Below are 115343 nucleotides of genomic sequence, written 5' to 3' on the forward strand. Positions count from 1 at the left end.
TCAGCAGTTAACCAGGCAACCTTTTCGTTTAAATCAACCTGTGACCACTCAAGCGATAATATTTCATTCGCACGAGCGACGGTCGATAAAGCAAAAATTACCGCATTTCTCATCCAGCGCTGACTCAGTTGCTGAATTAGCAGTTGAGCCTGTTCCCTAGTTATCCACCCTCTCTATGTCAGGATAGTTGTCACCCTCTGAATTTAAATCAAGAGAGCGGTCACGCTAAAATCAAGAAAAACATCAAATTATTTAATGTAATCAAATAGTTAAGAGCTATTGCGAGAATCGGCAAGTATAATGCAAATATTATTACAAATATATAGGTTTGCCGTGCTTAAATATTGAGCAAAATTCAGGTAGCAAAAGTTGATATTGAGTGACTGTTGTTTCCTTTTATAAATACACATTAATGTTTACGTTATGTGCGTTTTTGTGTATAATTAAATAATTGAAACATTAGAGGGGATTGTAGTGAAAACCAGCGAATTTAGACGCTGGCTGAAATCGCAAGGTGTTGAATTTAAGGAAGGCTCAAAACACACGAAGCTAACCTACAAAGGCAAACACAGTACCTTACCAAGGCACGCTAGAGAGCTACCAGAAGGCACTAGAAAAGCGATTTTAAAGCAGCTAGGTTTGTAAGAAATGCCCCTAATGGGGCTTTCATGAACACAGCCGCTACAATCCAAACAGGAGAGAATTTGTTATGAAATATCCATTTGTGCTAACGCCTGACGCTCCAGGCTTTACGGTGACGTTTCCTGACTTACCAGAGGCCATAACATACGGGGAAACCAAAGAAGAAGCTATTGACTTAGCTTACGATTGTCTAGTTACGGCGCTAGATTTTTATTTTGATGATATGCGTGCCGTGCCAGAACCATCTAAAGTGAAGGATGAACAGTATGCTGTTATGCTTCCAGCAAGCGTGACAGTTAAAGTCAAGCTATTAAACGAAATGACAAAGCAGCGCATCAAACAAGCAGACTTGGCACGATTAATGAATTTATCACCAACGCAAGTAAACCGTATGGTTAATTTGCATCGGGCTACAAAAGTAGATACTCTGGATCGAGCTTTTAAAGCTTTAGGTAAGACCCTAGAATTTGAAGTAATTTAAAGTCCATGACTTTAATGGGTAGTTCCAGGTGTGAGTTTGTTGCGTTGTAGCACCTTCAAACTCACTACTTAAATATACTTATCAATATCAACTGTAGCCCATCCAGGCCTTTTCCATCCATCATCGGATGATTTGTTTTCTTCAGTTGGAGGTGTTTTGTTGATGGTCGTTTTCTTCTCAGGAACAGAACGATCCGGAACACGTAACGGTGCCGATTGCTCAGCTGAAGAACTTACTTTCAAGAGTTTATATAAATTAATGAGGAAAGAAGAATGCTAAAGACTATATGCAGGATAGACCCCCTATGTCACACTAGTTGTCCGATCATTTAATTTTTACTTTTAACCCATTTAGGGTGGCGGATAGGAGCTGAAAAACGTAGCTTATATCCAGCGTGGCTGGATACTTGGCAATCGGCGTTTGAGTCAATGGGTTTCGCTAGCCTATCGTTCAGTCAAGAGCTCCAGCAACATGGTGCCCTAATCACAGGCTGACTAGCCCGCCAGGGGTAGCCATTTTTGCGTTTTATTTTTTTGCGTCAAGGGTATAATGACTATTTTGCAAATTTACCTTTCTTGACTGAGGTCAGCAAACTCGTCAATCTCTCTCTTCTTTAAAGCGTAGCTCAAATGCATTTCTCCTTAGCTCCAGTGGTGATGGTTTTATTAGTTTCCGTGTTAGCCGTCATTGTCTGCAGGAAGCTTCGAATCCCATCCATGCTAGGCTATTTATTAGTGGGTTTTATTGCGGGTCCTGGCTTATTACAATTAATTCCTGAGTCACCATCAACGGATTACCTAGGCGAAATAGGTATCGTATTTCTAACCTTTAGTATTGGTTTAGAGTTTTCCCTCGGCAAGTTAAAATCCATGCGCACCCTGTTAATCGGTTTAGGCGGGATGCAGGTCGTTTTTACGATATTATTGGTCATGGGTGTTCTGATGCTCATTGGAATGCCAGCGCTCTGGTCCTTTTCTGTGGCTGGGGCTTTGGTGATGTCCTCAACCGCCATTGTCAGCCGTTTATTGTCTGAACGGAGTGAGTTGAACCAAACGCATGGCAATATGGCTATGGGAGTACTGCTGATGCAAGATATTGCTGTGGTACCTTTAATGATTTTATTACCCGCCTTAGCCGGTCCGAATGATCATTTATGGCTTGATTTGCTGTTGGCCTTTATCAATATGGCGCTGACCTTAAGTCTTTTACTGGTCGTGGGGCATAAGTTGATGGCGCCTTGGTTCCGCTTGGTCGCCAAAAGTGGTTCCTCAGAGCTCTTTATGATCAATGTGTTATTGGTGACCTTAGGTATCGCTTATTTAACCGAGATGGCGGGTTTGTCCTTAGCTTTGGGGGCCTTTGTCGCCGGCATGTTGATTGCAGAAACCGATTATCGTTTTCAGGTAGAGGCCGATATTCGACCGTTCCGTGATATTTTATTGGGCTTTTTCTTCATTACTGTCGGGATGAAGTTGAATATTGCGGTGCTATTACAGAGTTGGCAGCTGGTTTTATTATTACTGAGCATGTTGATTCTGTTAAAAGCGCTGGTGGTCTTTGCGATTAGTCGTTGCATGCGACATAAGCCGATGGACAGCTTGCGTACTGCTTTGTACTTAGCTCAAGGCAGTGAGTTTGGTTTTGTTTTATTGGCGGTGTCAGGTCATTTTCACCTGTTATCACCTGAGTTGGAGCAGTCTACCATTGCAGCCATTCTTATCTCAATGATCGTTGCGCCCCTATTAATTAATAGTAGTGACACCATTGTGCGCTTTTTCTTTCGAAGTGCTTGGGATCAGGAGTCGGTTAATTTGCATGCACTGATGGTCGAAACCATGGCGCTTGACGGGCATAGCTTGATTATCGGTTTTGGTGCACGCGGGCAAAGTATCAGCCGTATTCTGACCGAAGAAAATAAAAGCTATCATGCCTTGGATCTGGATGTGGAGCGGGTTATGAACGCGCGCTTGGCGGGTGAGTCGGTGTCATTTGGTGATGCTAAGCGCACCGAGGTGCTGTTAGCTGCTGGTTTAGAGCGTGCCAAAATGGTGATTATCACCTTGAGTAATATGCATGAAAGTGAGCAAATTTTAAACACGATTATGTTACTGGATCCCACCAAATCAGTGGTGGTGAGGGTCACGGATGATGATTATATTAATGTCTTTGCGCATATGGGTGCGGATGATGTGGTGTCCGATAGCAAAGAAAGTAGCTTAGCCCTTGCCGCTGAAGCAATGCTTGCGCTTGGTATGAACTACCGCCAGGTGCATCATATTGTGAGTAAGGTACGTCGAGATCACTACCAGGTGCTGGCAGGCGTTTTTAAAGGGCATGATGATGCCATTGATTTAGAGGGTGAGTCGTCACAGATTGTACGTTATGCCTTTATCTTGCCACCTCAGTCAAAAGCTGTCGGCATGACGGTCGCTGAGCTCCCACTAGATAAAGAAAAAGTGAGTTTAATCTCAATTCGTAGACATGCCTTTCAAATTCGTAATCCGATTAATGAGTTTGTGCTGGAGGCTGATGACACCTTAGTCTTGGTTGGTGCCAAGGGGTGGGTCAACGCCTTTGAAAGTTGGGCGCTGATGGGTGACTAGCACGTAAATTCTATCTATCTAAGATAAGCCCTGATAGACTCTGATAGCAGCCATCGCAGCGCTATCAGTACTAACACTGAGCTAAGTGCGCTCTCTACGCTTGCTGTTGGGTAGTTGAGGCATACTATCCTAAGATTGCCATCACTATCGATGGTAAGCCTTCAAACTTTGATTAATCCTTTCGGCTAAGCTATTTACACTATGTCCACCACAGCTCGTCCCCTTGTTGGTATTGCCCTTGTTATTCTGTCGACCTGGGCTTTGTCCTCGTTAGATGCTGGGGGCAAGTGGTTGATGCAATATGGGTTGCCTTTGGTGGTGCTGAGCTGGGTGCGTTATTTAATACATGCTGTCTTGGTTTTGATGTTTACTTTGCCGAGCCGTGGTTTAAGTATTTTTAAATCTAAGCGCTTAGGCTTTCAGATCATACGGGGCACGGCGGTGCTTACTGCAACCATGACCTTCTTTTCGGCTCTGCGCTATTTACCGCAGGCTGAAGCCACTGCGATTAATTTTTTGGCACCGCTATTGGTCTTATGCTTGGCGCCCTTTGTGTTAAAGGAGCCACCGCGCCTTTATCGCTGGGTCGCTGCACTTTGTGGCTTTATCGGGGTGATGGTGATTGTACGCCCTGGGTCGGGCCTCCATCCCTTAGGGGTGATGTTCGGTTTGATGACGGCCGGGATTTTTTCTTTGCAGTTTATTGTGACACGTCAATTAGCAGAAGATGACTCCATGACCACGTTGCTGTGGACTGGCCTCATCGGAACCGCCATCAGTAGCGTCTTAGTACTGTTTTATGTGGATGAGTTAGTAAGCATTATCGGGGCATATCATTATCTGGACTGGTTGGTGCTGCTATCAACTGGGATCTTTGGTACCTTGGGCCATTGGTTACAGATTAAGGCCTATCAACATGCACCCGCCTCCTTATTAGCGCCTTTTGTGTATTTACAAATCGTTGGGGCAGCCACCATTGCTTGGTTAATCTGGCGCCAGTTTCCAGATGCGATGAGCTGGTTGGGGATTCTGATCGTCTGCGCCAGCGGTGTCAGTGCCTCCCTTATCGAGTGGCGTCATAATCAAGCCACCAAGCGATTAGTACAGCAGGCCTTGCCAGAGCAGTAGTTTCTCAGTTCACTACAACGAGATTAAAAGATTTCGTAAATATCTGGCCGCCTCAGCAATTTCACCGCTACAAAGGCCAATGGGACCGACCTGATTAAGTACCAGCAAATCAGCGGCTGCCCCATGCAGCCAGACGCCGCCAGCGACCGCTTCATCTGGTGCCAAGCCTTGTGCTAGCAGACTGATAATCATACCGCTTAAGACATCGCCGCTACCGGCCGTTGCCAGTCCAGGATTACCACTTTGGTTGATGAGCAAATCCTCATCGGGGGCGGCTATAAGGCTTTGATGACCTTTTAAAACGACGCGGCAAAAGTACTTCTCTGAAAGTTCGAGCGCGGCTTCTTGGCGGTCGGCCATCACTTCCTCGGTGCTGCAGTCTAAAAGACGAGCGGCTTCGGCCGGGTGAGGTGTTATCACCGCCGGCAGCAAGCGGGCAGTCAGGTAGTCCGCTAGTTCGGGGTGTTGACTGAGCAAATTCAAGGCATCCGCATCAAGCAGTAGGGGCGTATCAGCTGTCTGCTGTAGCAGGGTACTGAGGATGTCGTATGCCGCTTCCGATTGGCCCATGCCGCATCCCACCGCCCAATGACTGATATCATTTCGCTGTAGTAGGCGTTCGGCACTGCTTAGCATTAATTCTGGTCGTTCTGGGATATAGGGTAGGGGTGCATGGTCTTGACAAAAGCCTAACCATAGCTTGCCACAACCGTTAATCAGTGCGGCAGTACCAGCCAGCACAATGGCACCGCTCATGCCCTGACAACCGCCGATAATACCCACAGTGCCGAAGCTACCCTTATGGCTTTCTAGGGCACGTTCTTGTAATAGCCCGGGGAAGTTTTGTTGACAATGCGCTAACCACTCCTCAATTAAATTATCACTGAGCTCAAAGCTTGCCATTATCCCACCTCCTAATCTGTAAACTTAAAGGGCACGAATACCCGGACCTTCCAAACGACTGCGACCGCCACTCATCGGAATCACTTGAATTTGCGTTGCGATTCTTTCTTTGAGTGCGGCCACATGAGAAATAATACCAATGGTTTTGCCACCGCGCTGCAAATTTGCCAATGAACTTAGGGCAATATCCAAGCTGTCTTCGTCTAAGGTACCAAAACCCTCATCTAAAAACAGGGATTCTAGCTGCATTTTGCCGCCCACCATCTGTGATAAACCCAGTGCCAAGGCTAAACTGACGATAAAGCTTTCGCCACCAGAGAGGTTTTTGATGGAGCGTAGTTCACCTCCTTGATAGTGATCGGCCACATAAAGCTCCAACTTGCTGCCGGGTTCTGGGTCAAGGCACAGTGAGTAACGGTCACTCATCTGCGCTAATTGCTGATTCGCATAATGCAGCACAAATTCAAAGGTTAAACTCTGGGCAAAATTGCGGTATTTCTTACCATCGGCAGAACCGATTAACTCATGTAACAGGCGCCAGCGCTGCGTGATGACTTCTTGCGCTTCAATTTGTGCCTTTTGTTCGGCAAGGCGCTCCACCGCGTTAAAATGACTCCTTAGTTTTTCATTATCACGCCCTCGCATCGAGTTGAGCTCGGCCTTTTGTGCTTCTACTTGCTCCCATTCTGCCTTACAGAGCGCTAGCTCTTTAGGCGCATCTGGCTGCTGGGCCGCCAATTCAGCTAGCTTTGCTGTGGTCTGCTTTAGTTGCTCTGTCAGTAGGTGGTTGCGATCATTAATACGGCGTTGTTCTTGCTCAAGGTTTAAGCGCTCAGTTTCATCCAAGCAAGCGGCTACAAAGGCTGTTTCATCCACAAAGGCTGAGTTATTTAGTTTAGCTTGAAAGCTATTGTTTGCTGTATTCAGTTCGGCACTGACTGTGTGCACAGCATGCTTTAGGTTCTCAAGCTGTTGCTCTAGCTGGCTAAAGTGAATTGCCGCATCATCCTTGGCTGTCCTGCTTAGGGATAATTGTTGTTCGAGTTGCGATAGCTTTTGCTTTAACTGCGCTTCTGCAGCGTCAGGATCATCATCGGCAAAGAGCGCATAGCGAGATTGTTTGCTGGCGTCCAGTGTGAGTTGAATGCCTTTGAGATTCTCCTCCGAACTCGCGATGCTTGTCTGATGGTTTGTTAGCTGTGACTGTAGACTGCTCATACTGACCTTTAGTTGAGTCAACTCAATGCGTTGTTCCTGAGCCCAGTGTTGCATCTTTTCCCTATCGCTTAGCTCGGTATGGAGTTGCTTGAGTTGCTGTTGCTGCTGCTCTTTTTGTGAGCTGAGTGCCTGCTCACTGAGCCCTAGCGTGTCAGCTGTAGCATTGATGTCAGTCAAATGGAGCCAGCTTTGTTTGTCGCCGTTTAAATCGCTGAGTGAGGACGCTTTCGCGCTGAGATGGTCCAAATGCGCTTGTTGAGCTGTTAAGCCATCGCTTAAACGCTGCTCTAGTGCCCGAATGTCAGCTGCTTGTTGAGTGATTTGCTGCTGCTGATGATTGACCGCCTCTTGCGCCGCTTTATACGCTTGCTTAGCTTGTGTTAGTTGCTGCTGCGTGTGCGCAGGATTGGCGCTGTCGTGCTCGGCCCATGGATGCTCTAAGGCGCCACATAAGGGGCAGGGCGTACCGTCCACTAAGTCCTGACGATGTTGCTCCAGACTTTGTTGTACCAGGGCAAGCTTATGCTCGGCCTCGGCTTGGGCTAGCTGCGCCTCCGTTACCTGTAGTTGCTGTTGATGTTGGGTGGCGACCGTTTGCAAACTGAGCAAGGACTCGTTAAGCGCCTCTAAGCTTTGTCTTGTGCGATGGTTTTCTGCACTTTGATGATGGTAGTTTTTAAATAGCTCACTGAGTGTCTCTAAAATACGTAGTTCCTGTGTTAACTGCTCACTGCGATTTTTTAAATTAAGAATTTCCCTTTGATGACTTAAGCGGTCTAGCAGTTCGTCGCTGTCTGCGCTTAAGGGATCCTGTGCTAGGGCGTATCCTTTTGCTTCAAAGTCTTGATAGGCACGACGAATCGATTGTTGGAGGTTTTGATAGCTTTCTTGCTCAAGTTGAAGTTGCTTCTCGGTGCCTTTGAGATGCGCCTGCTTTTGTTGCAAATTGCGTTCTTCATTTTGTAGCAGTAAGCGCTGTTGCTTAATTTCGGCGTCCAAGGTACGGACGGCTTTAAAGTGCTCTGTTTGTTGTTCTAGTAGCTCAGCTTGTTGTGTGTGTAGCGCTTGCGCTCTTTGATATGCTTCTTGTGTCTGATTGCGTTTAGTGGTCGCCTCACTCAGTTTTGGCGCTAATTGCTGCAGACTGTCTTGATTGTTTTTTAATGTCGTACGTAAACCAGTTAATACCGTATAGTCTTTAATCAAGGCCAAGCTTTTATTGGCTAGTGCCAGCATCGCAGCTTTAGGGGCAAAGCTTGCAGCTTCGGCGCGATTCTCCCTGAGTGAGCGTTGTAATTCCTCCTCAGTTTGTTTGGTCTTGGCACTTTCTTCCCACCATTGGATTAACTCGCGCAAGGCTTGTTGCTGCTGATTGAGCTGCTGGAGCTTATGGTTAAGTTGTTGCAAGGAGGCTTGTAAGGCACTGACTTCATCCTCTGACAGCGGTGTAATACCCTCTAGGCCTGCGCTTAATAAGGCAAGATTTTTTTCCTCTTGAGTTTTAATTTCATGCACTTTGATGGAAATATCACTGTAAATACGGGTGCCAGTGATTTGCTCCAAAATAGGCGAACGCTCTTCCTCTTTGGCATTTAAGAAATCGGCAAAACGCCCCTGTGCCAAGAGCATGGTGCGGGTAAATCGCTCAAAGTCCAAACCGGTAATGTCGGCGGTTAATTGATTAATTTCTGCGATGCGGCTGGAAAGTAGCTTGCCGCTATCAACATCAAAAAGCTCACGCTGAATTTGCTGTAAATTACCATCGACTCGGTTGCGTGCCCGACGCTGGCTCCAAGCGGCGCTATAGGTCCGCTGGCCAATTTGAAATTTAAGCTCGGCAAAGCACTCGGCGTGCTGGCGCGACATAATTTCATTGTGTGATTTACTAAAGCTGTCTAGCCTCGGCGTACGGCCATAAAGCGCCAGACAAATGGCGTCAAGCAGGGTGGTTTTGCCGGCACCCGTGGGTCCGGCAATGGCAAAGATACCGTTTTGTTCATACGCCGCATGACTAAAATCTATTAACCACTCACCCTCTAAGGAGTTAAGATTTTTAAAACGTAATTCTAATAACTTCATGGGCTACTCTTGATCGTGGTGTAAGCGGTGTAGGGTTTCTTGATAAGTCATTAATAACTCTGGGCGCTGATTGTCGGGGATGTTTTGTCGATCCAATAAGCGCTTAAAGACGTCGTCTACGCTTAATTCCTCCAAGCTCTCTAATGTATCGGTAGCCTGTAAATGGACCGCTTGTCGTTGCTGATTGTTAAGCTTTAAAATTTCAATTTGGGAGTCTTTGATTTGCTCTGTCAGTACGGCTCGCAAATTACTCTGCAACTCATCGCTTTGGTAGCTTACTTCCAACCAAATGGACTCATTTTGCCGTTTTAATTCCTCAATTGCCGACTGTAAGCTTTTTAAATCACCGCGAATTCTGTGTAGGCGCTGAAAGGTGGGGACCTCCACTGCAGTAACCTCGGCTTGGTGTTCCTGATTAAAATCCACCACCAAGACCTGCTTGCTGCGCTCACATTCATCAAAACACATGGGCAAGGGGCTGCCGCTATAGCGTATATGATTTAGACCGCCCACCTTTTGGGGCTGATGGATATGTCCTAAGGCCACATAATTAAAATCAGGGCTGAATAAATCGCTTTTTAACTGACCTAAGGTACCCACATATAAATCACGTACCCCATCTCCCTCGGAGGTAAGACCGCCAGTCATAAATAAATGACCGGTGGCTACCATGGGCACCTGATGCTTATCTGCTAGCTTTTTGGCGTGGCGGGCGACCTCCTCATAATGTTGATGATAAGCTGCCACCACTTGCTGATCCTTATCGCTTAGGCTGGCTAGGGATTCATAACGACGTATGTCCCTATCACTTAAAAAGGGTACCGCAGCCAGCACTAAGCCCACCTCACCTTGATGATTATCGAGCAACAGCACCTCATCTCGAATATCGTCATAGGCCTGACCGACGACATGCACATTGAGATTCTTAAGAATGGCGCCTGGCGCATTTAAAAAACTCGCTGAATCATGATTGCCACCAATCACCACAATATGGCGGCAACAGCTGTTAGCGGCAGCGGCAGCTAAGAAGTTGTAATATTGATCCTGCGCAGTAACACTGGGCGTGGTGGTATCGAAAATATCACCGGCGATGATCAGGACCTCGATCTGCTGTTGCTCAATGCATTGCAGCATCCAGTTAAGTAGTTGTGAAAACTCTGCATAGCGTCTTTTGCCTAGCAATGAGCGACCTAGATGCCAATCTGATGTATGTAAAATGCGCATAGTTTAACTGCTGATGCTTGGTGAGTGCGATTAAAGCATTTATATTAGAGCATTAACTTTAAAATGCAAGTAAAAGGGCTATGATTAGCCATGATAAGTGATATGAAGCGAGGTATAGCATGAATCAATCCATGGCGGAGCAGACCGCTAAAAACGCCGAATTAGCAACTAAATTACAGGCATTGCACCAACAGCCTAGTTTGATGATAGCGAGTCTGAATGCAGATGGTTCGCCACTTATCAGCTATGCGCCTTTTTATGAGAGAGATGGCGTGTTTTATGTTTTTGTCAGTCTGTTGGCTGAACACACGCCGAATTTACTTGAGCGACCACAAGCGTCGGTTATGTTGTTGCGGGACGAGGCGACTACGACGAATCATTTTGTGCGTGAGCGGGTTCGTTATGAGGTGGTGTGTCGTCCAGTTGCCTGCGAGGAAGCAGTGTATGAATCCATATTGCAGGGATTAGAGCAAAAGCAGGGTAGGATTGTCGCTTTACTTAAATCATTGGCAGATTTTTATTTAATTGCCTTAGAGCCCACCGTGGGTAATTTAGTGGTGGGTGCGGGCGCAGCTTATCGTTTTAAAGCAGGGGAGTCGGCGTTTGAGCAGGTGCGTGGCCGATAATCGGATAAAATAGCTGCAAAGGAGATGTGTTATGAAGAAAGTATTATTTATCGCACTTGGTATCACAACGCTGAGCGCTTGCGTACAGGCCCCGATTTATCCGCCGATGACGGAGTCGGAGATGGTGGCCGCCACTTGCCGTGACTTATGGAAGGATTCCGAACGACTTAATCGTGAAATTAATAATATACGCTATAAGTATCAAGCTGATGTGCCGACGGGGCGTGATGCGGAGGTGTTAGATGCGGCACAGACGCGTTTAAATCAAGTGCGTGAATTAAGTGTACAAAAGATGTGCACTTTTGGTTAGACCTGAATACGATAGGACTTTTATGATCAGTAAATTTAACTTGATGGCTTTGTTGGTGGCGACCATGGCCTTATCTGCTTGCGCTAGTTCTGAGGAGGAGCGTGCAGCAAGTGATAACTGCGCTGTTTCTAATCATCGCATTATTCAGAGTAATGCGCAGGTTGGTCCCGGTCCTGGAAATTTTTTAAATCGTTATCGCCAGGATAGCGTGGCAGACCGCGAACGAGAGCGTGCTCGCCGCCTAAAATGCGGTCAGTATTAAGCTATTTGGTGCCGGCAAGTACTTGCTCAACCCCTTTGTTAGCAAGGGCGTCGGCCCGTTCATTACCCATATCACCGCTGTGCCCTTTAACCCAATGCCATTGTATTTGATGGCGTTCACACTGCGCCAGGAGCTGCAACCATAGATCCTTGTTTTGTACAGGTTTGTTATTAGCCGTTTTCCAGCCTCTTTTGATCCAAGCCGGCAGCCATTCATTTAGTCCTTTTTTTACGTATTGCGAGTCAACATAAAGTTCAAGCGACCAAGGTTGTTTGAAGAACTCCAAGGCTTTAATCACCGCCATCATCTCCATGCGATTGTTGGTCGTCTGCAATTCACCTCCGAATAACTCCATTTCTCTACCAGCGTGTGCGGGGTCTTTGTACTTCATATAGATGCCCCAACCGCCAGGGCCGGGATTGCCTTTGCAGGCGCCATCGGTCCAGATTTGCACAATGGCTTGTTTTGACATAATGACCTCGTTTAAAACTTGTTCTTGGTTGCTACTATCGCTGGCTTGAGTGCCTTTTTTGGTTTTTTGAAGTTGACTGCGCCCACTAAGTTTGGATTGGCATGACGCTTAATAGCGGATACATAGAATACTGCACCGGCTAAGGGCCACCAACGGTTACCCGCTTTGTTCATAAAAGCAAACTTGCTTAACCAACGGCTACTCATTAAGGCGGGTTCATAGCAAGCTAATTGGCCCCGATCAATTTCAAAGGACAGTAATTGTAGCCAATCCTTGGTCTTTTGTAGTGAAATTTGCTGTTTATTAGGCACAGGCAGGTAGGGAAAACGCGAGAATCGGTTGCGTAGCCCCCAAAGACTGTAAGGATTAAAGCCAAAAATTAATAAGCGCCCTTCATGTAGCAGTATTCGCTCAACCTCGCGTAACAGCTGATGTGGCTGGGCATAGCAGTCTAAGGTAAAGGGCAGGATCACCAGATCCACCGATTCGTTCTCATAGTTTAAGTGCAGCTGATTAGCATCCTCAGGGCTTTTGTTAGAGCTATCGCTTGGTGGAATATCTTTGCGTTGGTAGTAAATAGCCTCAAGTTCATTCTGGTAGGGCAGATCCTCAGTGCTTATAGACTCCTCATCTGTATCAGTCGGTGCCGGATTGCGATGGTTTAAATCATCTTGGGTTAGAATAACCTTGGTTCGAATGCGGTTTTTACGCATCAGGTCGTAGTCCGGCAAGCCTAGTTGCAAGGCACTATAGCCGAATACATTGGCTAGTAAGTCATCAGCCTTGGCTTCCATCCAGTCGGCGACTAATTGACCCATGGGGGTGCTTAGCCACTCATCAAGCGAGATTTGGTGGAGATTACGGTTCTGCACATTCGTCTTCAAAATTAAGCTATCAGGAGGGGAGCTATGAATAACATCGAGATTTATCCAATACCCGCATTTAATGATAATTATATATGGATTATGCGCCAAGGGGATACGGCAGCAGTGGTGGACCCAGGTCAAGCGGCACCGGTGCTGCGTGAGTTGGAGTCCAAGGGCTTAACGCTAAAGGCGATTTTGATTACCCATCACCATGATGACCATACCGGTGGGGTGCGAGCATTAGTCGATAAATATGGAGCGGATGTTTATGGTCCGGCCTTTGAAAGTCGGCCCATACCCGCACTGAGTCATGAGCTAAAGGAGGGCGATCGCGTTCAAATAAAGGGCATCGATACGGAGCTGCAGGTACTCGAGGTGCCGGGCCATACCCTAGGACATATTGCTTATACAGGCACCATCAATGCACAGCAGCCGGTGCTATTCTGTGGCGACACTTTATTTTCCTGTGGTTGTGGCAGAATATTTGAAGGAGATTCTAGATTAATGCTGCAAAGTATTGATAAATTTATCAATTTGCCGCAAAATACTAGTATATATTGTGCCCATGAATATACTCTGAGTAATATTGATTGGGCCTTACAGGTTGAGCCTGCCAATCAGGCCTTATTGGCTTGGCAGCGGCGGGCTCGTGAGCTTAGAGCACAGGATTTACCCACCTTACCGACCACGATTGCGGAGGAGAGGGCGACGAATCCCTTTATGCGCGTGCGTGAGCAGTCCGTGATTGCGGCGGCCGAGTCCTATGCCGGCACGACCTTAGATGGGCCTGCGGCGGTTTTTGGCACCTTACGTGAGTGGAAAAATCATTCATAGCTTATTTAGCTCGTGTAGTGATAGATGATTTTTTTGAGTTGATGCGCTCGTAAAGCAGTTTTTTTGCTTTATAATGCATAGCAATTTTTTGATTCATCTCTTAGATCAAATTTAAAAAGCAAGGTCTTCTGATTATGAGATTATTAGTTTACGCTTTGTTAGCAACGACTGCGATTATCAGTGGTTGCTCGTCTACGGGCGGAAACCTCAAGAGTAATACAGCAGCTACTTCCAAACACTATAACAACGTATGGGATAGGATTCGCGCCGGTTACGCAATGCCTGATCTGAGAGACAGTCGGGTGGATTATTGGGTTAACTACTACACAAAGCGCCCTGGCTCGGTGCAAACCATGGCCAATCGCTCGGCGAAGTATATTTACTATGTCACTACCGAGCTACAAAAGCGTGGTATGCCGACCGAATTGGCGCTCTTGCCATTTGTCGAGAGTGCGTATAACACCACGGCACTGTCGCGGGTCAAGGCATCCGGTTTGTGGCAGTTTATGCCAGCCACCGGTACTGATTTTAATTTGACACAAAATTGGTGGCGTGACGATCGCCGTGATCCGGTGAGTTCAACGCAAGCGGCCATTAATTACTTGGCTTATTTATATAATTTCCAGGGTAATGACTGGCATTTAGCCTTAGCTTCTTATAACTGGGGGCAGGGCTCGGTCAAGCGGGCCCGCGATCGTAATGCAGCTCAGGGTCGAGGTACAGATTATCTCTCGCTTAACATGCCACAAGAAACGCGTGACTATGTACCTAAGTTGATGGCGTTTAAGCGTATTATTAGTCAGCCTGCGAAGTACGGCATCACCTTGCCGCACGTGCCAGATCAGCCTTACTTTGAAGAGGTCAATAAGACTGTTGATATTGACATTGAAGTAGCCGCTAAGCTAGCCGGTATGTCCTTGAGTGAGTTCAAGGAGATGAATCCACAATTCCATCGGCCGGTGATTTTAGCTGAGCATGGTCAACGTATTCTGATTCCCAAGGCCAATGTCGCTTCTTATAAAAAGAACCTAGCGAATTACAAGGGTAATTTGGCCTCTTATTCAGGTTATACACCTAGATCGGGTGAGGCTTTGGCCGATATTGCACAGCGTTTAGGCGTGGATTTAGCCTTATTAAAGCAATTAAATGGTTACACGGCTAAGCAAACCGTTGCTATCAATAGCCGCACCTTGATGGTGCCTCGGGGTAGTGGTATTTCACCTAGCGCTTCGCCCTCAGGTATTCGTGCTACGCCGCCAGCGCCTGTGCAACAGCCTATGCCTGCCGCCAGTGCTGGTCCTGATATGATGCTAGCTTTAATTGAGCGCACTCGATTGCCGGCCTCCGCAGTTAATCCTCCGCCAGCAGCGACGCCTGCTTTAGCGCAACAGCGCGTACCAGCACCTGCGCCTGCCGCACGTCCTGCATCAACGACACCACGAGCGGCTTCGGCGGCATTGGTGGCTAGCAATACGAGCCCCGCGCCAGCTAGTAGCACGGTGGATCCATTAGCCGATTTAATTCGTGCCGATGGTTCTACGGCGACTGCGGTGCCTGCGCTTGCGGCTAATCGTCCGCAGACCGCAGCCCCAAGCAGTGCAGAGAGTGTTGCTAGCACTGCTGCCCTTAGTGAACAGCCGACAGCGATGTTGCCTAATGTTGGCGGTAATCAATCTCTGGCGGCAAGAGCAGCCTCAACTGTTCAGCGCAGCGGTCCAGTGGTTCAGCGTGTAAGTTGGGATAGTGAACCGACAACTAGTACAGCAAGAGTGCGTACGGCTGCGTATCAGTCGCCAGCTGTGCCAGCGGCCCCTACGGCTACACGTAATCCAGCTAGCCACCGTGTGGCTAAGGGTGAGACGCTGTATTCATTAGCCCGTCAATACCACACTACGGTCAATGATTTAGCAGCACTTAATAACATCACCGTGGATGGTTTAAAAGCGGGTATGGTCTTAAGACTACCAAACTCGGGTGTTGAGGGTTAGTCTTAGCTAGCGCCAACAATTTTACTTGCCTAAGCCCTAGTCGGGTTTAGGCATTCCTTATTAGTAAAAAGCAGTTATAATTAATTGATTGTAAATAACGAAAAAATTACGGGAAAATTCATGGGTTTTTTAGCGAATAAACGAATTGTGTTGACCGGTTTGATTTCAAATCGTTCGATTGCCTACGGTATTGCCAAAGCGTGTCATGAACAGGGTGCTGAATTAGCATTTACCTACGTCGGAGAGCGTTTCGAGGGTCGGGTCAAGGAATTTGCTGAGGAGTTCGGTAGCAATATCGTGGTGCCCTGTGATGTTTCTTCCGATGAAAGCATTACGAACTGTGTTAAGGCGATCGGCGAGCATTGGGCTGATGGGGTTGATGGTGTGGTGCACTCTATCGGTTTTGCGCCACGGGAGTCGATTGCTGGTAATTTTTTAGATGGCTATAACCGTGAAAACTTCCGTTCAGCACATGATATTTCCGCTTATAGCTTTGCTGCCTTGGCCAAGGAGTTTTTACCTTTAGTTGAAAAGCGTCAGGGTAATTTTCTTACCTTAACCTACCTCGGTGCCGAGCGTGCGATCACCCATTACAATATGATGGGCCTAGCTAAGGCATCGTTAGAGGCAAGTGTGCGCTATTTAGCGAAAGCCGTCGGTGAAAAGGGTATCCGTGTTAATGGTATCTCTGCAGGTCCGATTAAAACCTTAGCCGCTGCCGGGATTAAGGATTTTAACTATATCTTTAATTTTGTTGAGCAGCACGCACCGCTTAAGCGCGGGGTCAATATTGACGACGTGGGCAAGTCCGCTGCTTTCCTCTTGTCTGATTTAGCCTCAGGCATCACAGGTGAAATTCTCCACGTGGATGCCGGCTTTAACGCTGTGGTGTCCGGTCTTTAATTGAATGTTTAGGGTCTAGCTAGCGTATTTGCCTAGACCCTTTTTATTTTGTAGCGGTATAGAGATGCGTCAAATCGTTTTGGATACGGAAACCACGGGCATGGATGCTCACCAGGGTGACCGTATCATTGAAATCGGTTGTATTGAGTTAGTTAATCGTGAGCCGACTGGGAATAATCTACATTTATACTTCAATCCCGAGCGCGAGTCGGATCCGGGTGCGTTGGCGGTGCATGGTTTAACCACTGAGTTTTTAAGCCAGTTTAATACATTCGAACAGCATGCGCAGGAGATTGCAGACTATCTGAGTGGGGCGGAGTTATTAATTCATAATGCAGCCTTTGACGTGGGCTTTTTAAATGCGGAATTTGCTCGCTATCAGATCCCAGCGCTTGAGGAGATTGCTGCCAAAATTACTGACACTTTAGCCTTGGCACGCGCTAAGTTTCCCGGTCAGCGTAATAGCTTGGATGCACTTTGTGATCGCTTAGGCGTGTCCAATGAGCATCGGGTACTTCACGGCGCTTTACTGGATGCGGAGTTACTGGCTGATGTCTGGTTAGCCATGACACGTGAGCAGTTCGGCTTGTTAGATGCGCTGCAGGATGAACCGCAGATACAGGCAGCAGATGCAGTTGTCGCCGCTCCCGTGGTTGGCAGCTTCAGTTTACCGATTATTCGAGCCGATGCCGAGGAGCTCGCCGAACACGCCGCCTATGTGGAGGTGCTAGATAAAGCGGTCGAGGGTGAATCACTTTGGCATCGCTTTAAGTAATGGCCTTTGGGCTGAGACTAGCTCAGTGTATGGTATTAATGCATGCCGCCTAGCGGATTAACACAAAAAATACCTTCATTATTCATTTTTTTCATGATGAAGATGTTTATAATAAGCTTATAAACTTAATTTTAAGGTCATGATTTATGATTGAAACATCGTTTACACAGCTTAATGAGGACTACGCCGTGGCTCCTCAAATGAGCCCAGATGAGGTCCGTACCGCGGCTAAGCAAGGTTTTAAGTCCTTATTAATTAATCGGCCTGACGGAGAGGGTGGACCGGCACAACCCACTTCTCAGGAGATGATTGAATTGGCTGAGAGTTTAGGTATGACAGCGGTTTATTTACCCATTATCAGCGGTGGTCCGACTGAGGCTGATGTCGAGGAGTTTGCCATCGTGATTGAAACATTGCCTAAGCCTGTGTTAGCCTACTGTCGTAGCGGCAATCGAAGTGCTACCACCTATGCCCTGGCAGTAGCTAGAGAATCTTAACAAGGAGATATTGTATGTACAAAAAGATCTTATTACCCATTGACGGTTCAGATATTTCATCACAAACAGCCAATTCCGGTATTTCATTTGCACGTCAAATCGGTGCGGAAATTGTGGTGTTAAACGTGACTCAGCCATTTTCTACCCTCGTAGGTTTTGATGGTGTCGCTGCCTCTTATGCTATTTCCGATGCGGATTATGAAGAAGCTGCCCGCAAGGAAGCTGAGGAGTACTTACAGCCGGTGATGGATCGTGCTCAAACGGCTGGTGTTAAGGCAACTTCTGCGATTGTTTCTAATTACAATGTTGCTGACGGTGTGGTTGAGGCAGCTAAGGAGCATGGTTGTGATTTAATTTACATCGCAACCCATGGTCGTAGTGGTTTATCACGCTTGCTATTAGGTAGCGTAACGACTAAAGTCATTCAGTTAGCACCAGTATCGGTATTGGTATACCGTCTCGAGGGTTCTAACGACTAGTATTTGTTTGAGCTTCAAACAACAAAACCCATGATCCTGTGTCATGGGTTTTGCTATTTATGACCTATGATATAAGCGCAATTAGGCGCTATATAAATCCAAGCGTTCAAATAGTGCCTGATCCCTTTCTCTTTGCGGATTGGCTGTGGTGAGTAGGCAATCGCCGTAGAAAATGGAGTTGGCGCCAGCCATAAAGCACAGTGCCTGAGTACCATCATCCATTTGTTCACGCCCAGCTGAGAGTCGTACCTTGGATTGAGGCATGATAATACGCGCCACGGCAATGGTACGAATAAACTCAAAGGGATCGAGATCCTCTTCATCAGCTAATGGCGTGCCCGCCACCTTGACCAGATGATTGATGGGAACGGATTGCGGTGGCGGATTCATATTGGCCAGTTCGGCTAATAAACCAGCACGTTCGCGGCGTGACTCGCCTAAACCCACAATACCGCCGCAACAGACATTAATACCGGCATTACGCACACGTTCAAGTGTGTCTAAACGGTCTTGATAAGTGCGGGTGGTGATAATGCTGCCATAGAACTCCGGTGCTGTGTCGATATTGTGATTATAGTAATCCAGACCAGCCTCCTTTAGCTGCTCAGCTTGACCGTCTTTGAGCATGCCGAGGGTGACGCAGGTCTCCATGCCGAGGGCTTTGACCTGACGCACCATCTCACTCACAACCTCGATTTGATATTGCTTGGGACCGCGCCACGCTGCACCCATACAGAAGCGTGATGCACCTTGCTCCTTAGCAGTTTTAGCAGCCTTAACCACTTCCTCGACCGCCATCAGCTTTTCTTTTTCTACATCTGTGTTGTAACGGGAGGATTGAGGACAATAACTACAGTCCTCCGGACAGCCTCCCGTTTTGATGGATAATAGGGTTGATAATTGCACCTCACCCACCGGATGAAACTGGCGATGAACGGTTTGTGCTTGGAATAGCAGCTCCATAAAGGGTAGTTCAAAGAGCTCAGTAACTTGTGCTACTGACCACTTTGCTGTAGGCAAGTCGGCAATACTAGCGGTGCGAGATAAAGTAATCGTATCCATTCATGTCTCCATTTAAACTGCTATGATATTATTCTGTTTGGCGATACTTTACAACTAGTTTTAGTTGAAAATTAGCAGATTTTAAAAGAAGTTAAGCATATATCGTGCTTTTGCCGGCGTTGATTCATGATACTGGATTTACTAGTTGATTTTTATCCATTATTCGGTGTAACTTACTGAAGATGCACTTCGATTGGAGTTTTTATGCAAAAAGAAACGGTGACTTTAATTGGCTCCACGCCTGGGACGAACTATCAGCTGACTGCCTTGCATTTCGGTCCTGAGAATGGCAAAAAAGTTTATCTACAAGCCAGTTTGCATGGTGATGAACTACCGGGTTCACTGGTCGCCTATTATTTGCACCAGTTGCTACTGCGCTTGGAGCAGGAGGGGCGTTTAGAGGCACGTATTGTATTGGTGCCTTTTTGTAATCCTATTGGTTTGGGGCAGATGCTGAATTATCAGCCTATCGGTCGTTTCCATTTTGCCAGTGCTCAAAATTTTAATCGTTTGACGCCTGATTTTAATCTTTATCAAAAGCTGATTGCCTTGATTGAGCGTGAGGGTATTGCGTGGTCTGACACAGCTGCTGATAATACCGCATTATTACGACGCTATTTAAAGCGAGTGATTGATGAGATTGAGGTCTTTTCCGAGACCGATTCGATGCATAAGACCTTATTGTCTTGGGCTTATGATGCGGATATTGTCTTGGACTTACACTGTGATAATCACGCGGTGTTGCATATGTATGGCTGTCCTGAGTCTTGGCATCGACTTGAGCCTTTAGCACGTTATTTGGGTAGTCAATGTCAATTGCTCTCAGAGGATTCGGGGAGTAATTCTTTTGATGAGGTGCTGTATTCGATTTGGCCCCGTTTGCGTGCCCATTTTCCTACGGTTCCTTTGGAGTTGGCTTGTATTGGCAGTACTGTAGAGTTCAGGGGTGAGTATCAGCTATCGCATGAGTTGGCCGCTCAGGATGCGGAAGCGCTTATACAGTACTTAAATCAGCAGGGGTATTTGCAGTTGCCGGAGGAGCGTCATCAAGCTTTGCCGGCCTTGGCGCGTGAACCACATCCACTGGGCGGTCTTTGCTACATTGATGCGCCTACCTCGGGTATTGCGGTTTATCTAGTGCAGCCGGGTGATTGGGTTGAGGCGGGTCAAGCCATTGTGGATATTGTTGATCCCATTAGTCTTGCCAAAACCACGGTGCGCAGTCCTGCCGCTGGGGTAGTTTTTGCGCACAGTGGTCAGCGATTGGCTCGCCCGGAACGTAAGTTGATGAGTATTTCCAGTCCAGTAGAGCAGGGTAATGCAGGTTTGTCGCCTTAGTGAGACACTGCCGCCGTCGCTTTTTTATAGCTTTGATAGCTACTGGTGGTAAAGATAATCACCGCAAGCCAGACCAAGACATAGGCAACAAAGCGCATGCTGTCAAAGGGCTCTTTAAACACGAGTAGTCCAATCAAAAACTGCATGCTTGGATTGATGTAGAGCAATATACCCAAGGTATTGAGGCGGATTCTTTTAGCGGCGGCGGCAAAAAACAGGAGTGGGTAGCCAGTGATTACGCCAGTGCCGATAATCAATAAAATAATATGGGTAGGTAGCTCAAAAAAGCGGTACTCGCCAAGGCTATGTAAATACATTAAATAGCCTACAGCAAAGGGGAGTAAAAACAGGGTTTCAATCGCAAATCCTGGGATGATGGGGAGCACCGCCTGCTTGCGTAGGAGGCTATAAAGGCTCCATGAGCCACTGATAATCAAGGCAATCCACGGGATATGTCCGGCTAATACTGCTAGCCACAGCACGCCAGCTAGCGCAAGGACGACCGCAAAGCTTTGTGCACGATTAATGCGTTCACCGATAAATACTCTTGCTAAAGCAATACTCATCAGCGGTGACATAAAGTAGCCCAAGCTTGCTTCAATCACGTGGTTAATTGAGACGGCGTAGATATACGATAACCAGTTAAGCCCTAAGGCCATCGAGGCTAAAAAGATAAAGGCCATCATCTTGGGTTGTTGTAAGACTTCAAGTAGCACCTTTTGTTGACGGCTGATAAAAAGCAGCAGCATGGCGACAACCGATGCCCAAAGTACCCGATGCCCCATCAATTGAGCAGCAGATAGACCTTGATTCGAAAGTAACGACCAATAGATGGGAAAAAGTCCCCAGGTACAGTAACAGATTAAGGCATAAGCTACGCCTAACCGTGTTTCACGTCGTTGGGCCAGAGGGTCTAGTGGCTGATTGAGCGGGCGTTGCGCCATGGTTGAGTTAGACATGTCAAACCTATTTACTCTCTAATAGCCAATGCTGTAAAGCAGCGATGGTTTTGATATCTTCTATCTCTTGATTGCGTAGAGCTTGGCGCACCTCGTCGCGGCTATAAAGCACAGTATCAACCACTTCACCCTCGTCCGGTTTAAGCGTACTATTCATCTCTAAACCGTAGGCTCGGTATAAGTACATATACTCATCACAAAAGCCTGGGGCCGTGTAAAACTGATGAATGAGCTCAAGTCGTTGCGCGGTATATGGTGTTTCTTCAGCTAGTTCACGGGCGGCGGTTTGGATTGCCGTCTCGCTTGCGGCACCATCCATTTTGCCAGCCGGTACTTCTAATAAGGGCTTATTGGCAGGGTAGCGAAACTGTCGTACCAGTACGACTTTATCCTCATCTGTTACGGCCAATACGGCCACACAGGGGCAATGTCGCACCACCTCACGGCTTGCTTGCTGACCATTGGCTAAGGCGATGGTATCCACATAGACCTGAATGATTTGACCAGAGTAAATTTCCTTGCTGTTGACTTTAGTTTCTTGTAGATGTGCGTATGTTGACATGATGAACCTCAAGCATTTAATTAAGCTGCCTTGCGCGCAGTGTGTTGTTTAGTGGCACTGTATTGTTTGTAGGAACTGACACAAAACACAATCACTGCTAACCACACTAAAAGGTAGCCGAAAAATCGAGTAAGATCAAAGGCTTCGTGCAAAATAAATATGCCAATTAAAAACTGAATCGTTGGCGAGATATATTGCAACATACTGATCGTGCCTAAACTGCTGCGTTTAACGGCAGCAGCAAAAAGTAGTAATGGCAGGCCTGTGACCACCCCGGTCGTCATCACAATGCCTAATTGCACTGGCCCTAAGCCACTGAATACCAGCGCATCCTGAGCTTGTAACCACCATAAATAGGCACCAGCAAAGGGTAGCATCAGTAGGGTCTCTAGTGCAAAGCCAGGTACCACAGGCAGACTGGCTTTTTTTCTTAAGAGGCTATAAATACCCCAGGTACTACTGAGTATTAAAGCGATCCAAGGAATATCACCGCTTAAAATGGCAAGCCACAATACACCTAAGGCAGCTAATATTAATGCGATTAATTGACTACCATTAATACGCTCACCGAGAAAGACACGGGCTAAAAATATGCTGACTAGGGGTGACATAAAATAGCCTAAGCTAGTATCTAGTACCCGATTAATTGATACCCCGTAGATATAGGCTAACCAATTAAATGACAAAATAAAGGAAGCCATGGCAAAGAGGACCAAGACTCTGCCTTGGCTGATCGCACCTAGCAGTGTATTAACTTGTCGACATAGCAACACTAAAAGAATGGCAAAGAGCGAGGACCAGACGATACGCTGAGCGAGAATTTGATCGGCGCTCAGGCCAAAGCTGCCAATCACTCCCCAGTAGAGTGGGAAGATGCCCCAGACGATATAGCAACTGAGCGCTAGAGCGACCCCTTGTTGAGCCTCGGTGATGAGGGGTTTGGTTGATGGATTATGCATTGTCGATAGGCTAAAGAATCGGGGAAAGCAAGCGGGCAGAGGCCTGTATTAAGCGCTCGTGTAAGGGTAGCTTGACCGGCTCAACCTGCTCAGAATGCGCTAAGCTTTGGTAGAACTCCTCACACAGACTGCGATTTATTTTCTCACCATAGCTAACCACAGAAAGTTCAAAGTTCAAATAAAAGCTTCGATAGTCAAAATTCGTACTGCCGATAAAGCTAATATCATTATCCACAATCAGTGTTTTGGTATGCAGCATACGAGGCATATAGGTATATACCTTAATGCCACAGCGCATCAGATCCTGATACCAAGACTGTGCCGCTTTACCGACAATATAGGTATCAGTTTTTTTGGGTACCAAGACCTTGACATCCACACCCCGAAGCGCGGCTGAAGTAAGTGCAAAGAGTGCGGATTGATCAGGCACTAAATACGGTGTGGTGAGATAAATGCGCTCTTGTGCTTGGTGCATTGCCTCAACCATCACGCGCAGAATAGGTGCTAAGTCACTATCCGGTCCCGAGGGGATTAATTGCATGGACAGGGGAGGGACTTTAAGTTCATCGCTAATAATTTGCACCTCTTCGGTCTGTTTTTTTAAGCGAAGATCACTTTTTTCTTTAAGAAAGTGTATTAGCCTCTCATCGCCGCGAGTGGCGTAGTACCAATCCTCTACAAAAACGGTTTGGAACCAGTCAACAATTGGTCCCTCAAAACGCATATGCACATCATGATAGGCCGCAGGGTCAATGCGTAAATCCTGCGTATCAGAGATATTGACGCCACCTGAAAAAGCGATTTTGCCGTCACAAATCAAGATTTTACGGTGATTTCTGAAGTTAATCAGTGAGGAAGAGACACCGATGCCAAGACGATGAAAGTAGCTCAGATGGCCGCCCAAGCTCTCAAATTCCTTCATAAAGCGGCGACTTAAGCGCAATGAGCCCATGCCATCAACCAGTAAAAAGACTTTTAATCCAGCTTGCAGTTTTTTTATCAGTAAATCGCGTAGGGCGGTGCCGGTTTGATCGGGGCTGAAAATGTAGTATTCGAGTAGCACATATTCCTTAGCCTCATCAATGGCTTTGAAAATGGCGGTATAAGTGGCTTCACCACCGGAATAGATTTCATAATCGGTGGTGTAAGTGGGCGGCATATTGGCGGTTTTGCGTATTAGATTAACGATGGGGGCAAACTTATCGTCTACCGCTGTAAACTCAAACTTATCAGCCCAGAGCTTTTGTTGGCGCCTAACAAATAATCGCTTTTGCTGACGATTCATTCTTTGTTTGTCGATTTTTCGGGGGCCTAAAAAATGATAGATTAATAAGCCAGCAAAGGGGATAAAACTAAGCGATAGTATCCATGCAATGGAAGAGATGGGGTTACGTTGTTGCAACAAAATGGTGCAGACTAACAGCACCAGATAAACTACCCAAGATGCGAGTAGTAGGTTGTGCCAATGTTCAAAAAACCATTCGTTCATAAAGCCAATTGAGATGAGAGGTTAAGGCTTTAGTTATGATAAGGCATTTAGTAAAACTTGGTTGATATTCCTCTCAAAAGAAACATATTGAGAGCGTTGTATGACATTAAGTCAAGGCGACATAATGTCATACAGCAGGCTCTCGATCTCACCTGTGTGGTCGCCAGTTTTAGTAAATAAGCTCGGGTCCCAATGGCACCACCCCACTCGGATTGAGTTGCTTGTGGCTACCATAGTAGTGATGCTTAATATGGTGTAGATTCACGGTATTGGCAATTTTAGGATTCAGCATCATACGCTCCACAAAGCGATGTAGATAGGGGTAGTCTTGAATCCGTTTTTTATTGCATTTAAAGTGGCTAAAATAGACTGCGTCAAAGCGGATTAGGGTGGTAAACAGTCGAATGTCTGCCTCAGTCAACTGATTCGCAATTAAATACTCCTGCGTTTCTAGCTCTTCGTTTAAAAAGTCCAAGGTCTCAAATAAAGGTACAAAAGCCTCTTCATAAGCTGCCTGGGTGGTTGCAAAGCCACATTGATACACACCGTTGTTGAGGGTGTGATAGATGCGCTCATTGATCTCGTCGATTTCACCGCGTAAGGGCAGAGGATAAAAATCCCCAGGCAAGGCACCTAAGTCATTAAACGCTTCATTTAAGATGCGGATAATATCAGCAGATTCGTTATTAACAATTTTCTTTGCTTGCTTATCAAATAGCACCGGCACCGTGACTTTACCTGTCATATCAGGTTTGGCTAAAGTGTATATCTGATGCAGGTAATCGGCATGGATGACCGGATCGGCGATGACGCCGTCTCCCGCTTCAAAGCTCCAACTTTGATCACCCATATGCCAGTGTACGACAGATAGGCTAATCATATCCTCTAAGCCTTTAAGTGCTCGTACGATCAAGGTGCGATGGGCCCAAGGGCAGGCTAGGCTGACATAGAGATGATAACGCCCCTTTGCAGCAGGATAGGCCCTTTGACCATCTGGGCCCGGACTACCATCGGCAGTAATCCAGTCTCTAAATGGCGAGTCGGGGCGCACGAACTTGCCGTCCTCTTTGTTATTTATCAACTGATCGACTTGCCATGTGCCGTTAACTAAAATACCCATGATCACTCCTTGAAATTATGCTGTGATGTATTAGTTATAGCAAATAATGAGCTGGCTGAGGAGGGGGCGCATAGTAAACTTATCGCTTTATCATGCTCTGCCTTCCTCAACCGCATGACAGGCAATTTCTATCCCTTGAAACTGGCTTAAAGGTGGAACTTCCTCTTTGCAACGCGTATTAGCTAAGGGGCAGCGCGGATGAAAGGTACAGCCTGTGGGCGGGTTTAAGGGATTAGGTACCTCACCGGCGACCTGTACCCGTCGTTTACCCGTACCTGTCATATCAGGAATAGCGCCTAAGAGCATTTTGGTGTAGGGATGGCGTGGGTTGGCAAATAAATCATCGCGCGGCGCAATTTCTACAATTCTGCCCAAGTACATCACGCCCACACGATCAGCCATATGGTGAATTACGGCTAGATTATGCGAGATAAATAAATAACTCAGCCCCAAGTCCTGTTGTAGCTTCTTCATCAGATTCAATACCTGCGCTTGCACGGACACATCCAAGGCGGAGGTGGGCTCATCACAGACAATAAATTCCGGTCTTAAGGCTAAGGCACGAGCAATGGAAATACGCTGTCGTTGACCGCCGGAGAACTGATGTGGATAGCGATTAATATCAGAGGCACTTAGCCCAACCTGCTCCAACAGCTCTGCGGCTCGTTGTTCTTGCTCTGCCTTAGATAAATGACTATGGGTGCGTAAAGGCTCGGCAATAATGCGGCCGACACGCCAGCGCGGATTAAGACTGGCATAAGGATCTTGGAAAATCATTTGCAACCGGCGACGCATTTTTTTTATTTGCTGCTCATTCATGGTGGACAGCTCTTGACCATCAAATTTAATGCTGCCTTTGCTTAGACCATAGAGTCCAGTCAGTAGACGGGCTACCGTGGATTTACCACAGCCCGACTCCCCCACTAAGGCGAGGGTTTCGCCTCGATTGAGGCTAAAGCTAACATCATCTACGGCACGTAAAAAGACTTTAGGCCGACGGTAAATTAGACGCTCAAGCAAAGGGGGCGAGACATCAAAATAACGGGCAATATGTTTAACTTCAACTAATGGCGCTGCACTCATGCCTTGGCCTCCTCATGTAACCAACAGGCGACTTCACGCCCTTGAAGTGGCATTAAATCGGGACGCTCTGCTAAACACTTATCAAAGACGTCGCGACAACGTGGATTAAATGCGCAGCCACGCGGGATGGCGTTTAAGCGCGGCATGCTACCGGGTATTTGCTCCAATTCATGAATCGTCGGATCCAACGTAGGAATGGAGCGCATTAAGCCATGGGTGTATGGGTGTAAAGCATGTTGGATCACATCCTGCACCGGACCGATTTCGATAATACGGCCCGCATACATCACCGCAACACGGTCTGCAGTTTCTGCAATCACACCCATATCATGGGTGATAAGCATCACCGCTGTGCCATTTTCCTTACAGAGCTTTTTGAGTAAATCAATAATTTGCGCCTGAATGGACACATCTAAAGCCGTGGTAGGTTCATCGGCAATAATTAATTTTGGATCAGCGGCCAAGGCTAAAGCAATGACCACGCGTTGTCGCATACCGCCAGAGAATTGATGGGGGTAGTGATTAATACGTTCACGCGCCGCTGGAATGCCGGTGGACTCCAAAAGTTCAATGGCACGCTCTTGGGCTTGCTTATGAGTCAAGGCCAAATGCGTTTGAATGGTTTGCGTCAGCTGCTGACCCACAGTATACAAAGGGTTGAGTGAGGTTAGCGGATCTTGGAAAATGGCACCGATCTCGCGACCGCGGATCTTGCGCATCTCCTTCAGGGGCAGATGATCAATGCGACGGCCATCAAGATAGATTTCGCCACCACTGACACGCCCTGGCGGATCTAATAAACCGATGATGGAGGCGCCGGTGAGGGATTTACCTGCACCCGATTCACCTACCACGCCCAAGACCTCGCCGCGATTAATGGTAAATGACACATCGTCCAAAGCACGTAAGGTGCCGCGTCGCGTAGGAAATTCTACTTCTAAGTTTTTTACTTCTAATAATGCGCTCATTGTGGTTAGACCTAGTTTAGTTTTGGATTGAGCGCATCACGCAACCAATCACCTAATAAGTTAACTGATAAAACTAAAAGCACCAGCATCAGCCCCGGGAAAATCGTGATCCACCATTCGCCGGAGAAAAGAAAGTCATTACCGATACGAATTAAAGTACCCAAGGAGGGCGAAGTTGGTGGCACACCGACCCCTAAGAAAGACAGGGTTGCTTCAGTAATAATGGCTGTCGCTAAGTGCACGGTGGCTAAGACTAAGACCGGTCCGAGTACATTCGGTAGGACATGGGTCAACATAATGCGCGGTCGGGATACGCCAATGACCTTAGCTGCCTGCACATACTCTTTGTTTTTTTCCACAATGGTGGAACCACGTACGGTACGTGCATATTGCGGCCAACCAGCAAGGGCAATGGCTCCGATCAATACCGGAAAGGAAATCGTCTCTAGCATATGCTGTGGCACCACGCTGCGAGCTACACCATCAATTAAGAGGGCAATTAAAATGGCCGGAAATGATAGCTGTACATCGGCCACGCGCATAATAAAGGACTCCACGCGACCACCGGCATAACCGGCAATCAGCCCCAGCAAAATCCCGATAACCATCGCCAGGATAACCGAGGCAAAGCCAATCAAGAGGGAAATACGGGTGCCGTACAGTAGAGAAGAAAATAAATCACGTCCTTGACTGTCAGTGCCCAGTAGATACGTCAATTTGCCGTCGGCTTCCCAAGCCGGTGGCAGTAGGGCATCAAATAAATCAATGGCAGCTAAGTCAAAGGGGTTGTGTGGCGCTAACCACGGGGCACCAAAGGCACCTACAAACAACACGAAAGTGACAAGCGCACCGAAAATAGCGGTAGGGGTATGACGCCAAGACCAAGCTAAGTCGCTATCCCAAAATCGTTTTAGGGCACTCATGATTATGCTCCTGCGCGGTTGAGGTTAACGCGTAGGCGCGGATCAACCACAAAGTAAAGTAAATCAACAATGAGATTGATCACCACAAAGACCAATGCGATCAAACATAAATAAGCAGCCATCACCGGGACATCGGCAAATTGCACTGCTTGCATAAAGAGTAGCCCCATACCAGGCCATTGGAACACAGTTTCTGTGACAATGGCAAAGGCAATGATCCCACCTAGTTGTAAGCCGGTAATGGTAATCACAGGTACCATGGTGTTTTTTAAGGCATGCCCGAAATGAATCGCTCGTTGTGTTAGGCCTCTGGCACGGGCAAATTTAATATAGTCGCTACGCAATACTTCGAGCATTTCAGAGCGCACCAAACGCAAAATTAAGGTGAGCTGAAATAAGCAGAGGGTAGTTGAGGGTAGTATTAAATGCTTAATACCATCCCAATTAAATAAGCCGGTGCTCCACCAGCCTAGCTTTAATACCTCGCCACGACCATAGCTTGGTAGCCAACCTAGGTGCACAGAAAAAACCAAAATTAATAAAATACCGATCAAAAAAGTCGGTAAGGAAATGCCTAAGAGGGAAAAAGACAAAATGGCTTGAGACAGCCAGGAATTACGTTTTAATGCGGTATAAACGCCTAAAGGTAAACCGATAAAAAGGGCTAGGATCGCAGCAATCACAGAGAGTTCAACCGTTGCCGGTAGGCGGTCTTTAATTAATTCAGCAACGCTTTGGCCTTGACGTAGGGACAAGCCAAATTCACCTTGTGCGGCATTTGATAAAAAGTTCCAAAATTGTATGATGGAGGATTGATCTAATCCCAGACTTTGTCGTAGGGCTTGGCGGTCGAGCTCAGTGGCGTCTTGGCCTAGCATAATGGTGACCGGGTCACCTACATAACGGAAAAGCACAAAGGCCAGTAATGTGACCACTAACATTACTAGCACTGCCTGAAAGAGGCGTCGTATAAGAAAGACAAGCATAAGTTGTAGCGTGTGGGCAAGCCCTAAAGCTAGCACGCAGCTAAGGCTTTAAGGCTTGCACAATGGGTTGACAGTGAGTTGACTGGATTAGTCGTTAATAACCACCCACTCAGCGGTTAAACGGTTATCAGCGCGGTGAATAACGTCGACATTTTTAGCCATGGCCCAAGGGATAACTTGGTCATGAATTGGTAGATGACCAAATTCCTCGGCATGAATTTTTAACACTTGATGAATGGCGTCATTACGCTTGGCTTCATCGGTTTCAACCTTGATAAGGTCAATCAACTTATCCACCTCGGCATTTTCATAATTGCCGAAGTTAAAGGAACCGTCAGCACCCTCACCCTTGCTATGGAATAAGCTTTGTAGGGTATACAGCGCATCAAAGGTAGGTACACCCCAACCGAATAAATAAGCACTGGTATCGTAAGACTGTACTTTAGGGAAGTAGGTCGCACGTGGCATGGAGTTCAAATTGGCCTTCACGCCAATACGAGCCCACATCGCCACAATCGCCTGACAAATCGCCTCATCGTTAATGTAGCGATTATTAGGACAATCTAGGGTAAAGTTGATTTCATTTGCTTGATAACCAGCCTCGGCGATTAAGGCCTTGGCTTTTTCTAAATCAGGTTTAGGGCGCTTGGCTAAATCCTCGCTCCAACCATTAACCTGTGGTGCAACCATGGTGCCGGTAGGGGCAGAGGAACCACGCATCACCGACTTTTTAATCGCTTCAGCATCAATCGCTAAATAAAGCGCTTCGCGCACACGTACATCGGCAAAGGGATTTTTGCCTTTAAGCGTACTGTATTTTAACTCATCACTTTTTTGATCAAGGCCGATATAGATCGTACGATATTCATTGCCCTCGACCACTTTAGCTTGACGCTTAATACGCTCTAAATCCTGCGCTGGGGGATCGAGCACAAAATCAATTTCACCGGATAGAAGCGCCGCTGTACGGGTGGCATTTTGAGCAATTGGTGTATAAACAATATGGGTCACGTTGCCCACTTTATTGTCTTTGTTCCACCAGTTTTCATTTTCGCTAAACTCGGTGCGGATATCTACTTCACGCGAGCTAAGTTTATAAGGACCGGTACCCATGGCATTACGCGCTGAGTAGGTTTCCTCCTTTTTAGTGAAGTCTTGTGGTGAGGTGGTGTTGTTGGCCTCAGCCCACGCTTTACTCATAATAAAGACATTGGTTAATTGACGTAAAAGCACTGGGTTAGGGCCGTCCAACTCAATTTCTAAGGTATGTGAGTCAGTGGCACGGGCATCTTTGATGCCGTTAACATAGGCTTTAAAGTTGGAGGTGGGTGCCATGGCTCGCTTGATGGAGAAGGCAGCATCCTCGGCTGTAAAATCACTACCGTCGTGAAACTTGACGCCCTCACGCAGCTTAAAACGCCAAAGTGTATCTGACGGTGTCTCCCACTCAGTGGCCAAGGTTGGCGTGATCTGGAAGTCCTTGTCATAAGCTACTAGGGTCTCATAGACATAACTACTGGCGGCAATATTTAAGCCTTCATTTTGAGCATGGGGGTCGAGGGTAAGAATATCTCCCTGACTGGCCCAACGCAATGTTTTGGATTGCGCTGCTAAAGGAACGAATAGGGCAGCGGATAGCGCTGCCACTAATAATTTCTTATGCATGAATTATCCTCCAAGAAAAATTTAATATAGCAATGTAGCTTTTTTTTACTTTGCCTAGTATTGGTAGTTATACCATAAGAAATTGATAGTTTAATAGTAAAAAATGAGATCGTTTGCTTATATGCAAATCGTGATGCAATAGTCGAAGTTGATGGTGATAAAGAAGCGCTAGCGTTTAACAAACAAAAAGCCCTTGTCAAGTGACAAGGGCTTCTGGATATCTTTGGCGGAGTGGACGGGACTCGAACCCGCGACCCCCGGCGTGACAGGCCGGTATTCTAACCAACTGAACTACCACTCCTCATAAGCGATCAAATTTTAAGTCGATTGCCAAGCTTTTAAACTCTAATCAAATAAAATCTAAAAGCTTGGCGTCCCCACGGGGATTCGAACCCCGGTTGCCGCCGTGAAAGGGCGATGTCCTAGGCCTCTAGACGATGGGGACAAGGACTTAAAAAATTAAGTATAGCGATGAATTCAAATTTAAGCAAGAAAAACTGCTCGAAATCAATCGCTGAAAACTCTGGCGGAGTGGACGGGACTCGAACCCGCGACCCCCGGCGTGACAGGCCGGTATTCTAACCAACTGAACTACCACTCCGCAGTGGCATATATGCTTTAACAATTGCCAAGCTTTTAAACTCTAATCAGTCAAAATAAAGCTTAAAAGCTTGGCGTCCCCACGGGGATTCGAACCCCGGTTGCCGCCGTGAAAGGGCGATGTCCTAGGCCTCTAGACGATGGGGACCGGACAAAATTTATGCCTATTTGGTGGAGGTAAGCGGGATCGAACCGCTGACCTCTTGCATGCCATGCAAGCGCTCTCCCAGCTGAGCTATACCCCCTAATAGAGTGCAATCACACTGACTGCTGCATAAAGAATATAATCATAGGAGATAAGTTGCTTTGTGTCAAGTCTTTTTCAATGCCTTGTGATTAATTTATTGTTGTTGTGTGTTTTTTACGACTAGCATTGTGCTTAATTGCTCGCCTCAACCGGACCCGGCCGACGAAACCAGCTCAACCCTAGGATCAACAAAGACACAATTAAGATGGGCAAATTACCCACATAAGCGTAGTAGCTTAGCCCTTGTGTACCTTGCACATAAACATCAAGAAAGCCCGCCTGTGCTGTCGGGAGGATGGCATGTACCTTGCCATCAGCATCAATCGCTGCAGTCGAACCTGTATTGGTGGCACGAATCATCGGTCGAGCCGTTTCCAGAGCGCGCATACGCGATATCTGTAAGTGTTGACCTAGGGCGATGGTATTACCGAACCAGGCGAGATTACTGATATTAAATAAAATCGTGGCGCCCTGTGCGGAATCGGCATGGGCAAATAATTGATTTAATAGCTCTTCACCAAATAAATCCTCATAGCAAATATTCGGTGAAAAATATTGGTCCTCAATCGCCATTAATGGCTGATTTTCTAGGCCGGCATCAAAATCACCCAGTGGAATTTGCATTAAATTAACAAACCATTTAAAACCAAAAGGTACATACTCACCAAAGGGTACTAAATGGCGTTTATTGTAGATGCTCAATCCCTGACCGCTGAAAATTTCATGAAGCTCGGTGAAAGAATCCACCGCAATCACGCTATTAGTGACGCGAAACTTATCACCCCCGTCGGGCAGATAAAGTGGGGTGCCGATTAAAAAGGTGCTATTACTTTTGCTACTCATACCGATAATATCGGCCCAGATCTGACTGTCAAGCTGATGTTGAAACACAGGGATGCTGGTTTCAGGAAAAATAGTTACTGCTGGTGGTCTGGCGGGATCGGAAGCAGGTAATTGAGCTAATAAGAACTGCTCATATAAGTGCTCTAAACCGCGCTGTGGATCGAATTTTTGATCCATGGGGGTATTGCTTTGAATTAAACGTACCGAGATGGCATCGCCATGAGGCTGCCACCATTGAATCATGCTAAGCCCCCAGCTTATTAAAAAAAGGGCTATAAACTGTAGTGCTGAACGTAGCTTAAGCGTGTAGGCTCGGTAGTAGATAATTTGTGTTAATAAGGCACTACTGAGACTCACGACAAAGACGATGCTGTACATCCCGCCTATCGGCGCCCATGCGCTATATACCGTATCGACATAGCTATAAGCGATAGCATTCCATGGGAAACCAGTAAAAATATAGCCCCGAGCTAGCTCAGCGAGGGTAATGGCCGCCGCCCAGATTAAAGGCGTTAACCAGTAACTATATGCTTGAGAAGCGAGTCTACCGGTACTTGCGCCAGCGTTAATATCCTCTGCTGTGTAATTATCTTGTCTAAATAAGGCCATCAGCCAGCTGCTAGTGAGTGCCGCTAAGCCGTAGTACAGTGCTAGGTACAAGCTGAACAGCAATACGGCTAAAGCCGCAAGTAGTGACGGCATATAGCCGTACACATGCATACTGATATAGAGCCAGTAGAGGCTAGAGCAAAAACTGCTGATGCCAAATAAATAGGCAGTGATAAATGCCTTGTTGCGTGAGTTAGCACTTAGCACCAAATAAAATAAGGCACCAAAACTCAGCATCTGTATGGGTGCGTGTAGCCAGGCGGGGATGGCACCTTGATAAAAACTTAGGGAATGAATCAGACCTAAGGCGACAGCAACGAAGCAGTGAATCATTTGGGTCATTGATTGGCTACTATTTATCGCCGTCGTCTTTTGCTACTTCTGCAACGACCGGGCTACGGCGTACATGGATCCATTGGGCACGCTTTTCATCGGCACGTAAGACGTAAAACCTTAGGTCCTCGAAATTAAAGCTGTCGCCGCGTTTGGGAATATGGTCAAGCTCGGAAGCTAACCAACCACCAATGGTGTCATGCTCATCTTCGGGGATATGAGCACCGACGATTTTATTAAAATCCTCAATGGGTGTGAGCGCCATAATGCGCCAGGCGACATCTGATTCTGGGAAAATCGTCTGCTCACTTTCTTCATCGTACTCATCCTCAATATCGCCCACAATCTCCTCTAGAATATCCTCCATCGTGACTAAACCAGTGATACTGCCGTACTCATCAATGACGAGAGCCAAATGACTACGGGTCTCTTTAAACTCCTTGAGTAGCTGATTTAAACGCTTAGACTCAGGTACAAAATGCGCTGGTCGCAGCAGCTGCTTAATATCAAGCTCTGGTTGAATAATGATTCGCAGTAAATCTTTGGCTAATAAAAGCCCGATAATATTATCCCGCTCACCCTCATATACCGGGAAGCGGGAATGCGCCGTATCAATCACAAAGTCAATGATTTCTTGGATAGACCAGTCGATATTGATCAGGTCCATCTTGGAACGTGAGATCTGAATATCATCGCAGGTCTTATCGGCAAATGACATGGTACCTGCGATAATGCTGTACGACTCATCGTCCAAAATATCGCGTGCATGCGCTGTTTGAAGTACTTCACGTAAATCCTGACGATCTTCAGGTTCGGCTTTGCCTAGATAATTAGAAAAGCGTCTTAAAGGTGAGATACGCTTAAGTATCCCCTTAAGGGAGGATGACCTATTGTCATCATCGGTAGGCGAGGGTGGTAAAGATTCTGTTGACATCTCTGACGTCGTTGTTGAAAAGTTGAGAATAGTCTATATTTTACCCACTTTATATGAAATATCAGAGTAAAGACTATAAATAAGGATTTTTAATCGTAAAGCCAGCGAGAATCTCGATTTCTAAACCCTCCATCTCCTCAGCCTCAGTTTCTTCTATATGGTCAAAGCCCAGCGCATGCAGGGTACCGTGTACCAACAAGTGCGTAAAGTGATGGCTTAGGCTTTTGCCCTGTGCCAGCGCTTCCTGTGCCACTACCGCAGCGCAAATCACAATATCAGCGCTCAAGGTATGCGCGCTATCCACGCCATACTCAAAGGTTAGGACATTGGTTGCGTAGTCTTTGTGGCGATACTGATGATTTAATTGCCGTGCTTCCTCCAGATCGACAATGCGTAAGTTAATTTCAGCTTGCTCAAACTCACTGTGGTATAGCGACTGCACGGTTTGGATCGTACTTAACACCACTTGCTCTAGGGCTTCTGCGCTTAAGTCATCCTGCAGGACAAAGCTAGCGCTAGCGTTTTGTAGGTTAAAACTCAGTTGCTTTGCGGCAAAGCTTGGTTGATGGTTTGCGATCTGATTTGTCATTGTCATTAATCATTAATGCATTAATGCCCAGCGTTTTCAGCCTTTTCATAGGCCTCAATAATACGCGCAACCAAGGGATGTCTAACCACATCTTTGCTAGTGAAAAAGGTACGCTTAATGCTATCCACCTCGTTTAACACATTGAGTGCATGGGTTAGGCCACTAAATTGACCTTTTGCTAAATCGACCTGTGAGGGATCCCCTGTAATCACCGCTTTACTACCGAAACCGAGACGGGTTAAAAACATCTTCATTTGCTCAGTCGTGGTGTTTTGAGCTTCATCCAATATCACAAAGGCATGATTCAGGGTGCGACCGCGCATATAGGCTAAGGGCGCAATTTCGATCATTTGCTTTTCAAAGTATTTTTGGACTTTTTCATAGCCAAGCAAGTCGTAGAGCGCATCATACAGTGGGCGTAAGTAGGGATCGACTTTTTGAGCTAAGTCACCGGGTAAAAAGCCCAAGCGTTCACCTGCCTCAACCGCAGGGCGTGTCAGAATAATACGCTGAACATTATCTCGCTCAAGGGCGTCAATGGCACAAGCTACCGCTAACCATGTTTTACCGGTACCGGCTGGTCCTACCCCAAAGGTCACATCATGGTTGAGAATTTGTTCCAGGTATTGCTGCTGTCTAGGGGTACGGGGGCGTAGGTCGCTGCGCCGCACTCGTAAATTAAAGTGCTGCGGGCTAGTCGTTACTTCTCCGTTGTCTTCATTTGCTTGGGCCGCCATGGTGCGATACGAGGCTAATTGATCGGCCGCTGTTGACGATGACGTTTTAGTCGGTGTCACCGGGCGGCTACTTTTTTGCAGGCGCTCCTCTTGCTGTGCTTTGAGCTCCACGATACCTAATTGAATATCATCAATGCTTAAGGCCTGATGGCGGGCTCGGCGATGAAAAAGCAGTAACGCTTGGATGGTTTCTTCGGCATGTTCACCATCTACCGTGATTCTGGCGCCATTACGGCCGATTTGTACACCCCAAGCTTGGGCAATCTGCTCAAGATTTTCATCCAAAGGACCGCATAAATTAGCGAGTTGTGTATTATCACCTTCCAAATGAATGACTTGGGGTAGTTTACGTTTGTTGCTCATTAAGCTACAGTCTCCGTGGTCACCACCTCACCTCGAAGGGAGTTGGTATAGACCTCAGTAATACGAATATCAACGAGTTGACCCATCAAGCGCTCGGAACCGACAAAATTCACAATGCGATTGTTTTCAGTGCGACCAGTGAGTTCTGTTTTGTCACGCCGTGAGCGACCGTCCACCAAGACCTTTTGTACCGTACCTAACATCGCTTCGCTAATCGCTTTGGCTTGCTTATTAATCTGCGCCTGTAGACGTTGCAAACGACGTAATTTCACCTCATAGGGTGTATCGTCAGGCAGATCGGCCGCTGGGGTGCCGGGACGACGAGAGTAAATAAAGGAGAAAGAGGTATCGAAATTTAACTCTTCGATTAATTTCATGGTGTTTTCGAAATCCTCATCCGTCTCACCCGGGAAGCCAACGATAAAGTCAGAGGAGAGCGTTAGGCCAGGACGTGCTTTGTATAAACGACGTGCCACGGATTTAAACTCCAAGGTGGTGTAGCCACGCTTCATCGCCGCTAACACACGGTCGGAACCAGTCTGAATCGGTAGGTGTAAAAAGGGCACTAATTTAGGCAGCTTAGCATGTGCCTCAATTAAGCGCGTGGTCATTTCCTTAGGGTGGGAGGTAGTGTAGCGAATGCGCTCAATACCTGGAATTTCATGCACATACTCTAACAGCATGGCAAAATCGGCTAATTCACCGCCGTCACCTAATGGACCGCGATAGGCGTTCACATTCTGTCCTAAGAGATTGACCTCTTTCACACCTTGGTCGGCCAAGTCGGCGATCTCTACTAGAATATCTTCAAAGGGGCGTGAAATTTCCTCACCACGGGTATAGGGCACCACGCAATAACTACAATACTTACTACAACCCTCCATAATGGAGACAAAAGCAGAGGGACCATCTACCCTAGCCGGTGGTAGGGCATCGAACTTTTCAATTTCTGGGAAGCTGATATCTACCTGTGATTTACCGGTGCTTTTACGCATATCGATTAAATCGGGTAGGCGGTGTAAGGTCTGCGGACCGAATACCACATCCACATAAGGTGCGCGACGAATGATGGTGGCACCCTCTTGGCTGGCAACACAGCCACCGACGCCAATCAGTAAATCAGGATTTTTTTCTTTTAGTAGACGCGCCCGACCTAAATCGGAAAATACCTTTTCTTGGGCCTTTTCACGAATCGAGCAGGTGTTAAATAAAATCACATCTGCTTCTTCGGGGTTTTGCGTTAACTCCATGCCTTGTTTTGCATGCAGTACATCAACCATCTTGTCAGAGTCGTACTCATTCATCTGACAGCCAAAGGTTTTGATATAGAGCTTTTTAGGGCGGTCACCCTGACTTAATTTAGCGATTTTATCTAAGGCGGCATCGCTGGGCAAAGGTTCAGCGGCAAGTGCGGCTTTGGCGGCTTGAGCTGCTTCTTCTAGGGTTTTTGGACTGTGGTTGGGCGCATCGGCGGCGCTGCGTTTAAGCGTAATTTCTTGCATGATAATCACCGTAACGGGTTTACATCCCGGGGGTAAAGATAAAAACTGTAAATATAAAAACTCACTAGCATCGCTACTAGTGAGTTTGATTAACGATCGAGTAATTTTACTAAAAATTTAGTCTAAATACATGAATTCAAGGCATTTTTGTTGGCTTTTAATTAACCCTCAACCCATTCTGTGGTGTTTTCATCAGCTTTAGGTGCCTTGATCATATCCTCTCGTTTTACACCTAACCACATGGCGATAGAGGAGGCTACAATCATTGAGGAATAAATACCGAACCAAATACCGATGGTAAGTGCCAAGGCAAAGTAGTGGAGGCTGGGGCCACCGAAAAACAACATGGCTAACACCATCATTTGAGTTGAACCGTGCGTAATCACGGTACGCGAAATGGTCTGGGTAATTGAGCTGTTAATCACCTCGCGTACACTAGCCTTGCGCTGCTTGCGGAAGTTTTCACGGATACGGTCCATAATCACGACCGATTCGTTGACCGAATAACCCAATACGGCGAGCACCCCAGCTAAGACAGGTAGCGAGAACTCCCATTGGAAAAAGGCAAAGAAACCGAGAATGATCACCACGTCATGCAGGTTGGCAAAAATACCGGCCACGGCAAATTTCCATTCAAAGCGGAAAGCCAGATAAATCATAATACCTAGCACCACAAAGAAAAACGCCTTTAAACCATTAATATACAGCTCATCACCGATTTGTGGCCCGACAAATTCAACCCGACGCATTTCCACTGGATTATCCGATTGTTGCAGTACATTCATGATGGCTTGGCTTTGCTCGGCGCTACTAATGCCTTCAACCACGGGTAAGCGGATCATCACATCGCGTGAGGTACCGAAGTTTTGCACCTGATAATCACGATAATTTAAGCTGGCAATTTTAGAGCGAACCTCTTCTAAATCAGCCGGTTGCTCATAAGCTACCTCCATAATGGTACCGCCGGTAAACTCAATGGAGAGATTAAAGCCACGCGTTGCAATAAAAAAGATGGCTAATAAGAACATCACCAAACTGATCAAATTCAGAACCAAAGAATAGTTCATGAATGGGATGGTTCGACGGATACGAAATAATTCCATAATTAATACATCCTTTATGCGCGCTTAATTAAGCTTTGTTTGGCTTGCTATCACTAGCTTGTGCGGATTTGTTGTGTGGCTTGTTGCTTAAGTAATTGTCATCACGCCAAACCGTACCGATAGCTAGTTTTTTCACACCACGACGACCGCCGTACCAGAGATTAACCAAGGCACGCACACCGACCACAGAGGAGAACATTGACGTCAAGATCCCCAAACAATGGACGATAGCAAAGCCGCGGATCGGGCCTGGACCACTAAATGCCAAGAGCGCAATACCCACAATGAGAGAGGTTAAGTTGGAGTCAAAAATCGTACCCCAAGCTCTGTCAAAACCAATATTAATGGCTTGTTGCGGTGTGGCCCCGTGACGCAGCTCCTCGCGGATACGTTCATTAATCAGCACGTTAGCGTCAATCGCCATACCGAGGGTTAGGGCAATTGCTGCAATCCCTGGGAGGGTCAGTGTGGCTTGTAGTAGTGATAATAAAGCGAGCAATAAAACCACGTTAAATACTAGCCCTAAGGTCGAGAAAAGACCAAATAGGTGATAGTAAATAATCATGAAAATAGCAATCGCCACAAAGCCCCAAAGTGTCGATTTGAAACCTTTTTCAATATTTTCGGCACCTAAACTTGGACCAATGGTACGCTCTTCAATAATCGACATGGGCGCTGCTAATGAACCGGCACGTAGTAGTAGGGCGGTGTCAGCGGCTTCGGTCAAACTCATGGAGCCAGATATTTCGACTTGACCGTTAGGGATTTCGGAACGAATCACAGGCGCTGTGACTACCTGTCCGCGGTTATTTTCAAACAGCACAATGGCAATGCGCTTACCAATATTGTTGCGTGTCGTTTCGCGGAAAATACGGGCGCCATTATCATCCAAACTTAAATTAACTGTCGGCTGTTGAGATTGAGGATTACGACCGGCGGTAGCGTCTTTTAGGTTTTCACCGGTTAAGAGCACTTGACGACGGAGTAAGATTGTCTGACCGTCGGTGTCTTTAAAGGCCTCCATCCCAAAAGGTACCGTGCCTGCGGCAATGGCTGCTAGCGCCGTGGGTGAATCCTCTACCATACGCAGTTGTAGCGTGGCGGTACGACCGAGAATCTCTTTGGCGCGCGCCACATCCTGAATACCCGGTAGCTGCACCACAATACGGTCATTACCCTGTTGTTGAATTACCGGCTCAGCTACCCCTAACTCATTAATACGATTGTGTAGAGTGATGATATTTTGTCTAAGCGCCGTTTCTTGAATGCGGATAATTTCGCTTTCATTAATTTCGCCAATCAGTAAATACTGGCTGCCTCTATCCGATGTACTAAAGCTTAATTCAGGCATCATCGTGCGCAATTGGCCTAAGGCTTGATCGCGCGCTGCGGCAGAAGCAAAGAGGGCCTGAATCGAAGAGCCTTCGCGGCTAACTTGCTGAGTATCAATACCGCGTGTGCGTAAGTTATTACGTACATCGTTGCTGAGGGTGTCATAACGCGACTCCAAGGCCCCATCCATATCCACTTGTAAGAGGAAATGTACACCACCACGCAAATCCAAACCTAAGAACATGGGGCGTGCATTGAGCGCTGTCAGCCAGTCGGGAGAATCAGATAAAAGATTCAGCGCTACGGTGTATTCTGGCTCTTCTGGATTGCGGATCAAGGCCTTTTCAATAACGTCCTTGGCTTTTAATTGAAGATCGGGCGTGGCAAAGCGAACACGGACATTACCAATTGAATTACTCATGGAATAATAGGCCCCAGTGTAGGGTATTTGCTCCTGAGCTAGTAAGTTTTCAATTTGTCTTAAGGTGTTTTCATCGACTTTGCGTGTGACATTGGTGCTGGTAACTTGAACTGCTGGCGACTCGCCAAAAAAATTAGGTAAGGTATACAGTATGCCCAGTAATAATGCCACCAGAACGATAAGGTATTTCCATAGAGGGTAACGATTCATGCCGAAGGTCTTTAGAGTGCGTGAGAGAAATGCAATTACCCGCTTTTTAAGGGCGGGTAAAGGCTAAATTAGCAAAAGAAATTATAAACTTCTAATGGTGTCTTTAGGTAAGACGGCGGTTACTGCTTGACGCTGCACCATGATCTCAACCGGCTTTGAAGCTAAGTCTGCGACTTCTAATGCGATGTAACCGGAATCTGTGATGCGGTTAATGCGACCTACCAAACCACCGGCAGTCACAACTTCGGTGCCGACTGTTAGATTGTCAACCATGTTTTTGTGCTCTTTTTGACGCTTCATTTGTGGGCGGATCATTAAGAAATACAACACCACAAACATCAAAATAATGGGTAAAAAGCCCATCAAGCCGGCACTTTCTTGTTGGGCTAGGCTGGCGCTTAGTAAATCGACTAAGTTCATAAAACTCTCCAAATTTCCTTAGTTGAGAAATTTTTAAATGGTTGTTAAAAATAAAATGGCTCTAGATTTTAACCGATCATTGTAGCCTTTTCTTGTCTTATTCAATACCTTTTGCGCGATCTTTATGGAATTGCGCTTGCCATTGATCAAATCGGTTCTGTTCTAGTGCCTCCCGTATCTCCTGCATCAGGTTCAGGTAATAATGTAAATTATGCAGTGTATTTAAGCGCGCACCAGTAATTTCATTGGCTCGGTGGAGGTGGTGTAAATAAGCCCGTGAGAAATGACTGCAGGTATGACAGCTGCAGCTCGGGTCGAGTGGGCGCGTATCATCTTTGTAGCGTGCATTGCGGATTTTAAGATCACCAAAACGGGTAAAGAGCCAACCGTTACGCGCATTACGTGTGGGCATCACGCAGTCGAACATATCCACCCCTTGGCTAACGGCATACACTAAATCTTCCGGTGTGCCCACACCCATCAGATAGCGTGGTGCATTGTCTGGTAGTTGGTGGGCAACGTGTTGTAATACACGCTGCATATCTTCCTTGGGCTCACCTACCGATAAACCGCCAATGGCATAGCCATGAAAGCCAATATCAACCAAACCGTCCAAGGATTCCTTGCGTAAGTCCTCAAACATACCGCCTTGTACAATGCCAAAGAGGGCGTTGGAATTTGCCAGTTCATTAAATGCGTTTTTCGAACGCTTGGCCCAACGCAAGGAAAGGCGCATTGAACGTGCCGCTTCCTCATGGGTGGCCGGGCGGCCATCAATTAAATAAGGGGTGCACTCATCCAATACCATGGCGATATCGGAATTTAGCGCAGTTTGAATGCGCATGGACTCTTCAGGTGAGAGAAAAAGCTTTTCGCCGTTTAAGGGCGAGGAAAACTTCACTCCTTCCTCGTGTAATTTGCTGCGTAAATTACTTAAGCTAAAAACCTGAAAGCCGCCGGAGTCTGTCAAAATTGGCTTTTTCCACTGCATAAAATCATGCAGACCCCCAAACTTCTGAATCACCTCGGTACCGGGACGTAACCAGAGGTGAAAGGTATTTCCTAAAATCACTTGTGAGCCAATGCTCTCTAGCTCGTGCGGTAACATGGCTTTAACTGAGCCATAGGTACCGACCGGCATAAACATCGGTGTTTGCACTGTGCCGTGGTTTAGTTTGATGGCGGCCCGTCTGGCTTTGCCGTGGGTATTAAGTAAGGTAAATTCTAAAGCTGACATTGATACGTGAATTTTAAACGAGTTGATCAAAAATCAATAAACATGGCATCGCCATAACTAAAGAAGCGATAGCGCTGCTGAATGGCGTGCTGGTAGGTTTTTTTCATGCTGTCCAATCCCATCAGTGCAGCAACGAGCATTAAGAGGGTGGACTGCGGTAAATGGAAGTTAGTGATTAAGGCATCAACCACTTTAAACTGATACCCTGGGGTAATAAATAAACGGGTATCTCCTTGGTGCGCAAGCGGGCAACGCATTGCTTCTATCGTACCACCAAATTGCGCTGCCGATTCCAAAGCACGCACGCTCGTGGTTCCTACGGCAATCACCCGACCACCGGCTGCCCGCGCCGATTGAATCGCCGTCACGACCTCGGGGCCAACCTCATACCATTCGGCATGCATGATATGGTCCTTGATGGCTGTGGTTCTCACCGGTTGAAAGGTGCCGGCACCGACATGTAAGGTGACAAAGGTGGTGTTAATGCCTTTTTGTCTTAACTGCTCCAACAGCTCATTATCAAAGTGGAGACCAGCGGTTGGGGCTGCCACTGCTCCCGGGGTTTTAGCATAGACGGTCTGATAGCGTTCATCATCCTCTGCATCTGGGGTGTGCGTAATATAAGGTGGTAAAGGAGTGGCACCGAACTCCTCCAGCAATGGTAGTAATGGCTTAGAAAACACTAATTCGTAGAGCGCATCCTCACGGCCCAGGACCTGTGCGCTAAATTGATCATCCGCAAAATGCAGTGTGCTATCAAGTTTGGGCGCTTTACTGGCCTTAATATGGGCAAGGGCACGCTGATCGTCAAGTAAGCGCTCAATTAAAATCTCAATCTTGCCACCGCTGCTTTTGTGACCAAAAAGCCTCGCTTTAATTACCTTGGTGTTATTAAATACTAATAAATCATGGGGTTTCACAAAGTCAATGAGCTCGGTAAATTGATGGTCATGACAATGGCCCTGCGCATCCACGCGTAACAAGCGGCTTTTATTACGCTGCTCGGCAGGTGATTGTGCAATTAAGTCTTCAGGTAATTCGTAATCAAAATCACTCAACGTTAAGGTGTTGTCGAGTGGGGGCAGTGTTAAGGAGTTGTTATTCATATCTTTCTGAGAGCTAAAAAGCAATTATAAGGCCTAGCTGTGCTTGATAACGTTTCTACTGCGAATGTCAGCGATTTAGTGTGATTATTAACGCTCTCCGCGTAGCAAAAAAATTATCACAGAGATGAGAAAGTGTGTCTTTTTTTGATAGACTAAGCCTTAACAAAAAAATTAACACACCCCCCCCAATTTTGCGGAGATTTTATGGCTATTCATGAGGTTAAGCATCCTTTAGTGCAACACAAACTCGGTTTGATGCGCGAGATTAATTTAAGTACTAAGAGTTTTAGGGAGTTGGCAGGCGAGGTAACCACTTTGTTAACCTATGAGGCGACTAAGGATTTTGCCTTGGAAGAGCATGAGGTGCAGGGTTGGTGTGGTCCGGTTAAGGTACAAAAGCTGAGCGGGAAAAAAGTCACGGTGGTGCCAATTTTACGTGCGGGTATTGGTATGTTAGAGGGCGTATTAACCTTAATTCCCGGTGCCAAGGTGAGTGCGGTGGGGATTGCCCGTGATGAAAAAACGTTTGAAGCAGCGACTTATTTAAAAAAATTGGTTGATGATTTAGACCAGCGTTTGGCAATTATTATTGATCCGATGTTAGCAACGGGTGGCTCCATGGTGGCGACTATCGATATGCTAAAGCAAGCCGGTTGTAGGGAAGTGCGTGCCTTGGTGCTAACGGCTGCACCCAAAGGTATTGATGCCGTGCTTTCTAAGCATCCTGATGTGCAAATTTATACCGCTGCCATTGATGAGGGCTTAGATGCGAATAACTATATTCTGCCAGGCCTGGGTGATGCTGGTGATCGTATTTTCGGGACTCGACAAAAGGATTAAACGAGCCTATACCATTGATATTCGGTTCTTGTCAGCAAATATTGCTAAGGGTAATAATTTAACTCTTTGCTTGATGATAGCAACTGTTTTGCGTTAAAACATAGTTATAGTCATTTAACATTAAACTGATTGAAGGAGAGTAAAATGGCCACTACAAATAATGCGAAAAAGAATATTGAAAATATCAAAGACACGGTTCAACAAACAGAAGAAGAATTATTAGAAAGCTTACAAGCTGCGATTAAGGATGCGGAAAAGATTCTTGGTGAAGCCAAATCTGCAAATGAAGCCAAAGCTAAGGAGCTACGCGCTAAAGCACGTGAAACACTAGAAGCAGCTTACGGTAGTTTTGAAGATGCCAAGGATAGCATTGTCGATCAAGGTAAAGAGCTGGTTGACCAGGGTAAGGACTGGGCCGAGCGCCACTATAGCAAGGGTAAACGCACTGCCGCCAGACTATATGAGCAAGGTCATGACTATGTCGACGATATGTACGACAGCGCGCTTGAGTTTAGAGATGATATGGTGGACCGTGGTCATCAATTTGCCGAAGAGGCAGATGATTATGTACACCAAAACCCTTGGACTACCATCGGTATTGCCAGTGTTGCTGCTTTATTATTAGGCGTTATTATTGGTCGTCGCTAATCTTTTTAGTTGTTATTAGCTTTTATTTTAGCAATTTAAATAGATTCCCGTAGATAGCTAAATTGGCGCTAGTGCTAAGTCTAGGTGTTTCTAGATAGCCTTAGCGCCTTTTTAGTGTTTAATAAAAGGTGAGTCATTATGTCCTTAGCTCAGGATTCAAAAGATTTAGTTAATACGATCGCCGCCACCCTAAGTAATCGAGCGGAGTTATTTGGGCTCGAGCTGGTTGAGGAGCGCAAGCGTTTTGTAAGTGCTGTGGTGTTTGGTGTGGCAGCGGCAATTTTAGGCATGTTTTTTCTCTTGGGGTTGTCCTTTTTAGCATTGATGCTGTTATGGGATAGTCCTTATCGTTATGCCGTCGTCGGTGGTGTGACAGTGCTCTATGCAGTGTTGGCCTTAGCTTGTATCGCCAAATTAAAAGCGTTATTTACGGATAGCAAACCCTTTGCGGCAAGTGTGCAAGTGCTTAAAGATGATGCGGCTAAGCTTAAGGGTGAGATGCTGACGGCACCGCCATTTAGTCCTGCGGCATCCCGCTCGGATACAAGTGCAGGGTCAAGGGAGGTTTAAGATGACGAATCAGGTAAAAAAATCTCAGCAGCCGGATAAGCGTAAAGCGCTCTTAATGGCTAAAATTTATGCCGAGCGTGAGTTGATCGGTTTACAGGGTCAGCGCTTGATCTATGATGTTAAGCCATCCACAATCAAAAACAACCTGTTTGAAGGCGCCGTCGAGCGATTTGACCAAAGCCGCAGCGCTAGCCGTTTGTTTGCTTATGTTGATCGTCATCCGGCGATTAGTTGGGCAGTGGCGCAATTATTAAGACAGGGGGTTAAGCGTACGCGCTCGTCTTTATGGCGTCCTTTAGCGTTTGGCTTGGCAGCCTGGTTTGTCAACAGTCGCAAGCGTGCTATTCGACGTGAGGCTGCGCGTAAGACACCATTGACGGGGCCACGTGTGCGGGCGCATTCGATGCCGTTGAAGGCTGAGGATGAGGCGCTTTATCTGGACGCTGCAGAACGAGCTGTCCAAGGCACTCGCCCAGACAGTCCAGCGCAAAGACAGCGTGTTAGACGCAGACTGCTGCGTCGTCGTAGCTAAACACCAAGGCTGTTAGGCATAAAAAATGGCAGTTGGAAAATTGAATCCACTGCCATTTTTTTATGATAGCGCTTAGTGCCTTAATTGCTTAGCGTCTCAACTTGGGCCTCACGTCGAGCTTCATCCGGTAGGATGCGGGCGATTAAGGCATTGTCCATGCCTTGCATATTAGGGATTTGCACAAAAATACCACTACCGGCGGCCACCTCAGTAGGCTCACCATTGCGTAGCATTTGCTCCAAACGTACCGTTTTATTGCCGCTTGGATGGATAATCTCAATTTCATCACCCACTCTGAAGTGGTTTTTGACATCAATCATGGCCCAGCCATTTTCATCAATTTCAGTGACCTGACCGACAAACTGACTGCGTTTTGAGATGGAGTGACCGCTTAGGTAGTTTTGATAATCTTGCGTTTGGTGTCGCTCTAGAAAGCCACTGGTGTAGCCGCGATTAGCCAGACCTTCGAGATCAGCTAATAAGCTGTAATCAAACGGTCTACCCGCAACTGCATCATCAATCGCACGGCGATAACTTTGTGCTGCTCTGGCGACGTAGTAAACAGACTTGGTGCGTCCCTCAATTTTCAGTGAGTCGACACCGATTTCCGCCAGTTTGGCAACTGATTCAATCGCTCGTAAATCCTTAGAGTTCATGATATAGGTGCCATGCTCGTCCTCCATAATCGGCATATAGGAGCCGGGACGATTGGTTTCTTCGATGAAATACACCTTATCAGCTAAGGGGTGACGTTGTTGGCCATTAATTCCCTCAAAGAGGCTGTCGGCCTCCTCTTTGGCGTGTTCGAAGTTAAAGCCTTGTAATAGGGCGGGTTCAGGCGTGCCGCTATGATCCTCCGCTGAATCATAGACCGTGTAGTTCCAACGACAAGCATTGGTACAGGTGCCTTGGTTCGGATCACGATGGTTAAAATAACCTGACAATAAGCAGCGACCGGAGTAGGCGATACAGAGGGCGCCATGCACAAAAACCTCAAGCTCCATATCAGGTACTTCCTGGCGGATCTCAGCGATTTCCTTAATTGAAAGTTCGCGCGATAAAATAATGCGTTCAATACCGACGCTTTGCCAGAAGCGTACACCCCAGTAATTGGTGGTATTGGCTTGCACTGATAAGTGAATTGGCATGTCCGGCCAACGCTCACGCACCATCATAATTAAACCAGGGTCTGCCATAATCAGCGCATCAGGTCGCATCGCAATCAGCGGCTCCATATCACTTAAAAAAGTCTTTAGTTTGTTGTTGTGCGGTAAGGTGTTAACCGTCAGGTAGAACTTTTTATTGCGTTGATGGGCCTCAGTAATCGCTTGCTCTAACACAGTTAGTTTGGCGAATTCGTTATTACGCACACGCAAGGAGTAGCGCGGGCTACCGGCATAGACGGCATCTGCGCCGTAATCATAGGCAGCACGCATGCGTTCTAAGCCGCCAGCAGGTAGTAATAATTCAGGTGCTTTCATGTATATAAAAATCGTCGCTTCTTAGGTGAAGATGATGTCAGTGAATATGTATTTTGGCGCACAAAGTACTAAAGCGCTTATGCCTGAAAATCAGGAGTTAAGCGCTATATTTTAATTTATACTGCGCCGCTATGTAAGCTAAGGCTTTGTTTTTAATAAAATAAATTAAAAACCTAGCTGCTGCCACAAAGCATCGACGCGCTGCTTGACCTCGGACTTCATGGTGATGGGAATACCCCATTCTCTATCGGTTTCACCGGGCCATTTGTTGGTGGCGTCCATGCCCATTTTACCCCCAAGACCGGATACGGGGGAGGCAAAGTCCAGATAATCAATAGGGGTATTTTCTACTAACAGCGTATCACGGGCTGGATCCATGCGTGTGGTCATGGCCCAGATGACCTCTTTCCAGTCACGGGTATTGACATCTTCATCCACTACCACGATAAATTTCGTGTACATAAATTGACGCAAAATACTCCACACACCAAACATCACGCGCTTGGCATGACCAGCATATTGCTTGCGGATGGACACCACTGCCATGCGATAACTACAACCCTCGGGTGGTAGATAGAAATCCACGATCTCGGGTAATTGCTTACGTAGCAGCGGCACAAATACCTCATTGAGTGCTACGCCTAAAACGGCTGGTTCATCAGGTGGTTTGCCTGTGTAGGTGCTGTGGTAAATGGGGTTTTTGCGCATGGTAATGCGCTCCACGGTAAACACTGGGAACCAGTCCTGCTCATTATAGTAGCCGGTATGATCGCCATAAGGTCCCTCTAAGGCCAGCTCATAATTGGCTAAAAAGCCCCCCGGCATAGGCGGCATTTCCTCACTTAGATGTGGGGCAATGGCAGCGGGATGGTTGCTTGGCAATATATGGCCTTCAAGTACAATTTCGGCACTAGCGGGCACCTGTAGCTCATTGCCGATCGACTTAACTAACTCGGTGCGTGAGCCTCTGAGTAGGCCAGCAAATTGATATTCTGATAAGCTGTCTGGTACGGGTGTCACTGCGCCCAAGATGGTGGCTGGATCCGCTCCTAGGGCAACGCTGATTGGAAAGGGCTTGCCAGGATTGGCAAGCGCATGATCACGAAAGTCCAAGGCACCGCCGCGATGCGACAACCAACGCATAATCAGCTTATTAGGTCCTAGTAATTGCTGTCGATAAATACCGAGATTTTGACGCTTTGCATGAGGCCCCTTGGTAATCACTAAACCCCATGTGATTAAGGGTGCGACATCACCAGGCCAGCAGGTCTGAATCGGCAGCTGGTTTAAATCCACGGCATCGCCCTCTAGTACAATCTCCTGACAAGGTGCAGAGCGTTGAACCCTAGGTGCCATATCCCACAGCGCCGACTTTAGCATGGAGACCTTTGAAAATGCGTCCTTAAGGCCGCGTGGTGGTTGCGGTTCACGCAATTCAGCTAGCAACTCACCGACTTCTGTTAAGGCTGAAATATCTTCGGCCCCCATTCCCCACGCAACGCGTTCAGGGGTGCCGAACAGATTGGTCAAGACCGGCATGGAGGCTTTTTGTCCCTGGTGCTGGGCGTAATTAAATAGCAGGGCAGGACCCTCAGCACGCAACACACGGTCACTGATCTCAGTCATTTCCAAGTCGGTGGAAATGGCAATATCGATAGCTTTTAATTGTCCGCGTTGCTTTAATTGTTGGAGAAAATCTCTGAGATCCTTATATTTCACCTAAAAAATCCTCTAATCGTTGTACTGCGATTTTTAATTGCTCAATGCCGGTGGCATAAGAAAGACGGAGCATTTTCTTCGCATGGGCAGGACCAAAATCTAGTCCTGGTACCGTGGCAATACCCGCTTTTTCTAATAGTTGGTTGGCAAAATCAACGCTATTATCACTAAATTTACTAATATCGCAATAAATATAAAACGCCCCATCTGGTTTTACTGGGACCTCAATGCCTAAGCGCGCCAATTCAGGTAGTAAGTAATCACGACGCTCTTTAAAGGCGGCACGTCTTTTTTCATAAATCGCCATGGACTCTGGAGCAAAGCATGAAATAGCCGCATGTTGGGCGAGGGTAGGAGCACAAATCGTCAAACTACTGGAGATTTTTTCAAAGGCTGGCACCAAATGCTCTGGAGCAATAATCCAGCCTAGACGCCAACCGGTCATGTTAAAAAACTTGGAAAAGCTATTAATCACCACAATTTCTGGGTCGTGTGCAAGCCCTGATTTAGCCTGATGGTCATAGCTTAAACCTAAGTAAATCTCATCTAAAATCACAATACCACCGAGTGACTTCACGGTAGCGCAGATTTTAGCTAGCTCTTCTTCAGTGATGCTGGTGCCGGTCGGGTTGCTCGGCGAGGCAATTAAGACTGCACGTGTTTTAGGTCCCCAATTGGCTTTGATATTCTCAGCCGATAGCTGAAAGCGATTCTCTGGCGTGCAAGGGATGAGTTTAGTTGTGGCACCAGCAGTCAAAATAAAATTAAAATTAGCCGGATAATAGGGATCGGGCATTAAGACCTCATCCCCTGGATTTAATAGGGTCTGAGCCGCCAGTAATAAAGCCCCAGAGGCCCCGGTTGTGATAATCACTTGTTGGTGGCTAATATTGCTGCCGAATTGCTCATTATAATAATCGGCAATGCAGAGACGTAGAGGCTCCAAGCCTAGGGTTGCGCTGTAGCCACTGAGACCATTTTCGGTGGCCTTGATAAGCGTCTCGCACACCAGTGGTGGTGCGGTAAAATCGGGCTCGCCGATACTTAAACTGATAATATCACGGCCGGCTTCACGTAATGCTTGTGCCTTCTTGGCAAACTCAACAGCATGGAAAGTGACCGATTCTGCAACACGATTAGCTGGTTTAAACATAGATATCAATGCCTGATATAAAAATAGCTGGACTAAGCCAATATGATTAGATAGCAAAAAGTTTTACCATTATACTTGTTCGATTGCCTGCTTTGCTATGGAGAGACACAGTTTAAAATTTGCATGTGCTAGCTTATGGATAGACGTTCTTTTTTAAAAATACACAACGCCGCTGCCGATGAGGCATGGTCTTTGTTTTGCAATCGGCTCCGACGTTTTGTGCATGGGGCATGGGAGAGTCTAGCTGAGAGTAGCGATGGTTATCCGCAGGCACGTTTGCAATTAGAGCGGACACTTGATTTTGACCATGTGCGCGCCTTGGCTGAGCAGTATGATATTGCCTTGGTGCTAGATGGCACGCTACCCTTTGATGCCTTAATTGGTCGCCCCGGCTTGTGGTTAAAGCTGCCGCAGACCATGGAGGAGCCTGATTTTTTCAGTGAAGAGGCTTGTCTTGCCCCCGCGACCACCTTGGTGGGTACATTACTTGAGCAGGGTTATGAGCAGTTCAGAGGGGTGCCGCCACTGCTTAATTTGGCGCAATGGTTTGCTGATCCTCATTATCATGATATGCGTCCTGGACTTAGTTTTTTATCTGGGGTAGAGCGTATTCAGGTGGTTTTTGCCAATGGCGATAAGGCGGTGGTGGGTGGCTTTGGAGTAAATGATACCGCACCTTTAAACATTGCCATTTTACATAAAGCCATTCCACGGTTATTTGAGATGTTGCAGCAAACTCAGATTCGGGAGGCACTTGAAGCACCGATTTGGCCTTATGCATATCGCTTCGATGCCTTACACAATAAGCATGTCGATCCGAATATCGCTCGGGTATTTTTAGGGCATCGTGGCAGTTTGTTATGGGTACAATCTTTGGTAATACGCAAAATACCTCCGCTCCAGCGCCTTTTGCGGACAGCTGCAGAGTGGCAACAGGGCTATGCTGAGGGGCTTTGCGGGGGTGAAGCGGATCTAGAAATTAAGCAATTATTCGACCCAGCGGGCATGTATCCCTACTTTGACGAGCTATTCAAGACTTTTTAATGTAATTCATTAAATAATACGTTAGTATTGAGTATAAATTAGCGAGTACGCTGAATTGCTGTCATCCCCTGTGTTGATAGCGCGTCCGCTGTCATTATTTCATCATCACTTTCAAGAATTAAGGATTTTATCAATGGACGATACGTTGCGCGAAGCCGCCTTGTTTTATCACCGACAGGGTAAGCCGGGTAAGATTTCGGTAGAACCGACTAAAAAGCTGGCTAACCAGCGGGACTTGGCCTTAGCTTATTCCCCGGGTGTGGCTGCGGCTTGTGACGAAATTGTTAAGGACGCCGCCAACGCTAGCCTGTATACAGCGCGCGGTAACCTGGTGGGCGTTATTACTAATGGTACGGCGGTCTTAGGCTTGGGCGAGATCGGTGCCTTAGCCTCTAAGCCTGTGATGGAGGGTAAGGCTGTACTATTTAAGAAGTTCGCCGGGATTGATTGCTTTGATATTGAAATTAATGAAAAGGATCCGGAGAAATTAGTTGAAATTATCGCTGGATTAGAGCCTACCTTCGGTGGCATTAACTTAGAGGATATTAAAGCGCCAGAGTGTTTTATAGTTGAGCAAAAATTACGCGAGCGCATGCGTATTCCTGTATTCCATGATGATCAGCATGGTACGGCGATTTGTGTAGCTGCCGCCTTTATTAATGGTCTTAAGGTGGTTGATAAAGCTATCGATGAGGTGAAGTTGGTGGTGTCCGGCGCCGGCGCAGCAGCCTTAGCCTGTCTGGATTTGTTAGTGGATTTAGGTGTGCCGCTTGAGAATATCTGGGTGAGCGATATTGAGGGGGTTGTTTACAAGGGTCGTACCTTGTTGATGGATGAGAAAAAGGCGCGTTACGCTCAAGAAACCTCGCTGCGTACCCTTGATCAGATTATTGATGGCGCTGATGTCTTCTTGGGTCTATCCGCAGGGGGCGTGTTAAAGCAGGATATGGTTAAAAAAATGGCTGCGCAACCCTTAATCTTAGCCTTAGCAAATCCGAATCCTGAAATTCTGCCAGAGTTAGCCAAAGAGGTGCGTCCGGATGCGGTGATTGCAACCGGTCGTTCTGATTACCCGAATCAGGTTAATAACGTACTTTGTTTCCCCTATATTTTCCGTGGTGCACTCGATGTCGGTGCTATCAGCATTACGCGTAATATGGAAATTGCTTGCGTGCATGCGATTTGTAATTTGGCTCAAGAGGAACAAAATGAGCGTGTGGCGGCAGCTTATGAGGTGACGGAGGTATCCTTTGGTCCCGAATACTTGATTCCGAAGCCCTTAGATCCGCGCTTAATTACCCGCATTGCGCCAGCCGTTGCGAAAGCCGCGATGGAAGATGGGGTGGCCACACGTCCGATTGCGGATTTTGATGAGTATATCGGTAACTTAAAAGAGTTTGTTTATCACTCAGGTGCCTTTATGCGCCCTCTATTTACGATGGCGCGTCAATTTAATATCGAACAGGATAAGAAATCTCGTATCGTCTTTACCGAGGGTGAGGATGAGCGTGTGTTACGTGCGGTGCAAGTATTGTTAGACGAAAAAATTTGCGCACCGATCTTAGTGGGTCGACCTGAGGTCTTAGCTAAGCGTATTAAGCAGTACGGATTACGCATTGATTTAGAGACGCAAGTAGAAGTGGTAAATCCTGAGATGGATGATCGCTACAAGGTGTATTGGCAGTCTTATTGGGAGATGCGTAAGCGTGCCGGTGTGAGCCAAGAGCTTGCACGTGTCGAAATGCGTCGACGCATGACCTTGATTGGTGCGATGTTGATGCACCTTGGTGAGGCTGATGGCATGATTTGTGGTACGGTCGGCACCTATACCGGTCATTTGCAGTGGATTGATCAGGTCTTAGGGATGGATGAAAATGTTAGTACCTACGGTGCGCTAAGCTTATTAATCCTACCTGAGCGAGTGATTGCCATAGCCGATACACATGTTAATCCAGATCCCACGCCTGAAGAAATTGCTGAGATCACCTTAATGGCTGCTGCCGAGTTGAGACATATTAAAATCAACCCTAAGGTAGCACTGTTATCGTCTTCAGACTATGGTACGGATTTTCCGATTTCTGGTGAAAAAATGCGTAAAGCATTAGAAATCATCCGTGAGCGTGATCCAGCGCTTGAAATTGATGGGGAAATGCACGGCGATATGGCGCTGAATGAGGCTTTACGCAAGAAGCGTATGCCGGATTCACCATTGACTGGGAGTGCTAATTTAGTGATTTGTCCTGATATGCAAAGTGGTAATATTGCGTATAACTTATTAAAGTCTTCTGTTGGCAGTAATGTATCCATCGGTCCTTTTCTTTTAGGATGTAAAAAACCGGTGCATATTTTGACTTCCAGTGCAACGGTAAGACGAATTATTAATATGACAGTCTTGGCTGTGGTTGATGCAAATACCCGTGCATCCTAGGGTCAAATTATTTTAAAATTGAAATTAGTATCTCAGTTATTGCTTGTTTGAGGAGATGGGATGGTCAAAAAAACAGCGACAAGCTTAGAGCAAGTCTTTGCAGTAGGTGGTGCGATTCCAGAGGAGCTTGCCCAGCTTGAAGCGGTCAGTGAGTTGGCTGCTTCCCAAGGTTTGACCTTTTTTAATGTTAATTGTGATAAAGCGCGTAATGTTTCAGCTGTATTACGTGCAATATCTAAGGCGGTTGATTATCCATCTTTTTTCGGTTCGGATACAGACGCCTTATTGGACTGTCTTAATGAAACTAACACGGATCAGAAAAAAGGCATGGTACTCTGGCTCCAGAGTCTGCATTCAGAGGATGATGCGTTGCGAGAGTTTGCTGGGCAGTTAGATGGCATCTTGCAGGATGTGACTAAATTTGCTGAGAGCAAGGGGCGCCGTTTTGCTTATTTTGTGGAGCATGTTGGTCCGCATGAGGCACCTGAGCCTGGTAGGGCACCCACGCGTTATGGGGAGATTGACGAGTAATTAAGTCAAGCTTGCTTTAGTTGCTGTCAGGCTTCGGGACGTTGCTTCCGAAGCCTGAATTGTAAGAGCTAGGGTGGAAGTGCAATCAGTTCCAGTCTAATAGGGCTAGGCAGGCAGAGGCCAGAGCAAGCCCGGCGGTTTCAGTTCTGAATATGCGCTCGCCCCAAATCACTTTTTGCAAGGTGGAGCGACTGCTGTGGTCTTGGCCATAGGCAGCAAAGAGGGCCAGTTCATTATCTGACCAACCACCTTCAGGCCCGATCAATAAACAAATCGAAGCCAGTGTCTCCGGCGCTAAGTGGTCTCGGTGCTGCATTAAATAATCGCTGAGTTTGCTGCCATTTTCATGATGACAGAGTAGCAGTAAATCATAGGATTGCTGCTCTAAAAACTGCTTTACTGAGCTAACATCACTCACTGCCAAGGGGAGATTGCGACCGCATTGCTCAGCTGAGCTATTGGCGATGCTTTGCCAGCGCTGTAGGCGCTTTTGTAGGCGATTGCCGCTTAGCTGTAATATCGAACGTTCTGCCTTTAGTGGATGAATCGCAAGCACTCCCAGCTCGCTATTTTTTTCTATAATCCAGTCCATTTTATCGCCGCTCGGTAGGGCCTGGGCAATGGCAAGGTGTCCACCTGGTAAACGGTTGTCTGCAGTGAAAGTGCCGATACGAGCTTTGGCTACGCCATTGTCAAAAAATAACTGTGCTGCAAACTCCCCGCCTTGACCATTAAATAAAACTATCCCATCACCATCACGTAAACGTAAGCTACGCCCTGCATGATTAGCAATCTCCTGCGGTAACACCACAGTCTCGTTAGTGGCTAAGGGGGCGGGATAGAAAAAGCGGGGTAGGGACATAAAGCTCCATGGAACAAAGGATAAATGATAGAATGTTAAACCACAATAATTTGCTTAAATTATAAGCCACTTATCACAAAATTTCTGATATAGGACGGATATGAACTCTTCCTCAGGTATTCAACCGACGGATTTAGCAAATGCGATTCGCGCCCTTTCGATGGACGCTGTTCAACAAGCCAATTCCGGGCATCCCGGCGCCCCCATGGGCATGGCTGAAATTGCTGTTGCACTTTGGACGCGTCATCTAAATCACAACCCAAATAATCCACTTTGGCCTAATCGGGATCGTTTTGTACTATCTAACGGTCACGGCTCAATGCTACTTTATTCATTGCTGCATTTGAGTGGTTATGATTTACCGATAGAAGAGATTAAAAACTTCCGTCAATTACATTCCAAAACACCTGGTCATCCAGAAAACTTTGTTACTGCTGGGGTCGAGACCACCACCGGTCCTTTGGGGCAGGGTTTAGCGAATTCGGTTGGCTTTGCCTTGGCTGAGCAACTTTTAGCCAAGGAGTTTAATCGTCCTGGTCATGAGATTGTTGATCACAATACCTATGTATTTGTGGGTGACGGTTGTTTGATGGAGGGTATCTCGCATGAGGCATGTTCATTAGCCGGTACGCTTAAGCTTAATAAGCTGATTGTACTGTACGATGATAATGGCATTTCGATTGACGGTGAGGTGCAGCCTTGGTTTAGTGATGATACCGCTAAGCGTTTTGAAAGCTACGGCTGGCAGGTGATTCCGCAGGTGGATGGGCATGATGTTGAGGCGGTGAGTGCGGCGATTGAACAAGCCAAAACCTGGGCTGCTGAAGCTGATCGTGGTCCTACCTTAATTTGCTGTCGCACTGTTATCGGTCAGGGTTCGCCTAAATTGGCTGGTACGGCCAAGGTGCATGGTGCGCCTTTGGGAGCTGATGAAATTCAAGCCACGCGTCAAGCCATTGGTTGGGATGCTGAGCCCTTTGAGATTCCGGAAGCCATTAAATCGGCATGGGATTTACGCGAACAGGGTACACAAAAAGAAGCGCTTTGGGCGGATAAATTTGCTGCCTACAGTGCCGCTCATCCTGAGTTGGCACGAGAGTTTGAGCGCCGTATGCAGGGTGATTTACCAGCCGATTTCGCAGTACGTTTTCAAGCTTTCTTAGATGAAACCGTGCAGCGAGCTGAAACCGTTGCAACACGTAAGGCCTCGCAGTTTGTGATTGAGGCCTTGCAAGCGATGCTGCCTGAGTTGATTGGTGGTTCCGCTGACTTAACTGGTTCTAATTTTACTGATTGGTCGGGTGCGGTAGCCGTCCGAGCCGGTCAGGATACGCCAGCCGGACGTCATATTAATTATGGTGTACGTGAATTTGCGATGGCAGCGATGATGAACGGTATGGCTTTACATGGTGGTTATTTGCCTTTTGGCGGCACCTTCCTGACCTTTTCCGATTATTCGCGTAATGCCATTCGTATGGCGGCCTTGATGAAGCAGCGCGTGATTCATATCTTTACCCATGACTCTATTGGTTTGGGTGAGGATGGTCCGACACACCAGTCGATTGAGCATGCAAGTAGCTTAAGACTGATTCCTAATCTAGATGTCTGGCGCCCATGCGATACGGTAGAGACCGCGGTTGCTTGGCGCTCTGCTGTTGAGCGACCAGTAACAGTAGGGGCTCAGGTTAAAGATGGCGGGCCTAGCGCTTTACTACTTTCCCGACAAAATCTGCCATTTATGCCGAGAACTGAGACTGCCTTGGCACAAATCGCCATGGGTGCTTATGTATTAAGTGATGCGGATAATGCGCAAGCGGTGATTGTAGCCACTGGTTCTGAGGTGGAAATTGCCATTAAAGCCCAACAGCAATTAGCTGCTGAGGGTATTGCTGTACGTGTGGTGTCCATGCCTTCAACCAATGTCTTTGATCGTCAGAGCAAAGCCTATCGTGAGGCAGTGTTGCCACCGGCTTTACCCACGGTGGCGGTAGAGGCGGGTAGTACCGACCTTTGGTATAAGTATGTAGGCCGTGATGGTGCGGTTGTTGGTATCGATAGTTACGGTGCATCAGCGCCGGCCGGTGAGTTATTTAATTATTTTGGCTTGACGGCTGAGAAAGTCGTTGCAGCGGTGAAGAATCTTTTATAAGGAGTCGAAAAATGACGATTCGTGTTGCTATTACAGGTTTTGGTCGTATTGGTCGTAACGTTTTACGTGCCCATTACGAAAACAATAAAAAGCATGATATCGAAATCGTGGCGATTAATATGTCCGGCGATTTTGAAACTAATGCCCATTTATTAAAATACGATACCACGCATGGTCGTTTTGATGCGGATGTACAGTTAGACGGCGATCACTTTGTGATTAATGGCGATCGTATCCGTTTGTTTGCCACCCGCGATCCTAAGGAATTGCCTTGGGGTGAATTAGATGTGGACGTGGTGTTGGAGTGTACGGGTGCTTTTACTAGTAAAGCCAAGGCGCAAGTACATTTAGAGTCTGGCGCTAAAAAGGTCATTATTTCAGCGCCTGGCGGTGATGATGTCGATGCAACGGTGGTTTACGGTGTTAACCAGGATATTTTAAAAGCTGAACACACGGTGATTTCTGCTGCTTCTTGTACAACTAACTGCTTAGCCCCGTTGGTGAAGCCTTTACATGAGGCTATTGGGGTGGAAAATGGTTTAATGACAACTATCCACGCCTATACCAATGACCAGGTGCTATTAGATGTGCGTCATAAGGACTTGCGTCGTGCGCGTTCAGCCTCAATGAATATGATTCCGACCAAAACCGGTGCTGCCAAGGCGCTAGGTTTGGTATTACCTGAGTTAAATGGTAAATTAGACGGTTATGCAGTACGGGTACCAACCATTAACGTATCGATGGTGGATTTATCCTTTATCGCTAAGCGTGAAACCACGGTTGATGAGGTTAATCGCATTCTTAAAGCAGCCTCTGAGGGTGAGTTAAAGGGTGTCTTAGGCTTTAATGATCTGCCCCTAGTTTCGACCGACTTTAATCACAGTAATGAATCCAGTATTTACGATGCCACCCTAACCAAGGTTAGCGGTCGTCTGGTCAAGGTATCTTCTTGGTACGATAACGAGTGGGGCTTCTCTCAGCGTATGCTGGACAATACAGTGGCTTTGATGAATGCTAAGTAATTAGCTGGCGACTCATTTCACAATGAAAATCAGTAATTAAGTAAAAGACAAAGGCGGCATTTCAACTACGGATTGAATGCCGCTTTGTTACTGCTAAACGCTATTTAAAATATAGCAGAGTCTTTGGGAGCTCTTCATGTTTAAAATTAAAACACTCGCTTCATTAGCTGAGCGGGGCGAATTAAAAAATAAGCGTGTCTTTATTCGCGCTGACTTAAACGTGCCTTTTAATAGTCAAGGCGAAATTACCGAGGATACACGCATCCGAGCCTCAATCCCCGGGATTAAACTGGCTTTGCAAAGTGGTGCAGCCGTGATGGTTTGCTCTCATTTAGGCCGCCCTGTCGAAGGAACAGAAGCTCGTCCTGAGGATAGTTTGGCACCTGTGGCAGCGCATATGGCTGAGCTTTTAGGTCAAGCAGTACCCTTAGTGCAGAACTGGGTTAATGGCGTTGATGTTAGTCCCGGTCAGGTGGTGGTGTTAGAAAACTGTCGTCTCAATGTTGGTGAGAAGGCTAACGCTGATGAGCTATCTCAACAAATGGCTAAGCTCTGCGATGTTTATGTAAATGACGCATTTGGTACAGCGCACCGGGCCCAAGCCTCTACCCATGGTATCGCTAAATTTGCCCCCGTTGCTTGCGCTGGTCCCTTATTAGAGGCAGAATTAGTCGCTTTAAGCGTGGCCTTAGAAAAGCCTAAACGTCCGCTTGTCGCTATTGTGGGTGGTTCTAAGGTGTCCACTAAATTGTCGATTCTAGAAAGCTTAGCTGATAAAGTCGATCAGCTGATTGTGGGCGGTGGTATTGCCAATACCTTTATGTTGGCTGAGGGTCTGAATATCGGAAAATCCTTAGCTGAGCCTGAACAGTTAGGACAAAGTGAGGCGGTGATTAAGAAAATCCTTAGCCGCAACGCACACCTGCCCATTCCCGAAGATGTGGTGGTGGGCAAAGCCTTTGCCGCCGATACGCCTGCTGAGACAAAGTCTGCTACCGAAGTGGCTGAAGACGATATGATTTTTGATATTGGTCCTAAAACTGCGGCTAGCTTAGCTGGTATGTTAAGCAAAGCTGGCACCATTGTTTGGAATGGTCCGGTCGGTGTGTTTGAATTTGATGCCTTTGCTGGTGGTACGGAAGTGATTGCAAAAGCCATTGCTGAGAGTGAGGCCTTTTCTATTGCAGGGGGCGGTGACACCCTAGCCGCAATAGCTAAATTCGGTATCGCTGATAAGGTGAGTTATATCTCCACGGGTGGTGGTGCCTTCTTGGAGTTTTTGGAAGGTAAGAAGTTACCCGCTTTAGAAATTTTAGAGCAACGCTACGAAAGCTAAGTCATGTAAGTTTTTGCGCCGTGCTAGCAACGTGTGGCTAAACTAAACTAGCCTGATGGTATGATGCTTTACATACCATCAGGCTTTTTTGATAAAGCGCGTTAGTTATTATGCGTCATATCAAGTGGCACAATATATTTATCAAAGTCTTCAGCGCTTAAATAGCCAAGTGCGAGTGCCGACTCGCGTAGACTCAGCTTTTTATGATGCGCTTTTTTGGCGATTTCAGCCGCTTTATCATAACCAATATGCTTATTTAAGGCCGTGACAAGCATCAGATTTTTCTCTAGATTCTGCTTGATTTTTTCAAGTTCGGGCTCAATACCGACAGCGCAATGATCATTAAAGGCCAATGCCGCATCCGCTAGGAGCTGAATGCTTTCAAGTACATTATGAACCATCACGGGCTTATACACATTTAACTGGAAATTGCCTTGACTATTGGCAAAGGCGACAGCGGCGTCATTACCAAAGACCTGCACGCACACCATGGTCAGCGCTTCCGCCTGCGTGGGATTCACTTTACCTGGCATAATAGATGAGCCCGGTTCATTTTCGGGAATCGTAATTTCACCGATACCGCAGCGAGGGCCACTCGCTAGCCAACGCACATCATTCGCCATTTTCATCAGAGCCATGGCCAGTGTGCGTAAGGCGGCTGAGGTTGCGCTTAGGGCATCATGTGCGGAAAGGGCAAAGAATTTATTTTTCGCACTACGGAAAGGGTAGCCAGTCGCTTTAGCAATATTCGCTGCGCATAGTTCACCAAATTGCGGGTGTGCATTGAGGCCTGTACCGACGGCCGTGCCGCCAATGGCTAAATCGTATAAGCCTTGCATATTGAGCTCAATAGACTCCATGCCGTAGTCAATTTGTGCGACCCAGCTGGAAATCTCCTGACCTAAGGTAATCGGTGTGGCGTCTTGTAAATGTGTGCGACCGGTTTTGACAATCTCTTTGTAAGCCTCGGCTTTAGCGGCGAGGGTATCACGCAAAACCTTAATGGCTGGGAAAAGTGTTTCCTTCAGCTCCAAAACGGTGGCAATATACATGGCGGTGGGGAAAGTGTCATTTGAAGACTGACCGCGGTTTACGTGATCATTAGGGTGAACCGGTATTTTGGAGCCCATGCTGCCGCCAGCTAGTTCAATCGCACGATTAGAGATGACCTCATTGGAATTCATATTGGACTGGGTGCCGGATCCGGTTTGAAACACAACGAGCGGGAAGTGTGCATCTAATTTACCCTCAATCACCTCATCGGCGGCTTGGATAATGAGCTTAGCCACCTCAGCCCCAATCTCGCCTAATTCGTCATTGGCCTCTGCAGCGGATTTTTTTAGAATGCCTAAGGCGCGGATCATGCTGCGACCCCATTTAAAGCGCGCTACACCAATCGGGAAGTTTTGAATGGAGCGCTGTGTCTGGGCGCCCCAATACTTATCCTCAGGCACCTCAATCGTGCCCATTGAATCGCTTTCAATTCTCATACGCTATCTCCCTACATTCAAGGTTTAAGAAAAATTATCAATCCTACTAGTGTACACTGCTAATAGAGAATAGTAATCACTATCAATTAAATTAACAAAAGCTATGTCAGCATTAGGGGATAGAAACTAGTGATATCCCTAAATGAAATGTAATAAAAAATAACGTATAGTAATCACATGCAGGTGAGGAGACGCGCTCTGCATGAGCAGAAATCCCAATCGAAGTATTTTGGGTCTGTGCTACTAGATATTAATGACACGAAGTACGAGACAGCTTCAATACAGCAAGTAGCACGGTACAATAAAAACAGCGCAAAGGGCGGATTCATTGTGAGTTCGCCCTTTTTTATTGCTTATTTTCTAGCCGCTCTGATGGCTACTAATTGTATGACAAAGCTATGGTCGGTTCTTGAGCAGCACTAACACCGCACCTGCACCGCCAATGTGTTCCGGGGCAGGGATATAGGCAGTGACTGCGGTTAAGTCGCGCAGCCAACGCCGTACCGCATCCTTGAGTACCGGTTGATTATTTTTGGAGCCGTAGCCTTGGCCATGAATGACACAAACACAGCGCACGCTATGCTCTATACAGCTCTGCATAAAGCGGTCAAAGCGTTCGGCCGCCTCATCGAGATTGGCACCGTGCAGGTCAAGCGTAGCTTCCACCGGCCATTGAACACGTTGCAGCTTTTTAATCACATCGGCGCCATCGGCATGACGTAAAAAAATCCCTTCATCCTGTTGCGCCACCTGTTTGACAAAGCGTGCCACCTCACCGCTGGCAGCGGCTTGTGCATGTGCGGGCAGGTGTGACGCAGCCGCTGTTGATCTACGCTCGGGTGCGATGATTTCCTTGCCTTCGGCTTGCGCACGTTTTTGATTAAAAAGCGCTCGTTCTCGCGTGCTGCTGATAGGTGGCTGCGCCTCAATGCGATTGCTTGCTTCCAGTCGCTTGGTGCCGCGAATGGAAGCAAGAAAAAGCTTGCGATCCTCATCTGTCACCGCCATTGTCAATCGCTGCTGTTTTTTTTCGGCGGCTGCGACGGCTTTTTGTTGGGCGATGCGCTCCTTGCTCAGTTGCTTACTAAGCTTTTTTAAGTCCTGTAATGAGCCTTTAAGATTTGTTTTCACCTTGTGTATCCAACCAACGCTGTGCATCCAGGGCTGCCATGCAGCCAGTAGCGGCACTTGTGATAGCTTGTCTGTAGATATTATCCGCCACATCCCCAGCAGCAAAAACACCTGGCACTGAGGTCATGGTAAGTAGCTGTGGATTGGTTTTATTAATAATAAAACCGCCGTCCATCGCTAATTGTCCTTCAAAAATATCGGTATTGGGATGATGGCCAATCGAAATAAAAACACCGCTCACGGACAGTTCCTGAGTCTCGCCGCTTTGGGTATTTTTTAAGCGGACACCTGTCACGCCGTCGTTTTTATTACCCAGAACCTTGTCAAGGGTATGGAACAGGGCTAATTTAATATTGCCGTTTTCCACTTTATCCATTAACTTATCTACCAAAATAGCTTCGGCACGGAACTGGTCACGACGATGCACGAGTGTGACATTAGCGCAGATATTGGATAGATAAAGTGCTTCTTCAACGGCTGTATTACCACCGCCTACCACAATCACATCCTGATCGCGATAGAAGAAACCATCGCAGGTAGCGCATGCGGATACACCTTGACCCATATAGGCTTGCTCGCTCTCAAGACCAAGGTATTTAGCAGATGCACCGGTGGCAACAATTAGACTATCACAGCTATACTCGTTGCCCATGTTAGAGTACAGTTTAAATGGACGATTGGCTAGCTCAACCCGATCAATCTGGTCAAACACGATCTGGGTATTAAAGCGCTCGGCGTGCTTAAGAAAGCGGCTCATTAACTCAGGGCCGGTCACGCCATCCCAATCGGCTGGCCAGTTGTCCACATCGGTGGTGGTCATTAACTGACCGCCTTGAGCATGGCCTGTAATTAACAGGGGTTGCAGGTTGGCTCGGGCGGCATAAACGGCGGCTGTATAGCCTGCCGGACCAGAACCTAGGATGATTACCTTGGCATGATTATCATTTTTCATCATTAATATCACTAAACTTAATTTTTACAAAAATCATTGTAAGTCCAATTATAATATATGGCTATGGCTAAAACTTCTAAAACCCCTTACATTGGTCGCGGTAAGCGTAATATCCGCCTGCGATCGCCTGAGCAAGTATTGATGAACTCACGCTTTATGATGATGTTGCGTGAGGCGCGTTGGGTACTGTATTTGATTGCTGCGGTATCCTTGGCAGTGATGTTATTTACTTGGCATGCCACCGACCCGGGCTGGGTCAGTACCTCTGGCAGTGATGAGATTCAAAATGCTTTCGGTGCCTTTGGTGCTTATTTTTCAAGTATTTTATTGTACTTATTAGGCTTTTCTGCCTGGTGGCTAGTCGTGCTGTGCCTCCAGCGCTTATTTGTGGGCTACAAAACCTTGATGAGCCGTTACGCTAATCTAGATCCAGAGCAGGTTTTGCCAAGCTTAAAATGGCATGTACCGATTGGTTTTATTATGCTGATATTAGGCTCTATCGGTTTAGAAAGCACTCAGTTGCAAAGTGTTGGTGAGCAGCTACCGGGGCATGCTGGTGGTGTATTAGGGGCCCTATTCTCGGGGCTGTTAATTCGTAATATTGGCAGTGCGCCGGCGCTATTTGCGATGGCGGCGATGTTCTTTTTTGGTTTTAGTTGGTTTTTTAATTTTTCTTGGCTTAATCTGGCGGAGCGATTGGGTAGCACGATTGCCGGTCTATTTACTAAGTTTGATCGACTTCGTGCCGAACGCATAGACCGCCGTATTGGTGAAGCGGCCCAAGAGGAGATGGATGAGCAAATTACGGCACACAAGGAGCAGTTGCCACCAGCCGATCGCCCATTGAAAATTGAACCGCCGATCAAAGCCTTTCCGATCTCTTCTAAGGCGATTGAAGCAAAGCAGGCCAAGCTGTTTGATAATCATGCAGCCGCTGTATCGGAGCCAGAACCTACTGCAAGTGACGCTAGCGCTAGTAGAGGTATGACCGTAGCGCCAACTAAGGCGGCTAAAGCCCCTAGTAAAGCCACACCGAGTTATGCAGCTAGCGGTGATCTACCCGGCTTAGAGCTACTCGATCCAGCAACAGAGTTTGTGGAGCCGGTAGGCGAGGATACCATCGAGTATAACTCACGCTTGATTGAGAAGAAGTTGAGTGACTTTAATGTCAAGGTTGAAGTGGTTGCTGCTCAGGCAGGTCCGGTGATTACGCGCTATGAAATTGAGCCCGCTTCCGGGGTTAAGGGCGTACAAATTGTCAATTTGAGTAAGGACTTAGCACGTGCTTTGAGTATGGTGCGTTTGCGTGTGGTTGAGACTATCCCGGGTAAAAACCTGATGGGGATTGAGTTACCTAATCCGCGTCGCCAAATTGTACGACTAGCAGAGATTATCGGTTCGCAGGCCTATGAAAAAAGTAAATCACTACTGACCGTGGCCTTGGGTAAGGACATTGCTGGTAATCCCATTGTTGCAGATTTAGCTAAAATGCCGCATTTGCTGGTTGCGGGTACCACTGGCTCCGGTAAATCCGTTGGTATTAATGCAATGATCTTGTCCTTATTGTATAAAGCCGATCCCTCGGAGGTGCGCTTGATTCTAATTGACCCTAAAATGCTCGAAATGAGTGTTTATGAGGGCATTGGGCATTTATTAGCACCTGTTGTGACGGATATGCGCCAAGCAAGTAATGCGCTTAATTGGTGTGTGGGCGAGATGGAAAGGCGCTATAAGCTGATGAGTAAAATGGGTGTCCGTAATATCGCCGGCTATAACAGCAAGATTAAGGAAGCCGAGGCGCGCGGTGAAACCATTGATAATCCATTCAGCTTGACACCAGATTCACCTGAGCCTTTAAAGACGCTACCCATGATCGTGGTGATCATTGATGAGTTAGCTGATTTAATGATGGTGCAGGGTAAAAAGATTGAGGAGTTGATAGCTCGTTTAGCCCAAAAGGCGCGCGCTGCCGGTATTCACTTGATTCTGGCGACTCAGCGTCCTAGTGTGGATGTGATTACTGGTCTGATTAAGGCCAATATCCCGACGCGTATTGCATTCCAGGTGTCATCTAAGGTTGATTCACGGACCATTTTGGATCAGATGGGTGCTGAATCGCTGTTGGGGATGGGTGATATGCTTTATATGCCCCCCGGCTCTGGCCTACCACAACGAGTACACGGTGCCTTTGTGTCGGATGATGAGGTACATCGCGTGGTTGAGTACCTCAAGGAGCAAGGTGAGCCGGATTATGTAGATGGCGTGTTAGAGGGTGGCGTGGCTGGTGAGACTGGTGATGGTCTAGGTAGTGTGACGGGTTTTGCCGATAGTGAATCGGATCCGCTCTACGATCAGGCGGTCGATATTGTCTTACGTACGCGCCGCGCTTCGATTTCCTCGGTGCAACGTCAGTTACGTATTGGTTATAACCGTGCTGCCCGTTTATTGGAACAAATGGAGCAAGCGGGTATTGTGTCAGCGATGGGTGCCAATAATAGCCGTGAGATTTTAGTACCGGCTAATACGGGTGCCGATGAGGATGCTGAGGCTTAATTACGCTTAGTTACTAATACTTCCATTGCGCTGCCGCATTTCCTGTTAAAAACAAGCTTTGTTCATGCTTTCCTAAAGGGTTTTTAAATGAATAAATTACAGAAATTAAGCCTATCACTGACCCTGTTCTTAGCCTTGGGTAGTGGTACGGCAATGGCCCAGTTCACTGTGAACCCAGACACTTTTCAGGAAGGGGCCGGGCAGGCGGTGGATTTAGGTGATATCCAATTTACTAAAATCCCCGACGTCAAAAACACCACCCAAACGGATGCTAAGCAGCAACTAAGGGATTTTGTGAAAAATATCAAATCCGCCACGGGGCAATTTGCTCAACAAGGCGGTGGTACTAATGCTCAAAAAACACAGTCTGGCACCTTTAGTTTTGAGCGTCCCGGTAAGTTTGTATGGCATGTGAGCAAGCCTTATGAACAAAAGGTGATTTCCGATGGTCAGCGGGTGTATCAATATGACCCGGATTTGGCGCAAGTCACCGTACGCAATATCAAAGATTCGGTGGGTGCCTCACCAGCCTCAATTCTTTTTGGTAATAGTAACTTAGACGATAATTTTAGCGTTGAGGTGTTGCCTGAACGTGATGGTATGGTCTGGTTGAGAGCAACGCCTAAGGTAGCCGATCAGGGCATGGCTTTTATGGATATTGCTTTTGCCAATAACTTACCGGCCGAATTACGTATTCGTGATTCCTTTGGTCAAACAACGACGATCAAGCTTAGAAATTTCAAAGCCAACGCTCGCATCCCGGCGAGTGAGTTTACATTTAAAGCGCCCGCCGGTGTGGACGTGGTTAATATGTGATTGATACGAGAAGGCATTGTCTGATTTATTAAGTCAAGCATATTCTAATCTGCATGCGCCTTTAGCCGAACAAATGCGCCCAACCACTTTAAATGAAGTCGTCGGGCAGCAGCATTTATTGGGTGAGGGCAAGCCTTTGCGTGTTGCTTTTGAAGCGGGCCGCCCGCACTCCATGATATTTTGGGGGCCACCAGGCGTGGGTAAAACCACCTTAGCTCGTTTAATGGCTAATGGCTTTGATGCGCAGTTTATTGCCATTTCTGCCGTATTGGGCGGGGTGAAGGATATACGGGATGCGGTCGATCAAGCAAAAATAGCCCAGAGTCAAGGTCGCAAAACCATCCTCTTTGTGGATGAGGTGCACCGCTTTAATAAGGCGCAGCAGGATGCCTTTTTACCTTATGTGGAAAGTGGTCTTTTTACTTTTATCGGTGCCACTACTGAAAATCCCTCCTTTGAGGTGAATTCGGCCTTATTGTCTAGAGCGCGGGTTTATGTATTAGAGTCCATCAGCGAAGCCGACCTACAGGAGTTACTGGTACGTGCGTTGAAGCTGTATAACCAGCGTCTTCAAAGCACAGCAGATGAGCGTGGTGTCGAGGCTAAGCTTATCCAGATCGATGAAGTGGCTGCCGAGCAATTGGTGGCATGGGCTGACGGTGATGCACGCCGTCTCATTAATGTGCTTGAGGTGGTATTAGAATCGGCGGAAAGCGCTCACATCACAGAAATTAATGAATCCTATTTAGAGCAGTCCTTACCTAATAATTTGCGTCGTTTCGATAAGGGTGGGGATGCCTTTTACGACCAAATAAGTGCACTACATAAATCAGTGCGTGGTTCCGATCCGGATGCCGCTCTTTATTGGCTCTGTCGCATGCTGGATGGGGGTGCCGATGCACGATATTTGTCACGACGCATTATTCGTATGGCGTGGGAGGATATTGGTTTAGCGGATCCGCGTGCCTTACAAATTTGTAATGATGCGGCCACGACCTATGAGCGTTTGGGTAGCCCCGAAGGCGAGTTGGCGCTAGCGGAGGCGGTGATTTATCTGGCTGTTGCGGCTAAGAGTAATGCCGCCTATATGGCCTATAATCGCGCCAAAGCCTTTGTGCAAAAGGATAAAAGTCGCCCGGTACCAGTCCATCTACGTAATGCACCAACTAAGCTGATGAAGGAGTTAGGCCATGGCAAGGCTTATCGTTATGCGCATGATGAGCCGCATGGCTATGCAGCGGCTGAGCAGTACCTGCCGGATGGCATGGCCAAACCGTCTTGGTATCAACCGGTTGAGCGTGGTTTGGAAATACGTATTGGTGAAAAAATGGCTTTTTTGCGTGATTTAGATCGTCAATACAAAGCTGCTAAATCAAAGAAATAAAGCGCTTAAGCAACTGTTCTTGCGCACAGTTTGGGCAATCTTTTGTAAAATCAATATTTCGCTAGAAACGATTTCTACTGCGCTGATTTGGCGCATTAAGTTTATGATTAATCTTCGCAATCCTAAGTTTTTATCATTGGCTGCACTGTGTTTATTGACAGCCTGTTCAAGTACTAAGCAGCTTGGTAGCATCGATCACGGTGTACGTAAGCAAGTACCGCGGCTAGCTTTTAATCCGGCTGATATCCGTCAGGGTAGTAATTATACACAGTTGGTGGGACGTGCTTTTATCAGTGATTATAAAAACTACGGTGAGCGTACAGGGGCTTTGATTGATGTGATTTTAAATCCAGTTTCTGCGAGCAGCACCCAGTGGTTTGAGGAGGTTTGCCGTCGTGGTAATGTGCTGAGCGGCCCAGTGAGTGAGGCTTATCGTTCACGTATTCGCACGGTTAAGACGAATCAATACGGGCAGTTTGTGTTTACCGATGTGCCGCGGGGCGACTACTATTTGTCTGCCAGGATGTACTGGTTAGATACCAAACCCTTTACGGGACCGGTGCAATACGGCGGTTTAGTCGCTAAAAAAATTAGTTTGAGAGACTCGATTGAGACCATTGATTTACATGATAAGGATCGCTGCCAAGCGTATTATCATTAATTGAAAAATGCTTAGTAAAACCATGATACACAAAATTCATTTTGCTTTTGTTGCCTTTCTTGTATAATCCAACTAAGTTCAAGTAAAGTTTTAGATTCACCATCTAAATCATTGAAATTTAAATAATTTTTTACATTTTCAAATTAATTTAAAGCCTCAAAGAGGATCCATCTATGCAATACAAACGCGCATTAAAATTTGCCACCTTATCTGCCGTCGTCCTAGCTTTATCTGCTTGTGAGACCTTTGCTTTTAAATCCAATGAAGCGGCAGATGCCGATCAGAAAGCGGTGGCGGCTAAAACGCCCCAAGCTGCTCCAGTGTCACCTGTGATCGCTAAGCGCCAGGGCACGAATGAGTTAGCAATTTACGTAGGTAGTAAGAATGCTAAAAAATCAGCCAAGGAGCAATCACTTAAGGTGGGTGATACGCAATACTACACTAGCGGTATTGTGCTAAAGCGTGATGATATCCAAAATGCTTTTGTTGCTAAAACACTATCGGATGAACCGGCCTTAGCCCTACGTCTAAAGCCTGATTCAATTGCTAAACTTAGCAAAGCTCGTAAGGGCTATAGCCATATCTTAGCGAGTATTAATGGCAATGTGATTTCTACTGTTGAGGGTGCCAATAGCAATCTGATGGACAGCGTGTTATTGATGCCAATGCCTACGCTGGTGAGCGCACGTGATGCGGCTGATTTAATCCGCTAATTGTCGCTACTGCCTAATTAGTCTAAAATTCATTAACAGTTTAGGATGTAGTATCCTAAACTGTTAATATTTTATACATTGTTTTATTATTGATCACTTGAGTTCTCACTCTATATGATGTAACTTTAAAATGTTTTGGTAGCGCTGCAGGCATATCAGCGGATCAAATTTTTTTAATAAATTAAGAGGAACTACGATTATGAAATTATCTCGCAAGTTAGCATTGGCGGTTTTACCAGTGGCTTTCGCCTTAGCTGGCTGCCAAACTACTGGTACGACCACAGCGCAAGCTGATGCAGCACAAACAGTACAAGCTGAGTCAGCATTACAGGTTTACCAAGCTTCTGTGACGCCAGTTCAAGGTTTCCGTCCTGTACAAATTAGCGAGCAGCAAACGATTTATGTGTCAGCTACTCCTGTATTCACAGCGGCAGAGGTTACTTCGCATGACATCGTTGCTGACCAAAATAATAATATCTACATCGCGCTTAATGTTAACGACAAGGCTAAAGCAGCTTTAGATGCAGTACCTGATAACCGTGGTTATGCAATTGCTGCCATCAACCGTGCTAGCAACCAGACAGAGGCCGTTTCTTTCAGCGGTATCCGTCAATCAGCTAACCTATTCTTATTCCGTGTTAGCAATGAAGGCGTTGCTTCTGCGGTAGTTGATTCAGTGTGGCCACAAACTAATCAAGCTGCGAAGTAATTAGCTCGCAATTAAGTGCAAAAGCCCGGTTTCAAACCGGGCTTTTGTCATTGTGGGGATGTATTAGTTGCTATCGGCAGCTTCGCATTGCTGTTTGAACTGCTCCATCATCGCTTGGCGAGAGAGTAACTGATCGCTAGGGGCACTTTTGATGCTTTCCGTAATTTGTGAGAACATCTCAATATCATCCTGCGTAAACTCATCTAAACCGGCTAGGTACTGCGTGATGGCTTCGGTCGATTTACCCTCTATATGCATATCATAAATCACACCGATAGTCTCAGCTGCTTTGCTGCAACTGGTCTTACTCGCCTTTGTGTCATCACTGCTAGCGGTTGCCCCGAAAGCCTCCTCTGGGCTAATTTCTTGAGGTGTGGTTGCAGTCACTGGGGGAGGAGCGGCTGGAAGCACGAGTTCCTCCTGTGGAGGAATTTGCTGTTCAGCATCACCAAACAGTGATTTATCGACGGCGAACCAAACTAGGAATCCAATGGCGGCAATGACCAACAAAAGGATTAGAAAATTAATAATGGACTTCATGAACTATCCTGTGAACTATACTTATAATGGTTGAAATACGTCTATAAAGCTAAATTGATTATAAAATAGGCGTCTAGCAAAAGGAATAGGAGTGAATAAATATCATTCCTTTACTAGGACAAGGTTGATCATGATTAATTCCACTACCTTAAGAATAAATCACGTGTCGAGCATTTCTTTAGTTAAGAAAATCGTCGCAACTTTTTTTATCTTGCTGTTGTTGTCAGTGCTGAACCATGCCCATGCCTTAGCGCGGGTGCAAAGCGATCCTAATCAGGGCGAGCCATTAATCTCTTTAGAAGAGGCAAATCAACGTTGTGAAGTGATTTTAGCCATTTTTAATCTAGAAAAGTTGCAGGGGCAGATTAATGTGATTGAGTTAAGTGCTATCGTACGCTCTCTGCGAGACGAAGCGAAGTTGCCGCCCAAGTTCTTGAGCAAAAAAGAGGCGCGTCGCTTAGGCTGGGAGCCGGGTAGAGCCTTTAATGATATTGCCCAGTTACGTGGCAGAGCCCTAGGTGGTGATCATTTTGGTAATTATGAAAAGCGCTTACCCGCTGCTAGGTATTATGAGGCGGATTTGGATTATTTGGGTACAAAGCGTAATATGAAGCGTCTAGTCTATGAAGATGCGGATCATATGTTTGTCACCATTGATCATTATGAAAGCTTTGAACGGGTGCCAGCATGTCATTAAGTCTATCCAAAAAGCAGCAACGCCGCTATAATGCACGCCAATTAAAAAAGTGGCAGCGCAAAAATAGGCTGCTGCCTGCTACTTCTGATAAATGCATTAAGACGCCCCATATTATTCAGCTTGATGGGATTCAATCGCTTGAGGACTTCTACCGACGTTTAGCTGCGGTCGTGCAGCTACCTGCGAATTGTGCCATGAATCTGGACGCATTATATGATGTGTTGACGGGGGAGATTAGCGAGAACATTGTTTTTCGCTGGACTGCGATGGCGCAGGATGTAGCAAGGAGTCCTGCGAAGTTAAGCGGCTTGAGTGATATGTTAAGGGATCTACCCCAAGCCGCAGAAAATCTCCGTTTTGAGCCTTAGTTATAGGGGGTGTTGAGGCTAAAACGACCAGCGCCAATGAGCATAATGCAGATGGCCGCTGCCAAAAACATATACTCTAAGCCGATCACCGAGCCGCCGCTACTATTGAGGGCAGTCAAGCGCGATGCATGCACAAAAATAATTGCAATACTCATACTAAAGGCAATGATCCCGGCTGCCACGCGTGTATATAAGCCAACGATGAGCATCAATGGTGCAATCACTTCACTGATGTACACGCCATAAGCTAAAAATGGGGGTAAGCCGTGTGCGTTAAGCGTGTGTGGAATATGCCCTAAGCCATACTTAACCTTATGAAAGCCATAAAGTAAAAGCAACACCCCTAAGCTAAGGCGTAGAATGAGTTTTCCTAAATCATAAGCCATTTTTGATAATTTCCTCTTTTACTTCCTAAAACAAAGCACTATGATCTTAAACAAGAAGAGGACCTGGGGTGGTCCTCTTGCTCGTAATTACAACAAATTAGTATTATTCGCTGTCGGTTTTTTTAACCGCACTTTGAATTTTAGACTCAATTAGCCCCTCAGGCACCCTGGTCTCACCTTGGGCATCAGCCGCCGCCAAGGTTGCCATATTGATGATGCGGCGTGTGGTGGTGCTAGTGGTCAGAACATGGATGGCTTTATTTGTGCCTAAGAGCACGGGACCCAGCACAATACCACCACTGGTCATTTTTAAGAGATTGTAGGTGATGTTACCTGCATCTAGATTTGGCATGACGAGGACATTGGCCTGACCGCTTAAGCTGCTACTTGGTAAGGAGCTTTTACGAATTTTTTCGGAGAGTGCGGCATCGGCATGCATTTCACCATCCATCTCCAAGTCCGGCGCAATTTCTGCCAGAATTTCTCGGGCCTTGGCCATTTTAATAGACGAGGCAGTACGACGATTACCAAAATTTGAATGTGACACTAAGGCTATCTTAGGGACCATACCGAAGCGTTTGACTTTTTCTGCGGCCATCAGCGCAATTTCTGCAATTTGCTCGGCCGTGGGATCCTCATTGATATGGGTATCGCAGAGGAAAAGTGTGTAGTCCGAGCTGAAAATCACATTCATCGCAGCCATGGTGCCGCTTTTTAGTGAGGAGCCTGTGATATCACGGATATAATCGACCTGATTGTTGAAGGAGGCATTGACACCGCAAATCATGGCATCACCATAGCCTAACTCGATCATCAGTGCACCAATGATGGTATTGTGCTTACGTACCATCGCTTTGGCGACATCCGGCGTGACTCCGCGACGAGCCATCAATTGATGATAATGCGGCCAGACCTCGTTAAAGCGCTCATCATGCTCCGGGTCAACCACCTCTAGATCGGGGTGGCTTAAATAGCGTAGCCCCAATTTTTTGGAGCGCATTTGAATCACTTCAGGGCGACCAATTAAAATAGGCTTGGCGATTTTTTCATCTAGCACCGTCTGCACAGCACGTAACACACGCTCATCCTCACCGTCAGCAAAAATCACTCGCTGCTGTTGATTTTTTGCCAGCTTCAACAGCGGACGCATTAACTGGCTGGATTGATAAACAAAGGCATTGAGGCGAGCTTTATAGGCTTCCATATCCTGAATCGGACGAGTCGCCACACCGCAATCCATGGCTGCTTGTGCCACCGCTGGCGCAATGGTAATAATCAGGCGTGGATCAAAGGGCTTGGGAATAATATACTCGGGGCCGAAGTTTAAGTCCTCACCCGCATAGGCACTGGCTACCTCTTCATTCGTCTCAATTTGGGCTAATTCGGCAATGGCGTGTACGCAAGCCATTTTCATCTCTTCGGTGATGCAGGTTGCACCTACGTCCAGGGCGCCACGGAAGATAAAGGGGAAGCACAGTACATTATTCACTTGATTCGGATAGTCTGAACGGCCAGTGGCGATAATGCAGTCCGGACGTGCTTCCTTGGCCTCTTCAGGCGTAATTTCAGGATCGGGGTTAGCTAAGGCTAGGATTAATGGTTGCTCAGCCATGGATTTAACCATATGCTGAGTGAGAACCCCCTTGGTTGAGCAACCCAGGAAGATATCCGCACCGGCGATAGCATCGCCGAGGGTGCGCAGCTCGGTGACTTGTGCGTAGCGAGCCTTATTTTCCTCAAGATTTTCCTCGCGTCCCTCATAAATGACGCCGCGCGAATCGCAAACATAGATATTTTCTTTGTTAAGACCGAGGCTGACTAATAAATCCAAACACGCAATAGCCGCAGCGCCAGCACCGGAACAAATGAGTTTTACTTGATCAATGGCTTTATTAACAAGTTTTAGGCCGTTAATAATCGCAGCTGCAGAGATAATCGCAGTGCCGTGCTGATCGTCGTGGAACACGGGGATATTAATGCGTTGACGTAAGGCTTTTTCAATATAAAAACACTCAGGCGCCTTAATATCTTCCAGATTGATGCCGCCCAAGGTCGGTTCTAGTGCAGCGATAATATCGACTAATTTCTCCGGGTCTTTTTCATTAAGCTCAATATCAAAAACATCAATCCCGGCAAATTTTTTGAATAAACCGCCTTTACCCTCCATCACAGGTTTTGCCGCTAGCGGGCCAATATTACCCAAACCGAGAACGGCTGTACCGTTAGTTACCACGCCCACCAGATTGGCACGGGAGGTAAAGCGGGCGGCGGCCTGTTCGCCGTCATTAAAAATCGCCATACACGCAGATGCGACGCCAGGGGAATAGGCTAGTGATAAATCATCCTGATTGGCGAGTGGCTTGGTTGGGGTGACGGAAATTTTACCTGGACGGGGAAACTCGTGATAGTCCAAAGCCATTTGACTTAGTTTGTTTTTCTCAACCATAAAATGCTCTCCAACAGAACTGATAAATTTAAAAAAGTAAACGATGCAATTTTTTTTGCTTAGCCAAGTATTTTAAATGCTAAGGCGTTTTTCTAGTATAGGGGAAAACTTAAAGCGCATGATCATCGGTAAAAAAGTTTAAGAAACTGCTCCAACCATCTATCAAAAATTTACTTGAGTAAAAAGTTGTTTTTTTACTAGCATTGATGCTATAGAACTTATGGAAAACACTGAGAGAGGCGGGTTTTATAAAGGTTCTGAGTGCTATTTATAAGACAGAAGTGCTAGACTAGTTTATACTGATGTGAAGTATATTGGGGTGATGGGTTCTATCCCCTTACTTTTGCTTTTTGTACAGGTAGTCTTTAGGGACCCTTGCTATCCGCCTATCGGTGAAGGCCGTACGCGGAAGGTTACTTCACAATCTGCATCCTTTTCGGTGAAACACTTAAAACGGTGAGGCATAATGTCAACTTTTTTAGAGAAAAATATTTCTTCCTACCTTTTCGGCAGTAATGCCGCTTATGTAGAGGAGCTTTACGAGGCTTATTTGGCAAATCCAAATAGCGTCGAAGAGTATTGGCGAGATTACTTCGATCAGTTACAGGATCAGCCTGCGACAGATGGTAAAGCAGAGACTCGCGATCAAAACCATTCCTCTGTGATTGCATCCTTTGTTCAACGCGCCCGGGAAAATCGTCTTGCCGTGAAGGCAGATAGCCAGCTTAGTATGGAGATGGCGGGTAAGCAGCTTAAGGTGCAGCAGTTAATCGCAGCCTACCGTTCATTAGGTTTGCGCTATGCACAGTTAGACCCCTTAAAGCGAACTGAGCGGCCAGAGATTCCTGAGTTGGATCCAGCATTTTACGGTTTAACTGAAGCCGATTTAGACGAGACCTTCTCTGCGACCAATACCTATTTCACTAAAAACGAGCACATGACCTTACGCGAGCTGATCGAAGCGCTGCGTAATACCTACTGTCGTAGCGTTGGTGTGGAGTATATGCATATCTCCGATCCTAAGGCTAAGCGTTGGATTCAGGAGCGGGTTGAGTCATCGCAGTCTAGTGCCTTGTTGACCGATGCCGAGAAAAAGCGCATCTTGCAGCAATTAACCGAGGCTGAGGGTCTGGAGCGTTATTTGCATACTCGTTATGTGGGGCAAAAGCGTTTCTCTCTTGAAGGCGGCGAGAGCTTTATCTCGGCCATGGATGAACTGGTTAACCATGCCAGTAGTCACGGCACGCAAGATGTGGTTGTCGGGATGGCGCACCGTGGTCGCTTAAATATGTTAGTTAACATCATGGGTAAGATGCCCGGTGATTTATTTGCTGAGTTTGAGGGCAAGCAGGACGGTGCTTTAACTGACGGTGACGTTAAGTATCACAGCGGTTTCTCTAGCGATATTGACGCCAAGGGCGGTCCGATTCACTTGACCCTAGCCTTTAACCCGTCACACTTAGAAATTGTTAATCCGGTGGTTCAGGGTAGTGCCCGTGCCCGTCAAGAGCGTCGCAACGGTAATACTCAGCAAGTGTTGCCAGTATTAGTGCACGGTGATGCCGCCTTTGCCGGTCAGGGGGTGGTGCAAGAGACGCTGAATATGTCTCAAACCCGTGGTTACTCTGTGGGTGGTACCATTCACGTCGTGATTAATAACCAGATCGGTTTTACCACCTCCGATCCGCGTGACTCACGCTCTACACTGTATTGTACCGACGTTGTCAAAATGATTGAGGCGCCGGTATTCCACGTTAATGCCGACGATCCTGAAGCGGTGACCTTTGCCACTCGTTTGGCGGTGGATTATCGTCAGGAGTTTGGTCATGACGTGGTGATTGATATTATTTGTTTCCGTAAATTAGGTCATAATGAGCAGGATACCCCATCCTTGACTCAGCCTTTGATGTATAAAACAATCGCTAAGCACCCAGGTACGCGTCAGCTGTATGCGGATAAGCTATTAAAGCAGGGCGTACTCGAAGAGGGCGAGTCTGAGGAGATGGTTAAGGCCTATCGTCAGGTGATGGAAGAGGGTAATCGCACCGTTGAGCCGGTCTTAACTGACTACCAGCGTAAGTATGCGATTGACTGGACGCCTTTCCTAACTGCAAAATGGACCGACCATGCAGAGACAGCCCTCCCGATTTCTGAATTGCAGCGCTTAGGTCAAGCGATTACAACCATTCCTGAGACCTTTACGCCACACCAGTTAGTTAAGCGCTTGCTTAACGATCGTCGTGCCATGGCCAATGGTGAGATGAATTTAGACTGGGGTATGGGTGAGCACTTAGCTTTTGCCAGCCTTTTATCTAACGGTTATCCAATCCGTATTACCGGTCAGGATTCAGGTCGCGGTACTTTCGTGCACCGACATGCGGTATTCCATGATCAGAGTCGTGAGCGTTGGGATGAGGGTACCTATATCCCCTTACAGAACTTAGCTGAGGATCAGCCTAAATTTACCGTGATTGACTCTGTTTTATCCGAGGAAGCGGTACTAGGTTTTGAGTATGGTTATGCATGTTCTGAGCCAAATACCTTAACCATTTGGGAGGCGCAGTTCGGTGACTTCGTCAACGGTGCGCAAGTCGTGATTGACCAGTTTATTACCTCTGGTGAGGCCAAATGGGGTCGTCATTGTGGCTTAACAATGATGCTGCCACATGGCTATGAAGGTCAAGGACCGGAGCACTCCTCAGCACGTATTGAGCGCTTCTTGCAGCTATGTGCCGATCATAATATTCAATGTGCACAGCCGACCAATGCCGCGCAGATTTTCCACTTGCTGCGTCGTCAGATGATCCGCAAGTTCCGTAAGCCTTTAGTGATTTTTACGCCTAAGTCTTTACTACGCAATAAGGATGCTACATCACCGCTCAGCGATTTTGCTGAAGGTGAGTTTAAGCTCATTATTGGTGAGAGCAATCCTGACATTATTAAAGACAAGGTCAATCGTGTCTTAGTTTGCTCAGGGCGTGTTTACTACGATTTAGTGAATCAGCGCACTGAGCGTGAGGCGAATGATGTGGCCATTGTTCGGGTTGAGCAATTGTATCCATTCGCGCACAAGGAATTTGAGGCTGAATTACAGCAATACCCTAATGCCAAAGAAATTGTTTGGGTTCAGGATGAACCACAAAACCAAGGTCCTTGGTTCTATATCCAACATCATATTTATCAAAATATGTCTGCGGGTCAGAAGTTGGGCTATGCTGGTCGTGCCGCTTCTGCTTCACCGGCAGTGGGTTATTTAGCCTTACACAATGAGCAATTAAAATCATTATTGGAGCAGGCATTCAGTCCGCGCCTTCGTGGTTTTACCTTAACTAAGTAGTACCTGGACGCAGGCCCCTTAAGGCGTATTAAGCGCAAGGGCCTGTGAGGGATTTAAAGATTTTTTAAAGCGTAATACTCATTTATTCATTACGAACAAGTTTAAAGGAACAAAATTATGTCAATCGTTGAAGTGAAAGTACCTCAGTTTTCAGAGTCCGTATCCGAGGGTACCTTATTAGAGTGGAACAAGCAGGTTGGTGAGGCCGTGTCTCAGGACGAGACCTTAATTGAGATTGAAACCGACAAGGTAATTATGGAAGTGCCATGTCCGGCTGACGGTGTTTTGGTTGAAATCATTGTCCAAGGTGGTGAAAACGTCGAATCCGAGCAATTACTTGCCAAAATTGATACCGCTGCCAAAGCAACTGCCGCAGAGCCTGCCGCTGCCGCTGAATCAGCACCTGCTGCCGCCGCCGCACCTGCCGCTGCTGCTACCAAGGGTGATGTAGCATCGCCTGCTGCTGCTAAAATTTTATCTGAAAAGGGCTTAGACGCTTCCGCTGTTAGCGGTACTGGTAAAGATGGTCGGGTGACCAAAGCAGATGCACAGGCTGCGCAAGCAACGGCCGCAACAGCTGCTCCTGTACAAATTGGTCAGGCCCTTGATGGTCGTCCTGAGCAGCGTGTACCAATGACTCGTTTACGTGCCCGCGTTGCTGAGCGTTTACTACAGTCACAGCAGGAAAATGCGATTTTAACCACGTTCAACGAAGTCAATATGAAGCCCGTGATGGATCTTCGTGCGAAATTCAAGGAGCAATTTGAAAAAGAGCACGGCGTGAGACTTGGCTTTATGTCTTTCTTCATTAAAGCAGCTGTGGCAGCACTTAAAAAGTACCCACTACTTAATGCCTCTATCGACGGTAACGATATTGTTTACCACGGTTACTTTGATATTGGTATCGCTGTTAGCTCACCGCGCGGTCTCGTAGTACCTATTTTGCGTAATGCCGACCAGTTGTCATTGGCTGAAATCGAAAAAACCATTGCCGAGTTCGGTGCCAAGGCGCGCGAGGGTCGCCTCAGCATTGAGGAATTGACCGGTGGTACTTTCTCAATCTCTAATGGCGGCGTCTTTGGTTCTATGATGTCTACGCCGATTATTAACCCACCGCAGTCCGCAATTTTAGGTGTACATGCAACCAAAGAGCGTCCAGTGGTTGAAAACGGTGAAATCGTTATTCGTCCAATGAACTACTTGGCACTTTCTTATGACCATCGTCTAATTGACGGTCGCGATGCAGTGCTTGGCTTGGTGGCAATGAAAGAAGCACTAGAAGAGCCTGCTCGTTTATTGTTAGACCTCTAAGCTAGCGTCATTGAATCATTAACGCCCCGCATAAAAGGATATGTTCGGGGCGTTATCAGTTAAATCGAATTGGAAGAGTTATGAGTAAAGAGTTTGATGTAGTAGTTATTGGTGCAGGTCCTGGTGGTTATATTGCAGCCATTCGTGCGGCACAGCTAGGTAAATCGGTGGCATGTATTGATGCATGGGTTGATGCTGATGGCAAGCCCACCCCTGGCGGCACATGCACTAACGTGGGTTGTATTCCTTCTAAGGCTTTATTACAGTCTTCAGAGTACTATGAGCATGCCAAGCATGGCTTTAAAGAGCATGGAATTGAGCTTAGCTCGGTTAAGCTTAAAATCGATCAGTTCTTAGGTCGTAAAAATGAAGTCGTACAGCAAAATAACGATGGAATCCTGTTTTTATTCAGAAAGAATAAGGTTCAGTTTTACTCTGGTAAAGCGTCTTTTGACGGCAAAGCGGATAATGGTCGCTACAACATTCTAATCGATGGTAAGGATAAAGGCAGTGTTAGTGCTGAGCATGTGATTATTGCTACAGGCTCTGAACCTCGTGCTTTACCAGGTCTTGAGTTTGATGAAGAGCTGATTTTATCTAATACCGGCGCTTTAGCGATTCCTGCCGTACCTAAGCGTCTAGGCGTGATCGGTGCTGGTGTGATTGGCCTGGAGTTGGGCAGTGTTTGGCGTCGATTAGGTGCTGAAGTTACCGTACTTGAAGCCATGCCGAAGTTTTTATCAGTAGCGGATGAGGGTGTTGCTAAGGAAGCGGCTAAGCTATACGCTAAGCAGGGTCTCAAAATTGAGGTTGGGGTCAAGGTTGGCGATATCAAAACCTCTGCTAAAAAGGTCACGATTAAGTATGACAATGCCAAGGGTGAAGAGCAGACCTTGGAAGTCGATAAGCTGATTGTGTCGATTGGACGTGTGCCTACTACCGCCGGCTTAAATCTTGAGTCCATTGGCCTAATGACCAATGAACGTGGGTTTATTGAGGTTGATGAGCATTGCCATACCGAGCTTGAAAATGTCTGGGCTGTGGGTGATGTGGTGCGTGGTCCGATGCTTGCGCATAAAGCGGAGGAAGAGGGCGTGGCCGTAGCTGAGCGTATTGCGGGTCAGCATGGTTCGGTTAATTATGATCTGATTCCTAATGTGATTTACACCTCGCCAGAAATCTCTTGGATTGGAAAAACTGAGCAACAGCTTAAGGAAGAGGGTAAAAAGTACAAAGCGGGTCAATTCCCCTTTATGGCTAATGGCCGTGCCCGTGCTTTAGGTGACACCAATGGTTTTGTTAAAGTCTTGGCTTGCGCCGAAACGGACGAGGTCTTAGGGGTGCATATTATTGGCCCGATGGCTTCCGAGCTGATTGCTGAGGCAGTAGCGATTATGGAGTTTAAAGGCGCTGCCGAGGATATCGGACGGATTTGTCACGCTCACCCGACCTTGTCTGAATCATTAAAAGAAGCGGCCTTAGCGGTTGATAAGCGTAGCTTAAACTTCTAATTCATCGTGTCCGAGGGAGAGCGGCTTAAGCGCTGATGTCTCTTATAGACAATGTGTCATAAGTGCCCTATATTAAGTGAGCTTGATTAGGGCACTTTTTATTTTTTAAATCACATTATGAACGTCATTCATCATTATCGTAAGGCCTTGGCTGACAAGAATTATGTGGCCGATGCGGCGCAGGAAAAAGCCATTATGCGGCTGCAGGATTTGTTCGAGGAGTTGATCGACTTTAAGGATCAGCGTAGCGGTTTTTTTAAGCGTATGCTTAATCGCCCGGCCGTACCTAAGGGCGTTTATATGTGGGGTGGTGTAGGTCGAGGCAAAAGCTTCTTGATGGATTCTTTTTATAATTACCTACCTTATAAACGCAAAGTACGCATTCATTTTCATGAGTTTATGCGTAGTATCCATCAGCAAATGCAAAGCATTCGTGGTACTGAGGATCCCTTAGATGTGGTGGCCAAGCAAACCGCTGAAAAGTACCGCCTGATTTGCTTTGATGAGTTTCATGTGTCGGATATTGCGGATGCGATGATATTGCACCGCTTGCTGGAAAAGCTCTTTGAGTACGGCTGCACCTTTGTGATGACCTCCAACTATGAGCCCTCCGAGTTATATCCGGACGGTCTGCATCGTGAGCGATTGCTACCTGCGATAGATTTAATTAAGCGAAAAATGGATGTGCTCAATGTCGATGCTGGCATTGATTATCGTCGTCGTACCTTGGAGCAGGTACCGCTGTATTATCAACCCCTCAACCCTGAAAATCGTCAGGCAATGGAGAGTTTATATAAGCAACTTAGTGGTGCTGAATTGAAAGTTGAACTATTGACGGTAGAAAATCGACCGTTACAAGCCTTGGGAGTAGCGGGTTCGGTGGCGTGGTTTGACTTTAAAACCTTGTGTATGGATAATCGTTCACAAAATGACTACCTCGAATTGGCTAAGCGTTTTGAGACGATTTTTCTTTCCGATGTGCCTAAAATGAGCGCTGCCCAAGCCTCACCGGCGCGTCGTTTTACTTGGTTGATTGATGTGCTGTATGACTATAAGGTAAAGCTGGTAATGAGTGCGGAAGTGCAGCCAGCCGAACTGTATACCGAGGGTGTATTATCGAATGAGTTTTTCCGTACTGAGTCGCGCATTACGGAAATGCAGTCTAAAGAGTATATGCAGCAAGCGCGTCGAGACTACGTAAACCTTTAAATGTAAATTAATTGATGGAGTATGTTGCCAATGAATGCTAAGCAAGGGCAAAGCAAAATTCAACGTGTCTTAACTGGTGTGACCACCACGGGCACGCCTCACCTAGGTAATTACGCCGGTGCGATTCGTCCGGCAATTGAAATGAGCAATCAGCCAGACGTGGATGCGTTTTTCTTTTTGGCAGATTACCATGCTTTAATTAAAGCGGATGATGCTGCGCGTGTTGAGCGCTCGCGTTTAGAAATTGCTGCCACTTGGCTAGCCGCCGGTTTAGATACGGAGCGAGTCACGTTTTACCGGCAGTCGGATATTCCCGAGATACCGGAGCTATCATGGGTCCTAACCTGCTCTACGCCTAAGGGGCTGATGAATCGTGCCCATGCATATAAAGCCAGTGTGGATGCGAATAACGCGGCCGGGGTTGAGCCGGATGATGGTGTTACTATGGGTTTATATTCCTATCCCATTTTGATGGCGGCAGATATTTTGATGTTTAATGCGCATAAGGTACCGGTGGGTGCCGACCAGGTGCAGCATTTGGAAATGGCACGTGATATTGCGCAACGCTTTAACTATCACTATGGTAACGGTCGTGATTTTTTTGTCTTGCCTGAAGCGCAGGTGGCTGAAGGTGTGGCAACCTTGCCGGGGCTTGATGGACGTAAGATGTCCAAGAGCTATAACAATATCATTCCGCTCTTTGCAGGCGATGCTAAACAGTTGCGCCAAGCGATTGCGCAAATCAAAACTGACAGCAAGTTACCGGGCGAGCCTAAGGATCCGGACAGCTCTAATCTCTTTATGATTTATAAAGCCTTTGTTGAACCTTCTAAGGCGCAAGCTTTTGCGGCAGAATTACGTGATGGCTTAGCCTGGGGCGATGCAAAAAAAATGCTGGCTGATGAGTTAGAAGGCATGATTGCGCCAATGCGTGAGCGTTATGTGGAATTGATGGCTAAACCTGAACGCATCGAGGAGATTTTATTAGACGGTGCGGCTAAAGCGAGAAAAATTGCGCAGCCCTTGATGGCAGAGATTCGACAGGCAGTGGGTTTGCGCCGCTTTCATGCCGTAAAAACGGCTGATACAGCACAGGAAAAGGCTGCAAGCAGTAAAAAATCGTCTAAGATGCCTCGCTTTATCAGCTTTAAAGATGATACTGGGCAGTTTATGTTCCGCATGCTCAGTGCAGAGGGTGAGGAGTTATTACGCTCAGTCTCATTGCCTAATCCCCAAGTGGCCGGTCAAGAAATCCGCACTTTACAAAATACGCCTGAATCCATTCAGTTTGAATTAGTGGATGGGCTGTATCAGCTATCACTTAATCATCAGTTAGTGGCCTTTGCGGTTGATGCTAAAGGGCTTGGTGCAGAGGCTTGGAAAGCGAAGTTCTTAAGTGAATTGGCTTTGTTTAAGCAAGAGTAATTTTTCAATGAGGTAGTATGGGGAAGCCGCATCCAGCACTCACGTATCAAGCCACTTGGTGTGCATTTAAGGAAATGCTGCCGGTGGCTGCGTTTGTGGCCATTTTTGGCTTAGCATTTGGTTTGGCCGCAGTACAGACAGGTCTGGATGGTCTCAGCACGGTGTTGATGAGTGCTGCGGTGTTTGCGGGCGCTTCACAATTTGCGACCCTTGAGCTATGGGGCGAGCATGTACCCTTAGTGCCTCTGATTGCCACGGTGTTCTTTATTAATGCACGGCATATTCTAATGGGCGCTTCAGTTTATCCCTGGTTTAAGGATATCCCCCTGCGGCAGCGCTATCAGTATTTACTCGTTATTTCCGATGCGAATTGGGCTAAGGCCATGATCAAATACAATCATGGCAAGTCCGGCTTGTCTGATATTGTCGGCGGCGGTTTGGCGCTTTGGTTGATGTGGGTAGTGGGTACTTGGCTAGGCTTGTATTTCGGCTACTTAATTCAGAATCCGCGCGCCCTAGGCTTGGATATGGTGATGTATTGCTTTCTTTTAACCATGGTGCTTAGCGGGCCTAAGGATTTGCGTATTGCGATTATCTGGTTGGTATCAGCGCTAGTGGCTGTCTTAGCCTATTGGTATTTACCAGAAAATATGCATGTGGTCGTTGGTGCCTTAGCCGGTGGTTTAGTGGGACTATTTTGGAAAGAGAGGGCAGCAACATGAATTGGGCTATTAGTACCGAATATCCTCTGCTGATTGTGTTAGTCATGGCAGTGGCTACGCTGATGACTCGTTTAGGCGGCGTATTTATTATGCAGTTTGTGCCGATTAGTGATGCGGTCAGACGTTTTATTGGTGCGATGTCCGGTTCAGTGCTGGTGGCTGTATTAGCCCCAGTGGCTGTGGAGGGTGATGTAGGTGCCCAGTTGGCAATGCTGACGACACTGGTGTTGATTTTGTTGTTTAGACGCCCACTACTCGCCATCACCGCGGGTTTTATGATGGCGGCCTTGAGTCGTTATTTACTCACTTAATATTGTCCAAAGGCTTTGTAATAATTTGCTTGCATGGTAGCAACAACTCAGTCATCGTTGTCTTACGTTAATGACTAGCATAATCTGCCAACAGGTCTAGGGCAGAGGATGGTAGCGGGGTGAGTGAGAATTTGGGTGGTCCAAGGTGCACTAACATTGTCTTAAGCTTTTTGATAATTGCTCACGCTTTATCTAGCGCTGATGGTCTATAGTGAAAACTCACATAAGCAAAAGGAGCAATATGATGAATAAAGATATTTTAGAAGGTAAGTGGGAACAGCTTAAGGGTAAAGTTAAGGCGAAGTGGGGCGATTTAACGGATGATGATATTGCCGAGATCAAAGGTAATTCACAGTACCTAGCAGGTAAGTTACAAGAGCGTTATGGACGCACCAAGGAAGAAGCCGAAAAAGAAATTAATGCGTGGTTAGACGAGCACAAATAAGTCGCACTATCTAATTATTGATTACTCATTAAAGCAGCTTGGCGCTTATGGTCAAGCTGCTTTTGCGTGTATAGGCCTGGCTAATCTGTTATATACTTTAAGAAATTTTAAAAAAATAATGAGACAAGCCATGCTTAAAGATATTTCCCTTTCAGCCGTTATTGCTGGTCTGTTGGCAGTGATTATCGCCTACTGTGGACCACTAATTATTGTGTTTCAAGTGGCTACCTTGGCAGGTGTATCCACCGAGGATATGATGAGTTGGATTTGGGGGATTTCCTTTGGCGTGGGGATTAGTGGGCTGGTACTCAGCTATTTATCCAAAATGCCTATTATGACCGGCTGGTCGGTGCCCGGCACCGTGCTTTTGCTATCCTTATTTCCCACCTTGACGGTAGCAGAAATGGTCGGCGCGCATATGCTGGCCGGTATGATGATTGTGATCATCGGCCTATCCGGACATTTTGATAGGCTGATGGCGTGGATTCCCCAGGGGGTAGCAGGTGGTATGTTGGCTGGTTTGTTATTTCAGTTCGGTGCGGCAGCCTTTAAAACCATTAGCGTATCCCCCGTGTTATTGATCTTGATGTTGTCGGTTTATCTTCTTGGTAAACGTTATTTTTCAAGGTATAGCATTGTGGCGGTTTTTGTCGTTGGTTTAGTCTTTGTGATGGCTACTGGCCAGGTTCATACCGAGGCCTTTAATTTGCAATGGGTGATGCCTAAATTAATTGCGCCAGAATTTAGTATTTACAGTATTTTGAGTTTGTCTGTGCCCTTGGTTTTAGTGAGTTTAAGTGGTCAGTATCTGCCGGGGATGGCGATTCTAAAGGTGGATGGTTATCATCAAGTTAAGTCGCGACCCATTATGGTGATGACCGGGGGTGTGTCGACCCTAGTGGCCTTAACTGGCTCAGCCAGTATTGTGTTGGGGGCGATTAGTGCAGCCATTGCCACCGGACCTGATAGTCACCCGAACCCGGATAAACGTTATATTGCTGGTATGAGTAATGGCTTGTTTTATATTGTTGGGGCCTTTTTGACCAGTGCTATTGTGACATTATTTGCTGTGTTTCCGGCAGAGTTGGTGGCGATTCTGGCTGGTCTCGCCCTTATGTCCTCAATTAATGCCAATATTGTGTTAGCGGTGGAGGATAGGGAAAATCGTGAAGCGGCGTTATTGACGTTTATGGCGACGGCTTCTGGCATGAGCTGGTTTGGGCTCGCTTCTGCCTTTTGGGGTATTGTGATCGGTATGTGTGCTGCTTTACTTTTTAATACGAAATTGCGTGGTGGGATCCGGTCTTTATTAAAGAAAGCCTAGGGGTGAGGAGTTAAAAACTTGCTAAGACAGGCTTTTTTGCGCATCACCACGCACGGTATAAAAGCCATATCATTTCACTAAGAGCTGTTTCAAAAAATGGGGTAGGTTCAAGCTCACTCGCCAGTAGGGCAAATGTAATTTCAAAAAAGTTTATAACTTTGCTTTATATTTATTATCTTTTTGCGCTTAATTAAGGTGTTGTTTATGTTAATTATTCAGCGGCTGATTTAATTCTTTTTTGATGATTTCCCCTATATTTTTCTGTTTATTTATTTCGCTATCAAAAATAATTTTGTTTCGATTTCTAATTAAAAATTGGTCAACCAATCCAGAATTTAAAATGACTTCAGCCACTTTAGGCAACCTCTTAACCATGATGGCATGAATATTTTCAGGGACGTAACGAGGATAATCACCTGTTAATTTCATTTTTTCGGCTCGCTCTTGAATACTTTTTTTGCTTAAATATTTTGAGCAAGTACAAACAAAAACTTTTGTTGAATAATTGTTAGCTTTCAATTCTGAAAGCATAGCTAATGAGGGGTGTTCAGTTCTAAAGGTGGTTTCTAAGATAATATTATATTTTTCTTTAACCGCTTTGCTAAAAACTTGTTTTGTTATTTCCCAGGCAAACTCCCCTGTGTATTTTCCTGCGCCTTCACCATGTATTTTTTGTATTTCTTCATAATATTCATGGTATTTTCTATATTCATCCGTATTTATAACTAATACGTTATCTAGTGTTTTTAACAACTCTTCAATTGCTTGTGATTTTCCTGCCCCTGCTTGACCTCCGACAATAACACCGAAAGGTTTGTTATGTTCAGGCGTTGCCCCTGTTGAATTTAAAAGAAAATCCCATATCAATGGTAATTTATCTTTTAAATCCTTATGTAGATCATAGATTTCTATATTCAAGTTTATCTTTTTAATTTAGGCAAGTCTTTGTATCGGTTGATAATGGTTCGGACGTTTTTAACAATATCATCAAAATCCAGTTTTTCTGGTTTTGAACGGTATATGGTCATACGTAAATTAGCCAAGTATTTTATATCTTCGCTTTCCTCTAACTCAGCTCTTTGTAGTCTAGAAAGCATGGTTGCGCTTGCGGTTGCCACAAACTCAATAAGTACATCTTTTTCCATTAAAGTAGCCATTTAAAACTCCTTTTTAATTGATGTATTATATTACATCAGTTGAGCTTTTGCTTTTTTAGGCTCTTCTTTTTTTCGTGAAGCGGCGTTATTGACGTTTATGGCGACGGCTTCTGGCATGAGCTGGTTTGGGCTCGCTTCTGCCTTTTGGGGTATTGTGATCGGTATGTGTGCTGCTTTACTTTTTAATACGAAATTGCGTGGTGGGATCCGGTCTTTATTAAAGAAAGCCTAGGGGTGAGGAGTTAAAAACTTGCTAAGACAGGCTTTTTTGCGCATCACCCCTAAAGCACCAGTGTTTATAGCCACTGCACTTATGGCTCAATGGTAGGTGTGTTTTTATCCTGTTGTAGGGCTTTGCTGCTTAAAATAGCTAAATGCTCGTTAATTTTAAAGAGTACAACGGTCAATTCACAATAAATACGTCCGGCAATCACACCACCAATTAAAACCGCAAGACCGGATAAAATTTGACCGTTGATGATAGCGGACAAAGAAGCAATCACAACGGCCACCAAGATAAACCAATAAACGAAGGTGACGATTTTTGGGAAAATAAACTTGTCTAAATATAAAAAATCACGGAAATTCATAAGCTATTCCTCCTAAAAAAAATGATGATAAGTTGTCCAAAGGAGTGTGGATTTTTAGTTTAACAGCGTAAAGTGTAAATCAACAACCCTTTTTGTACAGGTGCTGAGAAAGCGCGGCTTAGCCTCGGCTATAATAGCGACAGCAAGTTATCACTAGACCTTCTCATAGATAAGATTAACGTCTTTTTATGAAAATTATTCGTATCGATTCCATTCCTATTAAGCTGCATTTTAAAGCGATTAAAAATCTGTATATTCGTGTGTTACCGCCTGCAGGAGAGGTCGTGGTGTCGGTGCCACAGAGGATGGGAGAGGAGTTGGCGCTGGCGTTTATTAATCAGCGTTTGTCTTGGATTAAGAAGCAGCGGCAAAAATTTGCTCATTATCAAGCCGTGCCAGCGCTGCAATATGAAACCGGTGAACGACATTATTTATGGGGCAAGCTCTACCCCTTGTATGTGTTTGAGGGTTATGCTAAGCATGAGATTTATCACGATGCTGAGGGCTTAAATATGTTTGTGCGAGACGGCACGAGTAGCAAAGGTAGGGCCTTGGTAATGCAGAATTTCTATAAAGCGCAGATACGGGCCGCTTTAAAGGATTATGTGCCCAAATGGGAGAGACGCATGGGGATTAGCGCGCCTATCATTGATTTGCGCACTATGAAAAGCCGGTGGGGCAGTTGCCGTAGCGATGGACAACGCATTTGTTTAAATACGGAACTAGCTAAAAGACCGCTTGAAAGTTTGGAGTATGTGTTGGTGCATGAATTAGTGCATTTGTTTGAGCAAAGTCATAACCAGCGCTTTCAAGCCTTGATGGATAAGTGTTTAGCGGATTGGCGAGAGCGTAAACAGCGTCTCAACCAGCCTTTAGTTTAGAAAGTAAGGAGTTTTGATGGCAGTGGTTTTATCCATGATTGCTAAGGGTTTATATATCATCGGTGGGGTGACGGTGTTTTTTGCGATTTTATGTCTCAGCACCTTAAATGCTAAGCCTAATGCCAAAAACCAAGCATTATTGGCGCAGTTGAGTCCCGAACAAATAGCGCAGGGCAAGAAAAACGCTCGCAATGCCATTATCTATATTTTTTTGCTGGGATTAATCCTTGCCTTAATCGGCTATGTGTTGAGTGTGTTTAGCGGTCGTTTATAGGGGGGTTATCAGGGGCTTGCGCAATGGCAAACCCCTGATGATTGCTAGTGAGATGGGCGTTTATTCGTTTATTTTTTAAGCTTGGCAAAGGCCGCTGCCATTGCACCCATCGGCGCATCATCACGTCGATTTGAGGCGTGTGTGCCGGTACGCTGATGTTTGCTGCGATTATCACGCCGTTCATTGTTACGACTATCGCTACGTGCTGTGCGATTGCTGCTGCCAATGTCATCATCTAAACGCATGCTGAGATTGATACGATTTCTATCTACCTCTACTTCCAGTACTTTGACTTTCACCGTTTGACCGACACGCACCACCTCACGTGGATCAGTGACGTACTTATTGGATAAGCAGGAAATATGCACTAAGCCATCCTGGCCTACACCAATATCCACAAAAGCACCAAAAGCGGCTACATTACTAACCACACCTTCTAGAATCATGCCGGGAATCAGGTCGCGTATGGATTCAATCCCTTCTTGGAAGGTGGCTGTTTTGAATTCAGGGCGTGGGTCGCGACCGGGTTTTTCTAACTCATTAAAAATATCTTTAACCGTTGGTAAGCCAAATTGTTCGTCAGTAAAGCTACTTGGCGAGAGTCCTTTGAGAGCATCGGTTTTGCCCATAATATCTTTGATATCAGCTTGAATTTTTTCTAAAATGCGCTCAACTACTGGATAGGCTTCGGGGTGTACCGCCGAGGCATCCAGTGGATTGTCGCCGTTTTGAATGCGTAAGAAGCCGGCTGCCTGTTCAAAGGTTTTAGGGCCGAAGCGAGACACTTCCAGTAGCTTTTGGCGATTGTCAAAGGCGCCGTTTTGGTCACGCCAGGCGACAATGTTTTTAGCCAGGGTGCTATTTAAACCAGAAACGCGCGCAAGCAGTGCTGCCGATGCGGTGTTGACATCAACCCCTACGGCATTGACGCAATCTTCAACCACCGCATCCAAGGAGCGGGCTAGCTCGCCTTGATTAACATCGTGTTGATATTGACCGACGCCAATGGCTTTGGGCTCAATTTTAACTAATTCGGCTAATGGGTCTTGCAGACGACGGGCAATGGAAACTGCACCACGTAAACTCACATCCAGATCGGGGAATTCAGTGGCCGCTAGTTCTGAAGCAGAATAAACTGAGGCACCAGCTTCGGAAACCACGATCTTTTTAACCTTATCGAGTTTAAACTCCTTAATCAGTTCGCTAATTAAACGCTCGGTCTCACGCGAAGCGGTACCGTTGCCGATGGCAATTAACTCAATATTATGCTTGGCCACTAACGCTGCTAGGGTATGAATACTGCCTTTACGGTCAAGGCGGGGTTCAAAGGGGTAAATGGTCGTGGTCTCAAGCACCTTGGCCGTGGCATCGATGGCAGCTACCTTGACCCCCGTGCGAATCCCAGGGTCCAAGCCTAGTACGGCTTTAGGACCTGCTGGCGCTGCCAATAATAAGTCCTTTAGATTGTCGGCAAAGACTTTAATTGCCTCTTCTTCAGCGCGTTGGCGTAACTGACTAATAAACTCAGTTTCAAAGGCGGTGAGTAATTTTACACGCCACGTCCAACGGCACACATCGGCTAGCCATTTGCCGCGGGCTGAGGCATCTGCGCCAAATTCTGCACCCAAATCAAAGTAGCGCTCAATGCGCTCAATACAAGGATGCGGTACCAGCTCCTCCTGCGCTTCGGATAAGCCAATACGTAAATCCAAGCAGCCCTGTTGACGTCCGCGTAGCATGGCTAGAATACGGTGCGAGGGTAGACTCGCCAAAGACTCACTAAAGTCATACCAATCGCGGAATTTATCGCCTTCATCTTCTTTGCCGGCGACCACGGTGGAGTATAAAAGACCTTGTTGAGACAGGAACTCTCGCAGCTGTGCTAATAAATCCGCATCTTCGGCAAAGCGTTCGGCCAGGATATCGCGCGCACCATCCAATGCCGCTTTAGTATCGGTGATTTTATGCTCTGCATTTAGATAATCTGCCGCTAAGGTTTCAGGATCCGCAGTACGGTCATCTAGGATAGCATTTGCCAAGGGCTCTAAACCAGCTTCTATGGCGATTTGAGCACGGGTGCGACGCTTAGGCTTATAGGGAGCATACAAATCCTCTAAGCGTTGCTTAGTGTCTGCCGCCATTAGCTGCTGCATTAATTCGGGTGTCAGCTTTTCTTGAGCATGAATCGATTCCAGAATGGCGAGTCGGCGCTCTTCCAACTCCCGTACATATAGCAATCGTACTTCTAGTTGACGTAAAACTGTATCGTCCAAACCACCAGTCGCTTCCTTACGATAGCGTGCAATAAAGGGCACCGTGGCGCCTTCATCTAATAAATTGACGGCTGCAGCAATTTGACTGGCTTTTACCGTTAGTTCCTCAGCAAGTTGTTGAATAATACGCGCACTATCGACTTCCTGTGGAATAGCTAATGATGAATGTTCAGGTTGTAGACTTACAGATTCGGTCATCTCACTCTCAAGTTTTTTGGTTTGAAAGCTTGTCATTTTGCCACAATTAGGCGGCTAAATATATTCATTGACTAGGATTGCTACAATTGCTTATGTGAAAATAAGCATAATAAGTGACGTCTTTTTTGTAGGAGCCGCTCTTGAGTTTTGATGTCAGTCGATTTTTTTCAGATGATGGTCCTTTTGCCGAATCTGTTAGTCGCTATACTAAGCGTCAGGCACAGACTGAGTTGGCGCAAGCGATAGAAAATACTTTCATGACAAAGGGCACGCTGGTGGCTGAGGCAGGTACCGGTACAGGTAAGACCTGGGCCTATTTAGTACCAGCATTATTAGCGACTGGCAAGGTGATTATATCGACGGGTACACGCAATTTACAGGACCAGATCTTCACTAAGGATGTGCCACAGGTTTGCCAGGCCATGGGTATTCCAGCCTTGGTCGCTGTGCTTAAGGGACGTTCTAATTACGTTTGTCACCATTATTTAAAGCAGCTTGAGGAGTCAGATGCGGGTTTGCACTCTAAGCTAGAAGTGCCCATGCTGCAAGCGATACGCCGCTTTGCTGATACTTCCGCAACGGGTGATAAGGCGGATTGTGCTGCCGTACCTGAGACAGCGAGCATTTGGCAACGGGTGACTTCCACTGCTGAGAATTGCTTAGGTCAAGACTGTCAGTTTGCAGAGGAGTGCTTTACGAATAAGGCGCGGGCGCGTGCTCAAGAGGCGGATGTGGTGGTGATTAATCACGCTTTGTTTATGGCGGATTTGTCCCTTAGGCAGGAGGGTATTTTTGATTTATTGCCTAGCGCAGAGGCCGTCGTCTTTGATGAGGCGCATCAACTGCCGGATTATGCGACGCGCTTTTTAGGTGAGCAAATTAGCGGTCAAAAAATTGCTGATTGGCAAAAACGCAGTCTTAGCATCGTGCGCGCCCAGTTAAAAGGCATTGCCAAGGACATTGAGCCTATCGTGCAGGAGATAGCCAAGGCGCTGATGGAGTTTAGACTACAATTGATGCCGCTTGAGGAAATGCCAAATGCGCAGGCTTTGGTGCATAATCTGGAAAATTATGAGCGAGTGATGGGGCGTTTTGATGAGTTGGCGCAGGCAATTAAGCAATTGGTGCGAACTTTATTAAACTATCAGGAATCCCATCCCGATATTAAAGCAGCAACCCGTGAGGGCGCGGCACTATACGATAGTTTGATGCGTTGGGCACGTAGCCATCAGCCAGCGGCTGATGCAGAGGGTGCCACGCAGGTCGCTGCAAGTAGCGCTAGTGATAGTCTCAGTTCCTTGGTGGCTGAGCAGATGGATGAAGAGCACCAAGCAGTGGCTGAGCTTGAAACAAGCTATGTGTGTTGGCTCAATTTAACTCAACACTATTTTCAGCTTCATCGGGCTCCCTTGAGTGTGCGACATTTCGGTCGCTTTAAGCAGGCAGATCAGGCCTGGGTCTTTACCTCAGCGACTTTGTCAGTGAATGGTAATTTTGATCATTTTGTTAATAATCTTGGGCTCTATGGTGCCATTGAACGGGTATGGGAATCACCCTTTCAATATCAGGATAAAACCATTATGCTGATTCCTAAACTGCCGTTGCCGGATGATTTTTCATTTAGAGAACGCTTTCTGGACGTGCTGATGCCTTTGATTGAAGCAACGCATGGCGGTGTTTTGTTGTTATGCACTTCCCTGAAAGCGGTTGATGAGTTTTCAGAGATGTTATTAGCGCGGCTGGATGAGGCAAATATTGATCGTGCTTTATTAAAGCAGGGGGATAATTCTCGCGCTTATTTGATGGAAAAATTCCGTCAAGAGGGCAATGCTATTTTGGTGGGTAGCTCCAGTTTTTGGGAGGGCGTGGACTTTCCCGGCGATTTATTGACCTTGGTGGCAATAGATAAAATCCCATTTATGTCACCAGATGACCCGGTGCTGGATGCGCGCATTAGGGATTGTGAAAATCGTGGCGGCAGTGCCTTTTTTGAGATCCAGATCCCGCATGCTGCAATTGCTCTCAAGCAGGGGGCGGGACGTTTGGTGCGCAGTGAAAATGATGCAGGGGTATTGCTCATTGGTGATGTACGCTTGGTGGAAAAAGGCTATGGTAAAAGGCTTTGGCAGGGTTTACCGGACTTTTATCGAAGCCGAAATCCAGAGGATGCCTTACAATTTTTGCGCTATTTGGCCGAGCAAGGTAAATAAAAAGTAAAAGGGGTTTAGTTTTCGAACTAAACCCCTTTAAGTCTAAACTAATTAAACCAGGTTGCTGGTTTGAAAACATCTAACCAACTGGAATCCTTGTCAAGACCATGCTCCGGATAGTCGGAGTTTGGGAAGTTCTGTGTAAATACACGCTGAGCGTCAGCGGCTTGATCATGTAGGCCTAAAGCCTCATAGGACTTCATCATAATATACAGCGCACGCTCCGTTGCCGTTACTCCAGAGAAATCTCTTAATACCGCCTGTGCACGGTTAATGGCAGCCACATAGCCATGGCGCTCATAGTAGTATTGGGCGACATTGACCTCGTTTTCAGCGATGGTGCTAATTAACCAGTTTAGACGTAGTCGTGAGTCCTCGGCATAGCGACTCTGTGGGAAGCGCTCGACTAGCTCACTAAAGGCGGCATAAGACTCACGCAAGCCCTTAGGGTCACGCTCGCTCGGGTCCTGACCCGTATAGCTGCTTAAGAAAGCGCTCGGCGGGGTGAAAGTAATTAAGCCCTTAAGGTAGAGCATATAGTCGGTATGCGGGTGATTTGGATATAAGCGATGGAAGCGATCAATCACTGCCTTGGCTTGCTCCGGTTCGTCATCACGCCAGAGCACATAAGCCTCGTCAATCATGGCTTGCTGTGCGTAGCTGGAGTAGGGGAAGCGTGTGCCAATGGTATGTAAATAGGCACTGGCGGTATTCCATGAACTACTACGAACGTTTTCGCGAGCCGCATCATATAGTTGAGGCGCAGACCAACCGATGGTCTCATCGTTAATCTTGTCACGGGTGCTTGAGCAGGCGGTTAATAAACTGACGCCAAGAACGAGTACTATGGATTTAAAGGTGTTAGTTTGCATATTTACAATTTAAAATAAGAATACTTGCGTGATATGATGCTTTATTCTGTTTAATAGAAACTATGATAACAGCCTTTTAGGATCCTATCGTTGCTGTTGATTACAATATTCGAAAAATCAACAGCGTATTTTGCCAGATCAATTAAAAACTCATTACACAGAGCCTGCTATGACCGACCAATCCCTTGAAACCGCTGAGCATTTCGACGACGATGCAGTAGAACCTGAGGCTTTGGAATTTGAAATGCCCTTAAACTTCAGCAGCGAACGTTTGGATAAGGTACTAGCTACCTTATTGCCGGCGCATTCACGCAGTCGCTTACAACAGTGGATCAGCGATGGTTGGGTCAAGGTCAACGGACAAGCAGCTAAAGTGCGCCAAACCATTCGAGCGGCTGATCGCATTACCGTAAGGGAACAGGTGGCACCGGAGCAAATGGCATTTAGCCCGGAGAATTTGCCGCTTGATATTATTGCGGCTACTGAGCATTATATTATTGTGAATAAGGCTGCTGGTATGGTGACGCACCCGGGTGCTGGCAATTGGTCAGGTACCTTATTAAACGGCTTGTTATACCATTTTCCAGAGTTGGCGCAGATACCGCGCGCGGGCATTGTACATCGACTGGACAAGGATACCTCCGGCATCTTAATGGTAGCCCGTACGGAAATTGCTCAAACCGATTTGGTGCGGCAATTACAAGCACGTTCGGTAGGACGTCAATACGTGGCTTTACTAAAAGGGCATATTGCCGAGGCGGGTACGGTTGACGCAGCGATTGGTAGAGATCGCCGCGTGGCGGTAAGAATGTCCACCGACTCACCTATTGCACCCAAGGAAGCGCGCACGCATTTTCAACGACAGGCCTTGGGTACATGGCAGGGTCATGCGATCAGTCGGGTTGAATGTCGTTTGGAGACGGGCCGTACTCATCAGATTCGAGTACATTTAAGTAGTCTAGGGTATCCGCTACTGGGTGATGGTTTGTATGGTGGTCCAGCTTGGCTGGGGGCAGAGCGGCAGATGCTACATGCTCAGCAGTTGAGTTTTATGCATCCAGTGGATGGCGTGCCGTTGCATTTTACGGCGCCAATACCCGCAGCGATGCAGCAGATAATAGATGCTGTTGATTGGATTGAAAGTTAATCGTAGCCACAGGAGGCGTGATGGAGGTTCCTTTTTCTTATCCTAAACCCCATGCAGCGTATCGTGAGTTGCATGGTCTGCCCGTCATTAGTGGTCCAGCTATTGATGGTCTGGCGTATTTTAGCAGCACCGCTAGCAGTGGACGCGACGTAGTGAGCTGCGGCTCAGCTGATTGTGATGCCTTTAGTGCAGCAGGATTTAATTTGGGCTTATCCACGGGCGCCGAGCGCGATTTAGTGCTGGCCAATCGCGCTCGTTTACAAGAGGAATTGCCGGCGGCACCGATTTGGATTGCACAGGTACATGGTGCAGCGGTTTTTGATGCAGACCAATGGCAGCCAGGTGATGAGATCACTCGAGCGGATGCCAGCATTACTACTCAGCCTGAGCGTGTGTTAGTGGTACAAACGGCGGATTGTATGCCGTTTGTGCTGTTGGGTGCAGAGGCACAAGTGCTTGGAGTGGTGCATGCGGGGTGGCGTAGTTTATTGCTTGGGGTGCTTGAAAATACTATTGAGGCAATGAGGCAGAAGGTAGCTGCGCCGATTACTCATGTGTGGATAGGTCCCTCTATCGGTGCGGCTGCTTTTGAGGTGGGGGCGGAGGTGTGCGCAGGCTTTGTAGAGTCTAACCCAGCGTATGCGGATTTTTTTACAGCGTCAAAAACGCAGGCCGATAAATACTATGGTGATTTAGTAGCTATTGCCAATCATAAATTACACAGTCTTAAGTACCGCGGATGGGTGGCTGCAGATTGCGGGATCTACTTTTCAGGACTTTGTACTTATAGTCTTGCCAGTTGCTTTTATTCCTATCGTCGTAATGCGCAGACTGGGCGGCAGGTGACCGTGGCTTATTTAACTAATAAGCCTTAATTAATTCCAGTAAGCAGCTGTGTGCTTGCTACAAGGGGTGCAACGCAGCACCGCCAGATGAATTTAAATTTGCTTGTCATAATTCTTATATACAATAAAGAATTAGGTGTTTGTTCAGATAATTGGAATGTTTCTTTGCTACACTATAGATAGAGATTCAAGTTCTACGCTAGACACCAAAGCCTATCGCATTCTTAGATGGAGATGATTAATGGAGCAGTTTAATTTAGCCAATAACCCATGGCTGGCCTCATGGAATAATTTGACCAGTTCAGCCGATTGGGAAGTATTTAAAAGTGATTTTGTCAAAAAGTTTCAACATCTGATGCAGCTTAGCCAAGAGGGTAATCTGCCGGAATTACGTGACCGTCGTTTCCGTGATGCGGCTTGGGCTGAAAATCCGCAGCTTCACTTATTAGCGCATTTATATGTTTTATCATCTGAAACAGTAGAAAAAATGACGGCTAAGTTTGATCTACCTAAGCGTATGCAAGAGCGTTTACAGTTTTCGGTGGATCAGTGGTTGGCGGCGATTGCTCCTTCTAACTTCTTTAGCTTTAATGCCGAGGCCTTAAAGGCGTTCCAAGACACTTCCGGTGAGTCCCTACAAAAGGGGATGCAGAACTGGATGGATGACTTACGCAAGGGTCGCATGACGCAGACCGATGAGACGGCCTTTGAAGTGGGTGTGGACTTAGCGGTGACTGAGGGATCGGTGGTTTTTGAAAATAAATTTTTCCAGTTGATCCAGTATCAGCCTAAACTTGAGCAGGTGTTTGAGACGCCAATGCTGCTAGTACCACCATGCATTAATAAGTTTTACGTGATGGACTTACAAAAGGATGAGTCCCTGGTGCAGTACTTGGTAGAGCAGGGCCATAATACCTATTTAATTTCTTGGCGTAACCCTTTATCAAGCGATGATGATGGCATCAGCGAGGCGACGTGGGATGACTATATAGAGCACGGTATATTAAAGGCCATGGAGGCGGTGCAGGCAATTAGCGGTCAACCCCAACTAAACGTGACAGCGTTTTGTGTGGGCGGCACGATGACGGCCACCGCAATCTCTGTGTTAAAGGCGCGTGGTATTGATATTGTTAAGTCCTTAACCCTCTTAACCACCTTCCTTGATTTCTCTGAGACCGGTGTGTTGGATGTCTTTATTGATGAATCCATGGTCCTTAGAAATGAGCTGAAACTGGGCAAGGGTGGCTTAGCTTCGGCTGATATGCTAAATAGCACCTTCTCGTGGCTCAGACCCAATGAACTGGTTTGGAACTATGTGGTGAGTCGCTACTTTAAGGGTGAGGCGCCAGCAGCTTTTAATATTTTATATTGGAATGCTGATAGTACGAATTTACCTGGTCCTTTCTATGCCTGGTACTTACGTAATACCTATTTGGAAAATAACTTAGCTAAGCCAGATCATGCCGTGGTTTGCGGTGAAAAGATTAACTTTGGTCGGATTGATATACCATCTTTTGTATACGCTTCCATCGCCGATCATATCGTGCCTTGGGATTCTGGTTTTGCATCGGCTAAGTTGATTTCTGGTCCAGTGCGTTTTGTCTTGGGTGCTTCTGGTCATATTGCTGGTGTGATTAATCCACCGCACAAGAATCGTCGCAACTACTGGGTTAATGAAAATACGCCTGATGAACTGAATCGTGCTCAAAGCGCTGGTGATTGGTTGGCAGAGGCTACTGAAAAGCCTGGTAGCTGGTGGCCTGCGTGGGCTGAATGGTTGGTACAACAAGGCGGTCGCAAAATCCGTGCCCGCAAGACCATGGGTAGTCGCCAGTATCCGGTCATTGAGCCAGCACCAGGGCGTTATGTTAAGGTTAAAGCAATAAGTTAATAATGCCAATTTTTAGTTTTAATTAATGCATATCAGCATCTGATAAATAGCGCTAATCCTAGGCGCTGCCTCGCTTAGAGCTTAGGATTACCCTTATAGACAGTATGCTGATGTGCAGTTTACAGTTAACAAACATTGTCATGTAATCAAAAGGAGAGTGGCTTATGAGCTCAAAGAAAAGAATAGCCTATGTTACGGGTGGTATGGGCGGTATCGGTACAGCAATTTGTCGCCGTTTAGCCGATGACGGCTTTACGGTAGTTGCTGGTTGCGGTCCTACTCGTAATTTTCAAAAGTGGCTGGATGAGCAAAAAGCTGATGGTTATGAGTTTCATGCCTCCGCCGGTAACGTCGCTGATTGGGATTCCACTGTCAAGGCTTTTGAAAAGGTTCGTCAAGAAGTCGGTGAGATTGATGTACTTGTGAATAACGCCGGTATTACGCGTGATGGCGTCTTCCGTAAGATGTCCGTTGAGGATTGGACTGCGGTGATGGACACTAACCTAAACAGCTTATTTAATGTGACTAAGCAAGTAATTGAGCACATGTATGAGCAACGTTGGGGTCGCATTATTAATATCAGCTCGGTTAACGGTCAAAAGGGTCAGTTTGGTCAGACTAACTACTCTACCGCTAAAGCGGGTATTCACGGTTTCACAATGGCCTTGGCGCAGGAAGTGGCAAGTCGTGGTGTGACGGTTAATACCGTTTCTCCTGGTTATATCGGTACGGATATGGTGCGTGCGATTCGTCCTGAGATTTTAGAGCAGATCGTGGGTACCATCCCTGTGCGTCGCTTAGGTGAGCCTGAAGAGATTGCATCGATCGTCGGTTGGTTAGCTTCGGATGATGCTGGCTTCTCTACCGGTGCCGACTTCTCGCTTAACGGTGGTCTTCACATGAGCTAATCAGTAGGAATTTTAGCTAGTAGTATTAATATGTCAGAAATTAAGCAAGAAAGTTCTCGTGTTATTAAAAAGTATCCTAATCGTCGTCTTTATGATACGCAGGCGAGTAGTTACATCACCTTAGCCGATGTGAGGGATTTGGTGGTTGCCTCAGAGCGCTTTACCGTGATTGATGCAAAAACCAATGAAGACATTACACGGAGCATCTTGCTACAAATTATTCTGGATCTTGAGAGTGCTGGTGTGCCGATGTTTAGCACCAACACTCTCAGACAGATTATCCGTTTTTACGGGCATGCCATGCAGGGTGTGATGGGTACCTACCTAGAGCAAAACCTGCAGGCATTTACTGAAATTCAACAGCAATTGAGTCAGCAATATGATGAGCTTTACCCGACTCAATTTAAGCCTGAGGCATGGGCTGATCTGATGTCCATGCAAAATCCTTTGATGAGTCGCATGATGAGTAGTTATGTGGAGCAGACTAAGGATCTTTATCTCAATATGCAAGAGCAGATGCAAAATCAAACCCAGCAGTTGCTAAAGGTGTTTAGTCCTGCTGCTTTTAATCAAGCCGCCGAGAGCAAAAAGAGTACGAAGAAGTCCAAGTAGTTAGTTCGCTATATAACCAAAGCCTTGATTAGTCAAGGCGGATAATTCCCAGTTTTTAGCCTTATCGTTGGGAACCTTGATTACGATCAATCCCAATTAAGCCCCCTAACTTTATAATTGAACTACGGGTGATATCACCCAGTTTTTAACGATTCAAGGGGGAATCTTATGAAAAAATTAACAATGGCTTTATTGGCCTGTGGTGCTTTTGGTTTTGTGGCTGCACCTGCGATGTCGCAACAAGCGGAGGGTGAACGCTATAAGCCGAATAATGAGTTGATTCAAGTGATCGAAGCTCACAAAGTGGAAAATCAGGCTGAAGTGGAATTGGGTAAAAAGCTTTGGTTTGATAATCGTCTATCTCGTTCTGGTTTTATCTCCTGTAACTCCTGTCATAACTTGATGTTAGGTGGTGCGGACCATTTAGTTAGCTCAGTGGGCGACTATTGGGCACAGGGTCCGATTAACTCACCTACCGTTTTAAACTCTAGTTTAAACTTTGTTCAGTTCTGGGATGGTCGTGCTAAGGACTTGCGTGAGCAGGCCGGTGGTCCGATTGAGAATCCTTTAGAAATGGGCTCTACTCACGACTTAGCAGTCAGTGTTTTAAAAACCATTCCTGGCTATGTAGAAGAGTTTAAAGCCGTGTATGGTGTTGATGAGATCACGATCGAAGAGGTGACGTCTGCTTTAGCAGCTTTTGAAGAAACCCTAGTAACACCTAATTCGCGTTTTGACCAGTGGTTGAGTGGCAAGGATGATGCCATTAGCGATCAGGAGCTAAATGGCTATCTACTATTTAAAAACAGCGGTTGTGTGGCCTGTCATAACGGTCCTAACTTAGGTGGTAACTCCTTCCAGCGCATGGGTCTAGTTGAGCCCTACGTGACTGATAACGAAGCTGCCGGTCGTGCTGGTGTTACTGGACAGGACGTTGACCGCATGAACTTTAAGGTACCTACCTTACGTAACGTCGAATTAACCTATCCGTACTTCCACGATGGTGCTGCTAGAACCTTGACAGAAGCAGTTGATATCATGGGTCGCTTACAGTTAGGTAAGAAATTTACGGATGAGGAAAATGCCGATATCGTTGCTTTCTTAAAAACCTTAACCGGTGATCAGCCTGAATTCACCATCCCTGTGTTACATCCTAATAGTGATGAAACACCGATTGGTCAGCCTTGGGCGCCACAAGAAGCTGAGAAAAATAGCTAAGCTTTAAAGCGTTTCTTGCACATAGAAAATAGGCCGTGGTTTTATGACTCACGGCCTATTTTGTTTTAACACCTTACTTCATTGAGATGGTTGTGTTGACACTGCGGTTATGCTGAGACCAACGCGCAGTCACTGTTTTTGTTTGGGTCCAGAAAGAGAATGCTTGCTTACCGTTAGGACCTAAATCACCCAATTTGGAACCACGTGAACCGGTAAAGCTGAACCAAGCCACTGGCACTGGAATAGGTACGTTAATACCCACTTGGCCCACATCGATATTGTTTTGGAAGTGTCTGGCCACACCACCATCTTGCGTGAAAATAGCAACACCGTTACCGTTAGGGTTGTCGTTGATGAAAGCGATAGCCTCATCTAGGGTGTCGACATTGACAATCACTAGCACAGGACCAAAGATTTCCTCGTCATAAATACGCATACCCTTTTTGACATCGGTAAAGATAGTAGGGCCAACAAAATTACCCTTTTCATAGCCGGGAACGACGTAATTACGACCATCCAACACTAAGTTGGCGCCCTCATCCACACCGGATTGAATTAAGCCTTCAACACGCTGCTTCGCAGACGGCGATACGAGTGGACCTAAGTCGGCGCTGTTGTCGGTACCGACATTCACTTTTAAGGACTTTGTTTTTTCAACTAATTCATCTACCCATTCGCGTGTCTCACCCACCATCACCGCTACGGAGGTGGCCATACAACGTTGGCCGGCAGCACCGAAGGCGGCACCAATTAATTGGTTAATTGCTACCTCTTTGTCGGAATCAGGCATGACCACGCAATGGTTCTTCGCACCCATCATGGATTGACAACGCTTGCCATTATCAGAGGCGCGACGATAGACCTCCGTACCCACATGGGTGGAGCCGATAAATGAGACTGCTTTAATATCAGGGTGCTCACATAAACGCTGCGCCACCTCAGGGCCACCGTGCACCACGTTGAGTACGCCAGGCGGTAAGCCAGCTTCTAACGCCAACTCAGCGAGGAATAAAGAAGCGCTGGGATCCTGCTCAGAGGGTTTTAAAATAAAGGTATTGCCGGCGGCAACGGCATACGGGAACATAAAGCAAGGTAGCATCACTGGGAAGTTAAAGGCGGTAATACCGGCGACCACCCCTAAAGGCTGGATTAAGGTATACACATCCACACCGGTAGCGGCGTTTTCTGAATATTCACCCATTTGCATACTGGCCACCGAGCAAGCATGCTCAATGGCTTCTAAACCTCGACCCACTTCACCGATTGCATCTGGCAGGGTTTTGCCGTGTTCTTTGGTAATTAATGCAGCTAATTTTTCTGTGTTATCACGTACTAACTCTTGAAGCTTAAGCATCACACGCATACGGCGATTAATACCGGTATTGCGCCATGTTTTGTAAGCCTCTTTGGCATTGGCAATGGCGGCATCAACCTCATCCAAGGTGCATAAAGGCACTTTTGCTACCACTGATTGATCGGCTGGGTTGAGTACATCCAAGTATTTGCCAGAGGTGGATTGAACTTTTTCACCATTCACTAATAATGGAATCGTAGGAATATTCGTCATTTAAGTCTCCCAATCTTATTGCAGTTTTTATCTAGACCCATTTTGAAGTGTCTAGCGACAAATATCAATATAATAAATACACAATCATTGTGCATATTTGCATATATAAAGGAGGCGTGATGGATTGGGATGGGTTACGTTATTTTTTAGCGGTTGCCAGAACCTCAAAAATATCTGAGGCAGGTCGTCGTCTAGGGGTTGAACACACAACCGTCGCCCGCCGCATTCGCCAGTTGGAGCAAGCGATGGGGACCGTGCTATTTGATAAGTCGCGGCGCTACGGTTATCTGTTGACAGAAGCGGGTAATCATTTACTGCAACATGCCGAGAAGATGGAGGGTGAGCTCTTGCATGCCCAGCAAAGCGTGAGTGTGTTGGAAGAGGATTTGACGGGTAATATTCGTGTGGCTGCCACCGAGGGCTTTGGTATTTATATGTTGACGCCGTTGGCGGTGGAGTTTCAGCATCAATACCCTAAGACCAGTCTGGATATTATGCCTTTTCAGCGTTTTGTCGATCAGTCCAGACGCGAAGCGGATATTTTTATCACCATTGATCGACCGATACGCGGTAATTATGTATATCGTCGTTTAAGTGATTATAAGTTGCGTCTCTATGCTACACCCCAGTATTTAAAACGTCATGCGCCGATCCGTAACACGCAGGACTTGGCTGCACATCGTTTTATTGATTATGTGGATGAATTTATTATCAGTGATGAGTTGAAGTATTTAAGCGATTTGGTACCTGCGGCTAATGTGATCTTTAAATCCAATAGCCTAGTGGCTCAGTTGCAAGCGTGTTTGGGTAGTATGGCCTTAGCCGTCTTGCCTTGCTTTATGGCTCATCAAAACCCGGCCTTGCAAGTCGTACTGCCCGATGAGATTGTAATTAAACGCAGTTTTTGGATGCTCTATCATGAGGATCTGCGTTTGCTTAAGCGCATCGAGCTGTTTTCTAATTTCTTAAAAAACAAGCTCGAACAGCGCCAAAGCTTGATGATGGGGGAGTGATCTTATTTAAAAACGACCGTGCGATGACCGTTTAATAAAATGCGATGCTCAATAAAGCTTTTGACCGCACGTGACAGCACCAGTGATTCAATATCACTCCCTACCTGCGCCAGACTTTCGGCACTGAGTCGGTGGTCAACACGCTGCACATCCTGCTCAATAATGGGTCCCTCATCTAAGTCCGAGGTTACATAGTGGGCGGTGGCACCGATAATCTTAACCCCACGTTGATGCGCCTGATGGTAGGGCTTAGCGCCTTTAAAGCTAGGTAAGAAACTATGGTGAATATTAATCGCCTTGGCTTCAAGCTTGTTAGAGAGCTCCTCAGAGAGGATTTGCATATAGCGTGCTAAGACCACTAAATCCACCTCTAACTCAGTGACTAAGCGGAAAATCTCCGCCTCTTGCTCAGCACGATTGTCATTACTCACAGGTAGGTAGTGGTAAGGAATATCATAGCTCTCAGCTAGTTTTTCGTAGTCACGGTGATTAGAAACAATGCCCACAATCTCCATATTTAATAAACCGCTATGAGTGCGGAATAATAAATCGTTGAGGCAATGGCCTTGTTTACTCACTAAAATTAATACGCGTGACTTTTTAGTGGTGGCATATAAGTTTAAATCCATATTAAAGCGGGCTTTAGCAGGTGCCAAGGCAGCTTCAATTTGCTCCTGCGTGATGCTAGCGGGTACGCTAAAACGAATTCTTAAAAAGAACTGCTTGGTGTCCTCGTCCCCATATTGTTGTGAGGTCAGAATATTACCCTCCAGCTCCAATAAAGTACCAGAGATGTTATAGACAATACCGACTTGGTCGGGACAAGAAATCGTTAAAATAAATTCGTGATGGTTACTCATTTTTAAACTGAAAATTATTTTTGTAAAATAGTAGGTTATAAATGATTTGCGACTTCATCAGCAATGGCGAGCGCAGCAGTTAAGCCGGGCGACTCAATGCCAAATAAATTCACTAAACCGCTGATACCATGTACTGCTTCCGTACTGATAATAAAATCGGCCGCTGTATGACCTGCTGCACTTAATTTGGGTCTAATACCGGCATAGGCGGGCTGTAGACAACCCTCCTGAAGACTAGGCCAATATCGTCTGACTGCCTCATAAAATATCCTTGCCTGTTCGGCTTCTACCAGGTAGTTTTCCTGCGCTTGCCAACACACATCGGGACCGAATTTAATTTGTCCGCCTAAGTCTAGGGTTAAATGAATCCCCAGACCGTCTTTATCGGGCATAGGATAAATTAAATGCTTAAAGGGTGCTTTGCTCGTATAAGAGAAATAGCGCCCCTTGCAGTAATAATGAGCGGTGGGGATAAATTGCTGCTCAAGACCACGGAACTGTTTTGCTAATTCAGTCGCATAAAGACCGGAGGCGTTGATTAAGTTAGCACAACTAAGTTGAGTTTGGCTAGTATCATCAAAAGAGCAGATAAAATGATTTGCCCCTTGGATGCTCAGCTGCTTCAGGGGGGTATTAAGTACTAATTGAGCCCCTGCATGCTCAGCCTCAGCTAATAAGGCGAGCATCAAGGCATGACTATCAACGATGCCAGTGGAAGGCGAGAATAAAGCCAATTCGGCATGTAATTCCGGCTCTAGGGTGGCAATGTCTGAAGCTTGTAGGAGGACTAAATCATGTACGCCGGAAGCCTTGGCATTGTTTTTGATCGCCATTAATTGTGCAATTTCAGCGGCTTCCGTTGCCACTAATAACTTGCCTAAGCGTTGGTGGGGTATCTGTCTGCGCTCACAAAAGTCGTACAAAAGCGCTTTGCCTTTAATGCAAAGCTTGGCTTTTAGACTATTAGGCGGATAGTAGAGACCAGCGTGAATGACTTCTGAATTTCTTGAGCTGATACCACTACCGAATTGAGCGGCGGCCTCAACGATCAATACCTCTTTGCCTTGTTGGGCCAGTGCACTGGCAATGGCTAAGCCGACCACACCGGCGCCTACCACAATACATTCAATATCTACCGAGTTACTCATTTAGCAAATCGACTGGTTGGCGTCAAATCAAAGGTGCCGGCATGAAAGACCAAGGGTAGCTTATTGGTGTGCTCACAGCGTTCGACATAGCCGACCATAATAAGATGGTCGCCGGCAGGGTGTTGCTGCTCACTGGCGCATTCGAAAATTGCAGCGCAGTACTTAGCAGACAAGAGCGGGGTATTGGTTTCACTCATTTCCCAGTCAATATCAGCAAAGCGGTCTGGCACCTTGGCGGTGGAAAATTGCATGGCCAAGTCAATTTGGTCATTTGCCAAAATATGAATGTTGTAATGCCTTGCATTTTTAAAAACCGGCAAATTATAAGAAGCTAAGCGTAAACACCAAAGCACCAACGGTGGTTCGAGTGAGACTGAGTTAAAGGAGCTGACGGTTAAACCCACCGGCTTACCGGTATCAGGGTTGGTGGTGGTGACAATCGCCACCCCAGTCGCAAAACGACCGAGAGCGAGTCGAAAATCTTTATCAGTAAAATCAGCAGTACGTTTAGTAGACATAGTAAATTTGTTGCTTAACAAGGCATAAGTAGGCTAGGGAGCTAGCCGCGTCATAAGCCATTGGTCCTTGGCTTTACGATAGCATAGGCGATCGTGCATGCGTGAGGGGCGCCCTTGCCAGAATTCGAAGCTTGAGGGTACCACTAAATAGCCACCCCAATGCGGCGGTTTAGGTACGGCGTCCGGATAGCGTGCGGCATACTCCTCAAAGCGTTGCTCCAAGGTCTTGCGCTCAACCACTTGGCTTTGCTGGGAAGCCCAAGCACCGATACGAGAACCATAAGGGCGGCTATTAAAATACTCGGTGGAATCGGCAACAGAGAGCTTATGCGCCTGTCCATTAATACGGACCTGTCGTTCCTGATTAATCCAGAAGAATAATAAGCTGACCTGTGGGTTATGGGCAATGGCTTGACCTTTGGCCGAATCATAATTAGTAAAGAAGATAAAGCCATCCTCACTATAGCTTTTTAGGAGCACCATCCGTGCTTCCGGTTCACCCGCTGCATTTACCGTGGCTAAGGTCATGGCGTTCGCCTCAATCAAACCGTCTTGGCTAGCTAACTGAAACCAACGGTCAAAGAGTGCAAAGGGGTCGGATCCCGCATCCTGTTCTAATAATTCGAACTTTTCGTAGCGGTGGCGCATATCAGCTGTTGAGCCCATGATGTATTATCCAAAAAATAAGCCGGTAAACTAAATAAAAGCTAAAAGGCATTTTACACCTAAGTGCTTTTATCTTCAGCAAATAGGCAAGAATAGCGATGGAAGCATGGTGTGATTGGTAAAAAGCTGAGGCTAGCTTGAGCTGCTAGCTGTGTTGCAGTCGCTCACAAATCAGCTCACTCAGGTGATAGAGTGCATCATCTTGGATACCGGCCTTTTTGAGTGCAGTGGCAGTTTCTAAGACATACTCGGTACAAGGGCCGTAATGACCATGCGCTCCTAAGACCACATCAATGGTTTCATCAACGCTGAGATTGCCGACATAGGAGTGATCGTCAGGATCCATCACAAAAGCGAGTGCTTTTACCGTGCCTTTAGCCGTTTCACAATCTAACCACATGGGCAGATAGGAGCTGTTAGGCATCTCACGCTGCCAGAGGCGGCGCATTTTATCCATGAGATTATCATTCGATAGTTTGTATACCGTGCCTTCACACACGCCCGACTCAGCCAGACCGAAAACCAAACCGGGGCGCTCCGGGGTGCCACGATTGACACTGGACCATAAGCAGAGCGAGCGATGATAGCCAAGCAGGGTGCCGCGACGGCTTTCAATATACTCGAACTCCGGTCGCCAAACGAGGGAGGCATAACCGAAGATCCAGATATCCTTGACTTCATCTAGTTGGGCAAGGGTTTCATGTAGAGAGGCTTCTCGTTTCTCTTCGCTCCATAGGCGAAAGTTTTTGATGTGTAGTTCAGCCTTGGCTAAAATACTCGGACTTAAATCAATGTATTTGCTATTCACGAATAAACTTAATAGAAAAGTTAAAATGCTTAGTTTAGATTTTAGTATAACATTAGCCTTGTTTATCAGCGTGATGGACTGATGTTTCACAAGGTGATTAGGAGAGCGATTTTGTCCCTACATGATTATGATCTAGCGCGTCGTTTTGGCGGTTTAAAGCGTTTATATGGTGAATCAGCATTAGATATTATAGGCGCCAAATCGGTGATGGTGGTCGGTCTCGGGGGCGTTGGTTCTTGGGCTGCAGAGGCTTTAGCTCGTAGTGCGGTGGGTCGTTTAGTGTTGGTGGATTTGGATGTGGTGGCCGAGTCTAATATTAATCGCCAAATTCATGCACTTAGCAGTACCTTAGGTAAAAATAAAATTGAAGCCATGGCTGAGCGGCTTGATGAGATTAATCCCGAGCTGCAATTGCTGTTGATTGATGAGTTTATTGAGCCGGCCAATGCCCATCAGCTGATTGCTGAGGCGAGGGTGGATGCGGTGTTGGATTGTGCCGACCAGGTACAGGCCAAAATTGCCATGACCTTGGTGTGTAGGGAGTTAGGTATTTATCATATGATGTGTGGTGGGGCCGGCGGCAAGCAAAATAGTTTAGCCTTAAACTTCTCTGATCTGAGTCGAGCCCGCAATGATGCCTTATTAGCTAAAGTTCGTCAGCAATTGCGTAAGCATCATGGTTTTGCCAGGGGCAGTGATAGCCACGGGCGAGCACTTAAAAAGCTACCCGCTATGGGGGTACCATGCTTATGGATCGATGAACCGGCCCTGATGCCATGGCAAACTACCGTGGATAGCGCAGCGGGGGCACCACTTACTCAGGCGCCTCAGGGCTTGGCTTGTGCTGGCTACGGTTCATGCGTGACAGTCACGGCCGCCATGGGCTTAGCGGCGGCCAATCAGCTATTAAGGCATTTTTATACTTGATGCTGTTGTCGTAGCCGTGCTGCTAATTGACGCATGCCTTCAGAGGCGCCGCATTGGTAGAAGTTATCCGGGTGGCAAAACTGATTTTCTAAGCCTTTATCAATCACATAGAGTTCACAATGCGGAGGGATAAAGTCGATTAAACCAGCGGCTGGATAGACTTTCATGGAGGTACCGATGACCAGTAGTAGATCGGCGCTCGAGGCAATTTCCGCCGCTTCTTGCATGGCGGGTACCATTTCCCCAAACCATACAATATGCGGGCGTAATTGCACGCCACGCTCGTCCACATCACCGAGCTGTAAATCGTCCAGCAATTGGATAATGCCTGATTCTTCTGAATCGACTGGACGCACTTTACGCAGCTCACCGTGTAAATGCAGTACCTTGCTAGAGCCGGCACGCTCATGTAGGTCATCCACATTTTGCGTGATCACCTGCACATCAAAAATATCCTCCAAGTCGGCGAGGATTTTGTGAGCTGCATTTGGTTCTACGGTGTTGAGCTGCGCACGGCGTAAATTATAAAAACGCATCACCAGCTCAGGATCGCGATTGAAGGCATCAATGGTAGCCACATCCTCAACCCGATGTTCTTCCCAGAGACCGTCGGAATCTCTAAAGGTTTTTAAACCACTTTCAGCAGAAATCCCAGCACCTGATAAAACAACTAATTTCTTTTTTGACATTCATCCATCCCCTAAAATTTAATCATTTCTTTGCATGAAATCTTTAAGTGCTTGACCGGTGTGTGAGCGTTGATGTAATTTAATCAGCGTTTCTGGGGTGCCGGCCGCCACTAAGCGACCACCTTCGGTACCACCCTCTGGTCCTAAATCTAAAATCCAATCGGCTTCGGCCATAATATCTAAATTATGCTCAATGATGACGACTGTATTGCCTGCATCCACCAATCGATGAATGACTTGGATTAATTTTTTAACATCGGCCATGGATAAGCCGACACTGGGTTCATCCAGCACATAAAGCGTATGTGGTGCCGAGGAGGCGCGACCGCTCTTATGGATTCCCTCATCAAGTCTGGCCTTTAGTAATTCGCTCACTAGTTTAAGCCGTTGTGCTTCACCGCCAGAGAGGGTAGGCGAGGGCTGACCGAGGGTCAAGTAGCCTAAACCCACATCCTGCAGTAGCTTTAAACCGCGATGGATTTTAGGATGTGCCGTAAAGAAATCAATCACCTCATCGACTTCTAACTTTAAAATATCCCCGATATTTTTATCTCGTACCTTAACGGCCAAGGTTTCAGGATTAAAGCGCTCACCGCCGCAGAGCTCACATGTTAGTTTAACATCTGGCAAAAAGCTCATTTCAATGGTGCGCATACCTTGTCCTTCACAGGCTGGGCAGCGACCCTCCCCGGTATTGAAGGAAAAACGTGAGGCATTCCAACCGTGTAATTTTGCTAGACGTGTTTCGGCAAATAAGCGTCGCACATCATCCCAAATGCCAATATAGGTTGCTGGGGTAGAACGAGGTGTTTTGCCAATGGGGGTTTGATCCACTTCAAGAATGCGTTCTAGCTTTTCCCAGCCGATAATTTCATCGCAGCCATGGTAGCTCGTGGTTGGCTCTTTTTGAGCAAGCTTTGTACGTAGATTCTGTAGTAACACATTGCGTGCTAGGGTTGATTTACCGGAACCGGATACCCCCGTTATCACACTGAGACGACCGATAGGAATTGCCGCATCAACGCCCTGTAAATTATGCAGGGTGGCATTTTTGATCTGCACCATGGGATGATCCTCTGGCACCTCACGTCGTGGTTGCATGGGGTGCTGCATCGGATGGCGTAAGAATTCACCTGTGAGTGAATGGGCTGCGTTTAAAATGTCCTCATAACTACCTTGAGCAATCACACGACCGCCACGGGTACCGGCACCTGGGCCCATATCAATAATATGCTGCGCCCGTTTAATGGTATCTTCATCATGCTCGACCACCACCAGGGTATTGCCATTACCTTCTAGATGAGTGAGCGCATTTAAAAGAATCTGATTGTCGCGTGGGTGCAGGCCGATAGTTGGTTCATCCAGTACATAGCAGACCCCCTGTAGATTCGATCCTAGTTGTGCTGCTAGGCGAATACGCTGTGCTTCACCGCCGGATAAGGTGGGTGCAGCGCGATCAAGGCTGAGGTAATTTAATCCCACATTGCGCATGAATCGCAGACGACTGCGAATTTCCTGCAACACGTCACGGGAAATTTGCTCTTCGCGCGCAGTCAGTTTGAGCGCTAAAAAGAATTCCTCTAGCGCCTCTACCGAAAGTTCACTGAGTTTATGAATGGGTAGCTTTTGCCAAAGAATATTGCGCGCCACTTCATTGAGACGTGCCCCATGACAACTTGGGCAAACGCTATCCTCAGCTTCTGCTTCACGATTGAGCCAAGCCGTTTCTTCACCGCTTAACTCCTCATTAAAGCCTTTTAATTTTAAACCAGTACCGTAGCATGTCTCGCACCAACCATGTTTGGAATTATAGGAGAAAAGTCGCGGATCCGGTTCCGGGAAGCTGCGGGCGCAAGACGGGCAGGCACGTTTAATGGAAAAATGCTTTTGACTAAGATATTCTGGCGTTAAGGGTTGCGCCGGGTCAAGCTCAAATAAAATACTCAATTGACCTTGACCATGGTGTAGTGCCGTATCGATGGCCTCACGTAGCTCCACTTCGTTTGCCGGATCGACGGTAATATCCAATACCGGGAGTTCAATCGTATGTTCTTTATTGCGATCCAGCCGTGGCCAAGGATTGACAGGAATAAATTCATTATCCACGCGCAGATGGGTGTAGCCTTTATTGTCCGCCCATTTAGCCAAATCCGTGTAATAACCCTTGCGTGCGGTAATCAGGGGCGCCATGATGCCGATACGTTGAGCCCGATGATGGCTCATGATATGGGCCATGATTTGCTCTGGGCTTTGCGGTTCCACCGGTACCTGACAACAAGGGCAATATTGTGTACCTAGTTTGACGTACAAAAGCCTTAAGAAATGATGAATTTCTGTCATGGTGCCGACGGTGGATTTATAACCACCGCGACTGGTTCTTTGTTCAATGGCTACCGTGGGCGCAATGCCGTAGATGGCATCGACCTCAGGTTGACCTGCCGGCTGTACAATTGAGCGGGCATAGGCATTTAGCGATTCCAGATAGCGGCGTTGACCCTCTTGGAACAGAATATCAAAAGCCAAGGTAGATTTACCGGAGCCAGATACCCCAGTGATCACGGTAAATTTATCGCGTGGGATAGTCACATCAATCCCTTTAAGATTGTGCTCGCGGGCATTCAGAATCTCAATGGCATGCTGGTTTTTTACGCGTTGATGTACTTGACTATTATCTTGATAAGCACGGCGCATACCAGGTTTGGAGGTAATCACTGCGGCGTCTGTGAGTTCATGCTTTGGCTTGTTGCTTAGCGTTGTTAGTGAGTGCTTAGTGGTGTCAGCGCTGTGAACAATTTCCGCCTCATAGGCCGCCAGGGCCTGACCGGTATAGGATTCAGGCATGGTTTTGAGGGTCTCCGGTGTGCCTTGGGCCACGATGCGACCACCCTGTTCGCCCGCGCCCGGACCTAAGTCAATGACCCAGTCAGCAGCGCGTATTAAGTCCAAATTATGTTCGATAATAATTAATGAATGCCCAGCTGCCAACAGCTTTCTAAAGGCATGCATTAAACGTGCCACATCATCAAAGTGCAAGCCAGTGGTGGGCTCATCAAAGAGGAAAAGCGAGCCTTTTAGCGCGAGTTGCTTAGCGCGACTGCGACTACGGCTGCGCGCTGCCTCCGCCAAGTGTCCGGCTAATTTTAGGCGTTGCGCTTCACCCCCTGATAAAGTCGGTACCGGTTGCCCCAGTTTGACATACTCTAAACCCACATCAATTAAAGGTTGTAAGGCATTTTGTACATCTCTTAAGCCTTTAAAAAAGTTTAAGGCTTGGTGCACCGTCATTGCCAAGACCTCATCAATGGAGGCGGATTGACCTAAATGCTCAACCCGCACCTCACAGATCTCATCTCTAAAGCGCTTGCCATGGCAATCCGGACAGCGTAAATAAACATCCGACAGGAATTGCATTTCAATATGTTCAAAACCGGTGCCTTTACAGGTAGGGCAACGACCGTCACCACTATTGAAGCTGAAGGTACCGGCTTTATAACCCCGCTCAAGACTCAGCGGGGCATTGGCAAAGAGCTTACGAATGGCATCAAAGGCGCCAACATAGCTGGCTGGGTTGGAACGGGCCGTTTTACCGATGGGGCTTTGATCGACCATCACCACCGAGGCGATTTGTTCCGCACCTAAGAGATGACGGTATTCGCCCGGCGCTTCTGTGGGTTGAGCAAAATGCTTTAATAGGGCGGGGTAGAGTACATCCTGAATCAGGGTCGATTTGCCGGAACCGGATACGCCGGTGACACAGACTAAACGCCCTAAAGGAAAGGATACATCGATATTATCCAAATTATTGGCCTTAACGCCCTCAAGCAGCAGTCGTGGTGTATTGGCACTGACCTTCATGGCTAAGGGCGATTCCACTCGCAGTACATCACCTAAATACTTACCGGTAATGGTGTCGGCCTGACGTAATTGCGCCGGCGTGCCGTCAAATACGATTTCACCACCGCGCTCACCTGGCCCCGGACCAATTTCCAGGATACGATCGGCCGCCACCATGACTTGGGGATCATGCTCAACCACGACTAAGGTATTACCAACATCGCGCAGGCGCTGCATGACTTCCACAATTCGACTCATATCGTGGGGGTGTAGACCGATCGAAGGCTCATCTAAGACAAAGAGGGTATTGACCAAGGAGGTGCCAAGCGCAGTCGTCAGATTAATACGCTGCACCTCACCCCCGGAAAGGGTCCGACTTTGGCGATCTAAGGATAAATAATCCAGGCCAACATCACACAGATATTGCAGTCGATGACGTATTTCTTGCAGCACCAAATCACTCGCTTTATTGACTTCTTTATCAAAATACGAGCTATGAAAATAATCTCTTAAATGACCGATGGGCAATTGCATGAGATCATGAATTGCTAGACCAGGTAGCTGTGCTAGGGTTTCGTCAGACCAGCTGGCGCCGACCGGCATAAAACGCTTATAACGGCCTTCGGCATAATCATCTTGTTGGCCGTCGCCTAAACGCCATAAATTGGCCTCTGCTTTTAGGCGCGAGCCATGACAAACCGGGCAGGGGGTGTAGCTTCTGAATTTGGATAACAGTATACGCACATGCATGCGATAGGACTTCGTCTCTAACCAGTCAAAAAAGCGCTGTATGCCGTACCATTGATGATCCCATGCGTTACGCTTGCCGCTCCATTCGGGGTCGCCTTCGATGACCCATTGCTTTTCAGCGGCATTTAACTCACGCCAAGGGACGTCGGTACGAATGCCCACGCGCTTGGCGTATTTCATCAGATCATCTTGCTGCTCTTTAAAACTAGGTGTCTGCCAAGGTCGAACCGCACCCTCGGCCAAGCTCAGACTTTCATCGGGTATTACGAGCCCGTAATCAATGCCCATGCTGCGACCAAAGCCGCGACAATGCTCACAGGCACCGATAGGCGAGTTAAAAGAGAAGGTGCTTGCGAGCGGCTTATGGTAGGAAATATCACAGTGGGCGCAATGTAAATGCTGACTAAAAGGCCACACAAGTTGCTCGCCACTATCCGTTTCTGCAAACACACGGCAAAAGCCTTGGCCATGCGTTAAGGCATGCTCCAAAGCCTCACTCACACGCTCACTTTCCGCTTTGGAAAAGCGGAATCGATCCTGTATCACATATTGTTTTTTCATTACTTGCAGCTTAGTTTTTTTACTTTTCTTATCGCTCACTTCACGAGTCACTTCCTCCTCGCTGTGAATGCGTGTATAACCTTGCTGCTCTAAAAAGCGCTTGACCTCCTCTGCGCTGAAATTGCTTGGCACTACAATAGGGAAGGTCACATACAGTCTAGGATCGCCATGTGCTTGGCT

At 46.7% G+C, this 115343-nt stretch carries 101 protein-coding genes, 5 tRNA genes and 2 pseudogenes (1 of these 108 only partly in view); 53 read left to right on the forward strand and 55 right to left on the reverse strand.

Annotated features, from left to right (window positions below; all coding sequences use genetic code 11):
* Positions 1-113: pseudogene (locus HMPREF3144_RS11885) on the reverse strand (site-specific integrase); the annotation flags it as partial.
* Positions 114-474: 361 nt separating this feature from the next.
* Here HMPREF3144_RS11885 and HMPREF3144_RS11465 point away from each other — a divergent pair.
* From HMPREF3144_RS11465 to HMPREF3144_RS08140, 4 genes are all read left to right on the forward strand, one after another.
* The gene (locus HMPREF3144_RS11465; protein ID WP_081941467.1) at positions 475-645 is read left to right on the forward strand and encodes a type II toxin-antitoxin system HicA family toxin; all 171 of its coding nucleotides are present in this window, start codon (positions 475-477) and stop codon (positions 643-645) included.
* Positions 646-709: 64 nt separating this feature from the next.
* Entirely contained in the window at positions 710-1123 is a 414-nt protein-coding gene (locus HMPREF3144_RS08130) for a type II toxin-antitoxin system HicB family antitoxin (RefSeq protein WP_036557413.1), read from the forward strand.
* 629 nt (positions 1124-1752) lie between these two features.
* Positions 1753-3726, forward strand: coding sequence for a monovalent cation:proton antiporter family protein (locus tag HMPREF3144_RS08135; RefSeq protein WP_018026858.1), 1974 nt, complete (start codon positions 1753-1755; stop codon positions 3724-3726).
* 201 nt (positions 3727-3927) lie between these two features.
* Positions 3928-4854, forward strand: a complete 927-nt coding sequence (locus HMPREF3144_RS08140) for a DMT family transporter (RefSeq protein WP_070477366.1) — start codon at positions 3928-3930, stop codon at positions 4852-4854.
* A gap of 12 nt (positions 4855-4866) precedes the next feature.
* On the opposite strand, the gene HMPREF3144_RS08145 is transcribed toward HMPREF3144_RS08140, so the two are convergent.
* The 3 genes from HMPREF3144_RS08145 to HMPREF3144_RS08155 are packed head-to-tail and all read right to left on the reverse strand — an operon-like array spanning position 4867 to position 10278.
* A complete protein-coding gene (locus tag HMPREF3144_RS08145; RefSeq protein WP_083290426.1) occupies positions 4867-5757 on the reverse strand; it encodes an NAD(P)H-hydrate dehydratase in 891 nt (296 codons plus the stop codon).
* A gap of 24 nt (positions 5758-5781) precedes the next feature.
* Positions 5782-9054 (reverse strand): AAA family ATPase, encoded by a 3273-nt coding sequence (locus tag HMPREF3144_RS08150; protein WP_070477367.1) that lies wholly within the window; start codon positions 9052-9054, stop codon positions 5782-5784.
* Between the two features lie 3 nt (positions 9055-9057).
* Positions 9058-10278 (reverse strand): exonuclease SbcCD subunit D C-terminal domain-containing protein, encoded by a 1221-nt coding sequence (locus HMPREF3144_RS08155; protein WP_070477368.1) that lies wholly within the window; start codon positions 10276-10278, stop codon positions 9058-9060.
* A gap of 119 nt (positions 10279-10397) precedes the next feature.
* Here HMPREF3144_RS08155 and HMPREF3144_RS08160 point away from each other — a divergent pair, with 119 nt between their 5' ends.
* Genes HMPREF3144_RS08160 through HMPREF3144_RS08170 form a run of 3 tightly spaced genes read left to right on the forward strand, consistent with a single transcriptional unit; the run spans position 10398 to position 11476 of the window.
* Positions 10398-10904 (forward strand): HugZ family pyridoxamine 5'-phosphate oxidase, encoded by a 507-nt coding sequence (locus HMPREF3144_RS08160; protein WP_070477370.1) that lies wholly within the window; start codon positions 10398-10400, stop codon positions 10902-10904.
* Between the two features lie 31 nt (positions 10905-10935).
* Positions 10936-11214 (forward strand): hypothetical protein, encoded by a 279-nt coding sequence (locus tag HMPREF3144_RS08165; protein WP_048766690.1) that lies wholly within the window; start codon positions 10936-10938, stop codon positions 11212-11214.
* A 22-nt stretch (positions 11215-11236) separates the two neighbouring features.
* Positions 11237-11476, forward strand: coding sequence for a hypothetical protein (locus HMPREF3144_RS08170; RefSeq protein WP_070469844.1), 240 nt, complete (start codon positions 11237-11239; stop codon positions 11474-11476).
* 1 nt (position 11477) lies between these two features.
* On the opposite strand, the gene rnhA is transcribed toward HMPREF3144_RS08170, so the two are convergent.
* The gene (gene rnhA, locus HMPREF3144_RS08175) at positions 11478-11948 is read right to left on the reverse strand and encodes a ribonuclease HI (protein WP_018026850.1); all 471 of its coding nucleotides are present in this window, start codon (positions 11946-11948) and stop codon (positions 11478-11480) included.
* A gap of 11 nt (positions 11949-11959) precedes the next feature.
* A complete protein-coding gene (locus HMPREF3144_RS08180) occupies positions 11960-12820 on the reverse strand; it encodes a class I SAM-dependent methyltransferase (RefSeq protein WP_246823931.1) in 861 nt (286 codons plus the stop codon).
* Between the two features lie 36 nt (positions 12821-12856).
* Here HMPREF3144_RS08180 and gloB point away from each other — a divergent pair, with 36 nt between their 5' ends.
* The 6 genes from gloB (at position 12857) to HMPREF3144_RS08210 (ending at position 18290) form a co-directional block, all read left to right on the forward strand.
* The gene (gene gloB / locus HMPREF3144_RS08185; protein ID WP_018026848.1) at positions 12857-13648 is read left to right on the forward strand and encodes a hydroxyacylglutathione hydrolase; all 792 of its coding nucleotides are present in this window, start codon (positions 12857-12859) and stop codon (positions 13646-13648) included.
* A gap of 134 nt (positions 13649-13782) precedes the next feature.
* Entirely contained in the window at positions 13783-15636 is a 1854-nt protein-coding gene (locus tag HMPREF3144_RS08190) for a transglycosylase SLT domain-containing protein (RefSeq protein WP_246823932.1), read from the forward strand.
* 120 nt (positions 15637-15756) lie between these two features.
* Positions 15757-16539, forward strand: a complete 783-nt coding sequence (locus HMPREF3144_RS08195; protein WP_036557430.1) for an SDR family oxidoreductase — start codon at positions 15757-15759, stop codon at positions 16537-16539.
* Positions 16540-16603: 64 nt separating this feature from the next.
* Entirely contained in the window at positions 16604-17314 is a 711-nt protein-coding gene (gene dnaQ, locus HMPREF3144_RS08200) for a DNA polymerase III subunit epsilon (protein ID WP_036557432.1), read from the forward strand.
* 146 nt (positions 17315-17460) lie between these two features.
* A complete protein-coding gene (locus HMPREF3144_RS08205) occupies positions 17461-17811 on the forward strand; it encodes a protein tyrosine phosphatase family protein (RefSeq protein WP_036557437.1) in 351 nt (116 codons plus the stop codon).
* A 14-nt stretch (positions 17812-17825) separates the two neighbouring features.
* Positions 17826-18290 (forward strand): universal stress protein, encoded by a 465-nt coding sequence (locus HMPREF3144_RS08210; RefSeq protein ID WP_036557439.1) that lies wholly within the window; start codon positions 17826-17828, stop codon positions 18288-18290.
* Positions 18291-18371: 81 nt separating this feature from the next.
* On the opposite strand, the gene bioB is transcribed toward HMPREF3144_RS08210, so the two are convergent.
* The gene (gene bioB / locus HMPREF3144_RS08215; RefSeq protein ID WP_036557441.1) at positions 18372-19352 is read right to left on the reverse strand and encodes a biotin synthase BioB; all 981 of its coding nucleotides are present in this window, start codon (positions 19350-19352) and stop codon (positions 18372-18374) included.
* A gap of 204 nt (positions 19353-19556) precedes the next feature.
* Between bioB and HMPREF3144_RS08220 the strand changes: the two genes are divergently transcribed.
* Positions 19557-20690, forward strand: a complete 1134-nt coding sequence (locus HMPREF3144_RS08220) for a succinylglutamate desuccinylase/aspartoacylase family protein (RefSeq protein ID WP_048766684.1) — start codon at positions 19557-19559, stop codon at positions 20688-20690.
* Here HMPREF3144_RS08220 and rarD (HMPREF3144_RS08225) read toward each other — a convergent pair.
* From rarD (HMPREF3144_RS08225) to queA, 25 genes are all read right to left on the reverse strand, one after another.
* The gene (gene rarD / locus HMPREF3144_RS08225; protein ID WP_083290427.1) at positions 20687-21649 is read right to left on the reverse strand and encodes an EamA family transporter RarD; all 963 of its coding nucleotides are present in this window, start codon (positions 21647-21649) and stop codon (positions 20687-20689) included. The two genes, HMPREF3144_RS08220 and rarD (HMPREF3144_RS08225), sit on opposite strands and share 4 nt — an antisense overlap.
* A gap of 7 nt (positions 21650-21656) precedes the next feature.
* Positions 21657-22211 (reverse strand): NUDIX hydrolase, encoded by a 555-nt coding sequence (locus HMPREF3144_RS08230; RefSeq protein WP_048766682.1) that lies wholly within the window; start codon positions 22209-22211, stop codon positions 21657-21659.
* 20 nt (positions 22212-22231) lie between these two features.
* On the reverse strand, positions 22232-23170 hold the full coding sequence (gene rarD, locus HMPREF3144_RS08235) for an EamA family transporter RarD (RefSeq protein ID WP_070477375.1): 939 nt from the start codon (positions 23168-23170) through the stop codon (positions 22232-22234).
* A 10-nt stretch (positions 23171-23180) separates the two neighbouring features.
* On the reverse strand, positions 23181-24659 hold the full coding sequence (cls, locus tag HMPREF3144_RS08240; RefSeq protein ID WP_070477377.1) for a cardiolipin synthase: 1479 nt from the start codon (positions 24657-24659) through the stop codon (positions 23181-23183).
* Positions 24660-24828: 169 nt separating this feature from the next.
* Positions 24829-25779, reverse strand: a complete 951-nt coding sequence (locus HMPREF3144_RS08245; protein ID WP_070477379.1) for a glutathione S-transferase family protein — start codon at positions 25777-25779, stop codon at positions 24829-24831.
* A 90-nt stretch (positions 25780-25869) separates the two neighbouring features.
* Complete coding sequence (locus HMPREF3144_RS08250) at positions 25870-26862, reverse strand: ABC transporter ATP-binding protein (protein WP_070477381.1); 993 nt, start codon at positions 26860-26862, stop codon at positions 25870-25872.
* Complete coding sequence (locus tag HMPREF3144_RS08255; RefSeq protein WP_048767133.1) at positions 26859-27830, reverse strand: ABC transporter ATP-binding protein; 972 nt, start codon at positions 27828-27830, stop codon at positions 26859-26861. The genes HMPREF3144_RS08250 and HMPREF3144_RS08255 overlap by 4 nt, the downstream gene beginning before the upstream one ends.
* An 11-nt stretch (positions 27831-27841) precedes the next feature.
* Positions 27842-28756 carry an ABC transporter permease gene (locus HMPREF3144_RS08260; protein ID WP_026156881.1) on the reverse strand — a complete coding sequence of 305 codons (915 nt, stop codon included), beginning with the start codon at positions 28754-28756 and terminating at the stop codon, positions 27842-27844.
* Positions 28756-29739 (reverse strand): ABC transporter permease, encoded by a 984-nt coding sequence (locus tag HMPREF3144_RS08265; RefSeq protein ID WP_070477383.1) that lies wholly within the window; start codon positions 29737-29739, stop codon positions 28756-28758. Before HMPREF3144_RS08265 ends, HMPREF3144_RS08260 begins: the two co-directional genes overlap by 1 nt.
* An 87-nt stretch (positions 29740-29826) precedes the next feature.
* Positions 29827-31404, reverse strand: a complete 1578-nt coding sequence (locus HMPREF3144_RS08270) for an ABC transporter substrate-binding protein (protein ID WP_018026817.1) — start codon at positions 31402-31404, stop codon at positions 29827-29829.
* Between the two features lie 224 nt (positions 31405-31628).
* Positions 31629-31705, reverse strand: a tRNA-Asp gene (locus HMPREF3144_RS08275).
* Positions 31706-31773: 68 nt separating this feature from the next.
* Positions 31774-31849: transfer RNA gene (locus tag HMPREF3144_RS08280), tRNA-Glu, on the reverse strand.
* 79 nt (positions 31850-31928) lie between these two features.
* Positions 31929-32005 (reverse strand) — tRNA-Asp (locus HMPREF3144_RS08285).
* Positions 32006-32076: 71 nt separating this feature from the next.
* Positions 32077-32152 (reverse strand) — tRNA-Glu (locus HMPREF3144_RS08290).
* 21 nt (positions 32153-32173) lie between these two features.
* Positions 32174-32249: transfer RNA gene (locus HMPREF3144_RS08295), tRNA-Ala, on the reverse strand.
* Positions 32250-32383: 134 nt separating this feature from the next.
* Positions 32384-34045 carry an apolipoprotein N-acyltransferase gene (gene lnt, locus HMPREF3144_RS08300; RefSeq protein WP_070477385.1) on the reverse strand — a complete coding sequence of 554 codons (1662 nt, stop codon included), beginning with the start codon at positions 34043-34045 and terminating at the stop codon, positions 32384-32386.
* Between the two features lie 10 nt (positions 34046-34055).
* On the reverse strand, positions 34056-34970 hold the full coding sequence (locus HMPREF3144_RS08305) for an HlyC/CorC family transporter (RefSeq protein WP_070477386.1): 915 nt from the start codon (positions 34968-34970) through the stop codon (positions 34056-34058).
* Between the two features lie 73 nt (positions 34971-35043).
* Positions 35044-35559, reverse strand: coding sequence for an rRNA maturation RNase YbeY (gene ybeY, locus HMPREF3144_RS08310; RefSeq protein WP_070477486.1), 516 nt, complete (start codon positions 35557-35559; stop codon positions 35044-35046).
* Positions 35560-35579: 20 nt separating this feature from the next.
* The gene (locus tag HMPREF3144_RS08315) at positions 35580-36659 is read right to left on the reverse strand and encodes a PhoH family protein (RefSeq protein ID WP_070477391.1); all 1080 of its coding nucleotides are present in this window, start codon (positions 36657-36659) and stop codon (positions 35580-35582) included.
* Positions 36659-38161, reverse strand: a complete 1503-nt coding sequence (miaB, locus tag HMPREF3144_RS08320; RefSeq protein ID WP_070477393.1) for a tRNA (N6-isopentenyl adenosine(37)-C2)-methylthiotransferase MiaB — start codon at positions 38159-38161, stop codon at positions 36659-36661. The genes HMPREF3144_RS08315 and miaB overlap by 1 nt, the downstream gene beginning before the upstream one ends.
* A gap of 161 nt (positions 38162-38322) precedes the next feature.
* Positions 38323-39264, reverse strand: coding sequence for a protein translocase subunit SecF (secF, locus tag HMPREF3144_RS08325; protein ID WP_036557482.1), 942 nt, complete (start codon positions 39262-39264; stop codon positions 38323-38325).
* 28 nt (positions 39265-39292) lie between these two features.
* Positions 39293-41227, reverse strand: a complete 1935-nt coding sequence (secD, locus tag HMPREF3144_RS08330; RefSeq protein WP_018026810.1) for a protein translocase subunit SecD — start codon at positions 41225-41227, stop codon at positions 39293-39295.
* Positions 41228-41308: 81 nt separating this feature from the next.
* The gene (yajC, locus tag HMPREF3144_RS08335; protein WP_018026809.1) at positions 41309-41647 is read right to left on the reverse strand and encodes a preprotein translocase subunit YajC; all 339 of its coding nucleotides are present in this window, start codon (positions 41645-41647) and stop codon (positions 41309-41311) included.
* Positions 41648-41744: 97 nt separating this feature from the next.
* On the reverse strand, positions 41745-42884 hold the full coding sequence (gene tgt / locus HMPREF3144_RS08340; RefSeq protein ID WP_070477396.1) for a tRNA guanosine(34) transglycosylase Tgt: 1140 nt from the start codon (positions 42882-42884) through the stop codon (positions 41745-41747).
* Between the two features lie 26 nt (positions 42885-42910).
* Positions 42911-43990: a tRNA preQ1(34) S-adenosylmethionine ribosyltransferase-isomerase QueA gene (gene queA, locus HMPREF3144_RS08345; RefSeq protein WP_070469829.1), complete on the reverse strand. Its 1080-nt coding sequence runs from the start codon at positions 43988-43990 to the stop codon at positions 42911-42913.
* Between the two features lie 204 nt (positions 43991-44194).
* On the opposite strand from queA, the gene upp reads away from it, so the two are divergent.
* From upp to HMPREF3144_RS08365, 4 genes are all read left to right on the forward strand, one after another.
* Positions 44195-44830: a uracil phosphoribosyltransferase gene (gene upp, locus HMPREF3144_RS08350; protein WP_018026806.1), complete on the forward strand. Its 636-nt coding sequence runs from the start codon at positions 44195-44197 to the stop codon at positions 44828-44830.
* A 144-nt stretch (positions 44831-44974) separates the two neighbouring features.
* Positions 44975-45478, forward strand: coding sequence for an ElaB/YgaM/YqjD family protein (locus tag HMPREF3144_RS08355; RefSeq protein ID WP_018026805.1), 504 nt, complete (start codon positions 44975-44977; stop codon positions 45476-45478).
* A gap of 138 nt (positions 45479-45616) precedes the next feature.
* Positions 45617-46048: a phage holin family protein gene (locus HMPREF3144_RS08360; protein WP_018026804.1), complete on the forward strand. Its 432-nt coding sequence runs from the start codon at positions 45617-45619 to the stop codon at positions 46046-46048.
* A 1-nt stretch (position 46049) separates the two neighbouring features.
* Positions 46050-46580, forward strand: coding sequence for a hypothetical protein (locus HMPREF3144_RS08365; protein WP_018026803.1), 531 nt, complete (start codon positions 46050-46052; stop codon positions 46578-46580).
* 80 nt (positions 46581-46660) lie between these two features.
* On the opposite strand, the gene yegQ is transcribed toward HMPREF3144_RS08365, so the two are convergent.
* The 3 genes from yegQ to HMPREF3144_RS08380 form a co-directional block, all read right to left on the reverse strand.
* The gene (gene yegQ, locus HMPREF3144_RS08370; RefSeq protein WP_070477399.1) at positions 46661-48061 is read right to left on the reverse strand and encodes a prephenate-dependent tRNA uridine(34) hydroxylase TrhP; all 1401 of its coding nucleotides are present in this window, start codon (positions 48059-48061) and stop codon (positions 46661-46663) included.
* A 165-nt stretch (positions 48062-48226) separates the two neighbouring features.
* Positions 48227-49780 carry a UbiD family decarboxylase gene (locus HMPREF3144_RS08375; RefSeq protein WP_070477402.1) on the reverse strand — a complete coding sequence of 518 codons (1554 nt, stop codon included), beginning with the start codon at positions 49778-49780 and terminating at the stop codon, positions 48227-48229.
* Positions 49770-50933, reverse strand: coding sequence for a pyridoxal phosphate-dependent aminotransferase (locus tag HMPREF3144_RS08380; RefSeq protein WP_018026800.1), 1164 nt, complete (start codon positions 50931-50933; stop codon positions 49770-49772). The genes HMPREF3144_RS08375 and HMPREF3144_RS08380 overlap by 11 nt, the downstream gene beginning before the upstream one ends.
* A gap of 135 nt (positions 50934-51068) precedes the next feature.
* On the opposite strand from HMPREF3144_RS08380, the gene HMPREF3144_RS08385 reads away from it, so the two are divergent.
* The 3 genes from HMPREF3144_RS08385 to HMPREF3144_RS08395 all read left to right on the forward strand — a co-directional run bounded on the left by HMPREF3144_RS08385 (position 51069) and on the right by HMPREF3144_RS08395 (position 54936).
* Positions 51069-51977, forward strand: a complete 909-nt coding sequence (locus HMPREF3144_RS08385) for a hypothetical protein (RefSeq protein WP_070477404.1) — start codon at positions 51069-51071, stop codon at positions 51975-51977.
* Positions 51978-52110: 133 nt separating this feature from the next.
* Positions 52111-54405 (forward strand): NADP-dependent malic enzyme, encoded by a 2295-nt coding sequence (locus HMPREF3144_RS08390; RefSeq protein ID WP_018026798.1) that lies wholly within the window; start codon positions 52111-52113, stop codon positions 54403-54405.
* 60 nt (positions 54406-54465) lie between these two features.
* Complete coding sequence (locus HMPREF3144_RS08395; RefSeq protein ID WP_070477406.1) at positions 54466-54936, forward strand: barstar family protein; 471 nt, start codon at positions 54466-54468, stop codon at positions 54934-54936.
* Positions 54937-55021: 85 nt separating this feature from the next.
* On the opposite strand, the gene HMPREF3144_RS08400 is transcribed toward HMPREF3144_RS08395, so the two are convergent.
* Positions 55022-55798 carry a 16S rRNA (uracil(1498)-N(3))-methyltransferase gene (locus HMPREF3144_RS08400; RefSeq protein ID WP_070477408.1) on the reverse strand — a complete coding sequence of 259 codons (777 nt, stop codon included), beginning with the start codon at positions 55796-55798 and terminating at the stop codon, positions 55022-55024.
* Positions 55799-55898: 100 nt separating this feature from the next.
* Between HMPREF3144_RS08400 and tkt the strand changes: the two genes are divergently transcribed.
* The 3 genes from tkt to HMPREF3144_RS08415 all read left to right on the forward strand — a co-directional run bounded on the left by tkt (position 55899) and on the right by HMPREF3144_RS08415 (position 60305).
* Positions 55899-57947 carry a transketolase gene (gene tkt, locus HMPREF3144_RS08405; RefSeq protein WP_070469822.1) on the forward strand — a complete coding sequence of 683 codons (2049 nt, stop codon included), beginning with the start codon at positions 55899-55901 and terminating at the stop codon, positions 57945-57947.
* An 11-nt stretch (positions 57948-57958) separates the two neighbouring features.
* On the forward strand, positions 57959-58969 hold the full coding sequence (gap, locus tag HMPREF3144_RS08410; RefSeq protein WP_070477410.1) for a type I glyceraldehyde-3-phosphate dehydrogenase: 1011 nt from the start codon (positions 57959-57961) through the stop codon (positions 58967-58969).
* 136 nt (positions 58970-59105) lie between these two features.
* Positions 59106-60305, forward strand: a complete 1200-nt coding sequence (locus HMPREF3144_RS08415) for a phosphoglycerate kinase (protein WP_018026793.1) — start codon at positions 59106-59108, stop codon at positions 60303-60305.
* Between the two features lie 101 nt (positions 60306-60406).
* On the opposite strand, the gene fumC is transcribed toward HMPREF3144_RS08415, so the two are convergent.
* The 3 genes from fumC to trxB form a co-directional block, all read right to left on the reverse strand.
* Complete coding sequence (gene fumC, locus HMPREF3144_RS08420) at positions 60407-61795, reverse strand: class II fumarate hydratase (protein ID WP_070477412.1); 1389 nt, start codon at positions 61793-61795, stop codon at positions 60407-60409.
* A 396-nt stretch (positions 61796-62191) separates the two neighbouring features.
* Positions 62192-62926 (reverse strand): Smr/MutS family protein, encoded by a 735-nt coding sequence (locus HMPREF3144_RS08430; RefSeq protein ID WP_048766941.1) that lies wholly within the window; start codon positions 62924-62926, stop codon positions 62192-62194.
* Positions 62910-63878, reverse strand: coding sequence for a thioredoxin-disulfide reductase (trxB, locus tag HMPREF3144_RS08435; RefSeq protein WP_070477488.1), 969 nt, complete (start codon positions 63876-63878; stop codon positions 62910-62912). The genes HMPREF3144_RS08430 and trxB overlap by 17 nt, the downstream gene beginning before the upstream one ends.
* 63 nt (positions 63879-63941) lie before the next feature.
* Between trxB and HMPREF3144_RS08440 the strand changes: the two genes are divergently transcribed.
* From HMPREF3144_RS08440 to HMPREF3144_RS08465, 6 genes are all read left to right on the forward strand, one after another.
* Positions 63942-66431 (forward strand): DNA translocase FtsK, encoded by a 2490-nt coding sequence (locus tag HMPREF3144_RS08440; RefSeq protein ID WP_141742760.1) that lies wholly within the window; start codon positions 63942-63944, stop codon positions 66429-66431.
* A gap of 87 nt (positions 66432-66518) precedes the next feature.
* A complete protein-coding gene (gene lolA, locus HMPREF3144_RS08445) occupies positions 66519-67247 on the forward strand; it encodes an outer membrane lipoprotein periplasmic chaperone LolA (RefSeq protein ID WP_070477416.1) in 729 nt (242 codons plus the stop codon).
* Between the two features lie 73 nt (positions 67248-67320).
* Positions 67321-68631, forward strand: a complete 1311-nt coding sequence (locus HMPREF3144_RS08450) for a replication-associated recombination protein A (RefSeq protein ID WP_048766950.1) — start codon at positions 67321-67323, stop codon at positions 68629-68631.
* A 19-nt stretch (positions 68632-68650) separates the two neighbouring features.
* Positions 68651-69292, forward strand: a complete 642-nt coding sequence (locus HMPREF3144_RS08455; protein ID WP_036558766.1) for a prealbumin-like fold domain-containing protein — start codon at positions 68651-68653, stop codon at positions 69290-69292.
* A gap of 173 nt (positions 69293-69465) precedes the next feature.
* Positions 69466-70005, forward strand: a complete 540-nt coding sequence (locus tag HMPREF3144_RS08460; protein WP_018026729.1) for a hypothetical protein — start codon at positions 69466-69468, stop codon at positions 70003-70005.
* A gap of 199 nt (positions 70006-70204) precedes the next feature.
* Positions 70205-70714 carry a hypothetical protein gene (locus HMPREF3144_RS08465; RefSeq protein ID WP_018026730.1) on the forward strand — a complete coding sequence of 170 codons (510 nt, stop codon included), beginning with the start codon at positions 70205-70207 and terminating at the stop codon, positions 70712-70714.
* Positions 70715-70777: 63 nt separating this feature from the next.
* On the opposite strand, the gene HMPREF3144_RS08470 is transcribed toward HMPREF3144_RS08465, so the two are convergent.
* Complete coding sequence (locus HMPREF3144_RS08470) at positions 70778-71254, reverse strand: hypothetical protein (RefSeq protein ID WP_018026731.1); 477 nt, start codon at positions 71252-71254, stop codon at positions 70778-70780.
* Positions 71255-71384: 130 nt separating this feature from the next.
* Here HMPREF3144_RS08470 and HMPREF3144_RS08475 point away from each other — a divergent pair, with 130 nt between their 5' ends.
* Both HMPREF3144_RS08475 and HMPREF3144_RS08480 read left to right on the forward strand, forming a co-directional pair.
* On the forward strand, positions 71385-71951 hold the full coding sequence (locus HMPREF3144_RS08475) for a ribonuclease domain-containing protein (RefSeq protein WP_070477418.1): 567 nt from the start codon (positions 71385-71387) through the stop codon (positions 71949-71951).
* Positions 71942-72319 (forward strand): barstar family protein, encoded by a 378-nt coding sequence (locus HMPREF3144_RS08480; protein ID WP_070477420.1) that lies wholly within the window; start codon positions 71942-71944, stop codon positions 72317-72319. The genes HMPREF3144_RS08475 and HMPREF3144_RS08480 overlap by 10 nt, the downstream gene beginning before the upstream one ends.
* Here HMPREF3144_RS08480 and HMPREF3144_RS08485 read toward each other — a convergent pair.
* Together HMPREF3144_RS08485 and HMPREF3144_RS08490 are read right to left on the reverse strand one after the other, a co-directional pair.
* A complete protein-coding gene (locus tag HMPREF3144_RS08485) occupies positions 72316-72705 on the reverse strand; it encodes a DoxX family protein (protein WP_070477422.1) in 390 nt (129 codons plus the stop codon). The two genes, HMPREF3144_RS08480 and HMPREF3144_RS08485, sit on opposite strands and share 4 nt — an antisense overlap.
* 103 nt (positions 72706-72808) lie before the next feature.
* Complete coding sequence (locus HMPREF3144_RS08490; RefSeq protein WP_018026735.1) at positions 72809-75151, reverse strand: NADP-dependent malic enzyme; 2343 nt, start codon at positions 75149-75151, stop codon at positions 72809-72811.
* Between the two features lie 466 nt (positions 75152-75617).
* Between HMPREF3144_RS08490 and HMPREF3144_RS08495 the strand changes: the two genes are divergently transcribed.
* The 9 genes from HMPREF3144_RS08495 to HMPREF3144_RS08535 all read left to right on the forward strand — a co-directional run bounded on the left by HMPREF3144_RS08495 (position 75618) and on the right by HMPREF3144_RS08535 (position 86746).
* Positions 75618-78488 carry a 2-oxoglutarate dehydrogenase E1 component gene (locus tag HMPREF3144_RS08495; protein ID WP_070477423.1) on the forward strand — a complete coding sequence of 957 codons (2871 nt, stop codon included), beginning with the start codon at positions 75618-75620 and terminating at the stop codon, positions 78486-78488.
* A gap of 117 nt (positions 78489-78605) precedes the next feature.
* A complete protein-coding gene (gene odhB / locus HMPREF3144_RS08500) occupies positions 78606-79799 on the forward strand; it encodes a 2-oxoglutarate dehydrogenase complex dihydrolipoyllysine-residue succinyltransferase (RefSeq protein WP_018026737.1) in 1194 nt (397 codons plus the stop codon).
* Positions 79800-79879: 80 nt separating this feature from the next.
* A complete protein-coding gene (lpdA, locus tag HMPREF3144_RS08505; protein ID WP_018026738.1) occupies positions 79880-81310 on the forward strand; it encodes a dihydrolipoyl dehydrogenase in 1431 nt (476 codons plus the stop codon).
* Positions 81311-81427: 117 nt separating this feature from the next.
* Positions 81428-82519, forward strand: coding sequence for a cell division protein ZapE (gene zapE, locus HMPREF3144_RS08510; protein ID WP_018026739.1), 1092 nt, complete (start codon positions 81428-81430; stop codon positions 82517-82519).
* Between the two features lie 30 nt (positions 82520-82549).
* Positions 82550-83944 (forward strand): tryptophan--tRNA ligase, encoded by a 1395-nt coding sequence (locus HMPREF3144_RS08515; protein WP_070477425.1) that lies wholly within the window; start codon positions 82550-82552, stop codon positions 83942-83944.
* 17 nt (positions 83945-83961) lie between these two features.
* The gene (locus HMPREF3144_RS08520; protein ID WP_070477426.1) at positions 83962-84666 is read left to right on the forward strand and encodes an AzlC family ABC transporter permease; all 705 of its coding nucleotides are present in this window, start codon (positions 83962-83964) and stop codon (positions 84664-84666) included.
* Positions 84663-84977, forward strand: a complete 315-nt coding sequence (locus HMPREF3144_RS08525) for an AzlD family protein (RefSeq protein ID WP_048766925.1) — start codon at positions 84663-84665, stop codon at positions 84975-84977. The genes HMPREF3144_RS08520 and HMPREF3144_RS08525 overlap by 4 nt, the downstream gene beginning before the upstream one ends.
* A 244-nt stretch (positions 84978-85221) precedes the next feature.
* Positions 85222-85422, forward strand: a complete 201-nt coding sequence (locus tag HMPREF3144_RS08530; protein WP_018026743.1) for a CsbD family protein — start codon at positions 85222-85224, stop codon at positions 85420-85422.
* Positions 85423-85540: 118 nt separating this feature from the next.
* A complete protein-coding gene (locus HMPREF3144_RS08535) occupies positions 85541-86746 on the forward strand; it encodes a benzoate/H(+) symporter BenE family transporter (RefSeq protein ID WP_070477428.1) in 1206 nt (401 codons plus the stop codon).
* 207 nt (positions 86747-86953) lie between these two features.
* Here the strand turns inward: HMPREF3144_RS08535 and HMPREF3144_RS08540 are convergent, their stop codons facing one another.
* Positions 86954-87664, reverse strand: a complete 711-nt coding sequence (locus HMPREF3144_RS08540) for a zeta toxin family protein (protein ID WP_070477430.1) — start codon at positions 87662-87664, stop codon at positions 86954-86956.
* A gap of 2 nt (positions 87665-87666) precedes the next feature.
* On the reverse strand, positions 87667-87903 hold the full coding sequence (locus HMPREF3144_RS08545) for a hypothetical protein (RefSeq protein ID WP_036558735.1): 237 nt from the start codon (positions 87901-87903) through the stop codon (positions 87667-87669).
* 73 nt (positions 87904-87976) lie between these two features.
* Between HMPREF3144_RS08545 and HMPREF3144_RS11470 the strand changes: the two are divergent.
* Positions 87977-88135: pseudogene (locus tag HMPREF3144_RS11470) on the forward strand (benzoate/H(+) symporter BenE family transporter); the annotation flags it as partial.
* 79 nt (positions 88136-88214) lie between these two features.
* Here the strand turns inward: HMPREF3144_RS11470 and HMPREF3144_RS08550 are convergent.
* Positions 88215-88493, reverse strand: coding sequence for a DUF4282 domain-containing protein (locus HMPREF3144_RS08550; protein ID WP_018026745.1), 279 nt, complete (start codon positions 88491-88493; stop codon positions 88215-88217).
* A gap of 188 nt (positions 88494-88681) precedes the next feature.
* Here HMPREF3144_RS08550 and HMPREF3144_RS08555 point away from each other — a divergent pair, with 188 nt between their 5' ends.
* Positions 88682-89374 carry a M48 family metallopeptidase gene (locus HMPREF3144_RS08555; RefSeq protein ID WP_036558733.1) on the forward strand — a complete coding sequence of 231 codons (693 nt, stop codon included), beginning with the start codon at positions 88682-88684 and terminating at the stop codon, positions 89372-89374.
* A gap of 16 nt (positions 89375-89390) precedes the next feature.
* Complete coding sequence (locus HMPREF3144_RS08560; protein ID WP_018026747.1) at positions 89391-89648, forward strand: hypothetical protein; 258 nt, start codon at positions 89391-89393, stop codon at positions 89646-89648.
* A 68-nt stretch (positions 89649-89716) separates the two neighbouring features.
* Here HMPREF3144_RS08560 and HMPREF3144_RS08565 read toward each other — a convergent pair whose 3' ends face one another.
* Positions 89717-92119: a Tex family protein gene (locus HMPREF3144_RS08565; RefSeq protein WP_036558783.1), complete on the reverse strand. Its 2403-nt coding sequence runs from the start codon at positions 92117-92119 to the stop codon at positions 89717-89719.
* Between the two features lie 140 nt (positions 92120-92259).
* Here HMPREF3144_RS08565 and HMPREF3144_RS08570 point away from each other — a divergent pair, with 140 nt between their 5' ends.
* Positions 92260-94329: a DNA repair helicase YoaA gene (locus HMPREF3144_RS08570; protein WP_070477432.1), complete on the forward strand. Its 2070-nt coding sequence runs from the start codon at positions 92260-92262 to the stop codon at positions 94327-94329.
* A gap of 47 nt (positions 94330-94376) precedes the next feature.
* On the opposite strand, the gene HMPREF3144_RS08575 is transcribed toward HMPREF3144_RS08570, so the two are convergent.
* Positions 94377-95201, reverse strand: a complete 825-nt coding sequence (locus HMPREF3144_RS08575; protein WP_018026750.1) for an outer membrane protein assembly factor BamD — start codon at positions 95199-95201, stop codon at positions 94377-94379.
* A 169-nt stretch (positions 95202-95370) separates the two neighbouring features.
* Here HMPREF3144_RS08575 and HMPREF3144_RS08580 point away from each other — a divergent pair, with 169 nt between their 5' ends.
* From HMPREF3144_RS08580 to HMPREF3144_RS08605, 6 genes are all read left to right on the forward strand, one after another.
* Positions 95371-96348, forward strand: coding sequence for an RluA family pseudouridine synthase (locus HMPREF3144_RS08580; RefSeq protein WP_070477434.1), 978 nt, complete (start codon positions 95371-95373; stop codon positions 96346-96348).
* A 20-nt stretch (positions 96349-96368) separates the two neighbouring features.
* Entirely contained in the window at positions 96369-97223 is an 855-nt protein-coding gene (locus HMPREF3144_RS08585; protein WP_070477436.1) for a purine nucleoside phosphorylase YfiH/LACC1 family protein, read from the forward strand.
* A gap of 211 nt (positions 97224-97434) precedes the next feature.
* Positions 97435-99084, forward strand: a complete 1650-nt coding sequence (locus HMPREF3144_RS08590) for a PHA/PHB synthase family protein (RefSeq protein ID WP_070477438.1) — start codon at positions 97435-97437, stop codon at positions 99082-99084.
* Positions 99085-99248: 164 nt separating this feature from the next.
* Complete coding sequence (gene phbB, locus HMPREF3144_RS08595; protein WP_018026754.1) at positions 99249-99992, forward strand: acetoacetyl-CoA reductase; 744 nt, start codon at positions 99249-99251, stop codon at positions 99990-99992.
* Between the two features lie 30 nt (positions 99993-100022).
* Positions 100023-100604, forward strand: a complete 582-nt coding sequence (phaR, locus tag HMPREF3144_RS08600) for a polyhydroxyalkanoate synthesis repressor PhaR (protein WP_070477440.1) — start codon at positions 100023-100025, stop codon at positions 100602-100604.
* A gap of 168 nt (positions 100605-100772) precedes the next feature.
* Positions 100773-101822: a cytochrome-c peroxidase gene (locus HMPREF3144_RS08605; RefSeq protein ID WP_048766913.1), complete on the forward strand. Its 1050-nt coding sequence runs from the start codon at positions 100773-100775 to the stop codon at positions 101820-101822.
* Positions 101823-101895: 73 nt separating this feature from the next.
* On the opposite strand, the gene HMPREF3144_RS08610 is transcribed toward HMPREF3144_RS08605, so the two are convergent.
* Positions 101896-103389: a CoA-acylating methylmalonate-semialdehyde dehydrogenase gene (locus tag HMPREF3144_RS08610; RefSeq protein WP_018026757.1), complete on the reverse strand. Its 1494-nt coding sequence runs from the start codon at positions 103387-103389 to the stop codon at positions 101896-101898.
* 116 nt (positions 103390-103505) lie between these two features.
* Between HMPREF3144_RS08610 and HMPREF3144_RS08615 the strand changes: the two genes are divergently transcribed.
* The gene (locus HMPREF3144_RS08615; RefSeq protein WP_036558716.1) at positions 103506-104402 is read left to right on the forward strand and encodes a LysR family transcriptional regulator; all 897 of its coding nucleotides are present in this window, start codon (positions 103506-103508) and stop codon (positions 104400-104402) included.
* A gap of 2 nt (positions 104403-104404) precedes the next feature.
* Here the strand turns inward: HMPREF3144_RS08615 and purU are convergent, their stop codons facing one another.
* The 5 genes from purU to HMPREF3144_RS08640 all read right to left on the reverse strand — a co-directional run bounded on the left by purU (position 104405) and on the right by HMPREF3144_RS08640 (position 108402).
* Complete coding sequence (gene purU / locus HMPREF3144_RS08620) at positions 104405-105262, reverse strand: formyltetrahydrofolate deformylase (protein ID WP_036558713.1); 858 nt, start codon at positions 105260-105262, stop codon at positions 104405-104407.
* A gap of 35 nt (positions 105263-105297) precedes the next feature.
* Positions 105298-106410 (reverse strand): NAD(P)/FAD-dependent oxidoreductase, encoded by a 1113-nt coding sequence (locus HMPREF3144_RS08625; RefSeq protein WP_070477442.1) that lies wholly within the window; start codon positions 106408-106410, stop codon positions 105298-105300.
* Positions 106407-106928, reverse strand: a complete 522-nt coding sequence (locus HMPREF3144_RS08630; RefSeq protein ID WP_018026761.1) for a flavin reductase family protein — start codon at positions 106926-106928, stop codon at positions 106407-106409. The genes HMPREF3144_RS08625 and HMPREF3144_RS08630 overlap by 4 nt, the downstream gene beginning before the upstream one ends.
* Positions 106929-106961: 33 nt before the next feature.
* Positions 106962-107594: a pyridoxamine 5'-phosphate oxidase gene (gene pdxH / locus HMPREF3144_RS08635; RefSeq protein ID WP_048766910.1), complete on the reverse strand. Its 633-nt coding sequence runs from the start codon at positions 107592-107594 to the stop codon at positions 106962-106964.
* A gap of 145 nt (positions 107595-107739) precedes the next feature.
* Positions 107740-108402, reverse strand: coding sequence for a gamma-glutamylcyclotransferase (locus tag HMPREF3144_RS08640; protein WP_083290431.1), 663 nt, complete (start codon positions 108400-108402; stop codon positions 107740-107742).
* A gap of 111 nt (positions 108403-108513) precedes the next feature.
* Here HMPREF3144_RS08640 and HMPREF3144_RS08645 point away from each other — a divergent pair, with 111 nt between their 5' ends.
* Positions 108514-109329, forward strand: coding sequence for a tRNA threonylcarbamoyladenosine dehydratase (locus tag HMPREF3144_RS08645; protein ID WP_105885092.1), 816 nt, complete (start codon positions 108514-108516; stop codon positions 109327-109329).
* On the opposite strand, the gene HMPREF3144_RS08650 is transcribed toward HMPREF3144_RS08645, so the two are convergent.
* The gene (locus tag HMPREF3144_RS08650; protein WP_070477447.1) at positions 109320-110018 is read right to left on the reverse strand and encodes an SIR2 family NAD-dependent protein deacylase; all 699 of its coding nucleotides are present in this window, start codon (positions 110016-110018) and stop codon (positions 109320-109322) included. The two genes, HMPREF3144_RS08645 and HMPREF3144_RS08650, sit on opposite strands and share 10 nt — an antisense overlap.
* A gap of 18 nt (positions 110019-110036) precedes the next feature.
* A protein-coding gene (uvrA, locus tag HMPREF3144_RS08655) for an excinuclease ABC subunit UvrA (protein ID WP_070477449.1) crosses the window boundary here: on the reverse strand, positions 110037-115343 show its 3' portion. Its footprint extends 429 nt past the window's final position; the window shows 5307 of its 5736 coding nt (coding positions 430-5736); the start codon falls outside the window, past its right edge; its stop codon occupies positions 110037-110039.

This window comes from Oligella sp. HMSC05A10 (genome assembly GCF_001808335.1).
Taxonomy (GTDB): domain Bacteria; phylum Pseudomonadota; class Gammaproteobacteria; order Burkholderiales; family Burkholderiaceae_B; genus Oligella; species Oligella urethralis.

Coding starts and splice junctions, on each gene's coding strand:
- HMPREF3144_RS08160 (WP_070477370.1), top strand. CDS start 10,398: ATGAATCAATCCATGGCGGAGCAGACCGCTAAAAACGCCGAATTAGCA.
- rnhA (WP_018026850.1), bottom strand. CDS start 11,948: ATGTCAAAACAAGCCATTGTGCAAATCTGGACCGATGGCGCCTGCAAA.
- fumC (WP_070477412.1), bottom strand. CDS start 61,795: ATGAGAATTGAAAGCGATTCAATGGGCACGATTGAGGTGCCTGAGGAT.
- yajC (WP_018026809.1), bottom strand. CDS start 41,647: ATGAACTTAGTCGATTTACTAAGCGCCAGCCTAGCCCAACAAGAAAGT.
- HMPREF3144_RS08210 (WP_036557439.1), top strand. CDS start 17,826: ATGTACAAAAAGATCTTATTACCCATTGACGGTTCAGATATTTCATCA.
- HMPREF3144_RS08165 (WP_048766690.1), top strand. CDS start 10,936: ATGAAGAAAGTATTATTTATCGCACTTGGTATCACAACGCTGAGCGCT.
- HMPREF3144_RS08365 (WP_018026803.1), top strand. CDS start 46,050: ATGACGAATCAGGTAAAAAAATCTCAGCAGCCGGATAAGCGTAAAGCG.
- HMPREF3144_RS08440 (WP_141742760.1), top strand. CDS start 63,942: ATGGCTAAAACTTCTAAAACCCCTTACATTGGTCGCGGTAAGCGTAAT.
- HMPREF3144_RS08575 (WP_018026750.1), bottom strand. CDS start 95,201: ATGCAAACTAACACCTTTAAATCCATAGTACTCGTTCTTGGCGTCAGT.
- HMPREF3144_RS08305 (WP_070477386.1), bottom strand. CDS start 34,970: ATGTCAACAGAATCTTTACCACCCTCGCCTACCGATGATGACAATAGG.
- HMPREF3144_RS08390 (WP_018026798.1), top strand. CDS start 52,111: ATGGACGATACGTTGCGCGAAGCCGCCTTGTTTTATCACCGACAGGGT.
- HMPREF3144_RS08355 (WP_018026805.1), top strand. CDS start 44,975: ATGGCCACTACAAATAATGCGAAAAAGAATATTGAAAATATCAAAGAC.
- queA (WP_070469829.1), bottom strand. CDS start 43,990: ATGAATAACAACTCCTTAACACTGCCCCCACTCGACAACACCTTAACG.
- HMPREF3144_RS08380 (WP_018026800.1), bottom strand. CDS start 50,933: ATGTTTAAACCAGCTAATCGTGTTGCAGAATCGGTCACTTTCCATGCT.
- HMPREF3144_RS08395 (WP_070477406.1), top strand. CDS start 54,466: ATGGTCAAAAAAACAGCGACAAGCTTAGAGCAAGTCTTTGCAGTAGGT.
- HMPREF3144_RS08230 (WP_048766682.1), bottom strand. CDS start 22,211: ATGTCAACATACGCACATCTACAAGAAACTAAAGTCAACAGCAAGGAA.
- HMPREF3144_RS08485 (WP_070477422.1), bottom strand. CDS start 72,705: ATGGCTTATGATTTAGGAAAACTCATTCTACGCCTTAGCTTAGGGGTG.
- HMPREF3144_RS08315 (WP_070477391.1), bottom strand. CDS start 36,659: ATGAGCAACAAACGTAAACTACCCCAAGTCATTCATTTGGAAGGTGAT.
- trxB (WP_070477488.1), bottom strand. CDS start 63,878: ATGAAAAATGATAATCATGCCAAGGTAATCATCCTAGGTTCTGGTCCG.
- tgt (WP_070477396.1), bottom strand. CDS start 42,884: ATGTCAGCTTTAGAATTTACCTTACTTAATACCCACGGCAAAGCCAGA.
- yegQ (WP_070477399.1), bottom strand. CDS start 48,061: ATGAAAGCACCTGAATTATTACTACCTGCTGGCGGCTTAGAACGCATG.
- HMPREF3144_RS08555 (WP_036558733.1), top strand. CDS start 88,682: ATGAAAATTATTCGTATCGATTCCATTCCTATTAAGCTGCATTTTAAA.
- lpdA (WP_018026738.1), top strand. CDS start 79,880: ATGAGTAAAGAGTTTGATGTAGTAGTTATTGGTGCAGGTCCTGGTGGT.
- secD (WP_018026810.1), bottom strand. CDS start 41,227: ATGAATCGTTACCCTCTATGGAAATACCTTATCGTTCTGGTGGCATTA.
- cls (WP_070477377.1), bottom strand. CDS start 24,659: ATGAACGAATGGTTTTTTGAACATTGGCACAACCTACTACTCGCATCT.
- HMPREF3144_RS08140 (WP_070477366.1), top strand. CDS start 3,928: ATGTCCACCACAGCTCGTCCCCTTGTTGGTATTGCCCTTGTTATTCTG.
- gap (WP_070477410.1), top strand. CDS start 57,959: ATGACGATTCGTGTTGCTATTACAGGTTTTGGTCGTATTGGTCGTAAC.
- HMPREF3144_RS08460 (WP_018026729.1), top strand. CDS start 69,466: ATGCAATACAAACGCGCATTAAAATTTGCCACCTTATCTGCCGTCGTC.
- HMPREF3144_RS08220 (WP_048766684.1), top strand. CDS start 19,557: ATGCAAAAAGAAACGGTGACTTTAATTGGCTCCACGCCTGGGACGAAC.
- phbB (WP_018026754.1), top strand. CDS start 99,249: ATGAGCTCAAAGAAAAGAATAGCCTATGTTACGGGTGGTATGGGCGGT.
- HMPREF3144_RS08400 (WP_070477408.1), bottom strand. CDS start 55,798: ATGTCCCTACCCCGCTTTTTCTATCCCGCCCCCTTAGCCACTAACGAG.
- HMPREF3144_RS08190 (WP_246823932.1), top strand. CDS start 13,783: ATGAGATTATTAGTTTACGCTTTGTTAGCAACGACTGCGATTATCAGT.
- HMPREF3144_RS08250 (WP_070477381.1), bottom strand. CDS start 26,862: ATGAGTGCAGCGCCATTAGTTGAAGTTAAACATATTGCCCGTTATTTT.
- HMPREF3144_RS08495 (WP_070477423.1), top strand. CDS start 75,618: ATGTCAACTTTTTTAGAGAAAAATATTTCTTCCTACCTTTTCGGCAGT.
- rarD (WP_083290427.1), bottom strand. CDS start 21,649: ATGTCTAACTCAACCATGGCGCAACGCCCGCTCAATCAGCCACTAGAC.
- HMPREF3144_RS08550 (WP_018026745.1), bottom strand. CDS start 88,493: ATGAATTTCCGTGATTTTTTATATTTAGACAAGTTTATTTTCCCAAAA.
- HMPREF3144_RS08560 (WP_018026747.1), top strand. CDS start 89,391: ATGGCAGTGGTTTTATCCATGATTGCTAAGGGTTTATATATCATCGGT.
- HMPREF3144_RS08385 (WP_070477404.1), top strand. CDS start 51,069: ATGGATAGACGTTCTTTTTTAAAAATACACAACGCCGCTGCCGATGAG.
- zapE (WP_018026739.1), top strand. CDS start 81,428: ATGAACGTCATTCATCATTATCGTAAGGCCTTGGCTGACAAGAATTAT.
- HMPREF3144_RS08475 (WP_070477418.1), top strand. CDS start 71,385: ATGATTAATTCCACTACCTTAAGAATAAATCACGTGTCGAGCATTTCT.
- HMPREF3144_RS08580 (WP_070477434.1), top strand. CDS start 95,371: ATGACCGACCAATCCCTTGAAACCGCTGAGCATTTCGACGACGATGCA.
- HMPREF3144_RS08480 (WP_070477420.1), top strand. CDS start 71,942: ATGTCATTAAGTCTATCCAAAAAGCAGCAACGCCGCTATAATGCACGC.
- HMPREF3144_RS08545 (WP_036558735.1), bottom strand. CDS start 87,903: ATGGCTACTTTAATGGAAAAAGATGTACTTATTGAGTTTGTGGCAACC.
- tkt (WP_070469822.1), top strand. CDS start 55,899: ATGAACTCTTCCTCAGGTATTCAACCGACGGATTTAGCAAATGCGATT.
- HMPREF3144_RS08195 (WP_036557430.1), top strand. CDS start 15,757: ATGGGTTTTTTAGCGAATAAACGAATTGTGTTGACCGGTTTGATTTCA.
- dnaQ (WP_036557432.1), top strand. CDS start 16,604: ATGCGTCAAATCGTTTTGGATACGGAAACCACGGGCATGGATGCTCAC.
- HMPREF3144_RS08415 (WP_018026793.1), top strand. CDS start 59,106: ATGTTTAAAATTAAAACACTCGCTTCATTAGCTGAGCGGGGCGAATTA.
- HMPREF3144_RS08265 (WP_070477383.1), bottom strand. CDS start 29,739: ATGCTTGTCTTTCTTATACGACGCCTCTTTCAGGCAGTGCTAGTAATG.
- HMPREF3144_RS08170 (WP_070469844.1), top strand. CDS start 11,237: ATGATCAGTAAATTTAACTTGATGGCTTTGTTGGTGGCGACCATGGCC.
- ybeY (WP_070477486.1), bottom strand. CDS start 35,559: ATGACAAATCAGATCGCAAACCATCAACCAAGCTTTGCCGCAAAGCAA.
- upp (WP_018026806.1), top strand. CDS start 44,195: ATGGCTATTCATGAGGTTAAGCATCCTTTAGTGCAACACAAACTCGGT.
- HMPREF3144_RS08135 (WP_018026858.1), top strand. CDS start 1,753: ATGCATTTCTCCTTAGCTCCAGTGGTGATGGTTTTATTAGTTTCCGTG.
- pdxH (WP_048766910.1), bottom strand. CDS start 107,594: ATGGGCTCAACAGCTGATATGCGCCACCGCTACGAAAAGTTCGAATTA.
- HMPREF3144_RS08515 (WP_070477425.1), top strand. CDS start 82,550: ATGAATGCTAAGCAAGGGCAAAGCAAAATTCAACGTGTCTTAACTGGT.
- odhB (WP_018026737.1), top strand. CDS start 78,606: ATGTCAATCGTTGAAGTGAAAGTACCTCAGTTTTCAGAGTCCGTATCC.
- HMPREF3144_RS08205 (WP_036557437.1), top strand. CDS start 17,461: ATGATTGAAACATCGTTTACACAGCTTAATGAGGACTACGCCGTGGCT.
- rarD (WP_070477375.1), bottom strand. CDS start 23,170: ATGCATAATCCATCAACCAAACCCCTCATCACCGAGGCTCAACAAGGG.
- gloB (WP_018026848.1), top strand. CDS start 12,857: ATGAATAACATCGAGATTTATCCAATACCCGCATTTAATGATAATTAT.
- phaR (WP_070477440.1), top strand. CDS start 100,023: ATGTCAGAAATTAAGCAAGAAAGTTCTCGTGTTATTAAAAAGTATCCT.
- HMPREF3144_RS08610 (WP_018026757.1), bottom strand. CDS start 103,389: ATGACGAATATTCCTACGATTCCATTATTAGTGAATGGTGAAAAAGTT.
- HMPREF3144_RS08535 (WP_070477428.1), top strand. CDS start 85,541: ATGAGACAAGCCATGCTTAAAGATATTTCCCTTTCAGCCGTTATTGCT.
- purU (WP_036558713.1), bottom strand. CDS start 105,262: ATGAGTAACCATCACGAATTTATTTTAACGATTTCTTGTCCCGACCAA.
- HMPREF3144_RS08150 (WP_070477367.1), bottom strand. CDS start 9,054: ATGAAGTTATTAGAATTACGTTTTAAAAATCTTAACTCCTTAGAGGGT.
- HMPREF3144_RS08520 (WP_070477426.1), top strand. CDS start 83,962: ATGGGGAAGCCGCATCCAGCACTCACGTATCAAGCCACTTGGTGTGCA.
- bioB (WP_036557441.1), bottom strand. CDS start 19,352: ATGGATACGATTACTTTATCTCGCACCGCTAGTATTGCCGACTTGCCT.
- HMPREF3144_RS08565 (WP_036558783.1), bottom strand. CDS start 92,119: ATGACCGAATCTGTAAGTCTACAACCTGAACATTCATCATTAGCTATT.
- lolA (WP_070477416.1), top strand. CDS start 66,519: ATGAATAAATTACAGAAATTAAGCCTATCACTGACCCTGTTCTTAGCC.
- lnt (WP_070477385.1), bottom strand. CDS start 34,045: ATGACCCAAATGATTCACTGCTTCGTTGCTGTCGCCTTAGGTCTGATT.
- HMPREF3144_RS08630 (WP_018026761.1), bottom strand. CDS start 106,928: ATGTCTACTAAACGTACTGCTGATTTTACTGATAAAGATTTTCGACTC.
- HMPREF3144_RS08465 (WP_018026730.1), top strand. CDS start 70,205: ATGAAATTATCTCGCAAGTTAGCATTGGCGGTTTTACCAGTGGCTTTC.
- HMPREF3144_RS08450 (WP_048766950.1), top strand. CDS start 67,321: ATGCGCCCAACCACTTTAAATGAAGTCGTCGGGCAGCAGCATTTATTG.
- HMPREF3144_RS08245 (WP_070477379.1), bottom strand. CDS start 25,779: ATGGGTATTTTAGTTAACGGCACATGGCAAGTCGATCAGTTGATAAAT.
- HMPREF3144_RS08470 (WP_018026731.1), bottom strand. CDS start 71,254: ATGAAGTCCATTATTAATTTTCTAATCCTTTTGTTGGTCATTGCCGCC.
- miaB (WP_070477393.1), bottom strand. CDS start 38,161: ATGCAAGAAATTACGCTTAAACGCAGCGCCGCCGATGCGCCCAACCAC.
- HMPREF3144_RS08360 (WP_018026804.1), top strand. CDS start 45,617: ATGTCCTTAGCTCAGGATTCAAAAGATTTAGTTAATACGATCGCCGCC.
- HMPREF3144_RS08490 (WP_018026735.1), bottom strand. CDS start 75,151: ATGGTTGAGAAAAACAAACTAAGTCAAATGGCTTTGGACTATCACGAG.
- HMPREF3144_RS08605 (WP_048766913.1), top strand. CDS start 100,773: ATGAAAAAATTAACAATGGCTTTATTGGCCTGTGGTGCTTTTGGTTTT.
- HMPREF3144_RS08155 (WP_070477368.1), bottom strand. CDS start 10,278: ATGCGCATTTTACATACATCAGATTGGCATCTAGGTCGCTCATTGCTA.
- HMPREF3144_RS08585 (WP_070477436.1), top strand. CDS start 96,369: ATGGAGGTTCCTTTTTCTTATCCTAAACCCCATGCAGCGTATCGTGAG.
- HMPREF3144_RS08530 (WP_018026743.1), top strand. CDS start 85,222: ATGAATAAAGATATTTTAGAAGGTAAGTGGGAACAGCTTAAGGGTAAA.
- HMPREF3144_RS08270 (WP_018026817.1), bottom strand. CDS start 31,404: ATGCATAAGAAATTATTAGTGGCAGCGCTATCCGCTGCCCTATTCGTT.
- HMPREF3144_RS08625 (WP_070477442.1), bottom strand. CDS start 106,410: ATGAGTAACTCGGTAGATATTGAATGTATTGTGGTAGGCGCCGGTGTG.
- HMPREF3144_RS08650 (WP_070477447.1), bottom strand. CDS start 110,018: ATGTCAAAAAAGAAATTAGTTGTTTTATCAGGTGCTGGGATTTCTGCT.
- secF (WP_036557482.1), bottom strand. CDS start 39,264: ATGGAATTATTTCGTATCCGTCGAACCATCCCATTCATGAACTATTCT.
- HMPREF3144_RS08525 (WP_048766925.1), top strand. CDS start 84,663: ATGAATTGGGCTATTAGTACCGAATATCCTCTGCTGATTGTGTTAGTC.
- HMPREF3144_RS08145 (WP_083290426.1), bottom strand. CDS start 5,757: ATGGCAAGCTTTGAGCTCAGTGATAATTTAATTGAGGAGTGGTTAGCG.
- HMPREF3144_RS08130 (WP_036557413.1), top strand. CDS start 710: ATGAAATATCCATTTGTGCTAACGCCTGACGCTCCAGGCTTTACGGTG.
- HMPREF3144_RS08255 (WP_048767133.1), bottom strand. CDS start 27,830: ATGAGCGCATTATTAGAAGTAAAAAACTTAGAAGTAGAATTTCCTACG.
- HMPREF3144_RS08590 (WP_070477438.1), top strand. CDS start 97,435: ATGGAGCAGTTTAATTTAGCCAATAACCCATGGCTGGCCTCATGGAAT.